Below are 109552 nucleotides of genomic sequence, written 5' to 3'. Positions count from 1 at the left end.
CTCAAAGGCGCAAAAAGACGTCCGGATCTGCCCGTATCCCTCACGATCCATGAAAGCGGTCGTGAAAGGCCGACACTGGCGGCCGACGGCGGCTTCTCTATCTAGCTGCCCCGAGGGCGGTCGCAGCACCGCCGGCCAGGGACGGAAAACCATGCGGATCGTGTTGCCCATCGTCGCCGCCGCGCTCCTGTGCGCCCCGGCTAGAGCGGAGATGCGGAACGCACCGTCATCGCGGGCGCTCGAATTCGCGGCCTACATCTTCGCGGCCTCCAATGTTTGCGGATACCGGATCGGCGCGACGGAGTTCGAGGCGTTGCTCGCCAAGCAGAACACCCGGGCGGCCGATGTCCAGCCGAACGGCCCGTTCGGCAACCGGGTGCAGACGATCTTCACGCTGATGTCGAATCAGATGGCCGCCAACCGGGATCAGGCCTGCATCGCCGTCGCCGGCGAGTACGGCCCCGAAGGCAATGTCGCCAAGAACGTCCTTCTCCCGCCCGGCGCGGAGGCCCCGAAGGCGGAGCCGGCGAAGCCCGACGCGCCCAAGCCGGCGCAGTAACCGCCCGCGCAGTAGCGGCCCGTGTGGGAGCCGATGACCGGCATCCTCAGCCGAGGCGCCAGTCGATCGGCGTCCGCCCGTGCGCGGCGAGCCACGCATTGGCGCGCCCGAACGGATCGGAGCCGGGAAAATCCCTCGCGCGGTTGAGCGGCGAGGGATGGCCGCTCTCGATGATGCCGTGCCGGGCTGCGTCGATCAGTCCGGCCCGCGCGCGCGCCTGGGCTCCCCACAACAGGAAGACGGCCGGCTCGGCTCCCGCCGAGACCGCCGAGACCGCCTCGTCGGTGAGGCTCGCCCATCCGTAGCGCAGGTGCGCCCCGGCCTTGCCGGCCTCGACGGTGAGCGCGCTGTTCAGGAGCAGCACGCCCTGCCTTGCCCAGGGGGTGAGATCCCCCCCGGCCTCCCGGTCCGAGTCCGCTTCCGCCAGGATCACCTTCAGGGACGCGGGCAGGCGGCCGCCGCCGACATAGGAGAACGCGAGCCCGTTCGCGTCCCCCGGCGTCGGGTAGGGGTCCTGGCCGAGGATCACGGCCCTCACCTCCGCCGGAGGCGTCTCCGCGAGGGCGCGGAAGATCTGCGCCGGCGCCGGCAGCACGCGGGCGCCTCCGGCGATGCGCGCATCGACCCGCGCCGCCACCGCCTCGGCGGCACCGTCCGCGAAGAATGGCAGGGCGAGCCAGGGCGAGCCGGAGCGGCGGAAGGCGGCGAGGGCGGCGGCGACGGGCCGGTCGGTCATCGAGGGTGCATGTCCTGGGTGGGCGGCATTTGCCGACGCGGATGCCGCGCGTATACCCGAAACGGCGTCGGCCGCTCCTGCGGCCGTCTCGTCTTCGCCGAACGGCTCGGGCGTCCTACATAAGGGCCGATCGCGCGTCGGCGCGGGTCGAGATCCGCTAGTCAAGGAAGGACACGGCGCCGGGGGCGCCGGTACGCTCGCATGAACGAACGCATCGAACCTGCCGCGCTGAAGAACAACCGCCCGGTCGCCGCGATCGACCAGCCTGCCGGCCAAGCCGCGGGCAGCCTTCCGGCCGGGCATCCGCCCGTGCGCTGGGGCCGGATCGGCGTGCTGCTCATGAACCTCGGAACGCCAGAGGGAACCAGCTACTGGCCCATGCGGCGCTACCTCAAGGAGTTCCTGTCCGATCGCCGGGTCATCGAAGTGCCCCGGTTGATCTGGTGGCCGCTCCTCAACCTCGTCATCCTGTCGAAGCGGCCGGGCCCCAAGGGCCGGGACTATGCCAGCGTCTGGAACAACGAGTTGGACGAGGGCCCGCTGAAGACGATCACCCGGGGCCAGAGCGAGAAGCTCCAGGCCGCAATGGGCGACAGCGTCGTGGTCGATTGGGCGATGCGCTACGGCAAGCCGGAGGTGTCGGGCCGGATCCAGGCCCTCCTCGACCAGGGCTGCGACCGAATTCTCTTGGTTCCGCTCTACCCGCAATACGCGGCGGCGACCTCGGCCACGGCCTGCGATCAGGCTTTCCGGGCGCTCATGGACATGCGCTGGCAGCCGACCGTGCGCGTCTCGCCGCCCTACCATGACGATCCGGTTTACATCGACGCCATGGCCCAATCGATCCGCGAGGGTCTGGCCAAGCTCGATTTCGAGCCGGAGGTGATCCTCACCTCGTTCCACGGCGTGCCGCGCAGCTACCTCCTGAAGGGCGACCCCTATCACTGCCAGTGCCACAAGACCGGGCGACTCGTGCGCGAGGCGCTGGGCTTCTCGCCCGAGAAGATGCGGGTGACCTTCCAGTCCCGCTTCGGCAACGAGGAGTGGCTCAAGCCCTATACCGACGAGACCGTGCAATCCCTCGCCAAGTCCGGCGTGAAGCGCATGGCGATCGTGGCCCCGGGCTTCACCGCCGATTGCCTCGAAACCCTGGAGGAACTCGACGGCGAGAACCGCCACTACTTCGAGGAGAACGGCGGCGAGCAATTCGCCTACATCCCCTGCCTCAACGACAGCGACCACGGGATGCGCGTGATCGAGAACGTGGTCCGCCGGGAATTGCAGGGCTGGTTGCCGGGCTGAGGTCCGCCGGCCCCTTGCCGGGCGCGGCATCGTCCGCGCTCAGGCAAAGCGAAGCGGCGCCAGGGCAGCCGCAATGCCCTCAAGACGCCGGGCGGGCGGGCAACTCCGTGCGATCCTCCGGCGGCGTCAGCTTGACCCTCAGGCTGTCCGGCAGGCGGGTGGCGCGGCCGTCGCGGACGCAGGCGACCGTGACCTCGGCGGCCACCAATGTCTCATCGCCGCGCCGGACTTCCTGTGCCAGGGTCATCGAGGCGCCGCGCAGGGCCTTCGTCCGCGTCACGACGGTCAACTGATCGTCCATGATCGCGGGCCGGAGGAAGTCGATTCCCATCTTGCGCACCACGAAGACGAGCCCCTGCGCGTCACGGTGGAGGTCCGACTGATCCCCCGCCAGGGAGCGCAACAACTCCGTGCGCCCGCGCTCCATGAAGCGCAGATAGCTCGCGTGGTAGACGAAGCCGGAGAAATCCGTGTCCTCGTAATAGACCCGCACCGCCAGCGAGTGCCCCGTATCGTCCATCCGCCCCGGACCCCGTTTTCGTGACGCTCCTCATAGCAGTTCGGGCGAGCGTGGATCACTGCGCCGTCTCGTCATCGCCATCGGAACGAAGCGATGACGGCCTGGTGCATCGCTCCAGTCGGAGGCGGCAGCCGAAGCTGGAAAAATCGATGCAGAAACAATGAGCCGGTGCAGACACGCATGAACGCAGTGAGTGCGTCACTGCACGAGCGGCAGCACCCGAAGCCACCGGGAGACGCTCCGGCAGGCGGGGCCAGGCCCGAAAAAGAGAAGGGCCGCCCCTCGCGGGACGGCCCCTTTCTCACGTCTCGGCCGGGATCTCAGCCGCCGAAGCGGTTGGCCAGGATCGACGACTCGGCGTGCTCCTCGGCGATATAGGGCAGCGCCTCGTTGGCGAACTTGCGGCCCACGGCGTTCTCACCGTTACGGGCGTAGTTGCTGTAGAGCGCCAGGGTGTTGGCGTCGGAGCGGGCCTGCTGCGAGATGTAGGTCCGGTCGAAGGCACGGCCGGTCGGGGCCGACTGGAGCTGCGCCAGACGGGCCTGACCCCGCTCGCCGAGGGCGACGCGACGGCCGGGCTCGGTCGGGCTGTTGTCCACGAGGCCCACGGCGCCGAGGGTGCCGCCGACGATCGACGTGCCGAGGTTGGCGGCGATCGTCACGGGGGCAAGGATCAAGCCGGCGGGGTTGCTCAGGTCGGTCTTGATGCCCTGGTTGTCGGAGACGACCGTGCCGCCACGGCTCAGCGAGGTGCCGGGAGGGAGGAGAGCCTCGGTGGTCGCCTTGCGCTCGGTGATCACGCGGTTGGCGTAAGCGCGGACGTTCGGGTTACGCGAACGCTCCAGGGCGATGCGGCTGGCCTCGATGCTGGCGGCGTCGGAGCGCAGAGCCTCGGCGCGGAAGGCCGGCGTCGAGGTCGCAGCCGGGCCGGTCTCGGAGAGGTTCGGGAAGATGCGGACCGGGAGGGCGTCCTGGGCGAGCGCCGGGGTCGCGAGGGCGGCAACCGAAAGGCCGAGGGCGGCGAGGGTGGTCTTCTTCATGACGGACGAGTGTCCCTTTCCGTTCGTGATTGGATGGCCGCGCGGCGATGCGCGGCCGTCACATTTCGCTGACGAAACGTTCGGGGCCATAACCGCAGCTTTTGGCCGCTGTTCCCACGGTCAAGTCAGCGATCTTCGCCGCTAGAGAAGGCCATATCAGCCAAGCTTGGCAATGGAGATCGGCACCAATACTCGAATTGTGCCCGCGCATCAGCGACTTATCGCTACTGAGTTGTACGTAGTACCGCGCCGACCGATTGCGCCAGCCATCAATAGCCATGAGACAGGCCGGCACCTGCCATTACGTTTGGACATGGCCGTATGGGAACGGATGCGGAGGAACGGCCGCGTCGGATCGACGATCGCTCGGCCTTAGAACGGTATCGGACGCACCGGCCGGGCGGCGATCGGACGAAGGGGCCGTCGCCTCAGGCGTCGCCGCCGCCCGCGAACAGGTCCGCCTCGCGGCGCGGGACGGCGAGGCCGAGGTGCCGAAAGGCGTGGGGCGTGAGGATGCGACCGCGCGGCGTGCGCTGGACGAACCCCTTCTGGATCAGGAAGGGCTCCACGATGTCCTCGATCGCATCGCGCGGTTCGGACAGAGCCGCTCCGATCGTCTCGATCCCGACCGGGCCGCCGCCGAAGGATGAAGCGATCAGGCTGAGGTACTTCCGGTCCATCACGTCGAGACCGGCCTCGTCCACGTCGAGGAGCTTGAGCGCCCGGTCCGCGATGGCCCGCGTCACCGTTTCGGCCTCGGCCACGATGGCGAAGTCGCGCACACGGCGGAGCAGGCGCCCGGCGATGCGCGGCGTGCCCCGGGCGCGCTTGGCGATCTCGTTGGCCCCCTCCGCCGACATACCGAGGCCGAGGACGCGCGCGCCGCGCGCGACGATCTGCTCCAACTCGTCGATCTCGTAGAATTCGAGGCGGATCGGGATGCCGAAACGGTCGCGGAGCGGCGTCGTGAGGAGGCCGGCGCGGGTGGTGGCGCCCACCAGGGTGAACTTCGGCAGTTCGATCTTCACCGAGCGGGCCGCCGGACCCTCGCCGATGATCAGGTCGAGCTGATAATCCTCCATCGCCGGATAGAGGATCTCCTCCACCGCCGGGTTGAGGCGGTGGATCTCGTCGATGAAGAGCACGTCGCGCTCGTCCAGATTGGTGAGCTGCGCGGCGAGGTCGCCGGCCTTGGCGATCACCGGACCCGAGGTGGAACGGAAGTTCACGCCGAGTTCCCGCGCCACGATCTGCGCCAGCGTCGTCTTGCCGAGGCCGGGGGGGCCCACGAACAGCACATGGTCGAGGGCTTGGCCGGTCTTCCGGGCGGCCTCGATGAAGATCTGCATGTTCGCCCGCGCCGCCCGCTGGCCGATGAACTCAGAAAGGTTCAGCGGGCGGATGGACTGATCCGCGTCGTCCACGCGCTTGTCGGCGGACAGGAGCGGATTGGTCGGGGCTTTCGGCTTGGTCATGAACCTGATCGGCGCCTGCGCGTCCGGAAGAGCGACCTTCGTCTAACGCGCGGCGGGGCCGAAGTCTAAGAGAGGATCGCCCTCGGAAGGCGGCGGCGCCCCGATCGTTAAACCTGCGCCGAGGGAAAGCTGTGGCCAGGCCGTTCTCCGCCTTCCGGCTCGACCGTCCTTCGGGCACTGAGGACGGCGTTGCAACGCACAGTAGCAACCTTGGCCGTGCAACCATCTCGGCCCCCCGCGCATTTCCTTAACGATCGGTGGATCGGTCCCTCCGCCAGGACATCCCATGCTTCGTTCGCTCGCCCTCGGCGCCGCTTGCGTCTTCGCCTGCCTCGCCACTGCGGAGGCGCGGACGACGCGCACCGCCACCGCCGAACCGCAGGCTGCGGAGGCGACGTCGGCCGTCCGGCCGGTGTCGGTGACGACGCCCGAGCCCGGCCCCGCCTGCGGCCGCAGCCGCCGCCGCCTGTGGATCGAGGGTGAGGGCTGGGTGGTCCGCAAGGTCCCGACCTGCCGCTGAAAGCCGGGGGGCACCTCCGGCATACGCAGTCGCCGCGACTGGCGCCGGGTCCCCCGCCGGAACGAGATCGGCGGTGACCCGTTCCGGTTCGAGACCGGCCGCAACCGGAGCTTGCCGATGCGTATGCGTACCCTTTCGATGATCGCCGCCCTCGCGCTGAGCGCGGCGACCCCCGCCGTCGCGCAGGACCGTCACACGACCGTCCGCTACGGCACCTCATACCAGACCTATGGCGGCTATCCCGGCGGCTACGAGGGCGGGTTCGCGGCGCCCCTGATCAACGGCGACTACGTCGGTGCCCCGTTCACCGCCGTGCCCCGGCCGAGCCAGCTCGTCCCGCCGGCCTGGAGCTACGGCACCTACGGCATCCCCACTGTTTCCGGCATCGCCGCGCCGCCCGTGGCGGCGCCGACCCTGACGGTGATCGACGCGCCGCAACCCCGCAGGCGGGTGCGTCAGGGTTTCGTGTCCCGCAAGGTAACGTCCACCGCGCCGGGCGTGCGGGTGGTCAACCTCACGCTTCCCCATCGCTGAGACCGGCGAACCACTCGGCGTAGACCGTGTTGCGCGCCATCCTGCGGTTGAGATCCGGCGTACCGTCGGCCCACCAAACCGGTCCGCGCTCGCCCAACGCCGTCTTGGCGGCATCGACCGCCCGGCGGGCCTCCGCAAGATCGGCAGCCCGCTCGCTTCGCTTGGCCCGGGCCACGGCGCGGCGGGCCGCCATCAGGTCGTGCACCAGCTCGCTCCGCCGCGCCTCGGGCAGCGACGGATTGGCGCACCGCCACAGTCGCCCCCGCACGACGATGTAGCGGCCGTCCGGCGTGACCGGGGGAGCCGTCACGGGTGCACAACCCTTCGTTGTGATGGCCTTAAGCTTTCCAGTTCATGATGCGCATCGAAGAATGTCGAGATCGCCATGCGCATCGCCGTCGTCGACTCGAGCCTAGTCGTCCTGAGGATCATCGGGTCGATGCTCGAATCCCACGGGCACACCGTGCACGAGTTCACCGAATCCGACGCCGCCCTTCGGTTCCTGGAGGCGACGCCCGACGTGCGCGTCGTGATCTCGAGCCTTGAGGTCCGGCCGCTCAGCGGCCTCGAACTGTGCTGGTCGGCGCGGATCCTCGCCGAGGAGCGACGGCCCCTGCACATCATCATGATGTCCTCCGCCAACTGCGTCCACACGCTGGCCGAGGCGCTCGACAGCGGCGCCGACGACTTCATCGAGAAGCCGCCGAAGGCCGAGGAGTTGCACGCCCGCCTCCGCGCCGCCGAGCGCATGACCCGGCTGCAGGAGGAGTTGATCCGGCTGGCGGAGACAGACGCGCTCACCGGCCTCCTCAACCGCCGCGCCTTTCGGGAACGCGCCGAGGCCGCCGCCCTGCGCGCACAGTCGGGGACCGCCCTTTCGTGCATCCTGGTGGACATCGACCTGTTCAAGCGTATCAACGATAACCACGGCCACGATGTCGGCGACACGGCGATCCGCGCGGTCGGCGCCCTGCTCGGGGAGACCGGGATCGTCGGGCGCCTCGGGGGAGAGGAGTTCGGGATCGTCCTGCCGGAGCGCGATCTCGCCTCCGCCCTGCACTACGCCGAGGGCCTGCGCGTGCGCGCGCGGACGCTGCGCATCGCCTGCGGCGACGACACCTGCGGCCTCACCTGCAGCTTCGGCGTCTCGACCTGGAGCGGGCCGGACAGCGTACACGCCCTTCTGAAGCGCGCCGACGTCGCGCTCTACGCGGCCAAGGCCGGAGGGCGGAACCGGGTGGTGGCGGAAGCGATGAATTCAGGCACGGCACAGGCGGTGTGAGACACGCCCCGGAACGAAACACACCTTAAGGTTGAGTTGACCACCATCATTCCCGCTTTGGCACAGGGATCGAAGTACAGCCCTGGATTCGGCCCCGATTGACGCGCAATAAACCTTAATTTCCCGCCCCGTGAGGTGGAACGTTTCTTGGAAAGTCTTCCGGGAACTTGGCAGGATGTCCCGGCCAGGGAAATTGAGGTACGGGATCGATGACTACGCCCGTTGGCGTCCTTATCCTGGATGAACCGCAGGACTCGAGCGCGACCATGCGTGCGAGCCTCGAACACATGCCGGAATTCTCCACGATCGGTGAGGAAGACCTCGCCGGTAGCCAAGGACCGGCCGTCGCCCTCGTCTTCCTCGACGAGATCCGCCTCGCGGACGGCATCGCCCGGATCGTCGGCCTGAAGGAGCGCAAGCCGAGCCTGCGCGTGCTCGTCTCCTTCAAGGCCCTCGCGGCGGACGACATCCGCGCCCTGCTCGCGGCCGGGGTCGATGCCTTCGTCGCCCGGACCAAGACGCCCCGCGACCTCTGCGCCGCGATCCTCGCCCTGGCCGAGGGCTCGGATTGCCTCGTCCCCTCCGAGGCGAAGGCGACGGGGGAGGCGATGGACGGGCAGGGTCTCACCCCCCGCGAGGCCGAGGTGCTCCGTTTCCTCAGCGCGGGCTTCAGCAACAAGGAGGTGGCCCGCCGCCTCGCCCTCAGCGTCCGCACGGTGGAGACCCACCGCCTCAACCTGCGCCGCAAGACGCAGACCGGGCGTCTGAAGGATCTGGTCTCCCTGGCCCGCCAGCTCGGCCTCGCGCCGGTGGTGGACAGCGAACCCGCCCGCCAGCGCGGCGAATCCCGCCCGGCCCAGCAGCCCGGCGGCTCCGACCGGCCCTCGCGTCACTGACGGATCGCGACGGTCTCCGGGGGCGCGATCACCGGCGCCTCCGGACCGCGCCTCCCGACCCGGAACGGCGGGGATGCCTCAGGCGGCCTCGGCCTCGGCCTCCCGCCGACGCGCGGGCTTGCGGGCACGGGCGGCTGACTTCCCCCCGCCCGAGGCGGCCTTCACCCGGCCACCGCGCTTGGCCTTGGCGCTCGCCTGGACTCGGGCGAGGCGCGTCTGCAGAAGCCCCAGGACGGCGGCCTCCTCCGGGCGGAGCCGCCCGGGATCGTCGGTCAGTTCCGATTCGACCGCACCGCGCATCTGATCGACCAGCGCGCCCTCGAGGTAGCAATCGAGGATCTCGGGATGGATGTAGCACTTCCGGCAGATCGTCGGCGTGTTGCCCAGCCGCTGGGCCACCTCCTCGATCGCGGTGCGGACGTTGCGCTTGGCGCCCGCCTCACTGTCGAAGGCCTCGAAGGCGTTGAGGCCGAGGGCCGCCAGCACCGTGCCCGCCCAGGTGCGGAAGTCCTTGGCCGTGTAGTCCTCGCCGGTGATCTCGCGGAGATAGTCGTTGACGTCCGATGAGGTCACGTCGCGGCGGACGCCGTCGCCGTCGATGTACTGGAACAGCTCCTGGCCCGGCAGGTCCTGGCAGGCCTTCACGATGCGGGCGACGCGCCGGTCCTTCAACGAGACGTTCCATTCCTTGCCGCTCTTGCCCTTGAAGCGGAAGGTCAGCTCCGATCCCGCGATCGTGACGTGGGGATCCCGCAGGGTGGTGAGCCCGTAGCTGCGGTTGGTGCGGGCGTAGTCGTCGTTGCCGACGCGGATCAGCGTCGTTTCCAGCAGGTGGACGACGGTGGCCAGCACCTTGTCGCGCGGCAGGCCCTTGCGGCGCATGTCCGCGTCGATCCGCGCGCGGATCGCGGGCAGGGCGTCGGCGAAGCTCATGATCCGGGTGAACTTGTTCGCCTCGCGGGCTTGGCGGAACTCGGGGTGGTAGCGGTACTGCTTGCGCCCCTTGGCGTCGCGCCCCGTCGCCTGGATGTGGCCGTTGCGGCGGGGGCAGATCCAGACATCCGTGTAGGCCGGGGGAATGGCGAGCTTATTGATCCGCTCGATGGTGGACGGGTCGCGCACCGGCGCGCCCTTCGTGTCGTAGAAGCTGAAGCCCTTGCCGCTGCGGCGGCGGGTGAGGCCGGGACGGGAATCGTCCACGTAGGTCAGCCCGACCTCGGCCGCGGCAGCGCGCAGGTCGCCGCCCCTCTCCGCGCACTCCGTCCCAGCCATGACGCAACCTCCCGGCGCGCGGGATCGAGGCGTCCCGGCCCTCGACAACCCCAGCCCCGGCATCGCCGTTCCGGGTGCCCCGTCCGGCTTCCGTTTCGGGCCGAAGGGGTGCACAGCCGTGGGATGGTTGCTCCTGATCACGCCGACCGCTCCGGCGCGCCCGCCCGCCGCCTGGCCTTCGTCGCCACGGAGGATTGGTTCTTCGCCTCGCATTTCCTGCCGATGGCGCGGCGCGCGGTGGCGATGGGGCTCGACGTGGTCGTCATCGCCCGCGTTCGCGCCCACAGGGCCGCCATCGAGGCGACCGGCGCCAAGGTCGTGGCGCTGGAAGCGGAGCGGGCGAGCCTCAACCCGATGGGCGCGGGCTACGCGGCGGGCCAGCTCGCCGCGATCCTGAAGGCGCTGAAGCCCGACATCGTCCACTGCATCGCCCTGCGGGCGATCCTGATCGGCGGGACGGCCGCCGCCATGGCGGGCATCCCGGCGCGGATCTTCGCCGTCACCGGCCTCGGCCTGATCGGCGCCCGGAACGACCGGATCGGGCGCACGGGACGGCTGGCCCTCAAGGCGCTCATCCGGGGGCCGCTGGCGACGCGCCGGACCCGGTTCCTGTTCGAGAACCCCTCGGACGCCCTGGCACTCGGCCTCGACCCCTCCGACGGCACGGTGACGATCGTCGGCGGCGCGGGCATCGATCCCGCGCTCTACGCGCCCCGGCCGCTCCCGCCCGCTCCGCCCCTCAAGGTGGCCGTGGTTTCGCGGATGCTGTGGTCGAAGGGGATCGACCTCGCCGTGGAGGCGACGCGCCTCGCCCGCGCCGAGGGCGCGGCGGTGGAGCTGTCGCTCGTCGGCGCTCCCGACCCGGACAACCGGAAATCGATCACGGAGGCCGACCTCCGGTCCTGGTCGCGGGAGGGTGTGGCGTGGCACGGGCCGAGCGCGGACGTCCCCGCCGTCTGGGCCGACCACCACGTCGCCTGCCTGCCCTCGCGCGGGGGGGAGGGGCTGCCACGCAGCCTTCTGGAGGCCGCCGCCTGCGGCCGGGCCTGCCTCACCACCGACGTACCCGGCTGCCGTGACCTGATCCGCGACGGCACGGAGGGGTTCGTCGTCCCGCCCGACGATGCCGCCGCCCTGGCCGCCGCCCTGACGCGGCTCGCCGCCGATCCCGCCCTCGTGGCATCGATGGGCGCCGCCGCCCACCACCGGATCGAGACCGGCGGCTATACCGAGGAGGCCGTCGCCGAGGCGACCGGACGCCTCTGGCGCAGCCTTCTGGACGGCTGACGATGCGCGCCTGCGACGATCCCGACGGCTTCATCCGCGCCCACACCCGCCTCCGCCCCGTCCCCCATGCGCCCGAGATCGTCCTCCACGTGGCCGACGAGGCGACCGAACTCTGGCAGCGGACGGAGGAGGAACTGGAGCAGATCGGGCTGCCGCCGCCCTTCTGGGCCTTCGCCTGGGCCGGGGGGCAGGCCCTCGCCCGCTACATCCTCGATACGCCGGACCTCGTCGCCGGGCGCCGCGTTGTGGACTTCGCCTCGGGCTCCGGTCTTTGCGCCATCGCGGCGGCGAAGGCCGGCGCGCGCAGCGTCCTGGCGAGCGACCTCGATGCCTTCGCGCTCGCCGCCATCCCGCTCAACGCGCAGGCCAACGCCGTCGGCGAGCATATCGTCGCAACGGGGGACGACCTGCTCGGCACCGTCCCGGACTGCGACATCGTCTTCGCGGCGGACGTGTTCTACGAGCGCGACCTCGCCGCCGCCGTCACCGCGTGGCTGCTGGGTGCGCGGGCGGCGGGGCGCACCGTCCTGATCGGCGACCCGGGCCGGACCTACCTTCCGCGCGAGCGCCTGACATGCGTCGCCACTTACTCCGTGCCCGTTTCGAGGAGCCTGGAGGATACCGAGATCAAACGAAGCCACGTATGGCGGCTTGCGGGTTGAACACTCATTATCCAGCCCACGTTATAGGAACGGTTCCGGGCTCCCGACGGTCCGGGCCTTGCGGTGACCGTGTCACCCGTTTCCGAGGTGGTCAGTCGTGACACGCTCCGTGCGCCTTCCCCGCGTCGTCGCCTTCGCCGCGAGCCCCAAGCGCCCGGCGCGCACCCGCCTTCTCGTGGAGGCGGTCGGCGCCGAGCTGACGCGCCTGCGCCGGGTGGATCTGCGGGTGTACGATCTCGTCGATGCCGGCCCCGGCCTCGGCGTCAGCTCCCGCGACGAGCTGACCCTACCCGCCGCCCGGCTGATTGACGCCATCGAGAACGCCGACGCGCTGATCGTCGGCACGCCCGTCTATCAGGGCGGCTATGCCGGCCTGTTCAAGCACGTCTTCGATCTCATCGAGCCTGCGCGGCTCGCGGGGATGCCGGTTGTGCTGACCGCCACGGGGGGCGGCCTGCGCCACGCGCTGGTGGTCGAACATGCCCTGCGGCCCCTCTTCGGCTTCTTCGCCTCCCACATCGCGCCGACCTCGGTCTATGCCGGGCCGGACTGCCTGACCGCCGCCGCCGAGGCCGACGAAGCCCTGACGCTCCGAATCAACGCCGCGGCGGCCGAACTCTCGGCCCTCATCGACGTGTCCCGCGCCGCCAAGGCGGGCGCGGCAGCCTGACCGGCTGTCGTCTCCCGGAAACCGGCCCTAGCTAAGCCGGACCGACTGCGCATCGAGAGGACAGCCATGTCCGGGTCAACGCTCTCCCCCCGGCAGGCCCCATCGCCGGGCCTTCCCGCGACCTACGTCACCGCCGCCGGCCTGCCCCGGTACAATCCCGTGTCGCAGGCCCTGCATTGGATCACCGCCGTCTTCGCGCTGGCGGTGCTGCCGCTGGCCTGGGTCGCCCTCAGCCTCCCGAACGGCGAACTGAAGGGCACGGTCTTCACTCTGCACAAATCCGTTGGGCTCACGATCCTCGCGATCGTCGTCGTCCGCATCGTCTGGCGGATGATCAACCCCGCGCCGGCCGATCCGGCCGTGCCCCGCGCCCTCGAACTCATCGCGCGGGTCAACCACTGGCTGCTCTACGGGATCTTCCTGGTCATGCCGGTAAGCGGCTACCTGCTCAGCGCCCTCTCGGGCCGGTCCACCCCGTATTTCTGGCTCTTCACCATCCCGGGTCTGGAGAAGAACGAGCAGTTGCAGAAGGTCTTCGCAACGGCGCACGTCGTCGGACAATACGCCGTGTACCTCCTCGTCTCCCTGCACATCCTCGGCACCGTCTGGCACCTCGTCGTCCGGCGCGACGGCATCCTGGAGCGGATGCTGCCGGTGCAGGACGGGCGCGGCACCCGGTAGGCGGGCCCGTCCGGCGGGTCGCGGCTACCCCTCGATCCGCCGGAGGATGAACACCACGCCCGTCTCCGGGTCACGCCGCCAGCGCCCGTCATCCATCTTGACGAGGCCGATGCTGTGGCCACGCTTCGCCGTGACGGTGAGGCGACCGCCGTCGTAGCGCCAAGTGACCGGGTTGAAGACCTCGATCCCGTCGTCGTGGCAGCCGGCCAGGAGCTTGACCGTGCCGTCGCGCTCGAAGGCGAGGCGGCAGGTGGCCTGCTGGCGCAGCCGGTCGAGGGCGTAGGTGCCGGGCTGGGGCCCGTCCGGCGACAGGGGCGGGAGAGGGGGGGCCGGGACGACCGGCCCGCCGGGTTCACCCGGCGACACCGTCGCGGCCGTCGCGACGGCCGGTGACGGCGCAGGCACGGCGGCGGCGATCGCGGGCTCCGGCTCGGGCGGGCGCATCCCGGCGGTGTCCAGGGGCACGAGGCTGTAGGTCTCTCCCCCCGGCGCCGTGCCGACATAGCTGCGCCGGTCCTGGCGGCGCTTGAATTGGAGGACGGGACGGATGTCCTTGTCCACCAGGCGCACGGCCTCGTCGGCATAGAGCCAGCCCGCCACGCCGTTCATCACCGGCAGGGCGCGGCGGCATCCGGCCGGGAAGTTTACCAGTTGCCCGGCGGGACCCTTGTCCTTGAGGAGCGTCATCACGCAGCGGCGGCTGGTGCCGTCCTTCGACAGGTCCCAGGTTCCGGGCACCTCGGCGACCCTCGTCGGCAGCGTCTCCTTCTCCTCCGCGACCGACGGATCGGGCGGGACCGGCGCGAAGGGCGAGGCCATCGGGGGGCCGCCGGGACGCTCGTCCCGCACCGCTTCCTGCGCCGTCGCCGGATCGAGAACGAGGAGGATCAGGACGGTCGCGGCCGTGGCGCGGAGGGCGCTCACCTCGCGGGGCTCCAGGGCGTCTCGGCCACCGGCGTGAGCGGGCCGCGCCCCTCGAACCACGACAGGACGTTGTCGACCACCAATTGCGCCATCGCCTCGCGGGTGGAGGTGGAGGCCGACCCCACATGCGGCAGGAGGACGGTGTTCTCCAGGGCCGCGAGGTCCGGCGGGACGTGGGGCTCGTTCTCGAAGACGTCGAGCCCCGCACCCAGGATGGTGCCGGCCTGGAGGGCGGCGATCAGGGCCGCCTCGTCCACGACGCTGCCCCTGGCCACGTTCACGAGGAGTCCCTCCGGCCCGAGGGCGTCCAGCACGGCCGCGTCCACGAGGCCCTTCGTATCGGAGCCGCCGGGCGCGACCACCACGAGGATGTGGACGGCCCTGGCGAGCCCGATCAGGCTGTCGTGATAGGTGTAGGGCACGCCGGCCTTGCGGCTGCGGCCATGGTAGTCGATCTCCACCCCGAACCCGTCGAGGCGCCGGGCGATGGCCAAGCCGATCCGCCCGAGGCCCAGAATACCCACCCGGCGCCCGCGCAGGGAGGCGGTCAGCGGGAAGGGCGCCTTTGGCCAATGCCCCTCGCGCAGGTAACGGTCGGCCTGCGGCAGGCGCCGGACCGTCGCCAGGACGAGGCCCACCGCGAGGTCGGCAACCTCGTCGGTCAGGACGTCGGGGGTGTTGGTGACGACGACGCCGCGCTTGGCCGCCCCGGCGGCGTCCACCGCATCGTAGCCCACGCCGAAATTCGCGATTAGCTCCAGCCTCGGCAGCCGGTCCATCAGCGCCCCATCGACGCCGCCGCCGACGCACAGGCCCCGGATGCGGGGACCGACCTCCGCGAGCAGGGCCTCCGGGTCGGGCGCGCCCTCCAAGCAGTGGAGGGTGAAGCGGCCGCCCAGGGCCTTCTCCACCAAGGGGTGCATCTTCCGCAGGAGCAGGATGTCGGCGGGCGAGGTTCCGGTCATCGGACGGGGGCCTTCTCCGGGCGGCGGGGCGGCGCGCCGTGCGCCACGCCGGGCATACGCCGAGGGCGCCGTCGGCGCTACCCGCGCGGCAGCGGGGGTCTGACATCGCGGAGGCTTTCGGGCGAGGCATCTGCGGACGGGTAGCCTCCCCTCCGCGCGCGCCTCTTCCGTAACGGCGCGACGATGCCTACTAAGGAGCCCCGGGCCGAAGCGAGCGCGCGAACCGAGGCCATTCCGTCAAGACAGCCAAGACCATGACCAGCCCCCGCACCCTCTACGACAAGATCTGGGACGACCACGTCGTCGATGTTCAGCCGGACGGCACGAGCCTCCTCTACATCGACCGCCACCTCGTGCACGAGGTGACGAGCCCCCAGGCGTTCGAGGGGCTTCGCGTGGCCGGCCGCAAGGTGCGCGCCCCGCACAAGACGCTGGCGGTGGTGGACCACAACGTCCAGACCTCCGACCGCAGTCAGGGCATCACCGATCCCGAGAGCCGCACCCAGCTCGACGCGCTGGCGCAGAACGTGGCCGACTTCGGCATCGAGTTCTACGACGCGCTCGACCGCCGCCAGGGCATCGTCCACATCATCGGGCCGGAGCAGGGCTTCACCCTGCCGGGCCAGACCATCGTCTGCGGCGATTCGCACACCTCCACCCACGGCGCCTTCGGGGCGCTGGCCCACGGCATCGGCACGTCCGAGGTCGAGCACGTGCTCGCCACGCAGACGCTGGTGCAGAAGAAGGCCAGGAACATGCGCATCACCGTCGACGGCACGCTGCCGCCGGGGGTGACCGCCAAGGACATCATCCTCGCGATCATCGGCGAGATCGGCACGGCCGGCGGCACTGGCCACGTGATGGAGTATGCCGGCGAGGCGATCCGCGCCCTCTCGATGGAGGGGCGGATGACCATCTGCAACATGTCGATCGAGGGCGGCGCCCGCGCCGGCATGGTCGCGCCCGACGCCACCACCTTCGCCTACGTGAAGGACCGCCCCAAGGCGCCGAAGGGCGCGGCCTTCGACAAGGCCCGCGCCTACTGGGAAAGCCTCGTGACCGACGACGGCGCCCACTTCGACCGCGAGGTGCGCCTCGACGCGGCGAACCTGCCGCCGATCGTCAGCTGGGGCACCAGCCCGGAGGACGTGATCTCGATTCAGGGCCGCATCCCCGATCCGGCCGCGATCGCCGACGAGAACAAGCGCCAGTCCAAGGAGAAGGCGCTCGCCTATATGGGCCTGACGCCGGGAACGCCGATCACCGACATCACCCTCGACCGGGTGTTCATCGGCTCGTGCACCAACGGCCGGATCGAGGACCTGCGCGAGGTCGCGCGGGTGGTGGGCGACCGCAAGGTCCACCAGAACGTCTCGGCGATGATCGTGCCCGGTTCCGGCCTCGTGAAGGCGCAGGCCGAGGCCGAGGGCCTGGACAGGATCCTCAAGGCCGCCGGCTTCGACTGGCGCGAGCCCGGCTGCTCCATGTGCCTCGGCATGAACCCCGACAAGCTGCGGCCGGGCGAGCGCTGCGCCTCGACCTCGAACCGCAACTTCGAGGGCCGCCAGGGGCCGCGCGGGCGCACGCACCTCGTCTCCCCCGCCATGGCGGCGGCGGCGGCGGTGGCCGGCCGCTTCGTGGACATCCGCGAGTGGCCACGCGGCTGATCGCAAAGAAGATGGCGGCGCTGCGGAATCGCGATTGACGAAGGCCCGCGCGCCGCCTAAACGAACCCCGTCGCCGGCCAAGGCTGGCGGCGAGCCCAGGTGGCGGAATTGGTAGACGCGCTGGTTTCAGGTACCAGTCTCGCAAGAGGTGAAGGTTCGAGTCCTTTCCTGGGCACCATCAGCCGCCCAACAGGCTGATCCGCAAAGAGTATCCTACGATCAAGGGTTTACGCGAACGCCGACTGTTCAACAGCGGTGTTCAGCATGGCCCTTCAGATGCCCCGGCCGATGAAGCGTAAGGGCACTTCCCACCATCAGCTTGTGCAGCGCCTCCCGGCCGACATCCTCGGCAAGGCAACTGGCTTGCGGCTGACCATCCCCATCGGGGACATCTCCGTCCACAAGGTCATCTCGGCCAAGGACAGGGACATCCGTGTCTCGCTCCGCACCCGAGACCCGCAAGAGGCCAAGGCACGACAGGCACAAGCTGTCGCCTACCTTGAAGCCGTGTGGCGCTCTGTGCGCGAAGGCCCCCGGAGGCTGACGCACAAGGAGACCCTGGCGCTCGCTGGCGAGGTCTATCGCGCGCTTGCCGAGACCCTTGAGGATGATCCGGGCGAGGCCGCCAAGTGGGCTTACATCGAGGCCGACAACGCCCGAGCCGAGATGGGGCAGTACGGTCGCGCCGCCCTCACGATCCTCCCCGAGGAAGAGAAGCGAGCCCGCAGCATTGAGGAGAGGGTAGGGGGCTTCTCCGATGGGTCTCTCGCCCGCCGGGGTCTCGTCATCGACCGCGACAGCCGCACCCGGCTCAACGAACAAGTCCTCACGGCCCTACGGCAAGCGAACCTGCTCCTGATGGCCCGAGCCGGTGGGGACTACACCCCTGACCCTCAAGCGGCACGCTTCCCCAGCTTCCCCGAAACGAAGCCCGAAACGAAGGGCGTCAGCCTCCTCAACCTGTTCGACGGTTACGCCAAGGAGCGCCGTCCCGCTCAAAGCACCGTGGACCAGTGGCGCAAGCACTGTGAGACCTTCATCGCCTTCATGGGGAAGGACGATGCGGGGCAGGTCGTGAAGGCCGATGTCGTCCGGTGGAAGGACAGTCTTGTCGCCGCTGGTGGTGCCCCGAAGACGATCAACGATGCCAAGCTCGCCGCTCTCCGGGTCGCTTTCGACTGGGGTGTAAAGAACGTCCACATCGCGTCCAACCCGGCCGCTGGGGTAGCCGTAGCTCACCGTAAGCGTCCCGATGAACGGATGCTCGGCTTCACTGACGCTGAGGCCGCCACCATCCTCAAGGCCGCATCGGAGAGCACCCGCCCCCCCATTCGATGGGTCCCGCTACTCTGTGCTGCAACAGGGGCACGGGTCGGGGAGATGACACAGTTACGCGGGGAGGATGTGATCGTTCAAGACGGCATCCACGCCCTGCGGATCACGGCTGAGGCTGGCTCCCTCAAGAACCTTGGCTCCGAACGTGTGATCCCCATCCACCCCGCCCTCATCGAAGCGGGCTTCCTGGCCTTCGCAGGCTCACAGAAGGGGCCCCTATTCTACAACCCGACCCGCCGCAGGACTGACGCGAAGAAGCCGCCTCACAAGGTCGTTTCTAAGAACGTAGCCGCGTGGGTCCAGGGGCTCGGTTTGGATGTTGGAAGGGCGCACCGGAAGGACCCATCTCACGCTTGGCGCCACCGCTTCAAGACACTCGCCCGTGCAGCAGGGATCGGAGACAGCGTAGCAGACGCCATCGTGGGCCATGCCCCAGATACCGTGGCGAAAGCCTATGGGACGGTGACCCTTCAGACAATGAAAGACGCAATTGAGCGTATCACTATCTATTAGATGGCAGTTACGTACGCTTGGAGCTTGGGAATTTAATGCATGACCTAATTGTAAATCTCGTTAGCGGCTTAATTGGAGCGCTTGTTGGGGTCATGGGGTCTTTGTTCGTTTACAGCCATGGCTATTTGCGAATAGAGGCGATCGAACGTCGTAAGCAAAAGATTTCGTTGTTGGATGATTTGATGGCCGTGCGCTACGTACTCCAGAATAAAATAATAACATCTGATGAAGCTCGAGATTTTAACAGGGCGATGGCGCGAGTTCCTCATGTCTTCGCCGAACATAAGCCTGTTATCGCGGCATACGATGCGCTTTCGGTCGGAATTTCTGATGATAACTTGATGCGTTTCTTCGAAAGCGTGATCATAGCTTGTGGCCTACAAAAATACTCTGTGTCCAAGTCTCATCTTACCCGAGTGATGACTGTCGGGGCATCGTCCACGACCTAACCGCGTTCAGTAGTGGTTGACTGAAGGGCCACTACGAGTGATCTGCGACACAGATGGACGCTCTTGCCGTCCTCCCCTATCGAGGGGTACGGCGCGGGAGAGGATAGTGCAGACGATTTTCACCATCGGCTACGAAGGGACGGACATCGACCGCTTCGTTGCCACCCTCGTTGACGTAGGTATCGAACTGCTTGTGGACGTTCGAGCGGTGACCGTTTCGAGGAAGAAGGGTTTCTCCAAGAACGGCTTGCGAGCACGTCTGGAAGCTGAGGGCATCGAGTACGTGCATCTCCGTGGCCTTGGCGATCCGAAGCCCGGCAGAGAGGCCGCGAGGGCGGGCCGTTACGATGAGTTCCGCTCGATCTACACTCGCCATCTCGCCACCGCAGAGGCCCGTGACGATCTTGAAGCCCTCGGAACGCTAACTCACGAGCAGGCGACGTGCTTGATGTGCTTCGAGCGTGATCCGAAGGTTTGCCACCGATCCATCGTTGCCCTTGCAATCAGCGACGGTCCTGAGACAGTCTTCGATCTCTACGGAGACATGCCGGGTCGTTACCGCGATGCTTCAATCCGCAAGGGTCACGATCCTCGTCAAGGCTCTCCCGCAGCCGAGTAAGACTTACGGCGAGACTGTCTGCTGTGCCGGAGTAACGGCAGATAGGAAGTGGCTCCGGCTGTACCCGGTGCGTTTCCGTCATTTGAAGGAAGCGAGCTTCTCCCGCTGGGATTGGGTCGAGTTCCAGTACGGACGCCCGAAAGCAGACAAGCGACTGGAGAGTTGTCACGTCTACGAAGAGACCATCAAGACGCACGGTGAGTTGCCGAAACGCGACCGGTCTATGCTGCTCGAACCCATGATCGTCGGCTCCGCCGAAGAGGCGTATCAACGAGGGCAGTCTCTCGCGCTGATCCGCCCTCGGAACACGCGTTTCACCTATCGCGCCAAGAAGACTGCTGACATCGAAGCTGACCGCAACGCTTACCAGCGAGCAGCACGCCAAACCTCATTCTTTGACGCCGAACTCGCAGCCCTTGAGCCTTCACCGTTCGAGTTCAAGTTCCGCTTCGAGGACGCTTCCGGCTCCCACGAGTACCGGAACGGGGACTGGGAAGCGCACGCCATGTTCTGGCGCGAGCGCCAACGAACGAGCGAAGCGGAAGCGCTGCGGTGGATGGACGGGAAGTTCAACGACGACTACCCGCGCGACGGAATGGCGTTCGCGCTTGGAAACATGGCGAAGCGGCCGCAGACATGGCAACTCCTGGGTGTGCTGCGCTTGGATGAGGTGAAGCAGGCTACCTTCGCGTTCTGAACGTGCGGCTCTGGTGAGCTACGACCTCAGCGCCTTCCGTGCTTCCCCGTTGGCGATCTTGTCCACACGCTCGTTCAGTTCGTGACCAACGTGGCCCCTTGTCCACGTCCACGACACGCTCTCGTGCCGCGCTACCGCCAGTTCCAGTGCCTGCCATAGCTCGACGTTCAGCACTGGCTTCCCTGCCGAAGTCTTCCACCCCTTCCGCTTCCAACCGGGCAACCACTCCGTGATACCCTTGATCACGTACTGGCTGTCTCCGATCATCGAGACCACCGCCCCGGGGCTCAAGGCACTCAGTCCCCCAATGGCCGCAGACAGTTCCATGCGGTTGTTCGTGGTGGCCGTATCGTTGCCCTTCACCACCTTCTCGGCCTTCGTCCCCTCGTTGATCAGGATGGCACCCCAGCCACCCGGCCCAGGGTTCCCGATGCAGCCGCCATCGAAGGCTATGGTGATCCGCTTGGGGGCTGGTGCAGACTGATGAAGCTCGGTGTTCGGCACCGTAAGTTCGTTGGTGTCACCTTGCATGAACAGGTAGTTTCCTCTGCTGTGACAGGCACTTGGTGCCCGTTTTCTTTCCCTACATCGTTCAATCTGAACAGGTTTTCGCCTAACGCATTGTCAGATCATCATTTTCTCAAAGGCCCTCGTCATCGTCCGCGAACTCGTCCACGGCCCGTGACGCCCAGTTGCCGCTCCCCTTCAAGCGTTGGAGCGCATCCTCGATCAGTGCGATGATCTCCCCCCGATCAGCAGGCACGCTCGTGCTCTGGAAGGCCGCTGCAAGGTCCGCGATGGCCGCCACCGAACGCTCCACTGCTGGTGTCCGCTCAGGCTCCTGGGGCTTCTCCACCTTCTCAGGCTGTCCCCCACCGATCTGAGCCGCGACCTTCGGGAAGTCCTTCTGCATCCAGCTTCGGATGGTCGTGAACGGCATCCCGAGGTCACGCTCCATCTCACGGTAGGACTTCACCTTCCCCCGCTGTCTCGCCTGTTGCTGGCCCGTCTCGACGTAAACGCGGAACCTCTGACGCTTCTCCGCAGGCTTGAGTTGGAGACCGTGCCGACTGTTGGCATCGGCCGCCTTCCATCGCGCTTCCTGGCGGGTCATCTTCGTGACCGTAGCCTCGATCATCTCCCGACCCAGCGCCTTCAACGCGGTCGCTCGGTGCCACCCGTCCACCAGGATCATGATGCCGTCCACGAGAGCTACCTCTACAGGCGGCATCTCCGTCCCGGCTCTGTAAAGGTGCTGGTAGCTCTCCACCGTACGGGGGTTCAGCTTCTCCCTGATCTGGAAGAACGCATCCATAGCCACCGCGTCGAGGGAGACCGTGCGCAGGCTACCATCCTTCGTAGCTCCGGCGCTCACTTCAACTCCTCCAACGCTTGGTGCATCTCCTGCCGGGCGCTCACCGCCTTCTCCCGATCTCGCTCCTCCATCTTGGCGAGGTGCATCCCCGCGCCCCCGAAGGCGTCAGCCAACCACTGCCCCATCACGGCCACAGCACGCGGCGTCAGGTCCTTGTAAACACGCTTCACCTTGCCGCTCTCGTGGTCGTAGAAGGTGCCCGCGTTCAGGTCGGTAAGTCCCCGAACCCTTCGCACCATCTGCCATCGGAAGGCAGCATCTGAACGAAACCTTCGGGGCTGCTCCCCCTCCATCAGGAACAAGGCAAGCGCCGTCTCAACGACAGCCTTCGCCTCCACGTCCCCGGCTACCTTGATCACCTCATGCGCAGCCTTGCGCTCGTGGCTGTACCCCGTCTCTCCCCGCTCATGGGCCGCAACGATGCCTTTGGCGTGGTTGACTACGGTGGCCCACCGATCCTCCAACTGTGCCCACAAGGGGCTGGTCTCGTTGCGCTTCACCCGTGCCCTCACCAGTCGCCTGTAAGGCCCAAGGGCGGCCTCGGTGACGCCTTCCTGATCAATGGCCCCATGGCGGCGTAGGCGGGTCTTGTGGGCTCGGCAGTACAGGGAAAAGCGTGTCGAAGCGGGCTCACCGCAGCCGGGAGCCCGGCACGTTCGTGTCATCGGAAAACTCTCTCTTTTAGGAACCGTGGCCTGCCAAACAGGGACTGAAGGGCACACGGAAGGTTGTCGTTGAGGGAGGCGACCATCAAGGCCGCTCCTCCCCCTGTTGCTATGTTCAGGCTTGCTTGGCGGGGTTCAGGGCACGATGGACGCTACCCACGCCGATCCCGAGCTTGCTGGCGATCTTCGCCATACTCAGTCCCTCGGCCTTCAATGCCTTGATCTCATCGGCTTTGGCTTGTGCCGTGGGCTTCCTGCCCTTGTACTTGCCAGCGTCCTTGGCCGACTTGATCCCCTCCCGCTGGCGTTCCAGCATCATCTCCCGCTCGAACTGCGCCACGCCCCCGAGGACGTTCAGCATCAGCTTGCCAGTGGGTGTGGTCGTATCGACGCCGAGGTTCACGATCCGCATGGCCACACCCTTGGCCTCCAAGGTCTCGATGATCTTCCCGAGGTGGGTGACGGAACGGGCAAGGCGATCCAGCTTGGTCACCACCAGCGTGTCGCCCTCGCGGCAGAAGTCCACGGCAGCATCAAGCTCCGTCCGCTTGCCGACCGACGACACCTGCTCCTTGAAGATCCTCTCACACCCGAGGGCGGTGAGGTCTCGGACCTGAGCCTCGAACCCGGCCTCCTGATCCAGCGTCGAGGTCCGCGCGTATCCAACGATCATGGCTCAAGTCTCCGTCCAACCATTCCACAAGGGTCTAAGACGTGATGCTCTTGGCCATTCCGAAAGTCAACACCACTCTTCTGGAACAGGAAATGCGGTCCCCTGGAACGCTCCACGAGACCAAGGCCTACTGGAACGTAAGGCTTTGGTGACGCGAAGTGGTTGAACTGGCTCCGGTAGTTCGCACGGAGAGATGGACTTGAGGAACGCGAAGGCGCTGCTGGCCCGTACATGGCGCCTGCTGACGAGCACTCACGAACGTCGAGTGACTTCCGGCTTTGGCCTTGGTGGCTCCCTACTCGGTCTGAAGGTCGGAGGCATGGGCCTCGCGCTCCTCGGGACGGCAATCCCGCTGTTCGGCTGGCTTACCTTCGGCATCCTTGGTGCGCTTGTGGGCAACGTCATCAGTCGGAAGGTCCGCTGGCCTCGCCGCGTACGCCAAAGTCCGAGAGCATGATGTGAAGTGCCGAGGTAGGGACGTCGCACTGATGTCCGGTATGGCTTTCTCGGCCAGCATCGCGTGACAGCCCCATCCCCCCGGCGTCTCCGTGCCACATTAAGCTCCGCACCGAGAGCATGAACGGGCCGGGATGGCGGAAGCACCACGCCGCGTAACGGGGCCGTGGGTCCGCGTAGGGTTCAAGCCCTACCTTCACCACGACACCGGCACTGGGCTTGGCGAACAAGAGGGACGCATCGTTCCTGAGGGCGTCCATCCCACCCCGCCCGATGGTCTCGTACCCTCTCCGGTGCAGCCGGGCGACGTAGCCCTCGGGATAGAACCGCTCAAGTGAAGGCACGGGCCCTCCTGCTCTCCTGGGTCATGGTGTTCTGCTCTCCGATGCGATGGCTTGAAGTCGGCTGACCTCGGGAAGGAGGGGCCTGACATCGAGCCCCCACCCCACCCATCGCTCTATCGGATCGAGGCCACCCCGAGGGGGACAGCAGCGCAATCGGTTTTCATCGATGCCCCCTCGAAAGTTTTCGTCATTCCCGCTGCCCCCCTCTGAGGGTTCTCCTCCCGATACCCGGCAAGGAGGCGCCTACGCATCAAGGACGGCCGTTCTCCCCTATGGGCTGGCAGGGTAGGCCAAAGGCGCTGACAGCCGCTGTTGAGCGCAGCCCGGCATCCAACAGGCATTGGGGACGGCACCTTCAGTTCATCCGGGCTGGCGTTGGGAGCGCACGAAGTTGGTCCATCTGGGTCATCGACAGGAGACGCGCGTAAAGGGCAGTACGCTCCTCCTTGCCGAGACCACCCGCCTCCACCCGCTTGATGATGTCCCGCATCGCTTCAAGCTCGGCCAACTCGTGATCGAGGTCAGCCATCTCCTCAAGGGTGTCGTCTTCCGAGGCACGAAGAAGTTCCCGGTGTTCAGCAACCAGCTTCCTGATCTCTTCGGACATCTCGTCCAGCCTGATCCGCATCTCTGCTCTGGTCATCTCCGTTCCCATCATGATCATGGCTCATCCTTTCGAGAAGGCCCGTGGCCCTCGATGTGAAGCCCCTCAGTGGGGCGGGTTGGAGTTGGTTCGCGCCCATGACCATCACAGGTCAGATCTTACGGCGCAGACGGGGAGGCGAGCCCCCTTGTCCCAGTGGTGGCTTTGACGTGCCGTCCATTACGTGCAACGCGCGCGTGTGAGGCTGACGACACCTCGTCTGGGGGGGCCCGCACCTTCCGAGCCCGCACAGTCGCTCAAGGGGCTCCTGAGGCTACTACAGAGGCGCCGCTCATGCAGGCGCACGGGACGGTGACAGGACCATGTGAACCGTCCCCCATTCCACGAGCATCGAGCCGGTCTCGGTCCACCAGCACCCGAACGGGCGGGGGGCATCAGCGTTCGTGACGGTTTCGGCCCACACCTCCCCCACACCGAGGAGGGATAGGAACAGCGCCCCTCCACCCACTTCGATCTCAGCACCACACACCTCGATCTTAGCCATGAACAGGTCCCCACCAGCCGCGTTGCGTCGCGGGCTATGGCTGTTCTGATCAAGTCATAGCTGAAGATCAACCCAGCTTACGCATCATTAGATCCGCTAAAATGTGCAGGGGTGGAGAGGTTATCGGGGGTGTATACCTCGAAGTTCCGGGGGCTTCGGAACAGTCTGCCTTAAGAGATCCTATCCATCCCTGGAATGATCTTGGTCGCTTTTTTCGGAGATAAGATCTCTACCTTGCGGCCACGGCCACGAACCCCATGCGCCAGCCCTGCCATATCATCGCCCAGAAGTGCCGGCTAAGCTCAACCGTAAGAGGAGCGTGGAGGCAACGAGCAGCCGAGCGCACCTCGTCACAGGAGCAACGCCCAGCTGTATGCAGAGTGTCAGGACGACTTCATCCGTAGGACGCCTCACAATCGTGCTTCTCTGTAGCGGCCTCGGCGCCTGCAATACGATGGACCCTCAGACCACCGGCTCCATTTCAGCGCAGAGAGCTTCCCTGATTGTCAGCGATGCTGAACGCGACTGTCTCGGGCGCGCTATGTACTTCGAGAGCAAACGAGATGACGCCGAGGGCCTGCTGGCAGTCGGTACGGTGGTGATGAACAGGCTTGAAGCCGCGATGTTTCCGGGGGGCATCTGTGCCGTGGTGGGCCAGAAGGGTCAGTTCGCTACCGGGGTGCTGACGAAGCCGATGCAGGAGAAGGACCTCGACAAGGTGGCCGAGGTCACCGATGCCGTCCTCGCTGGCGAGCGGCACCCGAAGGTGGGCAAGGCCATGTACTTCCACACGGCCGGATACCACTTCCACTACAACAACATGCACTATGTGGCCTCCGCTGGGGGCAACGTCTTCTACGAGAAGCTCAAGACCAAAAACGCCACCGGCCAAGGCGGGACGGCATCCGCATCAGCGTCTGTGCAGCCCACCTCGGGTTTCGCGCTCCGGGAGCACTAACGCCCGCATCGGGGGAGCATCAACGCAGACAAGTCAGAAGAAGGCGGTTGACAAGGGCCTCAAGGGCTTGGCCCTGGGGCGTTTGATGGTGCTGCGCGAGGAACCGAACCACAGGTTCATCAACTGAGCCGAGATGCTCGACGGCGGCCCCAACCTGTCGAACGACCAGCAGACCATCGGCTTCGGATAGAACGAACCACTGGGCTCCATCCTCGGCGGTGTAGAACAAGTGGCGTCTCGTTCCCTCGCGAAACGCATCAGTCTTCACGCCAAGGGTATCAGCGATCTGCTGAAGGAGTTGCGCGCTTCGGTGGGCGGGCTGCCGGGGTGCCTGGAACGTCAGCGCATCAACCATTCTGCTCCGCTCCAGACTTCAGCCACAGGTTGCAACTTACCGCCTTTGCCTATCGTTCAAGGCGAAAGTGAAGCGGAACCATCGTCGCCTATGTTGCCTTAGGCTCCGGCAACGTCGGTCTGCCGAGGCACAAGAATGTCGGGTCGCACCGATCAACCACTGCTTTCGTTTACGCCTTAGGCGTTGAGCGCGTCGCAGGTAGGGGTGTGGGAGACGGACTTCGACAACGGTCGTACTCGTGTGGATGGGACCATAGCAGCGCTGTTCGGGATCGACCCTCACGAAGCCGCGATAGGATTGCCATTGGCTCGCTACGTTGATGCGGTGGTTCCTGAAGATCGAACGGCGCTCGAAGAGAAGTTGACCCAAGTCCGCACACTTGGCGGCATGTACGTCATCGAGTTCCGTACTCGGCCAACGCCCACCGACCTGTGCTGGGTCCTTGCGAGGGGGCGCTACGAACGCAATCAGTCCACTGGAGCGATGACCGGCCGGGGCATCATCATCGACATCACCGAGAGCAAGATGGACGGGCAGGCCGAAGATCGCGCCCTGTTCTTCGCCCCACGCGCCGAGGGTCCTTCGCTCAATCACGTTGCAGCCCTCACGTTAGAGGCCAGACAGGAGATTGACGATCTTGGCGAGAAGGAAGGCTCGCCTCTACGGAGGGCCGTTGACGCCCTTCTGTGGGCCGTTGGACGCGCCATCACGGCAGCTCAAGATGGCCTGAAGAGGTCTCGCAGAACCATCAACTGACATGATAGCGAGCTGTTAGCTTCGCATTTCGTTGGCAGGGCAACGGCTTTCACGCAGGCTCGCATCGCCTCAAGAGACGCAGGTCCTGCATAGCGTCCCATCGTCATGCCCAAGGGGAGTGAGTTTACCGCCTCATTCCCATTGACTGCCAGCGCCTCTTACGTTCACCATCACTGTTCAACAACGACAGGACGGCGAAACGAAAAACCCTTTTAAGTCAATCGTTGCGCCTCGCGGACCCCCAGTCCTTTCCTGGGCACCATCAGCCGCCCAACAGGCTGATCCGCAAAACGATATCTCCCATACGCGGCGAAAACGGCATCTGACGGTCCGACCGGATGCCGGGTCTAAGCGAAGTCTCGCCGAACTGGTTCGGGCGATGCGCTATCGCATGACCGCCTCCGCCATCGTCCGCGCCGGGAAGGCCAGGACGGGGGCGACGCCCAGCCGCTGGAACAGCGAGGGCCCGTCGGACCGTCCAAACGTCTCCGACCACGTCAGGGCGACGACGTTGTCGCCATCCGTCGCGGGCGGACCTATCTGCGCGCGCGGCGTCTGCTGGCGGCGGGACCGCGCCCCGATCCACCGCACGACCCGCACGCCCTTGCGCGTGCTCGGCCCGCGACGGGGCTTGGCGACGATGCCCGCCCACAGGGCGATCCGCCGTGGCCGCCGCTTCTCCGCACGTTGCATCACACCCCCTCCACCTGACGATTACTTGACAGACTGAGTTATCAACAGTCGTCGACGCTGCCGTTTGTCGCGCGTCCGGTATTCAAATCCGTTGTCGCACGATTTAGGAAGGGGGCTAGCGATGGAGTGGCGCCTGTCTTGCGCCCAGGTGCGAGGGTGGCGCCCAGCTTGGGCGATTTTGACCAGAGGTTGATGGAATGGGTGGTGAGAAGGAGGTGTTTCTCCGGAGCGAGGGGGTTCAGGAGTTACTGACGCTCACGACCCGCCAGTTCGTCGGGTGGGACGATGCCCTGCGCCGTGTCTCCGGGCAGACGACGGAGGCCGGCGATGCCATGGATCTCTGGCACATCCTGTCGTTCCTGGCCTTGCAGCCGAATCTTCAGGTCGAGAAGAAGCTCGCCTTCGAGAAGATCAAGATCGCCTCGCTGAAACCGGAGACGATCCGCAAATACGTCGCGAAGGCACAGCGTCTCGGCTTCATCGCTACGATCGAGTCCCGGGGAACCCGGCATATTCAATTGACCCAGACTGGTATCGCCGTCGTGGCCGACACGATGCGAAGCTGGGTCGAGGATTTCGGACAGATCCAGCAGCAATACTTTCCGCGCTGAGGCAACCGTCCGCAGAGGGCGTCGCCGCTGCCGTCATCGCGAGCGCAGGCAAGCTGACGACGGGTCAGCGCAACGATCCGTACTGGACAGGATCGGCGTTAGACGCTCAACGGTTCGGCGTTGCCCAACAGAACGTCGCGGACCGGCCGATACCGCTTCGATTCGGCCTTCGCGGCGGCCAGAACGATGCGGGCGGCGCGCTTGGCGTTGGCGGCGCGCAGGTCGGCCTTCGGCAACCCGTCGAGCCGGGCAGCCTGCGCCAGCCGCCGAAAGTGACGAATGTTCGCCAGTGCGATGGCTCGCCGGTTGGCGAAGCTATCGACGATGGCCTCTGCTGAAAAATCGAGGGACGACATCTTCTGACCCGATCGATGGACCGCGCCTGTTCTGTTGAGAAACAACAGATGGAGGCACGGGGCAACCGGGGCAATATGCGGACCGGTGAGATTTCACACCGCCGGTTACCCATTCGTGCCGAATTGCTCCGAATTGGACCGTAAAGCCTCCGGCGATTCATCGTTTGTCAGGGTAGGGAACAGAGCTATCCCCGGCGTCCGTCCCACAATGGGACAGTACAGCCACGCTCGATCGCAATGATTCGGCGGAGGGCGGAGGGCGGAGGGCGGAGGGCGGAGGGCGGAGCCCTATATCTCGTCCGGTCGAAGGAGGATCCCGCGCTCATGGGTGCGATCGTGTATTATCTCGTCACGGTGCTCGAATCCGTGCTCGGCGTGTTCGGCGTCCGCACGCTCTACGAGCAACCGCCCTACGCCGTCGTGCAGCGCCTCGATTCCGGCGTCGAGATCCGCGCCTATGAGGGACGCGTGGCGGTCGAGACGGAAGCGCGCGGGCAGGGCGACGGCGAAGCCTTTGGTCGGCTCTTCCGGTACATCACCGGCGCGAACCGCACCGGCGGCCGTATCGCCATGACCGCCCCCGTCGAGGCCGGCGGGCGGCGCATCGCCATGACCGTGCCCGTGGAGCAGGGCGAGGGCGGCACCATGCGCTTCTTCCTGCCGAAGGAGGTGGCGCGAGCCGGCGCACCGGAGCCGACCGAGCCCGGCGTCCGCGTGGTCTCCATTCCGCCCGAACACATCGCCGCCCTGCGCTTTTCCGGCCGCATGACCCCAGACGTCAGGCGGGAGGAGGAGGCGCGCCTCATGGCATCGCTGAAGGCCGCCGGAAGGGCGAACGACGGCCCGCCCTTCTTCATGGGTTACGACCCGCCCTTCGCGATCCCGTTCCTGCGGCGGAACGAAGTGGCCGTCCGGCTGACGCCACCGGCCTCGTAAGGCGCCGCCTCTCGTGGAAGGGGAGGGCGAGTTGCCGCGCACAGGAACCCGACCCGCCGGCCTGTCTTACCCCGCGACTGCCGATGGGCGAGAGAGAGCGGACGCAATGCGACAGACGTGGACGACGACCGTGGCCGGACTGGCCCTCGCGCTCGCCGCCTCAGGCCCGGCGACGGCCAAGCCACCCGGTCCGCCCTCGACCGACGCCGTGCCGCCCATCGAACTCACCATTACGATGGACAACGGCAAGCCGGTCTGCGCTCCGGCGGAGCTGCTCGTGCCTGCCAACGCCGATATCGTGCTCCACATCGTGAGCGAGGCGGACCGCCCGGTGACGCTCACGATTCCCGGCCAGTTCTCCAACGGCCTCGTGGAACATGCCGACGGCGACCTCGTCCACGTGATGAGCGAGGAGGGCTACCTCGTGAAGCAGAAGGGCCAGGGAACTTTGCGCCTGCGCAGCAAGGCTCCCGGCCAGGACGAGTATGCCTGCACCAGCACGGCGAACCAGAGCGAGCCGTTCAAGGGGCGCTACGTCCGCAAGGAGGCGGCCAAGTAGCGCCCGGCGTCTCACATTGTCGCGAGTACAGCGTCGGTCCCCCGCGCGATCAATCCTGTCTTCGCGCAGCCCGAACCGGGACGACGACGCTCTTGTTTTTCACCAAAAGAGAGCTCGCCGGCTCGGCGAGATGAACGCACGCTAACGGGCTCGTTCAGCCAAGCGGCGGAGCAGCATCCGCATGGTCCCATCGATGGCCGCGCGGATGCCGTATTTGGACATTCAAGCGGCATCTTTCGAATCCGGGCTCGACCGTCTCCCGGCGGTCGAACCCGGCGAGGGACACCGCCGATGCGTTTTCACAGTGCCTTCCGGACGATCGCCTGCGCCCTGACCCTCGCGGCTTTCGCACTGTGCGCGCGGGCCGAGGCCGCCGAGAAGCGGATCGCCCTCGTGGTCGGCAACGCCGCCTACACCGCCGGCCCCCTGGCCACGCCCGCGAACGATGCCGGGCTCGTCGCCCAGACCCTTCAGGCGGCCGGGTTCGATGTGATCGGCGCGCGCGACCTCGGGGAGGACGCCCTGCGCAAGGCGCTGCGCGACTTCGTGGACAAGGCGGCCGCCTCCGGGCCGGACACCGTCGCTTTCCTCTATCTGTCGGGCTACGGCCTGCAACTCGAGGGCGAAAACTACTTCGCGCCGATCGACCTGCGGGTCTCGACGGCGGCCGATATCGGCCTGCGCGCCGCCCGCCTCTCGGACTACGCCAAGAGCCTCGCCGCGCTTCCGCTGAAGGCGCGCTTCATCGTCCTCGACGGCGCGCGGCAGGCGCCCTTCACCGTGCCCGACAAGCCCCTGGCGGGCGGCCTCGCCCTGACCGAGGCGGAGCCCGGCAGCCTCATCGCGTTCAACGCGGCGCCCGGCACCGTCGGCCCGGAGGAAAAGGGCCCGTACGGCGCCTATGCGCAGGCGCTGGTGGAGATGATCCGCGAGGGCGGCCTCAAGCCCGGCCCGCTGTTCGACCGCGTTCGCCTGCGCGTCGATGAGGCGACCAAGGGCGCCGAGGTGCCGTGGGATTCCGACCGGTCCGGCGACTCCGTGGTGTTCCTCGAACGCGCGGCCGACGCGCCCCCGGCGGGCGAGCCGGACAAGGTCGCCTCCCTGCGCGACCGCCCGCTGCGCGACCTCGGCGCCCGCGACGCCTACGCCGTCTGCCTGGAGCGCGACGACCTCAACCATTACCAGGACTTCGTCGCCACCTATCCGAACGACGCCCTGGCGCGGCGGGTGCGGGCCCTGATCGCGGCCCGGCGCGAGGCGCTGGTCTGGCGCCGGACATGGCTCGTGGGAACGCCGGACGCCTACTGGTCGTACCTTTCGCGCTATCCCCGCGGCCCCCATGCCTGGGATGCGCGCCGCCGCCTCGCGTCGCTCGCCGCCGCCTACGATCCGCCGCCGCGCTACACGGCCCTCGTCTACGACGTGCCGCCCCCGCCGCCGGAGGAGATCGTCTACGTCGAGCGGCCATACCTGTATCTCGACGATCCGGTCTACGCCCTGCCGCCGCCTCCGCCGCCGCCGGTCTTCTTCCTGCCGCCGCAGCCGGCCTACCTCGTGGCGCTCGCGCCGCCGCCGCCGGTCTACGGTGTCTACGTGCTGCCGTCGCCGCCCCTCGTCGCGGTGCCGGCCTACGTCTCGGCGCCGGCCTACGTCGCGCCGCCTCCGAACAACGTCGTCTTCCAGAACATCCACAACACCACGGTGATCGAGCAGATCAACCGGCAGGCCGTGGCCGCTCCGGCGGCGGCGGGGATCGGCGGCGCCGTCGCGGGTGCGGCCCTCGGCGCGGCGGTGTCCCGCGTGGCCGTACCGGCGGGACTGCCCCAGCCCGCCGTGGCGGCGCCGGGTGCCGCAATGCCGGGCCGCGCTCCCCTCGCCGCCGCCCCGCTGCCCGCAAGCGCGGCGCCGGTCCAATCGTTGCGGGCCATGCCGGGACAGCCGGGACAGGCCGGTCAGGCTCTGCCGCCCGGCCGCGCCGCGCCCCTGCCGCAGGGGGCGCAGGCGCCCTTCGCGGCGCCGCGGGCCCTCGCGGCGAGGCCGAACGCGGCGGCCCCCGTTCCCGGCCAGCCTGGCGGCACGCCCCCCGTCGGCGCACGGCAACCCTTCGCCGGGCGCGCGATACCGAATGGACAGCCGGGCGGCCGGCAGGCCCCGGCCATGGCTGGGCCCGCCGCCGCACCCCGGCCCGCGCCACCCAACGCCGCCGTCATGCAACAGCGGCAAAATGCGATGGCGCAGCGGGCGGCCGCGCAGCAGGCCTTCGCCGCCCGCCAGCAGGCGAACGCGGCGGCGCAGCAGCGGCAGGCGGCCCAGGCCATGCAGGCCCAACGCGCCCAGCAGATGGCCGGCCAGCGCCAGCAGCAGATGATGATGCAGCGCCAGCAGATGATGCAGCAGGCCCCGCGGCCGCAGCCGCACGCCCAGGCTTTCCCGGGACGCCCGATGATGGGGGGCGGGATGGGCCAGCCCCACGCCTCGCCTCCCGCCCCGCGGATGGCTCCGCCGCCGCAGCAACACGGTGGAGGTGGCGGGCGTCCCCACTGCCATCCGGGACAGCCGTGCCGGTAGGGCGTCGCGGAATCGCTGTGGCGGCCGCCTCGCCGTCGGGGCGAGGCCCGGCGCCGGATCGGTCCGGCTTGGATCGCTGCGCTCCTTGGTCTTCGCGCGTGGAGCGATCCGGCGAGCCGCCGCACCTCCGGGAGTTCCGCTGCCGCGGGTCGCTCCGCATCGCGCGCAACGATGGCGGGGCGGGGCGTCGCCTGTTGCCGACGAGACGCCTCCAGGCCGCTACAGCGCCCGCTCCGGCTTGTGCGAGGTGAGCCGCAGGCGCAGGGGCCGGCCGGCGATGGCGCCGCCGAGGCCATCGGTGACGGGGATCGGCAGGCAGCGGGAGATGGCGGCGAGCGATCCGGCGATGAAATCGCGCTGGTCGCCCGCGTTGCCCACGAGCCGGGAATGGCTGATGCGGGGCTGACCGAGGAGCGATCCGTCGCGCTTCAGGCTGAACACCACCGTCACCTCGGACCCTGCGGCGGAGGTGGGGACGGCGCCGAGCTTCGCGCAGTCCCCGAGGATCCGCCACAGCTCCGTGAGGGTGTTGGCGGAGGCGGCATGCGCCGGGGCCGCGCCGACGAGCAAGGCCCCCAGGATCACCGCCCCGCGCCCCATGGCGGTCAGGCCCGTCCGCTCGTCGCGGTCTGGCCGAACATGATCTTCTTCGCGTCCTCGCTCATCGTCTTCCCGAAATCCGGGTTGATCCTGGGCGCGTGGGCGTAGGCCGCCTTGGTACCGGGGCGCTCGGCGATGGCGTGGAACCAGCGCTTCAGGTTCGGATGGTCGTCGAGGTTCTGGCCCTGCTTCTCCCACGGCACGATCCACGGGTAGGAGGCCATGTCGGCGATGGTGTAGTCGGCACCGGCCAAGAACTCCCGGTCGGCGAGCCGCCGGTCGAGGACACCGTAGAGCCGGTTCGTCTCGTTGACGTAGCGCTTGATCGCGTAGTCGATCTTCACCGGCGCGTACTGGCTGAAGTGGTGGTTCTGTCCGAGCATCGGCCCGAGCCCGCCCATCTGCCAGAACAGCCACTGCAGCGTCTCGTAGCGGCCGCACATTTCCTTCGGCAGAAAGCGTCCGGTCTTCTCCGCGAGGTAGAGGAGGATCGCGCCGGACTCGAACAGGCTCATCGTCCCGCCGCCCTGCGGCTCGTGATCGACGATCGCCGGCATCCGGTTGTTCGGGGCGATCTTCAGGAAGTCCGGGTTGAATTGCTCGCCCTTGCCGATGTTCACCGGCACGATGGTGTAGGGAAGACCGGCCTCCTCCAGGAACATCGTGATCTTGTGGCCGTTCGGGGTCGGCCAATAGTACAGGTCGATCATCGCGGATCCTCGCTGGGGGCGCGCGCTCGCGCCGGGGGCTGCGGCGGGGGTGAGGTGGGTCGCGGCGGGGGCGAGATCAAGCCGGGAGAACCGAACGGCGCCGGGGGAATTGTCCCCGCGCCGAGGCCGTTTGCCTGCCTCGGCCGTGAGGAGAGTTGCCTAGCCAATGCCTTGGTTTGCCCTGCGCCCCCGCGATCCCGCCGATCCCCGCTGGCCCCTGCCGGGCCGCGACCGGATCGTCCTCAAGGCGGACGGGCCGGACACGGCCCGGCAAAAGTTCCTGGAAGCCTATCCCAGCCAGCCCTTCGGCAGCCCGACCGTGCCGGTGCCGGATACGGGACTGGGCAGCTTCACCGCCGATCCCGAGGCGCTGGCCGTCGAGGAAACGAGCGAACCACCCGCACCGAAGGAGTAGTGCCGTGGAGACAACCAGCGCCCCGCCACGTCCGACCCTCGACAGCCAGTTGATCGATTACTGGATCCGCGAGGCAGCCCGGCTCGATACCCTTGCGGCGGAGGCCCGCTTCGGCTGGCAGCGGCGGCGATACCTGCGCAAGGCCCAGCAAGCACGGGCGCAGGCCGACCGGAGCGCCACCCGCGAGGCGACCCGGAGCCGCGGCGGCCCCTCCGCCCCCGAACCAAGCCAGAGCTAAACCTTATCCCCTGCCCTCGAACCTTTGCCGTGGCCTTGCGGGGGACCCGTCGGGTAAGGACCCGCCTCGTCTTCCCACACCGGCATGGCCATGGAACGCACGCAGCAAGCCGCCCTGCTCAGCGCAGGCGTCGGCCTCGCCGTCACGGCGCTGAAATTCTATGCGGCGTGGCTCACCGGCAGCCTCGCGCTCTATTCGGACGCGCTGGAGAGCATCATCAACGTGGTCGCCGCCGTGGGCGCCTTCGTGGCCCTCGGCGTCGCCGCCCGCCCCGCCGACGACGACCACCCTTACGGCCACCACAAGGCCGAGTTCTTCTCGGCGGTGATCGAGGGGGCGCTCATCATCGTCGCCTCGCTGATGATCCTGCGGGAGGCCTACCACGGCTTCCTAGAGCCGAGGCCCCTCGATGCCCCCGCCATCGGCATCGCCATCAACGGCGCCGCCGGCATGATCAACGCGGCCTGGGCCTGGGCTTTGATGCGGTGGGGCCGCCAGTGGCGCTCCCCGGCGCTGATCGCCGACGCCCGGCACGTCTTCGCCGACGTGCTGACCTCCATCGGCGTCCTCTCCGGCGTCGCCGCGGTGTGGTTCACCGGTATCCCGGTCCTCGATCCGGCCATCGCCGGCCTCGTGGCGCTCAACATCCTGTGGTCCGGCTACCGGATGGTGCGGGAATCGGTGGACGGCCTGATGGACAGGGCGGCCTCGCCCGAAGTGATCGGGCAGGTCCGGACGCTGATCTCGACACACGGCGAGGGCGCGCTGGAGGCGCACGACGTGCGCACCCGCTCAGCGGGTCAGGCGACCTTCGTGGATTTCCACCTCGTCGTACCCGGCGAGATGACGGTCGCCGAATCCCATGCCATCTGCGACCGGCTGGAGGATGCGCTGGAGACCACCATCCCCGGCGCCGTCGTCACCATCCACGTCGAGCCGGGCGACAAGGCCAAGGCACGGGGGCTCCCGGTCCTGTAGCGGGTCGTCGGCCTTGCCTTGCCGTCCCCGCGCGCGCTGCGCCGCGAGGACGGCGAAGGCTACCTCAGCTCCAGGCGTGGAAGGGCGGGTTCACACCGTTGAGGGCGTGGTTGCCCACGATGGCGTATTTCCAGCGCACCGGATCGTGCAGCGTATGGGTCCGGGCGTTGCGCCAGTGGCGGTCGAGATTCTCCGCCGCGAGGGTCGAACGGGTGCCGGCAAGTTCGAACAGCTTGTTCGAGGCCGCGAGCGCGATCTCCGTCGTGAGCACCTTCGCCTCCGCCACCGCGAGTTGTGCGGCGGCGACGCTCTCCGGGTCCGGCGCGGCGATGGCCGCATCGAGGGCGTCGCCCGCACGGTCGAGCAGCGCCTCGGCGGCGTGCTGGCGGATGGTCAGGTCGCCGATCGCCTGGATGGTGTAGGGGTCGTCGGAGGCGCGCTCCTGCCCACTGTCGATCCACGGCCGGGCCTTCTCGCGGACGAAGGCGATGGTGTCGTCGAGCGCCGCCCGGCCGATGCCGGCATCGATCGCCGCCTGGATGATCTGGAACACGGCCCCGTCCGTGCGCGGCCCCTCGTAGCCCTTCCAGGCGGGGACGAGGTGGGTCTTCTCCACCCGCACGTCGTCGATCAGCACCGTGCCGCTCGCCGTGCCGCGCTGGCCGAAACTCGACCAGTCGTCGATCACAGTCAGTCCCGGCGCATCGCGCGGAGCGATGGCGTACCAAGCGCGGCCCTGCTCATCGAGGGCGACGATGGGGACGAGGTGGGCCAGCAGCGCGCCGGTCGAATAGAACTTCTGCCCGCGCACCACCACGTGGTCGCCCCGGTCGGTGAAGCGGGTTTCGAACTCCGCCGCCCGCTTGGTGCCGCGCTCCGAGAAGGCGTTGCCGAAGCGCGTCCCCCTCAGGACCTCGCCGAAGAGCAGCTTCTGCTGCGCGTCGTCGGACACCGTCCGGATCGCGGCGACGATGCCGAGGTGATTCTGGGCGATCTGCCCGATGGAGGGGTCCGCCGCCGAGACGATGGCGATGACCCGAGCCAGCGTTCGGTATGACACGTCCGGCCCGCCATGGGACCGTGGGACGTTGATCGACCACAGCCCGCTCTGCGAGAACGCATCGACCTCCGGCAACGGCCGGGCATGGTCGCGGTCGCGCTGCGACGCGCCCTCGCGGAACCGTGCAGCCAGGGCGGTGGCGACGGCGATCGCCTCCGCGTCGTCGCGGATCACATGGGCCGGCTCGCCCGGACGTGCGGGTCCCGGCACGCCCGCCTTGCCCGCGGCGAGGGATTTGACATCGACGGCGATGGTCATGGCATCTCTCTCCGGAGCGATCAGGCGGCGGCGGCGGTCGGCGCGGCGGTGGTTCGGGCGGACCTCTGCGCCTCCAGCGCGCGCACGCGGGGAAGAACCTCGCGGCCGAAATAGTCGACCTCCTCCTGGAAATGCAGGAAGGCGAGGAGGATCAGGTCGGCGCCCGCCTCCTTGAGGGCGAGGATCCGCTCCGCGATCTGGTCCGGCGTGCCGATGAGGTTCGAGCGGAACCCGTCATTGTACTGGACCAGATCCTCGAAGGTGGATTTCGCCCAGTTGCCCTCGCCCTCGGGACTGGCCTTGCCGGCGTTCTTCACCTCGTGGCCGAAGGCCTTCACCGCGTCGGGATCGGCCTGCGCGACGATGTCGTCGAGGACGGACCTCGCCTCCTCCTCCGTGTCGCGGGCGATGACGAAGGCGTTCACGCCGATCTTCGGGGAGTTGTCGCCCTGGGCCGCCTTGGCGCGAATGTCCTCGACCTGCGCCCGGAGGCCGTCGGGAGTGTTGCCGTTGGTGAAATACCAATCCGAGACGCGGGCGGCCATGTCGCGCGCCGCGCGGGACGAGCCACCCTGGAACACCTCCGGCAGCGCCCCGGCGGGCTTCGGCTTCAGCGTGTAGTTCGTGTAACGGTAGAAATCGCCGCGGAAGGTGAAGTTGTCCTGCGTCCAGATCCCCTTCAAGGAGCGGATGAACTCCTCAGACCGGCGATAGCGCTCGTCGTGGTCGAGCCAGGGCTCGCCGATGGCGCGGAACTCGCCCGAGAACCAGCCCGAGACGATGTTCACCGCAATCCGGCCTTCGGTCAGCTGCGAGATCGTCGCGATCTGCTTGGCGGCCAGCGTGGGGTTCCACGGCCCCGGCAGGATGGCGGCGATCACCTTGAGGCGGGTCGTGGCGGCCAGGAGAGCGTGGCTGAAGGCCACCGATTCGTGCTGGTACTCGGCGCCGTAGCCGGCGGTGAACCGGATCTGGGTCAGGGCGTAGTCGAACCCGGCCTTCTCCGCGATCTGCGCGAGCTTGCGGTTGTAGTCCGCGTCCCAACTCGTCCGCTGTGGAATTTTGCTGATGACGAGGCCGCCCGAGACGTTGGGCACCCAATAGGCGAAGCGCAAGGGCGCCGTACCGTCCTTCGACACAAGGTTCTTCTCGTCCGGAATGGTCATGCCGGGCTCTCCCGCAAGCGCGGCAGCTTTGAACGACACGCCATGCAAGCGGAAAAACTTACCACCCAGCGCGTCGGTGCTGCCATCGACGCTATAATGCCGGATCAATACTCCCAGTCGAGGGAACGATCGGCTGTTTTCAAGCCATTCGCGACAAGACTCGTCCGCGTCGACCGGGATCCGCGAGGCTAATCTTTCCGGGTGAGCGCCGGGGCGGGATCGTCAGCCGGCTCATGAAGACGGCGCCACGCATAGACCGAGAACACCCCGACCAGACAGGCGGCGATGCCGAACCACGTGAATGCGTATTGCAGGTGGTTGTTAGGCAGATCCACCCGGAGCTGCCCGCCCCGGGGCCAGGTCGTCTGGCCCGGCACGGCATCCGCCTCCACGAGGTAGGGGGCGACGTCGGTGAGCTGGCGGGCGGCGGCGATGCCGGGGACGTCCCGGTTGAACCATTCGCCCCGGGCCGGATCCGGCTCGGGCACGAACATCCCGCGCGGCTCGCTGGCCCGCAGGATGCCGGTGACGGTGGTTTCGCCGTCGATCAGCCCGGCCTTCCGGTCGTCCTGTCGCTTCAGCTCGGTCGGGACGAAGCCCCGGTTCACCAGCACCGTTCCGCCGCCGTCGCGGACGAACGGGGTGATCACGTAATATCCCTGGAGCGCCCGGCCCGGCGTCTCGCCGGCGGCGAGGCCGTGGACCAGCGTCTCCTTGTCGTTGAGGAAATGGCCGGCGATGCGGACGTGGCGGAACTCCTCCGCCGCCGGATCCCAGGCGGCAGCCGCGGGCGGGGCCACCGGCTCCGCCTTCGACTGACTGACGATCCGGGTGATCAGCCCCTCCTTCCATGCCTTCCGCTCGACCTGCCAGACGCCGAGCCCGATCAGGATGCAGAGGGCGACGAGGCTCGCGAGCCCCGGCGCGATGAGGCTGCGCCATGCCCCGGCGCGGATCGCAGTCACGGCTTGAACCGTCCCTCTTCCGCCTTGTTGTCGAATTGCAGCGCGATCAACAGACCCTTCAGGGGCCGCACCATCGCGAGACTCAACCCGACCGACAGGGTGACGGCCACGAGGGCGTGGACCCAGATCGGCGGCTCGTAGGCGATTTCCAGCCAGAGGGCCGTCCCGACCACGATCAGGCCGACGATGGACATCACGAAGAAGGCGGGGCCATCCGCCGAATCGAAGCCGGAATAGTCGAGCCCGCAGGCCTCGCAGCGCGGGCGCACGGCGAGAAATCCCCGGAACAGGTGCCCCTCGCCGCAGCGCGGACAGCGGCCGCGGAGGCCGGTGGGGATGGGCGGGGGCTTCATCATGCGATCGAACCGATCCGGTGTGAGGGCGGGGGGCGGAGCGAACCCGGGGTGGGAACGCCTCGCCGTGCCGCCGATATGGGGACGGCGGCCGAGCACGCTGCCCGCGCGCGTCGGAATCGCGCATCCCGGGGGACGCAGTGCCCCGGGAGATGATCCGGACGGGGCCGTCGGCCGGGTCCGAAACGATCGATGCAAGAGGGGACGGCGAGGGCAGGGGGGCATGGACGAAGTCAGTGCGTCACTGGCCTAGCGCATCGTCCCGCAACGCAGAAGGGGCGGCCGTAGCCGCCCCCCCATGCATCGATCACCGCCGCTGCGCCGCTCAGTGGGCGCCGTGGCCGATGCCCGAGCCCCACACGTAGATGGCGGCGAAGAGGAACAGCCACACCACATCGACGAAGTGCCAGTACCAGGCGGCGAACTCGAACCCGAGATGCTGCTTGGTGGTGAACTGCCCCGCGTAGACCCGCATCAGGCACACGGCGAGGAAGATGGTGCCGATGATGACGTGCGCCCCGTGGAAGCCCGTCGCCATGAAGAAGGTCGAGGAGTAGATGCTGCCCGCGAAGCCGAACTCGGCGTGGCTGTACTCGTAGGCTTGGCAGGCGGTGAAGATCACGCCGAGGACGATCGTCAGCCACAGGCCGTACTTCAGCCCCTTCCGGTCGCCTTCGAGGAGCGCGTGGTGCGCCCAGGTGATCGTGGTGCCCGAGGTGAGCAGGATCAGGGTGTTGAGGAGCGGGAGGTGCCAGGGATCGAACGCCTCGATGCCCTTGGGCGGCCACACGCCCCCGGTGAACTCCACGCGGGTCGCCTGGATCGGGTCGGCGGTGTAGAGCGCCGCCTCGAAGTAGGCCCAGAACCACGCGACGAAGAACATCACCTCGGAGGCGATGAACATCATCATGCCGTAGCGGTGATGGAGCTGCACCACGCGGGTATGATCGCCGGAATTGGCCTCGTGGGTGACGTCCTTCCACCATGAGAACATGGTGTAAAGCACGCCGATCGTGCCCGCTCCGAAGATGTAGGGGCCCGGCGTGAGGGTGCCGACCTGGAGAGACTTCATCCAGAACACCGCGCCGACGGCCATCACGAAGCCGGAGAAGGCTCCGAGCAACGGCCACGGACTCGGGGCGAGGATGTGGAAGTCGTGATTCTTGGCGTGCGCCTCGGCCATCGTCCCTTCGCTCCTACCCGGCGATGTGACCGCTCAGGGGTCCACCGCTCTTGCCCAGCTTGCCCGCAGGTTTAGTCGCTGCGAGCCTGCATTGTCACGCCTTTGCGATCAGAAATCGCGCTTGGTCCCCGAAGCTCCGCTATTGGCCACCGTGGTGGTGACCGGCTGGCCGTTCTTCGAGGCGAAGTAAGTGTAGGACAGCGTCATCTCGGAGAGGTGCGCCGTATTCGGATCCGTCCGCAGGGCCGGGTCGACATAGAAGACCACCGGTACGTCGATGGTCTCGCCGGGCTGCAGCGTCTGCTCGTTGAAGCAGAAGCAGGCCACCTTCACGAAGTAGCCGCCCATCAGGCCGGGCTGGACGTTGAAGGTCGCCACCCCGGTGGTCGGCTTCGGCCCGGTGTTGCGCACCCGGAAGAACACCGTCTTCGTCTCGCCGAGCTTCGCCTCGACGGAGTTGACCTCCGGCGCGAACTTCCAGGGCAGACCGGGCGCGACGTTCGTGTCGAAATGCACGACCATGCTGTCGGTGCTGCGGGCATCGGCCACGGCGAGGGCAGGGCCCTGGCGCGGCGTGCCGTCGTAGCCCGTCGCCTTGCAGAAGGCGTTGTACAGGGGCACCGACGCGTAGGCGAGACCGACCATGCCGGCCACGAGGCCGCCGCACAGGGCGGCGGTGCGGGCGAGGTGGCGGGGGGAAGGGGCCGTCATCGCGTCTCCCTCACAGGGGCCGGTTGAGGACCTGAGGTCCGAGCTTGGCGATGGTCAGCACGAAGAACAGGAGGACCATCGCGCCGAGCGCCAGGGCGATCGCGACGGAGCGCTTCCGGCGGCGGGCCTCCTCCTCCGGGGTGAGGGGGCGGTATTGAATCTCGGGTTCGCGGGCCATGCGTCAGGCCACGACCGCGCGAAACAGGCCCAGGCTCTGCTCGGCGAGGAGCGCCGAGAACAGGGCGAAGAGGTAGAGGATCGAGAAGCCGAACAGGCCCATGGCCGCCTTGCGCTCGGCCTCGCCCGTGCGGTTCCGCAGGACGCGGACGCTGAGGCCCACCATGCCGAGGCCGCCGACCGTGCCGATGACGGCGTAGAGCAGGCCGCCGAAGCCCAGGGCGACGGGCACGAGGCCCAGCGGCGCCAGCAGGAGCGAGTACCACACGATCTGACGGCGGGTGGAATCCGGCCCGGCGACGTTCGGCATCATCGGAATGCCGGCGCGCGCATACTCACCCGCCTTGATCAGCGCGAGCGCCCAGAAGTGCGGCGGGGTCCAGATGAAGATGATCGCGAACAGGACGAGGGACTCGATCCCGATCCCACCCGTCACCACCGCCTGGCCGATGACCGGGGGGAGGGCGCCGGCTGCGCCGCCGATGACGATGTTCTGCGCGGTCGCCCGCTTCAGCCACATCGAGTAGATCACCGCGTAGAACACGATGGTGAAGGCCAGCAGCCCGGCCGCCAGCAGGTTCGCCGCGAGCCCGAGCACGAGCACCGAGGCCACCGACAGGAACAGGCCGAAGCCCAGGGCCTCGCCGGGGGTGATCCGACCGGCGGGGATCGGCCGGGTGGCCGTGCGGGACATCACCGCGTCGATGTCGGCGTCCCACCACATGTTGAGGCAGCCCGAGGCGCCCGCGCCCACGGCGATGGCGAAGAGGGAGATGGCGCCGATCGCCGGCTGCACATGGCCCTGGGACACGCTCATGCCGACGAGCGCCGTGAAGATCACGAGCACCATCACCCGCGGCTTCAGCAGCGCGAAGTAATCCGGCACATCGCCGCCGACTGCCTCGACCGTCGGGTTCAGTGTGGTGGTGGCGCTTGTCATAGGGTCCGTTGCTGCGCGGCCGTGGCCCGGTCGTGCGCGCACGGCCGGGGCATCCCTCGAATGCGAAAGAGTCCAAGGTGTCGTCCGTGACGACGCGCACCGCCGGTTCGTAGCCCGGAGCGCCCTTGCCGGGAGGCCGCCGCGCGGGGCGGCCTCCGGGGAAGGGCGGGGACCGATGAAGGTCCCCGGCTTCTCGGTCCGGCCGGCCCGTCGAGCGGGCCGGCCGGATGGTCCTCAGTGAGCGCCCGGCTCGTCGACGATGCGGGGCAGGGTCTCGAACTGGTGGAAGGGCGGGGGAGAGGAGAGGGTCCACTCCAGGGTGGTGGCACCCTCGCCCCAGGGATTGTCCGCAGCTTGCTCCTTCGACCGGAACGCCAGGACGACGCCGATCACGAAGACGAACATGCCGAGGCCGAAGATGTGGCCGCCGTAGGTGGAGACCTTGTGCCACTGGGCGAAGGCATCCGGGTAGTCGGCGTAGCGGCGCGGCATTCCGGCGAGGCCGAGGAAGTGCATCGGGAAGAACAGGACGTTCGCGCCGATGAAGGCCAGCCAGAAGTGCAGCTTGCCGGCCCACTCGGGGATGATGCGGCCGGTCATCTTCGGGAACCAGTAGTAGACACCGGCGAAGATCACGAACACGGCGCCGAGCGACAGCACGTAGTGAAAGTGCGCGACGACGTAGTAGGTGTCGTGCAGGTACTTATCGACCGCCGAGTTGGCGAGCACCACGCCGGTCACGCCACCGACGGTGAACAGGAAGATGAAGCCCACCGCCCAGTGCATCGCGGCGGTGAAGCGGATCGAGCCGCCCCACATCGTGGCGATCCACGAGAAGATCTTCACGCCCGTCGGGACGGCGATGACCATCGTCGCGAACACGAAGTAGGACTGCGTCTGGAGGGAGAGGCCAACCGTGTACATGTGGTGCGCCCACACGACGAAGCCGACCACGCCGATCGCCACCATGGCGTAGGCCATCGCGAGGTAGCCGAAGACGGGCTTGCGCGAGAAGGTGGCGATGATGTGCGACACGATGCCGAAGGCCGGCAGGATCATGATGTACACTTCGGGGTGACCGAAGAACCAGAACAGGTGCTGGTACAGGACGGGGTCGCCGCCGCCGGCCGGATCGAAGAAGGTCGTGCCGAAGTTACGGTCCGTCAGCATCATGGTGATCGCGCCGGCCAGGACCGGGAGCGACAGGAGCAGCAGGAACGCCGTCACCAGCTCGGCCCAGGCGAAGAGCGGCATCTTGTGCAGCGTCATGCCGGGGGCGCGCATGTTCAGGATGGTGGTGATGAAGTTGATCGCGCCGAGGATCGAGCCCGCGCCCGACAGGTGCAGGGCGAAGATCGCGAAGTCGACGGCCGGGCCGGGATGGCCGGCGGTCGAGAGCGGCGGATAGACCGTCCAGCCGGTGCCCGCGCCGTTGGCGCCGGGCGCACCCTCGACGAAGAGCGAGCACAGGAGCGAGCAGAAGCCCGCCACTGTGAGCCAGAAGGAGATGTTGTTCATCCGCGGGAAGGCCATGTCCGGCGCGCCGATCATCAGCGGGACGAACCAGTTGCCGAAGCCGCCGATCAGGGCGGGCATCACCATGAAGAACACCATGATGAGGCCGTGGCCGGTGACGAAGACGTTATAGGTCGCCGGGTTGGAGAAGTACTGCAGGCCGGGGGATTCCATCTCCATGCGGATCGCGAAGGAGAGGAACGCGCCAATCATGCCCGCGCAGAACGCGAACAGCAGGTAGAGCGAGCCGATGTCCTTGTGGTTCGTGGAGAGGAACCAGCGGGCGAAGAAGGACGGCTTGTGGTCGTGGACCTCGTGGGCCCCGGCATGGGTTGCGGCTGTTGCCATCGGAAACGTGCCTTACGGATGAATCGGGTGCCGTTCGGGTTGCCCCGCGCGCCTTCAGCGCGACCGGGCGGGGTGGTGCGCGCCGGCGTCCGGCGCGCGTGGGCGTCAGGGGCCCTCGCGCCTCAGCGCGCCGAGGCCAGACTCTTGCCGTTGTCGAGGCTGGCGTACTTCGTCTTCGCCTCCTTCAGCCACTCGGCGTAAGCCTGGTCGCTGACGACCCGCACGACGATCGGCATGTAGGCGTGACGCTGGCCGCACAGCTCGGAGCACTGGCCGTGATAGGTGCCTTCCTTCTCGGCCTTGAACCACATCTGGTTCAGGCGGCCGGGGATCGCGTCGATCTTGAAGCCGAAGGCGGGCATCGCCCAGGAGTGGATCACGTCGGCGGCGGTGACCTGCACCTTCACGATCTTGCCCACCGGCACGACCATCTCGTTGTCGGTCTGCAGCAGCCGGGGCTGCTTGTCCTCGTCGAGGTTGGCGTCGAAGGTGAAGCCGCCGCCCTGCTCGGTCTGCGGGTACTCGTAGGACCAGTACCACGCATGGCCGATGACCTTGACGATCATGTCGGCCTTCGGGTCCGCGAGCTGCGTGCGCAGGAGGCGGAAGGACGGGATCGCCACGGCGACGAGGATCAGCACCGGAACGATGGTCCAGGCGACCTCGATGGCGGTGTTGTGGGTGAAGCGCGACGGGTTCGGGTTGCGCTTCTCGCCGAAGCGGAACACGCACCACAGGATCAGCCCGAGCACGAAGACGGAGATCGCGAGGGACAGCCAATGCAGGCCGATCTCGAAGTTCAGGATGTCGCGGGCGTTCTCGGTGACGGGCACCTGCCGGCTCATTTCCCACGGAATCGGTTGGCCCAGTCCACCGGCCGTCGCGGCGGTGGCGCTGAGCGCGGCACCGAGGAACGGAACGGCCAATCGGACGGCCGACGGGGCGGTCATGAGTGACCTCGTGATCGTTCGCACCGTGCGCATACCCCTCTCGGCTCCCCGTCCGCTTGCTCCAGGCCAGGTGCCCCGTCTTGATTGTGCGGGGGCGTCACTGTCCTGACGGACGCCTCGGTCTGTCACCGATCAGGCTTCCGCGAGTGGCTTCAGATCACAAGGACGTGCCACGTGCAACCTCCCAAGCGTCGCATGAAAGGCTATCCCGCGCCTTCCGCGGCCGGAAATATGTACTACTCCGCGCCGAAACCGATGCTTGCGACGGGCCATGACGATGACGGATACGCCTCCCCGGTTTCCCCTGCGCGCGATCGCAGTCGGGATGACTGTCGTCGATTATGAGACGGGCCGCGGCGTCGAGGGCACACGGGCGCTGGCCGTGGAGGCGCCGGTCAACGTCGTCTACGGCAGCGTGCCGCATGCGGTCATGATGACCACCCCCGGCGACCTTGAGGATTTCGCCTACGGCTTCAGCCTCACAGAGGGCATCGTCGACTCCGCCGCCGAGATCCGGTCGGTCGCGGTGGAGGCCGCGCCCGGGGGCCTGCGGCTGCTGGTCGATCTCGTGCCGGGCCGCCTGCGGGAGCATCTCGCGCGCAAGCGCGCGATCAGCGGTCGCACCGGCTGCGGGGTCTGCGGCATCGAGGACCTGGCGAGCCTGCCGATGGCGGGCCTGCGCGCGGCACCGGACCTCCGCCTGTCCGCGAAGGCCGTGGCGGCCGCCCTCGGCGCGCTGGAACGGGCTCAGACCTTGGGCGCCGAGACCCGCGCGGTCCACGCCGCCGCCTGGGCGGCGGCCGACGGCACCCTGGTCGCCGTGCGCGAGGATGTCGGGCGCCACAACGCCCTCGACAAGCTGATCGGCGCACTGATGCGGGCGGGGACCGACCCGGCCTCCGGCTTCCTCGTCATCACCAGCCGCTGCTCGTTCGAGATGGTGGAAAAGGCCGCGCGGCTGGGGGCGGGCGCCATCGTCGCGATCTCGGCACCGACCTCGCTCGCCCTGGAGCGCGCAGCGACCCACGGACTGACCCTGTGCGCCATCGCCCGGGCGGACACGCTCACCGTCTTCACGGGCGGCGAGCGGCTTGTCGCCTGAGGGCTACTGCGAGGACTGAGCCGCCTCGCCGGCCTTGTCGCCGGTTCCGGGAACGATCGTCGCGCCGCCGATGACCCGCACGGGACGCTTGCCCTCCGGCGGATCCCGCCATTCGGGCTTCGAGGCGGCCTGGGCGACGGGCTTCTCCGCCGGAGCCGCCGTCTCCTTCGCCGGAGGTGCCGCCTCGGGGGCGGGCTCCGTCCTGGCGGCGGCGGGGGGCGGGGGAGACTCCGGCCGAGCCGCCTCCGGCGCGGCCTTCGGCGTGGGCGCAAGCGGGCTCACCCGCGACAGGGACGGCTTCTCGGGCTGGGCGGCCGGAGCGGTCCGGGCCACCTTGCGCGGCGGCTCCGCCCGGTGATGCCCGTCCGGATTGAGGCCGAGGGGATTGGGGTCTGCGGGACGCGCGGCCTCCCGGGGCAGGGGGCGGGACGCCCGGGCACCCGGGATTGATTCAGGCGGCAGCGGCTGCGGCGCCGGGCGGGCGCCCGCCACGTCGTCCTCGGTCCAGCCGTAACCCGGCATGGAACGGACGGGCGGGCGCTCCAGGCGGGCGTAGGTCTCGGCGCCGACCGGCCGCTGACGGTCGATGATCGCGCCGCTCGCCGGATCGAGGATCAGGCGCACGGGCAGGCCCGCCGGGCCCACGGCATCCACCACGTAGACCCGGCCGTCGAAGCGCGGCCGGGACACGTTGGTGAAGCCCCGGTCGGCGAGGCGCCACGCGATCACCCGGGGCGGCAGAATGTCGTCGTCGAAGAAGGTCGCGCCGAAATTCTGGGCGGCGGTCGGCACGGTGCAGCACAGGGCCGCGCCCGCGGACAGCAGAATCACCGAGAGGGCACGCGTCGCGGTCACCGACCTGCGCGGGGATGCCTTGGGGCTCTCGCTCATCACACTTTTGTTCCCGTTTCTGGAGACCCGGCCGGGTAGTCCGGTTCCGGCATGGCCGACCTCCGGAACCCCGGTGGTCGGCCATGCCGGCGAGGTCGTTGCCCCGCATGCCGCTTGTGCTCGGCTCGCCGCCTTAGACCCCCGGATTCGGGCGAGATTGCGGGAGACAACCATCGGTCGCGTAGGACGAATGGCCACGAGGGGGCAGCGGGCGCCTCGTTCCCCTTGCTGAAACCATTTCAATCTGCCAACTTCGCGATTTAGGACAGTACGTCTGTCCCATTCGCCTCGATTGCGCGTCGCGCGCGGGCGCAGGAGTTGGCAGAAGAGACCGCGCCGCCCTTCGTGCGAGCGGGCCTCCGGGCACCGCCTCACGGGGCGGCCTCCTGCGTCTTTTGCGCCGCCGCCCGTTGGGAGGCGGCACCGAGGCATGAAACCTGCTCGCGGAGACCGGAGAGATCCGGCGCGGCGTTTGCGACGAGGGAAGGGACGAGAGAGAGCATGTCTGAGCGCGGACACGCCCCAGAGACGAACGCTCCCCGCGGCGCCAAGATGCCGCTGATCGTGCGCGACCCCGCGCTGCCCAAAGCCCAGGGCGCGTACGACCCTGCCCATGAACGCGACGCCTGCGGCGTTGGTTTCATCGCCGACATGCACGACCGGCGCAGTCACGCCATCGTCGCGCAGGGCCTGAAGATCCTGGAGAACCTCGACCACCGGGGCGCCGTCGGCGCCGACCCGAAGATGGGCGACGGCTGCGGCATCCTCACCCAGATTCCGCACGCCTTCTTCGCGGAAGAGTGCTCGCGCCTCGGCTTCGAGCTGCCGCCGGCGGGGCACTACGCCATCGCCCAGCTCTTCCTGCCGAAGGCCGAGCAGCCGCGCCGCGTCATCGAGGGGATCATCGCCTCGACGCTCGCCGCCGAGGGCCTGCCGCTCCTCGGCTGGCGCGACGTGCCGGTCGATTCCTCCGACCTCGGCAAGGCGGTGCTCGCCACCGAGCCGTGCCACCGTCAGGTCTTCATCGGCCGCCCCGGCTCGGTGACCGACCAGGACGCCTTCGAGCGGCGCATCTACGTCGCCCGCAAGGCGATCTCGAACACCATCTACGGCCACGACGATTCCCGGATGAAGGAGTTCTATCCGGTCTCCGTCTCGACCCGGACCATCGTCTACAAGGGCATGGTGCTGGTCACTCAGCTCGGAAACTACTTCCTCGACCTCAAGGACGAGCGGTTCGTGTCGGCCCTGGCGCTGGTCCACCAGCGCTTCGCCACCAACACCTTCCCGACCTGGCGCCTGTCGCACCCGTACCGGATGGTCGCGCATAACGGCGAGATCAACACCCTGCGCGGCAACGTGAACTGGATGGCCGCCCGGCAGGCGAGCGTCGATTCGGAGTTGTTCGGCAACGACATCTCGAAGCTCTGGCCGATTTCCTACGAGGGCCAGTCCGATACCGCGTGCTTCGACAACGCCCTCGAGTTTCTCGTGCAGGGCGGCTACCCGCTCGCCCATGCGATGATGATGCTCATTCCGGAGGCCTGGGCGGGCAACCCGCTGATGAGCGACGAGCGGCGCGCGTTCTACGAGTACCACGCCGCCCTGATGGAGCCGTGGGACGGCCCCGCCGCCGTGGCCTTCACCGACGGCCGCCAGATCGGCGCCACGCTCGACCGCAACGGCCTGCGCCCGGCCCGCTACATCGTCACCGACGATGGGATGGTGGTGCTCGCCTCCGAGGCCGGCACCCTGCCGATCCCGGACGAGAAGATCGTGGAATCCTGGCGCCTGCAACCGGGCCGGATGCTGCTCATCGACCTGCAGAAGGGCCGCATCGTCTCCGACGAGGAGATCAAGGGCGAGCTCGCCAAGGCGCACCCTTACGCCGACTGGGTGAAGAACACCCAGATCGTGCTGGAGGATCTGCGCCCGGTGCAGCCGCGCGAATCGCGGGGCGACGTGAACCTGCTCGATCGGCAGCAGGCCTTCGGCTACACCCAGGAGGACCTGAAGCTCCTGATGCAGCCCATGGCCGTGACCGGCCAGGAGGCGGTCGGCTCGATGGGGACGGATACCCCGCTCTCGGCCCTCTCCGAGAAGTCGAAGCTGCTCTACACCTACTTCAAGCAGAACTTCGCGCAGGTGACGAACCCTCCGATCGACCCGATCCGCGAGGAGGCCGTGATGAGCCTCGTCTCGTTCATCGGGCCGCGGCCGAACCTGCTCGACATGGAGGGGGCCTCCCGCCGCAAGCGGCTGGAAGTCCGCCAGCCGATCCTGACGAACGGCGACCTGGAGAAGATCCGCTCCATCGGCCATTTCGAGGACCGGTTCGATACCAAGACCCTCGACATGACCTACCCCGCCGAGAACGGCGCGGCGGCCATGGAAGGCGCGCTCGACCGCCTGTGCGACCGCGCCGAGGCGGCGGTGCGCGGCGGCTACAACATCATCGTGCTCACCGACCGGGCGGTGGGGCCGGATCGCATCCCGATCCCGGCGCTGCTCGCGACGGCGGCCGTGCACAACTACCTGATCCGCAAGGGGCTGCGCACCTCGGTTGGCCTCGTGGTCGAATCGGGCGAGCCGCGCGAAGTGCACCACTTCGCCTGCCTCGCGGGCTACGGCGCCGAGGCGATCAACCCGTACCTCGCCTTCGAGACCCTTCTCGAGATGAAGGACGAGTTCCCGCCGGACCTCACGGACGACGAGATCATCTACCGCTACATCAAGGCCATCGATAAGGGCTTGCTGAAGGTCATGTCCAAGATGGGCATCTCGACCTACCAGTCCTATTGCGGCGCGCAGATCTTCGATGCGGTGGGGCTCAACTCGGCCTTCGTCGCCCGCGACTTCTTCGGCACGGCGACGACCATCGAGGGCGTCGGTATGGCCGAGGTCGCGGAGGAGACGGTGCGCCGCCACCGCGACGCCTTCGGCGACGCCCCGGTCTACCGGAACGCGCTGGATGTCGGCGGCGAGTACGCCTACCGCCTGCGCGGCGAGGCCCACACCTGGACCCCGGACACGGTGGCGACGCTCCAGCACGCGGTGCGCCTCAACGTGCCCGAGCGCTACCGGGAATACGCCAAGCTGGTGAACCAGCAGGAGAACCAGCTCAAGACTTTGCGCGGCCTGTTCCGCATCAAGTCCGCCGACGAGCTCGGCCGGGCGCCGGTGCCGCTCGATGCCGTCGAACCGGCCGCCGAGATCGTGAAGCGGTTCGCGACAGGCGCCATGTCCTACGGCTCCATCTCCAAGGAGGCCCACGAGACGCTGGCTATCGCCCTCAACTCCTTCGGCGGCCGGTCGAACTCGGGCGAAGGCGGCGAGGAGGTCGAGCGGTTCAAGCCCCTGCCGGACGGGCGCTCGCGGCGCTCGGCCATCAAGCAGGTGGCCTCGGGCCGGTTCGGCGTGACGACGGAATACCTCGTCAACTCCGACATGATGCAGATCAAGGTCGCCCAGGGTGCCAAGCCCGGCGAGGGCGGCCAGCTGCCCGGCCACAAGGTGGACGCCAAGATCGCCAAGGTCCGCTACGCCACGCCGGGCGTCGGCCTGATCTCGCCGCCGCCGCACCACGACATCTACTCGATCGAGGATCTGGCCCAGCTGATCTTCGACCTGAAGAACGTGAACCCGTCGGCGGACGTATCGGTGAAGCTCGTCTCCGAGGTCGGCGTGGGCACCGTGGCGGCGGGCGTCGCCAAGGCGCGGGCCGACCACATCACCATCTCGGGCTTCGACGGGGGCACGGGCGCGGCGCCCCTCACCTCGCTGAAGCACGCGGGCGGTCCGTGGGAGACCGGACTGGCCGAGACCCAGCAGACGCTGGTGCTCAACGGCCTGCGCGGGCGCGTCGCCCTGCAGGCGGATGGCGGCCTGCGCACCGGGCGGGACGTGATCGTTGCGGCCCTGCTCGGCGCCGATCAGATGGGCTTCTCGACGGCGCCCCTCATCGCGGCCGGCTGCATCATGATGCGCAAGTGCCACCTCAACACCTGTCCGGTGGGCGTGGCGACGCAGGACCCCGTCCTGCGCAAGCGCTTCAAGGGCACGCCCGAGCACGTGGTGAACTACTTCTTCTTCGTGGCGGAGGAGGTCCGGGAGATCCTGGCCTCCCTGGGCTTCACGAAGCTGGAGGAGGTGGTGGGCCGGTCGGACATCCTCGACAAGGTCGCGGCCATCTCTCACTGGAAGGCGAAGGGCCTCGACTTCACCAAGCTGTTCCACCGTCCGGATGTCGGTCCCGAGATGGCAATTCGCCATGTCGAAACCCAGCATCACCCGATCGAGCACGTGCTCGACCGGCGGCTGATCGAGGGTGCGCGGAACGCCATCGCCAGCGGCGAGGCCGTGGTGCTCACCGACACGATCCGCAATTCGGACCGGGCGGCGGGCGCCATGCTCTCGGGCGAGGTCGCCAAGGCGCACGGCCATGACGGGCTGCCCGACGACACGATCAAGGTGCAGCTCGCCGGCACCGCCGGCCAGAGCTTCGGCGCCTGGGCGGCGGCGGGGGTGACCCTCGAACTGACGGGTCACGGCAACGACTATGTCGGCAAGGGCCTGTCCGGCGGCAAGCTGATCATCCGGCCGAGCGACGCCCTCAAGGCGACGTCCGAGCGGACGATCATGGCCGGGAACACGGTGCTCTACGGGGCCATCGCGGGCGAATGCTACATCCGCGGCGCCGCCGGCGAGCGCTTCGCCGTGCGCAACTCGGGCGCCATCGCGGTGGTCGAGGGCATGGGCGACCACGGCTGCGAGTACATGACCGGCGGCGTGGTCGTCTCCATCGGCGAGACCGGCCGCAATTTCGCGGCGGGCATGTCCGGCGGCTTGGCCTACGTGCTCGACGAGGACGGCTCGTTCTCGAAGCGCTGCAACCTGTCGATGGTCGACCTCGAACCCGTCGAGGAGGAGGACGACCTGATGCGTCGCTTCCACCAGGACGGCGACCTGGAGACCAAGGGTCGGGTGGATATCCTCGCCGACATGTCGGGCCACGACGAGGAGCGTCTCAGCCAGCTGATCACCAACCATCTCAAGTACACGGGCAGCCCCAAGGCCAAGGCGATCCTCGACAACTGGGCGGAGTACCGCACCAAGTTCGTCAAGGTGATGCCGGTGGAGTACCGCCGGGCGCTGCGCGAGATGGAGATGGCGCGGATGCCGGTGGCGGCGGAGTAGATCCGGTCGTATCAGCCGGCGCGCGGAAAGGGCCGCGTGCCGGAGCGAGCACTAATCACAGGCCCCGGATCGCGCGATCCGCGACGGCCTCAAGGGTTGATCGATGGGCAAGATCACGGGCTTTCTCGAATTCGATCGGCAGGAGCAGAAGTATCAACTCGCCGCCGACCGCGTTCGGCATTTCCGCGAGTTCACGCTCCCGCTGGACGAGCATGACCTGACCAAGCAGGCAGCCCGCTGCATGGATTGCGGCATCCCGTTCTGCCATGGCCCGACCGGCTGCCCCGTCCACAACCAGATCCCCGACTGGAACGATCTCGTGTTCCAGTCGGACTGGGAGGAAGCGTCCCGCAACCTCCACTCGACGAACAACTTCCCCGAGTTCACCGGCCGCATCTGCCCCGCCCCGTGCGAGGAGGCGTGCACCCTGAACCTCGAGAACCAGCCGGTCGCGATCAAGACGATCGAGCAGGCTATCGCGGACCGGGCCTGGAACATGGGCTGGATCAAGCCCGAGATTCCGGATGTTCGCACCGGCAAGCGCGTGGCGGTGATCGGCTCCGGCCCGGCGGGCCTCGCGGCGGCGCAGCAGCTCGCCCGCGTCGGGCACGCGGTCCACGTGTTCGAGCGCGAGCCGAAGGCGGGCGGGCTCCTCCGCTACGGCATCCCGGACTTCAAGATGGAGAAGCGCCACATCGACCGGCGCGTGAAGCAGATGGAAGCCGAGGGCGTGGTCTTCCACTACAACCAGAACATCGGCGTGACGAAGCCCGTCGAGGAGCTGAAGTCCGAGTACGACGCGGTGATCTTCTGCGGCGGCGCCGAGGATCCGCGCAACCCGAACCTGCCGGGCCAGGAGTTCGAGGGCGTCCATTACGCGATGCCCTACCTAGTCCAGTCCAACCGTCGGGTCGGCCAGGAGCCGATGCGCGGCAACGGCGAGGCGCCGATCCTGGCGAGCGGCAAGAACGTCGTCGTCATCGGCGGCGGCGATACGGCCTCCGACTGCGTCGGCACGGCCTTCCGCCAGGGCGCCCTGTCGGTGACGCAGCTCGACATCCGCCCGCGCCCGCCCGAGCGCGAGGACAAGCTGACGGTGTGGCCCTATTGGCCGACCAAGATGCGCACCTCCTCCAGCCAGGCCGAGGGGGCGGAGCGCGAGTTCCAGGCGGCGACCCTGCGCCTCGAGGGCAACAAGAAGGGCGTGCTGACCGGCGTGGTCTGCGCCCGCGTCGATGCCAAGCGCCAGCCGATCCCCGGCACGGAATTCGTTCTGCCGGCCGACCTCGTGTTCATGGCGATCGGCTTCGCCGGCTCGATGCAGAAGGGCCTCGTGGAGCAATCGGGCGTCACCGTCGACAAGCGCGGCAACGTGACGGCCAACGAGGAGGACTACCGCACCTCCGATCCGAAGATCTGGGCGGCGGGCGACATGCGCCGGGGCCAGTCCCTGGTCGTCTGGGCGATCCGCGAGGGCCGTCAGGCCGCCCGCGCCATCGACGAGGCGCTGATGGGCGCGAGCGTGCTGCCGCGCTGAGCCGCGGATCCCACCGGGGCGAGCCCTTCGTCGGGGCGTCGGGGCGCCGCCCCGACGCTGACCTCACCCCGGCGGCCAGCGGAAGTCGTCGGCTCGCCCGGGCTGCGGCGACGGAGCATTGCCACGCGTCAGGGTCCGCTCCACGGTCCCCATCGCATCCCCGTCCTGCGGGCGGCCGGTCATCAGGGTGCCGCCGGGCGAGGTCTCGCTCCGGCTGAGCGGGATGACGGGACCCGCCGCCGGCTTCACGGGCAGGGCGGGGATCCCGGCGGGCTCCGGCAGGCTCGGCAGCATCGCTGTGATCTGACGGTCGATCGCCGCGCTGTCGGAGGGCGACGCCTCGCCGCCGTCGAGCCCGATGCCGGGCGTTCCCTTCGGCGCGACCGGCGCCACGGCGGCGGCGGCCGGCTGCTCGGAGAGGGCAGGGGTGGCCGTACCCATCAGGCGCTTCAGCTCGACATCGGCGAAATGCGCGAGCTTGCGGTCGCCGGCCTTGGTGAAGTGGATGCCGTCGGAGGTCCGCAGACGGGCGATCTGGCCCTCCGGATCGGGGCCGGAGGAGGCGTACCGGTCCCGGTCGTCCACGAAGCCCGGCCAAATATCGACATAGGTCGCTCCCGCCTTCGCCACCGCGTCGCGGACGAGATCGTTGAGGGTGGCGAGATCGCGGGCGAGGCTCTCGCTCTGGACCGGCGGCAACCCGACCCAGATCAGCGGCACCCGCCGGTCGGTGAAGGGCTTCACCATGGCCTCGACGCGGGCGCGGTAGAGTTCCTTCCATCGGTCGGTGAGCGGCTCGACGGTGGCCTCGCCGTCGCGGATCGGCTGACGGTCGTTCACGCCCATCATGACGAGACCGTACCGGGTCTTCGGGTTGGCCTGGAGGTACTCGTCGGCAACCTTCGGCCAATCGACCACGTCCTTGCGCACGAGGCCGCTGTCGCCCTTCGCCTTGTCGAGGACGGCGACGTCGGCATTGTCCTCGAAGGCGTCGTCCAGGCCCTTGGCGAGGTGGTCCGCGAGGGAATCGCCGAACACGGCGATCTGGACGCTCGGATCGGTCTTGGCGGCGACCGCCTTGGCGGGCTCGGGCGCACGCGCCGGACGCTGCCGCCGCCGGGGCGGCAGGGCGCGCTGCCCGTCCGCCGTGCCGTAGCTGCGGGGGCGGGGCGGGCGCGGGGCATAGGCCCGCTCCTGCGGCGGCGGCGCCACCGGCTGCGGCCGGTCCTCCCAGGGCCAGTAGAACTGGCGCGGGGCCTCGGCGGGGGGCGCATAGCGCGGCGGCCGGGCCTCGCCGTTGTAGGCGTCGCGTGCCCGGCGGCGGGGTGGGGCTTGGTAGTAGCCGCCGCGGGGATCGGCATAGCCGTCGCCCCACTGCGCCGCGGCGGGGATCGGGGCAAACAGGATGCCCGCCAGCACCGCGAGGAGAGCGCTCCGGAGGGACAGGAAGGGCGATCCGGGGGACATCATGCGCTCACGCCTTCGGATACCGGCCGCCCGACCCCGTTCGACGGCGTCGGGCAAGAGTCTAGGATAGTCGAAGGGCCGGGCGACGTCCAAAGCGGTTTGCCATCCCGCTCAACGGGAGCCGATGTGGCTCAGCAGCGCCGGGCTGGCGTAGCCGTCGGCGGGCAGGCCCGCGTCGATCTGGTAGCGCCGGACGGCCTCGCGGAGCTTCGGTCCCGCCCGGCCGTCCGCGTCGCCGCGGTAGAAGCCTGCCCGCGCCAAGCCCTGCTGCAAGGCCTTGATCCCGTCTCCGTCGAGGTGCGCCGCGCCCACCGGCCACGGTGCGGCCAGCGGTGGGCCGCCGGCGAGCCTGTCGGCGAGGTGCCCCACCGCGAGGGCGTAGGAATCCGAGGTGTTGTAGCCCCGGATCACCTCGAAGTTGCCGGTGATCAGGAAGACCGGCCCGCCGAGCCCGCCTGGCAGGTACAGGCTCGCCCGTCCGCCCGTCCCGGAGGCGGCGGGCAGGGCCTTGCCGTCGGTGCGGCGCACGCCGCGCGCGGCGAAGCCGGCAAGGTCGCCCTCGTAGGCCGAGAGGTCGAAACCCTGGGGGAGGGTCACCTCGTAGCCCCACGACACGGTGGGGTCCCAGCCGAGATCCTTGAGATAGGCCGCGATGGAGGCCAGCGAATCGGCTTCGCTGCCCCAGATGTCGCGGTGCCCGTCGCCGTCGAAATCGACGGCGTGGGCGAGGTAGGTGGAGGGCAGGAACTGCACCTGCCCCATCGCCCCGGCCCAGCTTCCGCTCATCGCGCGGGGCGTGATGTCGCCGCGCTGAAGGATGGCCAGGGCATCGAGGAGTTCGCCCCGGAAAAGGTCGCCGCGATGGCGGGCGAGGGCGAGGGTGGAGAGGGCGCGGATCGTCGGGATCGATCCGGCGCTGGCGCCGAAATCCGATTCGATGCCCCAGATCGCCAGCACGACGGAGGCGGGCACGCCGTAGCGCCGCTCGATGCCGGCGAGGGTCTGCGCCAGGGCGGAGGCGCGGGCCCGCCCCCGCGTGAGCCGCGCGGGCGTCACGGCGCCGACGAGGTACTCCCAGACCGGCCGGCTGAACTCCCCCTGTCGCCGGATGCGCGCGAGCACCGCGGGATCGGAGGCCGTCACGTCGCGGAAGGCGGCGTCGAAGGTGGCCTCGCTCACGCCCCGCGCCGCTGCGTCGGCCCGCAGGCCCGCGACGAACCCGGCCATCGCGGGATCGGGCTTGGCCGGACTTGGCCTGCCGGCCCCCGCCTTCGCGGCGGGGGCCGAGGATGCGGGGACGGCGAGGACGGGGCCGACGAGCAGGGCCGCGAGGATGGCCACCCCGGCCGGGGCAACGGGTTCGCTCATCTCGATCCGTCCCTCGCGCAACGTGCCCGCGTCGGCAACCGGTTCCCGCCCCGGTCCGGCTACGCGCGGACGGGGCGGGGGCGTATCAAACGCGGTTGCGCTTGGCGAGGTGATCCTCCCAGGCCAGCGCCTGGGTGACGATCGTGTCCAGATCGTCGAATTTCGGGGCCCAGCCGAGGCGGTCGCGGATCTTGTCGGCGGCGGCGACGATGCGGGCCGGATCGCCGGGGCGGCGCGGCCCGATCCGCACCTCGAAATCGACACCTGAGACGCGCTTGACGACCTCGGCCACCTCGAGGACCGAATATCCCTGCCCGTAGCCGCAATTCAGGATCAGGCTGTCGCCGCCGTCGCGCAGGTGGTCGAGGGCGAGGCGGTGGGCCTCGGCGAGGTCCGAGACCTGGATGTAGTCCCGAAGACAGGAGCCGTCCGGCGTCGGATAGTCCGTGCCGAACACGTCGAGACGCTCGCGCTTGCCGAGGGCCGCCTGGGTCGCGACCTTGATGAGGTGCGTGGCGTTGGGGCTCGATTGGCCGGAGCGGCCCTTGGGATCGGCCCCGGCGACGTTGAAGTAGCGCAGGATGACGTAGGAGAAGCCGAGGGGGCCAGCGGCGTCGCCGATCATCCATTCGCTCATCAGCTTGGAGCGGCCGTAGGGATTAATCGGGTTCAACGGCACGGTCTCGGTGACCGGCACGACCTCCGGCTCGCCGTAGACCGCGGCGGTGGAGGAGAAGATCACGTGCCGCACGCCCGCCCCAACGGCGGCCTCGATGAGGGCGCGGGTCTTCACGGTGTTGGCGAGGTAGTAGCCGAGGGGGTCGGAGACCGATTCCGGCACCACGATCTTGGCCGCGAAGTGGGCCAGCGCGTCGATCCGGTTCTCGCGCACTACGCGGGCGACGAGATCCTGGTCGGCCACGTCGCCGACGACGAGCTTCACGCCCTCGGGGACGGCCCAATCGAAGCCGGTCGACAAATCGTCCAGGACGACGACGTCCTCGGCCCCCGCGTCGAGGAGTGCCAACACCATGTGGCTGCCGATATAGCCAGCTCCGCCTGTCACCAGAACCGCCATTGTGCCCCTCTCTTTTCCGAATTCGGACGTCACTGAGCTGAATGCGCCAGACGGGTGTTTTGCTACGAACGGCCTGTCAGTAACGTGAATTGCACCTTGCGGTAGACGCTCCGCTCTGTCTCATCGCATGGTTCTGTCCTCAACTCCTGTTGCTTCAAGGCTCCGGCACGATGAAACCGATCCGCAAGGCAGTCCTCCCCGTTGCGGGCCTCGGCACCCGCTTTCTTCCGGCGACGAAGGCCGTGCCGAAGGAAATGCTGACCGTGGTCGATCGCCCGGTCGTCCAGCATGTGGTCGATGAAGCCCGCGAAGCCGGGATCGAGCATTTCATCTTCGTGACCGGCCGCGGCAAGGCCGTCATCGAGGACCATTTCGACATCAACTTCGAGTTGGATCGCACCCTGGTCGAACGCGGAAAGCAGGCGGCCTTCGACGACCTGAAGAAGGATCTTCCGCAGGCCGGGCAGACCAGCTTCACCCGGCAGCAGGCGCCGCTCGGCCTCGGCCACGCCGTGTGGTGCGCCCGCGAGATCGTCGGGGACGAGCCCTTCGCCGTGCTCCTGCCCGACATGCTGAGCCGCGGCTGCATGGGCCAGATGCTCTCGGCCTACGAGCGCCACGGCGGCAACGTGATCGCCGTCGAGGAGGTCGCCCCCGAGGAGACCCACCAGTACGGCATCGTCAGCGTCGGCGAGACCTTTGGCCAGACCTTCGAGATCACCGGCATGGTCGAGAAGCCGAAGCAGGGCACCGCCCCGTCGAACTTCATCATCTCCGGCCGCTACATCCTTCAGCCCGAGATCTTCGGCATCCTCGAGCACGGCAAGAAGGGCGCGGGCGGCGAGATCCAGCTCACCGACGCGATGATCGACCTGATGGGCGAGCAGGCCTTCTTCGGCATGAAGTACGAGGGCCGCACCTACGACACCGGCTCGAAGCTCGGCTTCCTCACCGCCAACGTCGCCTACGCCCTCGACCGCCCGGACCTCGCCGGTCCGTTGAAAGCAGAAATCGCGAAGCTGCTGGAGGGCCACTGACGCCCGCTGGCTGCGTGGCCTGCACGGTATTTGTAGGAGGTATGCGCCGGAAGCGGCCTCGACCCGCGGTTTCGCCCTTGCGTTTTGTGCGGCGCACTTTATTTTGTGCATTGCAGGAACGCGATGGCGTCGCGGTCCTGTTGCCCTTCTTGGGCGTTTCCTCCCTAGACTTCGGGCCGCTCCTTCGGGAGTGGCCTTTTTTCTTGGCGACGTGTCTTTTTCGCAAGCCGGGCGTCGGGGCCAGGGCTGCGCCCTATTCGGCGGCCATCCGGAGCGGCTGCATGCCGGTCGTCTCCTCCGCGACCGCGACGATGATCGACCGTAGCGCGACCACGAGATCGCCGGCGTCTGCCGTAAGGGCCAGGCTCGTCTCATTCATGTAGAGCGCGCGGTTCAGTTCGATCTGCAGGGCGTGGCGACCGAGATTCGGCTCGCCGTAATGCTCGGTAATGAAGCCGCCGGCATAGGGCTTGTTGCGCACCACGCGAAAGCCTTTCTCCCGGAACTGCGTCTCGAAGGCGTCGATGAGTTCCGGCGCGCAGGCGGTGCCATAGCGGTCGCCGAGCACGACGTCCGCCTTGGGCTCGTCCCGGCCGAGGCTGGTCGAGGGCATGGAGTGGCAATCGATCAGGAAGCAGTGCCCGAAGGTGCGCGCGGTGCGCTGGATCAGGGCGCGCAGGGCGCGGTGATAGGGCTTGTACAGGTCCTCGATCCGCGCCACCGCCTCGGCGGCGGCGATCCGGCCGGGATAGATCTCCTGCCCGTCCGCCACCACGCGCGGGACGGTGCCGAGACCGCCGGCGACGCGCATGGAGCGGGTGTTGGCGTAGGGCGGCAGGCGCCCGTCGAACATGCGCGGATCGAGCTCGAAGGGCTCGCGGTTCACGTCGAGGTAGGCCCGGGGGAAATTCGCCCGCAGCAGGGGCGCGCCGAGCGCGACGACGGGGGCGAACAGCCTGTCGACATAGGCGTCCTCCGACCGGCGCAGGCTCAGAGAGTCGAGACGGGAGGCGGCGAGGAAGCTCGCGGGGTAGACGGCGCCGGAATGGCCGGTATTGAACACGTAGGGCAAGGTCTGCGCCGCCGGCTCGTCCACGGCGAAGGGTGGCGCGAACAGGGCGGCGGGACCCGCGGGATCGGACGATTCCATGTCGGAAGTGGCCATCGGCGGCGTGGACGCTCCGGTCGGATTTGCGTATTCCGGCTCTCACACAGTCTGGGGCGCTCACCCGCCTCTGTCCACTGTGCCTCCCGCGTTTCGCGCGTCTCCGTCGGAAAGGCGCGTTACCGAAGAGCGGGCCGCCTTTGGTTACCCGTTATTTACCAAGTCGTCCCTTTGTGGGATCAACGCTACCATTCGAGGGTTCGGAACCGTCCGATGAAAATTCTGCTGGCGGAAGACGACAACGATATGCGCCGGTTCCTTGCCAAGGCGCTGCAGAACGCGGGCTACGACGTCCTCTCGTTCGACAACGGCCTCTCGGCGTACAACCGCCTCAGGGAAGAGCCCTTCGAACTGCTCCTGACCGACATCGTGATGCCGGAGATGGACGGGATCGAACTCGCCCGCCGGGCCACCGAGCTCGACCCGGACATCAAGGTCATGTTCATCACCGGCTTCGCCGCCGTGGCCCTGAACCCCGATTCGAAGGCTCCGAAGGACGCGAAGGTTCTGTCGAAGCCCTTCCACCTGCGCGACCTCGTCAACGAGGTGGAGAAGCTGCTGGCCGCCTGATCCGGCGGCCGTTCGAACGGTGGAGCGTGGCTCGCCGGACACAGGCACAAATCGTGCGACGCCCCTATATGGCCTCTGCGAGGACGCGCGGGACGAAGCCGACATGCAGCCGGTCACGATCTACACCACTTCCTGGTGCCCCTATTGCGCGGCGGCCAAGAGCCTCCTGACGCAGAAGGGGGCGGCCTTCCAGGAGATCGACGTCGAGCGCGTCCAGGGCGCGCGGGCGTCCATGACCGAGAAGGCGGGCGGGCGCACCAGCGTGCCGCAGATCTTCGTCGGCGCCACGCATGTGGGCGGCTGCGACGATCTCTACGCCCTCGACCGGGCCGGCAAGCTCGACCCGCTGCTGAAGGCTTCGGCGGATGCCTGAGACTTTCATCGCCGCCTGCGTGCAGATGCGGTCGGGGCGCGACCCCGCCGCCAATCGCGATGCGGCGGTGGCGGGTGTGCGCGAGGCCGCCTCGCGCGGCGCCCGCCTCATCCAAACGCCCGAGATGACCTCCCTGGTGGAGCGCGGGCGCACGCGACTGTTCGAGGCGATCACCGCCGAGGAGGCGGACCCCACCCTGGCGGGCCTGCGGGAGGCGGCGCGGGAGGCCGGGGCCTTCATCCAGATCGGATCCCTCGCGATCCGCGTCGGCGACAAGGTCGCCAACCGGGCCTACCTCATCGATCCGCAGGGCGAGATCGCCGCCTCCTACGACAAGGTCCACCTCTTCGACGTGGATCTGCCGAGCGGCGAGAGCTGGCGCGAGTCATCGACCTATGCCGGCGGCGCCTGTGCCGTGGCCGCCGAGACGCCGCTCGGCGTGCTCGGCCTGTCGATCTGCTACGACATCCGCTTCCCGGCCCTCTACCGGGCGCTGGCCGAAGCGGGGGCGGAGGTGCTGACGGCCCCCGCTTGCTTCACCAAGCAGACCGGGGAGGCGCACTGGCACGTCCTCCAGCGGGCGCGGGCGATCGAGACGGGATCGTTCATGATCTCCGCGGCGCAGGGCGGCCTGCACGAGGACGGCCGCGAGACCTTCGGCCACTCCGTCATCGTCGATCCCTGGGGCCGTATCCTCGCCGAGGGCGGGACCGAGCCGGGCGTGATCCTGGCCGAGATCGACCTCTCCCTCGTCGCCGATGCGCGGACGCGGATCCCCGCCCTGCGCAATGCACGCCCCTTCACCGTCGAGCGCGTCGCCGCCCGATCCTGACCCATCCTCCGACACGCGAATGATCCGGTACACCCTGGTTTGCGAGGCCGGCCACGGCTTCGATTGCTGGTTTCCCTCCTCCGACTCGTACGACGACCAGTCCGAGCGCGGCCTCGTCTCCTGCCCCGCCTGCGGCAGCGCCAAGGTCGCCAAGGCGGTGATGGCGCCCCGGGTGGCGCGCACGGACCGCGCGCCGACGACGACGCCGGTCCCGGTGCCGGACGCACCGGCCCCCGAGGCGCCGGTCCGCATGGTCTCGGAGCCTGAGCGCAAGATCCGCGAGATGGTGAAGGCGCTGCACGCCCACCTCTCCGCTCATTCCGAGCATGTCGGCGAGCGCTTCCCGGAAGAGGCGCGGAAGATTCATTACGGCGAGGCCGAGAGCCGCTCGATCCATGGGCAGGCCAGCCTCGACGAGGCCCGTGCCCTGATCGAGGAGGGCATCGAGGTTTCCCCGCTGCCGGTCCTGCCCGACGACCGGAACTGAGGCGCCCCGGCGCCTACCGCCGCAGGGCGGCCGTGCCGGCGAGGGAGGAGAGCCCGAACGAGACCAGGGCGCTCCAGCCGGCGAGCGACACCCCGGCGACCCGCAGGGCCGCCGTCGAGCAATCGACCACGCGCGTCGCCTGGAGGCTGTTGAGGAAGTCGCCCATCGCCGCCGGGTTGGCGCCCGCGCCGCCGCCGCAATCGGTCGGCCCCGGCCAGAAGCCCCACTCGGCGCCCGCGTGGTAGACGCCGACCCCAGCGCCGTAGAGCAGGGCGAGGGCGGCGAGCCCGAGGGCGAGGCGCGCGGCCCAGGCGGGGGCGACGAGGGCGATCAGCCCGAGGGGCACGGCCGCGTAGTAGGGCAGGCGCTCGGTGAGGCAGAGCTTACAGGGCACGTAGCCGTAGACGTATTGCAGGACGAGGGCCGCGCCCACCGTGAGGGCGGCGGCGATGGCGAGCCAGAGGCCCGCCGTCTTGAGGCGCAGGGCGGCGGTCGTATCCACGGTCACAGGATCACCTTGAAGAGCACGAAGCCGAGGACGATCACCGCCACGGAGATCGCGGCGACGACGTTCAGGTGCCGGTCCAGCACGCCGCGGATCTGCACGCCGTAGCGGTTGAGCAGGGCGGCCAGGAGGAAGAAGCGCGCGCCGCGCGTCACCACCGACAGGACCGTGAACCAGAACAGGCTGTAGTGGGCGAACCCGGAGGTGATGGTCACGAGCTTGTAGGGGATCGGCGTCAGCCCCTTCAGGAGGATCACCCAGTGGCCGTACTCGGCGTAGGAGCGCTGGAAGGCCTCGGACGAGTTCTGGAGCCCGTACAGGGCGATCAGCCACTGCCCGATCGAGTCGAACAGCAGCGCCCCGATGGCGTAGCCCACGAGGCCGCCGAGCACCGAGCAGAGCGTTGCGATGGCGGCGAAGAGCCAGACCCGGTCCGGGCGGCTCACCGCCATCGGCACCATCATGGCATCCGGCGGGAGGGGGAAGAACGAGCTTTCCGCGAAGGCGACGGCGCCGAGCGCGTAGGGTGCGGCCGGCCGATCGCTCAGCGCGAGGATCCAGGCATAGAGCCGGCGAAGCATCGACAATCTTTCGGAAGGTGAGGGGAAAGCGCGCCCCTTCAAGCACAGGGGCGGCGCGAAGGCCAGCGACGGACCCGGCCTGCCTCACAAAGGGCTTGGCGGCGCGGGGGCACCTGTGCGAAGACGCCGCCCGCGCGGGTATGGCGGAATTGGTAGACGCGGGCGACTCAAAATCGCCAGCCGCAAGGCGTGGGGGTTCGATTCCCTCTACCCGCACCACGACGGCCGGCGGCGCTCCGCAGACCGGCACCGGTCTCTCGTCAGCGCCGGTTTCTCGTCAGCGCCGATCCTCGGATATCTCCCGGAACTCCACCTGCACGCTGCTGTAGAGCCGCTTCAGCCAGGTCTGGGCCTCGGCAAGCTTCATCCGCGTGATCTCGGCCTCCTCCTCGGCCCGGCGGGCGCGGTTGTCGGCGAGGCGCGCGGCCGCCTCGGCCTGCTCGGCCCGGCGGAGGGCGTCCTGTGCCGCCGCCTCGGTGAGGCGCAGCCGCCGCTCCGTGTCCTCGAGCTGCCGCAGGGTGCTCTCGACCACGTCGTTCGAATGGGCGACGACATCCTGCGCATAGCGGCGCGCTTGCCGCATCCGTGAGCCCACATCTCGGATCATCTCGATGGCCGCCGGCCAGTTGGCCTCCGGCAACGGCGGTGGTCCGTCGGGCTGCGGTGCCTCGGCGGCGCGGGGCGCACGGCCCATCGAGTCGCCGGCCCCATGCGACAGCGCCAGGAGCTGGCGCAGGTCCGGGCGGGGGGAGGCCGCGTCCCTCGGATCGTGCGGCGCGTGCGGGACGGGGGCGATCGCCTGCCAAGTGGGAGCGGAATGGGGCATCACCGATCCAGTCCCGCAGTACCGGAGAACTCCGTCTGGATAGTCTCCTGGATGCGCACCAGCCACTCCTCGGTTTCCCGGGCGCGCCGCTCCGCGAGGGCCGCACGGGCCTCTGCCGCGCGGATCTGCTCCACGGCGCGCACCTCGACCTCGGCGAGCCGGGCTTCCGCCTCGCGCACGCGGGCCTCGGCCTCGGCCATGTCCGCGCTCACGCGGCGCACCAGATCGTCCATCTGCTCGTCGCGGGACCGCGCCTCCGCCTCCACGTCTCGCACGTAGCGGGCCGATTCGCGAATGCGATCGATGAGGGAGGACCACTCCTCGCGCCGACCCGCAGCGGTGGGCGGGGCGGGGGGCGCAGCGAGGGACACGGCGAGCGGGCCCGCCAGCGGCGCCTCGTCGATCGACGGGCCGATGCCTCGCAGCAGGGCGGAAATGGTCGTCTTCGGCAGGGCAGCCGGGGGCGCGGGCTCGCGCGCGTCGATCTCGTCGGCGAGATCCCGCTGCAGCTTCTTCACGGGATTTGTACTTACGAACATACCGATCGGTGCCCGTCGGGAGGCCGCGCTCGATGTTGGCGGTGTGATGAATTTTCTCTAAAGCGCCGCCGCGTTCAAGCCCCGAATAAAAAGATTCGAACTGGACTCACTGTTTTCGGGTCGAATTAACTGTTTTCACGCTCAACGAAGTTAATTCTCAGAACATGTCAGGACCATTCGGCGACGCGCCGGGTGACTACAGGCGGCAATGGTTGCGGCCTTGCGCAATTCACCACATCGGGCGCCTGGGGCGGCCCGAAATGTGGACATCGCGTGCGGTCCACCTTCTAAACTCGCCGGGAAAGTGACAGGACAGCGCTCGGAGGCCGAGCGTCGGCCGGTCGCGCCGCCCGCGGGGCACGCGAATCGGCGGGCACTCCCATGCGGGAGCCGCTGGACGGGATGCGATGATCACCTTCGCGGTGGGCGACATCCACGGCTGCTTCGACCGGCTGCGCCTCATCCTCGACCGGATCGACCGGTATGCGCGCCGGGCGCCGTCGCAGGAGCCCAGCCGGATCGTCCTCCTCGGCGACTACGTCAACGGCGGCCCGGACTCGCGGCGGGTGCTCGACCTGCTGATCGACCGCCCCGACATCACGGCCCTGCGCGGCCACCAGGACGCGATGCTGCTCTCCGCGGCGAGGGGCCATCGCGGATCGGTCTGGAACTTCGAGTTCCACGGCGGCGCGGCGACCCTGCGCAGCTTCGGAGTCGCCGCGGCGAGCGCGATCCCCCGGCTCTATCTGGATTTCCTCCGCCGGGGCCTGTGGCGCTACGTCGAGGACGAGCGGCGCGTCTTCGTCCACGCCTCCGTCGATCCCGCCTGTCCTGGCATGGCGGAGCAGGACGACCTGACGCTCCTCTGGGCGCGCCGCCCCCTCGCGCCGGACGACGGCGCTTTCGGACGCTACGTCGTCCACGGGCACTTCCCCCAGGCCGACGCGCTGCCCGAGATCCTGGGGCACCGCTGCAACCTCGACAGTGCGGTGTGGACGACCGGCATCCTCACCTGCGGCATCTTCGACGACACGCAGGCCGATCCGATCGACATCCTCCAGACCCGATAACGGGACGAAGGATGCGAATAACGGTCGAACTCGGTATTTCAGCCCGGTTGCAAATTTACAACATCCCCTAAGCCCCTGGATCGGGATAGATCTTCGGGGTCGGGACGCCCGTGGACCCCACGGTCGGCCGGCGCGGATGCGATCACGCTGTGGAACGGCCCCGTGCGACGGGTGGCGGGACCGCGAGGCGCCCCGTATTCGCGGAACGACTGCGGGCGGCATCCGACGTTGCCGGATCAGGCGGTGCCCTGGTTTTGCGGGCCGGAAGTTAATAGGCTCTTTCGAGCGCTGTAGACGAAGGATTGGCCGGGCCGTGGCTGAGCGCGAGGGAGACCGGGCAATGGCGTGGATGCCCATCAGGCGCCTTCTCAAGCAGGGATCGGCGGCGCCTGAGCCGGCCCCCCCGGCGCCACAGGACACGCTCATGTCGTGGCTGTCCCTGCAGGACGAGGAGACGGCGCCCCGGCGCGAGACAGCCGAGCGCCCGGCCGCGCCAACGCGCCACGAGGAACCGGCCCAGCCCCAGCCGTTCAGCTCCTTCGACGCCATCGGATCGCGCAACGAGATGGTGCGCGTGCGCATCAGCCAGATGATGGAGCGGCTCGACGACCTGAAGAGCCTGCAGGCGGATTTCTCCCAGATCCTCGAACCGCTGGCCAACGTCGCCGACGAGCTGCCCCAGGCCAAGATCCGGATCGCCGAACTCGAAGTCCTCCTGGCCCGCGAGCAGGAATACATCCGCAGCGTGCGCCGGGAACTCGGCGAGGTGAACACCCGCGCGGCGTCGAGCGCGAACGAGCTCGCGGCGGCGACCACCGAGTTGCAGCGGCTGGAGACCCAGCTGCGCGACCGCGAGGCCGAGAACGAGGAGTTGCGCGTCCGCGTCCGCGACCGCACCGTCGCGGCGGACAACCTCGAACGCCAGCTTTTCGCCGAGACGGAGCAGGTCCGGGCACTCACCGGCGAGAACAAGTCCCTGCGGATCGAGGCGCAGGCCGCCGACCAAGCCATGACCCGCGCCGAGCGGGAACTGACCGACACCGCCGAGCGGCTGAGCCTCAGCGAGCAGGATGCCCGCCGCCTCCAGGCCCTCGCGGGTGAGCAGGCGGTCAAGCTGTCCGAGGCCGAGGCGCGGGTCGGCGAGCTGACCCAGCAGGTGGAGAGCCTGCGGCAGCGCTGCCGGGACCTCGAGACGCAGCTCGCCACCGAGATCGCGAACCGCGAGCGCGGCGAGGGCCAGTTCGAGGCGGAACTCGCCGCCAACCGCGCCGAGCGCGCGAACCTCGCCATGAAGCTTGACGCGGCCTCGGGCCGGGCGAGCACGCTGGAGCAGATCCTGGCACAGGTCCGCAGCCAGTTGCGGGAGCGCGAGGAGATCGGCCGCTCCGTCGATCGGACCGTCAAGGAACTGACCATCGAGAAGACCACCCTGGAGCGCCGCCTCGAAGGTGTTCAGGGCGAGCTCCACCGTCAGAACGAACGCGCGGTCGACGTCCAGCGCCAGCGCACCGAGGCCGAGGGCCGCGCCGACATGCTCGGCAAGGCGCTGGCGGCGAAGGAGGCGGCGATGGAGCAGGTGCAGACCCGCGCCACCGCCCTCGCGGACCGGATGGAGCAGCTGACCCGCCGGCACGAGGCGGAGAAGGGCGAGTTGCAGGCCGCCAACCGCCGCCTCGTGGAGGAGCTGCAGAACGAGCGCTCGGAGCGTGCCCTGGCGCAGGGCGCCCTCGACATCGCCCGTGAGACCCGCGCCTCCCTGCAGAAGCAGCACGAGACGCTGAAGCGCGCCGTGCGCAACATGCACGGGATCGATCCCGCCACGCTCACCGGCCTCGCCTCCGGCGACGGGCGGTCGGAGCGGGCGGAGGACAGCAACGTCACGCCCTTCGCGCATCCCGACCGCGACGGGCGCGACACCAAGCCAAATCACGACGTGAACGCGTAAGGGGGCCATCGAGATGGAACAGGTTCGCATGACCATCGATGACGACGCCGAGGCGGTGTACCACGCGATGAAGGCACAGGCGGCCTTGGCCGAGCAGGGCCTCCATGCCGAGCCTCCCTCCGCGACGGTGTCCTACCTGCCGAACCCGGCTTCGCACGGGGCGGGGGACATCACCCCGGTCCGCGACTTCAAGTCGGCCATCGACCTGATCAAGGAAGCGAGCGAGGCGATCCGCTTCGCCGAGGAACGCTCGGCGGAACTGGAGCAGCAGCTGCATCAGGTGTCGGGCCGGGCCGCCGAGCAGGTGAAGGCCCTCGAGATCCAGGTGGCCGCCCTGGAGCGCCGCCTGATGAAGTCGGAGGAGAGGGCGCGCGCTGCCGAGGTCCGCGCCAACGACGCCGAGACGTGGCTGTCGCGGTTGCACGACACGATCATCACGAGCTTTCGCCGCCCGGTGATGGGCACCGATGGCGACGCGTGAGGGTAGCGTCGCCCGAGCGTGGATCACGAGGGGACGTCCCGTGATCCAGGGATCCCCGGACGGACGCCCGGCCGGTGATCGGGACGCGGCGTCGGGCGCCGGGCCGGCATCCCCTTCGGCGGACAACGCACTGGCGGAGCGGAACCGTGGCTGAGATCAACGTGACCTTCGAGATGCGCGAGAGGACCATCGACTCCTCCGCGTCGCCCCTCGGCTCGGGCGGACGCCAGGACGTGGAAGTCCTGCGGCCGATCGAGAAGGGCGCCATGCCGAAGCTGGTGGGCAAGCGCTTCGGCGCGGACGAGTGGGTCGCGGTCTGCGAGCGGATCCAGGGCGCCGCCGAATACATCCAGGAGATCGAGGCGGGCCGCCACCAGCAGGAGTTGCAGGCCCAGAAGATCTTCGCGAACATGCGGGACGAGATCGCCGCCGCGAATACCCGCGCCGCCGCCGCCGAGCGGATGCTGCAGGACGTCCAGCAGCGGGCGACGACGATGGTGAAGAACCTTGAGGACAAGCTCCAGGCCGCTGAGGACCGGGCGCGTGAGGCGGAGGACTGGCTCGTCCGCATCTCCGAGGCGGTGAAGTCGAACCTCAGCTTTCCGTAAGGCCCCGCGGCGACCCGCGAGCCCGCTCGCTCACGCCGGGCGGATGCGGGCCGGCTTGGTCTCGATCGCCATGGCGGTGCCGCGCCAGACCACGCCACCCCGGAGCAGCGCCCGCCCCCAGACCAGGGGGATGAGCAGGTCGCGCGCGAGGTAGGCCGCGATCAGCGACGCCCCCCGCGGCCACCCCATCCGCGCCGCCAGGGCGAACTCCGCCGCATAGGTGAGGGCCACCATCGCGGCGAGGGCCAGGGCCGCGTCGGCGGTGCCCGCGAGGGCAGCCGCCGCGAGGCACGGCACGAGGGAGCCGCTCGCGATCTCGGGCGCGAAGAAGACCGGGAAGGTCACCCGCCGCAGGCGTGCCCACCGCACCTGCCGGGACCACACCACCGGAAGGGTCCGGCGCCCGAGGGGCTGCGCGAAGGGGGCGGCGACGAGGTTCACCCGGCACCCGGCCGCCCGGACCAGCTTCGTGGCGGCGGCGTCCTCCGCGATCTCGGCGGCGAGCGCCCGGATGCCGCCCCGGGCATCGAGGAACGGCTTGTGCCAGAGCATGCTCTTGCCCTGGGCGAAGCCGAGCCCCACCGCCTCGCCCGCATATTGCCAGCGGGCTTGGAGCGTATTCAAAAACGCGCACTCCACATGGGCCCAGAACCCGTCCGGCCGCGTGCCCACCGGCGTGGCGCAGACCAAGCCCGTCTCCGGCCGCCAAGCCGCCTGGAGGGTCTGGATGTAGTCCGGCGGCATCAGCACGTTGCTGTCGGCCAGCACCACCCAGTCGTGGGCCGCCGCCTCCCATCCCCGGACGCAGTTGTTGAGCTTCGGGTTGTCGCTGATGCGCTCGTCGCCGACGATCACGCGAGCCGGCACCTGGGGATTCCGGGCGATCAGCCGCCGGACCAGGGGCAGGACGGGATCTCCCGCCTCCGCGACGCAGAAGATCAGCTCGTAGCATGGGTAGGCGAGGTGAAAGCCGCTCTCCAGCGTCTCCTCGCTGAAGCGCTCCAGCCCGCAGACCGGGCGGATCAGCGAGACCGGCACACCGCCCGGCAGGGTCCCGCTCGAAAGAGTATTGCCCGGCATCGGCCGCCCGAGCCGCGCGGCGGCGAGCGACAGGCTGGCGAGGTTGATCAGCGTCATCGCCCCGCAGGCGGCGACAGCGATGAGGGACCCGTCGAGGGCGCTCGTCATGCGGTGGGTGCCGTCGGCGCCGGACCGGGCGCGTCGCGAGGGCGCACCGGCGCCCATGGCCGGCGGGTAACAGCAGCGGCATATCAGGCGTGTGACACCGCGCGAGGGAGGCGAAGACCGCCGTCCGGCGTGGTGCCCCGCCGGAGCGCCGCCGCCGCGTGAGACCCCCGATCTGCTTCCACCCCGCCTACGAGGCCCCGCTCCCGGACGGCCACCGCTTCCCCATGCGCAAGTACGGCCTGCTGGCGGAGGCGATCCGCGCGAAGGGCCTCGTCCCCGAGGGGTTCGTCACGCCCGAACCGGCGACGGCGGCGATGCTCGAGCGGGCGCACGATCCGGACTACGTGCGGGCCGTCATGGCCTGCACCGTGTCCCGGCCCATCGAGAAGGAGATCGGCCTGCCCGTCTCGGACGCGCTGGTGCAGCGCTCCCTCGCCTCCGTCGGCGGCACCACCGCCGCGGCACGCCTCGCCCTGACGCTCGGCGCAGCGGGCAGCGCCGCCGGGGGGAGCCACCATGCCCGCCGGTCGCAAGGCGCGGGTTTCTGCGTCCTCAACGACGTGGCGGTGGCCGCCTTGACCCTCCGCGATGAGGGGCGGATCGGCCGCGCCCTGGTGGTCGATCTCGACGTCCACCAGGGCGACGGCACCGCCGACTGCCTCGGCCGCGATCCCGACCTGTTCACGCTGTCGATCCATTGCGAGCGAAACTACCCGCATCCGAAGATCCCCGGCGACCTCGATATCGGCCTCGCCGACGGGCTCGGCGATGCCGAATACCTCGCGGTGCTGGCGGAGCGCCTGCCGCCCCTCGTCGAGGCCGTGCGGCCCGACCTGATCTTCTACAACGCCGGGGTCGATCCGCACCGCGACGACAAGCTCGGGCGGCTGAACCTCTCCGACGACGGGCTCTTCGCCCGCGACCGCTTCGTCGTCGCGCAGGCGCGCCGACGGGGCATTCCCATCGTCGGGGTGATCGGCGGGGGCTACAGCCAGGACGTCGAGGCCCTGGCGCGGCGCCATTCCTTGGTCTTCGAGGCCCTTGCCGCCGAATTCGATGCGGCCGAGATCTGAGACGGCCGCGCGGCATCCGTGCCACGCCCGGCTGTGCAATGCGGTGAAATCACCCCGTCGTAAGGGTTTGAGAAGGGTGGGCCCCGAGGATCCAGGGACCGCGCGACCCGGCCGAGTGGGCCGGTGCCCGCGGGTTCTCACGGGGCGCATCGGGGTTCGGAGATGGTCGGGCGAATCTGGGAAGCGGTGAAAGCGACGCTCGCGGTCGCCGCTCTGATCGCAGCGGCACTGCTCTCCGCGGACAAGCTCGATCGCGAGCGCGGGTCGGCCACGCGGAACGCCGTCTTGGTCGAGCCCCTGACGACCGGGGCCATCCCGCCGTCCCGCTGACGGCGAGGCACGGCCGTCTGCTCCATGCCGATCCCGTCAGCCCGGCGGGATGCGGCCGACCGAGCACAGGGTCCGCATCGTGCTGCTCGCCGGGTCGGCGTAGCAGCTCGCCGACCACCCGTTCTGCTGGATGAAGGATTTCCGGCGCTCCGACAGGGCGGTGCGGTAGGCGTTGGCGATAATCGGCTCAACGGTGGCGGCGGACTCGCCGACCACGAGTTCCGAGGCCGTGGAGAGGTCGCGGAAGAAGGTCGCCGACGGGCTCGGCTCCGCCGAGGTGGCCTGGACGATGGGCTCCGCCCGGCAGGTCACGTCGAACTTGATCGGCCCCGGAACGCGGATGTCGATGCTCGGGCCGGCGCGCTTGCCCACCTTGCCGCCGATGGCGGCCGCGATCTGCCGGCTGAGGTCGTCGCAGGGATCGGCGAGGGCGGAGGCGGGCGCCAGCGCGAGGCTGGCGGCAAGCAAGACGAACAGGCGCGACATCGGGCGTTCCTCGGACCGGGAGGCGGGGGCGATTCCCCGCGCGCCGGCTCATCCGTTCTGGCGCGGGCGGGCGGCGCTGTCGAGCATGGCTGCCTTGCCCTCCTGCATGGCCGGAGGCCTTGAAGGAGCCCGCGCCCTTTGCCAAATCTCCAGTCCCGCCACAGGAGTGCCGAATGGCCGATACCGCCAACGAACCAATGTATTACGGACTGACGCTCGCCCAGTTTCGCGAGCGCATCAAGAAGCTCGCCACCGAGAAGGGCCTCAAGGGCGAGAAGCTGGAGCGCGTGGCCGCGCAGGCCCTGGACATGATCCCGACGATCCGTCTCGACGAGGCGTCCCAGCGCTGATCCCATCGTCACCGGGTGCCCGTGACGCGAGCGCCCGTGCCCGTCCCGCCGCCGTCGGCGGCTCGTGGCGATCCCGTGTGAACCGGTGCCTCCGGCCCGTCGCACCGGATCGCCTTTTTCGTTTTGTCTCAAGGGCGTTGCGGCGGGCTCTTCGTCCCTATTTGTCGGATCCGGCGCCGATCTTGGCCTTGACCAGCATCTGGCTCAGCTTCGCCGCGATCTGGACCTGGAGGGCCTCCGCCATCTCGATGTCGGCGAGGCGCCACGAGAAGCCTCTGAGCTTCATGCGGATGCGCGTCTGCTGGGAACGCGGTCCCTCAGGCGGCACGGGGATGACCACCGCGCGGAAGCCCCGCATTTCGGAAGCAGCATAGTAGGCGCCGAGGCGTCCCAGGCTGCGAATGGCGAGGCCCGTGGGATGGGCATTCGGAGGCTGCGGCAGATCGAGCTTTTCCGGCCATCCGTCGAGGAGCAGGTCGATGACGGTTTCAGGCGTCACCATCGATTCCGCCAGCGCCAGGGCGAGACCGTAGGACAGGTCGTAGAGGCGCTGCCGGTCCTTGGCCTCGATGTTCGGGTCCGAGTCGAGGGCGATCCGCACCGCCGTCACGATCTGGCGCACGAGGGAGAGGCGCAGGGTGCGCAGGTTGATGTGCTGCTCCACGTAGACGGCATCCCGCCGCTGCACCGCCTCGGAGAAGCGGTACAGTGCCCAAAGCGGGCTCAAGGTGAAGAGCAGCCACGCCACCGCCAGCGCGAGGGGGATCGCCAGCCAGCGCTTCATGGCAGGAGACGCACGGCGCGCGGCGGCGCAAGAGGCATAGGGCTTCGGAAGCTCACGCCCGCTCCGCCCAGCCGGCATGTCCCGCGAAGGCCGCCACCACCGCCTCGTAGACGGGGCGCTTGAAGGGGATGACGAGACCGGGCAGTTCGGCGAAGGGAGCCCAGCGCCACGCCGCGAATTCGGGCTTGTGCGTGCCGCCGCCAGGGCAGGCGACGTCGATCAGGCTGTCGGGGCCGGTGAAGCCATAGGCGAACCACCTCTGGGTCTGGCCACGGTAGCGGCCCTTCCAGGCCTGCTGCGCCACGGCACCCGGCAGATCGTAGGAGAGCCACTCCGGCACTTCCCCGAGGAGGCGCAGGGCATGCGCCGGCACGTTGGTCTCCTCGAAGAGCTCGCGACGGGCCGCCGCCTCGGGATCCTCGCCGGGGTCGATCCCGCCCTGCGGCATCTGCCACTGGTAGGGTCCGTCCACATGCTCGGGGCCGGCATCCCGCCGGCGGCGGCCGATGAAGACGTCACCACCCGGCCGGATCAGGGTGATCCCGACGCAGGGGCGGTAAGGCAGGTCGTGCGAATCGCTCATTTCGGCCATTGCGGCGGACCATAGGCTGCGGGGCGGAGGCGCGGCAACGGGCCGGACACGCGCTCGCCCGCGGCGCCGGTCACTCGGCCCTGGACATCCGCTTGGGTGTGCCCCGGAGGGCGACGCTCGCGGGCACAAGGCGGATGCCCCGCCCGTCGAGTTCCCTCGACCAGCGGGCGATGCGCTCGACGCTCATCAGCGATCCGTTCGCCGTGGCGAGGACGAAGCCGTTCGCCTTGGCCGAAGCTTCCGCGCGGGCGAGGGCCGCGTCGATGGCCTCGGGGCGCGGTACGGCGTCCAGGACGATCTCGGCGCGGGCGACCGGGGTGCGCGTCTTGTTGGGGAAGCTGGCCTTCGGCACGGTGCCGTCGTCGATGAAGCCGAGGCCGCGAGCTCCGATCTCGCGCAGGACGGGCTCGAAGGCCGGATCGGCCATCATCTTGCCGCCCATCAAATTCACGAGACCGACATAGCCGGGAAAGCGCGCGAGCACCCAGGCGAGGCGGTCGGCGTTCTCCGGGCCCTTCTGGGAGGAGAGCAGGGCCTGGGGGCCGGGGTCGCTGTCCGGGTAGTCGAAGGGTTCCATCGGCAAGCCGAGGAAGACCTCGTGGCCGGCATCGCGCGCCCGGGCGGCGGACCGCTCGACCTCGCTGCCGTAGGGCGCGAAGGCGAGGCTCACCGCCTGGGGCAGGCGCGCCGTGGCGGCGGCGGTGGCCGACTGGCCGACACCGAGGCCGGTGATCAGAATCGCAATGCGGGGGCCGGTCGTCCCCGGCTCCTCGGCCCGGGCATAGACATCCAGGGCGCGTTGGCGACCCTCGCCGATCTTGGGCATCATCCCGTGGCGGCCCTGCTCGGTGATCCGGGCGTCCGGGGCCGCCGCGAGGCGGGGCGCGTTCGCGGGCGGCACGCGGATGACCACGGCCTCGCTCGGCGTGGAGCCGGGCGGGCGGACGACGGTGACGCCGGAGGCCGTCTCGACCTCGTCGGCGCTGCGCTGCTGCGGTCCGGCATTCTCCACCGCCGCCACCGGAGAGGGGGCGGAAGCCGGCGCGGGCGCGGGCCGCATGGCGGGCTCGCGCAGGGTGATGGCGGCCTGAGCCCTGGGCTCGCCGGCCTCGGGATCGCCGAATATCATGACGAGGGCGACGGCGGCCACGAGCACGGCGCCCGCGGCGCCGACCACCACCTTGGTCCCGCCGACCTTCGCCCACAGCGCCCTCGCACCGGCGGGTGCCGGCGCGGCGGGGACGTCATCCCCCGTTCCGAGGGGGCGCGTCAGGATATCGTCGGGAGACTCGCTCACGTGACACTCGTCGCAGGAGGATAGCCGCAACCGAAAGCGGTGTTCTCCTTCTGCCTACACTGCCTGCGAGCATGGTTAACGTTCCGCTAACGGACCGGAAGATTGAGCCTTCCGCCCGGACGGCGAGGAACCCGTTCGGCGCCGTCCCGCGCGCCCCGGCACCCGCCCCGAAGTCTCGCCGACGCCGCGATGAACCGGCGACCAGACAAAGACGGGCACAATCGACCGCTTTCAATAATCGAGATAATAGAAAAGTATGTTAGTCGGTCATCACTTCAAATATTCATCAACACTGTGTCGCACGCCCTTAGCGGGGAACTTTCGTTTCATGTGAGCATCGACCGACAGGTGCCGCGTCCACGGACGCGGTTTCACGACGGAGACGATCGATGAGCATGGACACGCGCGACATCTACGTGGGCGCCCTGCGGAACACCCACGCCCTGGAATTGCAGGCCCTTCAGATCATGGAACGGCAGGTGGAGCGGCTGGAGCGGTATCCCGAAATGGCCGATGCGCTGCGCAAGCACATCGACGAGACCCATGCCCAGCGGCAGCGGCTCGACGAGGCGCTGCACAGCCTCAACGAGACCCATTCCGTCATCAAGGAGGGTTTTCTGGGCTTCGTCGGCAACATGATGGCGCTTGGCCACGCGCCGGCTCAGGACGAGATCCTGAAGAACACCTATGCCAACCACGCCTTCGAGAATTTCGAGATCGCGGCGTACGAATCGCTGATCGAGATCGGGGCGGCGGCGGGCCTGTCGTCGCACGGGGCCGGGTTGCGGCAGTCGCTGGAAGAGGAAAAGGCCATGGCGCGGCGCGTCCATGACCTGATCGGGCCGACGACCCGGCGGTATGTCGAACTCACCACCTCCGGCGCCAAGGCGGACCGGTAGGCGAGGGCGGGTGCCTGCCCGTTGGGCAGGCACCCGGTCATCCTCAGTTGGGCATGCTCGGCTTCGGCTGCGGGGCAGGAGCGGTGCCGTTGGCGGCGCCCTTCTGGATCCCGTGCAGGAAGTCGACGGCCGAGATGAGCTGCTTGTCCTTGGCCGGATCCGGCGGGACGTAGGCGGAGGAGCCGCCTCGCTCGTCGGTATCCTTCTGCTTCAGGTGGCCCTTCAGCCCGGCCTCGCCCTTGGTCTCGTCCTTGCCCTTCAGCTCGTCCGGCACGTCCTGAAGCACCTCGACATCCGGCTCGATGCCCTTGGCCTGGATCGAACGGCCCGAGGGCGTGTAGTAGCGCGCCGTCGTCAGGCGGAGCGCGCCCGAGCCGCCGAGCGGGATGATCGACTGAACGGAGCCCTTGCCGAAGGAGCGCGTGCCAAGCACGGTCGCGCGCTTGTGATCCTGCAGGGCGCCCGCCACGATCTCGGAGGCCGAGGCCGAACCGCCGTTCACGAGCACGACGATGGGCTTGCCCTTGGTCAGGTCGCCGGACTTGGCCGAGAAGCGCTGCGTCTCGTCCGGGTTACGGCCGCGGGTCGAGACGATCTCGCCGCGATCGAGGAAGGCGTCGGAGACCATCACCGCCTGGTCGAGGAGGCCGCCCGGGTTGTTGCGCAGGTCGAGGATGAAGCCCTTCAGCTTGTCCTGGCCGATGTCGCTCGTCAGCTTCTCGATGGCCGCGCGCATCCCGTCGTAGGTCTGCTCGTTGAACTGGGTGAGGCGGACGTAGCCGACATCCTCGCCCTCGACCTTCGACCGCACCGGCTTGATCTTGATCGTGTCGCGGGTGAGCGAGACGACGATCGGATCCTTGGCTTCCTTGCGGCTGATCGTGAGCTTGACGGAGGTGTTCACCGGGCCGCGCATCTTGTCGACGGCTTGGTTCAGGCTGAGACCCTGCACCTGATCGTCGTCGATCTTGGTGATGACGTCGTTGGCCAGGAGGCCGGCCTTCGAGGCGGGGGTATCGTCGATGGGCGTCACGACCTTCACCAGGCCGTCTTCCATCGTCACCTCGATGCCGAGACCGCCGAACTCACCCTTCGTGGTGGTCTGCATGTCGCGGAAGGCCTTCGAGTCCATGTAGCTCGAATGCGGATCGAGGCTGGTGAGCATGCCGTTGATGGCCGCCTCGGTCATCTTGGTCTCGTCGGGCTTCTCGACGTAGTCGGTCCGCACCTTCTCGAACACGTCGCCGAAGAGACTGAGCTGCCGGTAGGTGTCGGCGGAGGCGGCGACGGCGCGGGGACCGGACAGGAACTCCGTCTGGGTCGCCACCATCGAGGTCCCGGCGCCGAGGAAGGCGCCGAGCATTATCAGGGAAGTCTTGCGCATCAGCCGCGAACCTTCTCGCCAGGAATCTTGTCACCGGGGCTCTTCGCCCACCACGGCTCCGGATCGATGGAGCCGCCGTCTTTCTTGAACTCGACGTACAGGGTCGGGTCGCCGTCGGGCCCGGGCGTCCCCTCGCCCATGGTTCCCACCGGCTCGCCGGCCAGCACGAACTGGCCGACCTCGACGCTGATCTGGTCCATTCCTGCCAGCAAAAGATAGTAGCCGTCGCCGGCGTTGATGATCAAGAGTCGGCCATAGGACCGGAACGGGCCGGCAAACTGTACCCAGCCGTCCGCGGGGGCGGCCACGAGCGCCTTCGAGCGCGTGGCGATGGAGACGCCGCGGGTCGTTCCGCCGTTTCCGTCCGGCTGGTTGAAGGCGCGCACGAGGCGCCCCGTCACCGGGCGCGGCACTTCGCCCCGTGCGTCGGCGAAGCGGACCTTGGGCGCCAGCCGCGCCGGATCGCGGAAGCCCGCCGCGGCGAAACGCTCCTGCGTCACGCGGACCTCGCGCTCGGCGGCGGCCTTGGCCTCCTCGGCGCTGCGCTTGGCCGTGCTGACCTCGTTCTCCACGCGGTCGAGCAGATCCTTCAGGCTCTTGGCCTGCACGCCGAGGTCCGCCGCGCGTTTGCGCTCGGCCACGAGGCCGCTCTCGATCTCGGCCTGTCGCGCCCGCCGGGCGGTGACCAGGGCGCGCAACCGCTGCTGCTCCTTGGCCCAGCCGGCGAGGTCGGCGGCGAGGCCCTCCTTGTCCTGGGCGATGAGGCCGCGCAGGCGCACCATCTCGGTGAGGTCGGCGGCGAGCGTATCGAGTTCGCCGCGCAGCTCCGGCACCACGGCGCCGAGCAGCATGGAGGTGCGGATGGCGCTCAGCACGTCCTCCGGGCTCGTGAGCACGGCCGGGGGAGGGCGGCGGCCCATGCGCTGAAGCGCCGCGAGGATCTCGGCCACGATGCCCCGGCGCGCCTGGAGCGATTTCCGGATCGCCGCCTCGCTCTGGGTCATGGCCTTGAGGCGGTCCTCCAGCCGGGTCAGGCGCTCCTCGGTGGCCTGGGCCTGGCGGCTCGCGTCGAGCAGCGCGGTATCGAGCTTCGCCCGGTCGCTGCCGAGGGCGGCGATGTCCTTCTCGAACTGCGCCCGCTGCCCCTCGCTGGCGGCCAGCGCGTCCTGCACGCGCTTGAGGTTCTCCGCCCGCCGGTCGCGCTCCTCCGTCGCCTGACGGATCTTGTCCTGGTCCGCGGCGGAGATGGCGGGGGCGGGGGCGGGGGACGGGGCTTGCGCGAGGGCGGGGGTGGCGATCGCGCGAGCTGACAGGGCGACGAGAAGCAGGGCGCCGCCCATCCTCCGTCCGGCCGGCAGGGCGGGTGCGGCGCGGACGTCCGGGGACGATCCCGCTCGGCGGGACAAGCCGCAAGCCTCGGCCGTCGCACTGCACCCGCGCGGTTCGCCGGGCATGGGAAACCGATGCACCAACCTCACCCCGGCTCGCCGCGATGATAGGGATGGCCGGCCAGGATCGTCAGGCTTCGGTAGATCTGTTCGAGGGCGAGCACGCGGACCAGTCCGTGGGGCAAGGTCGCCGCCCCGAAGGAGAGGATCAGGTCCGCCCGCGTCCGAATTGAGGCATCGTGGCCGTCCGGCCCACCGATCATCACGGCGAGCGCCGGCTTCCCCGCATCCCGCCACTGGCCCACCCGTGCAGCCAGATCCTCGCTGGGCAGGTCGGCCCGTCCGCGCTCGTCGTAGATGAGGCCGACGGCCCCCGCGGGGACGTGCGCCAGCATCAGGGCCGCCTCCTCGGCGCAGCGGTCGGCAGCGCGGCGGGTTCGCGATTCCGGGATCTCGATGAGGTCGCAGCCTGTGAAGCCGAGGTTGCGCCCGGTCTGGGCCGCGCGCTCGCGATAACGTGACGCCAGATCCCGTTCCGGGCCGGCCTTCAACCGTCCCACGCAGACGACGACGAGGCGCACGCGAAGGCCGGCGGCTCAGCCGGCGGCGAGACCGACGGGGCGGTCGGCGCCCCACATTTTCTCGAGATTGTAGAAGCCGCGCACTTCCGGCCGGAAGATGTGGACCAGGATATCGCCGGCGTCGATCAGCACCCAGTCGCAGGCCGGAAGGCCCTCGACACGGGCATTGCCGAAGCCATTGGCCTTCATCTCTTGGATGATCTTGTCGGCGATGGAACCGACATGGCGCTGGGACCTGCCGGAGGCGATGATCATCGTATCGGCGAGCGACGTCTTGCCGGCGAGATCGATGGCGATCGTCTCTTCGGCCTTCATCTCGTCCAGGCAGCCGAGCGCCAGGGCCTTCAGGGCGTCGATGCGGGCTTGGCCGGCATCCTCGGCGGCCGGAAGGCCGGGCTGGGTCTCGTTGCGCACGGACTCGGTGCGAAGGGTCTCGGGCAGCGGTCTGATTCCTCGTGAGGCCGTCCCACGGCCGTCGTGGGAAATTGGCGCTTTCGCCGCATGATTGCAACAGTCACCAAGCGGGCGCCGGGCGGATCGCCTCATTTGCCTCACCCGAAAGTCCATTGGACGATGCGGGTTGGCAGGACTTTCCGGTGGCATGGGGGTCCTGCGGCGTCTTGGGACAGCGGCGGCCCGTCTGTTCATCGTCGTTGCGATCGACGCGAAGCAATGACGACGGCCCCGGCCTATACCGCGCCTAGGTTCGAGGTCGACCACCGCGACGCTCCGCGCGGATCGCGGTGGAGGAGAGGTGCGACCGCGGCCCGTGCAGGAATACCCACGCCGGGGCCGGCCGGCTCGCGAGGGCTGTCGCCTGCTCCTCCGGCAGGCGCGCTTCGGCGAACCGGTGGGCGGCCCGGGAGGACAGCGGCGTGAGGGTCCAGCCCGGCCGGTCGATCACCGCGATGGGCATCAGCCGCGCGATTTCGGCGGCGCCCTTCCAGCGGTGGAACGTGGCCAGCGAGTCCGCGCCCATGATCCAGACGAATCGAACACCGGGCCGGCGGCGCTTGAGGTAGCGCAAGGTCTGAACCGTGAAACGGACCTTGAGGGCAGCCTCGAAGCCCGTCACCGCGATCCGCGGATGGTCGGCCACGGCGCGGGCCTCGGCGCAACGCTGGTCCAGCGGCGCGAGGCGGCTGCGGTCCTTGAGCGGATTGCCGGGGCTCACGAGCCACCACACCCGGTCCAGCCGGAGACGGCGCAGGGCCGCGACGCTGACATGCCGGTGGCCGGGATGCGCCGGATCGAAGGACCCGCCGTAGAGGCCGATCCGCATCCCGGGGGCGCTCGGCGGCAGGGTCAGCCGCACGGGGCGCCGGACGGACGGGGGAGGCGCCGTCCCGGCGGACGCGGCCTCACGGCCGCGTCTGGCCGGTGCCGTGGACCCGGTACTTGAAGGTCGTGAGCTGCTCGACGCCGACGGGGCCGCGGGCGTGCATCCGGCCCGTGGCGATGCCGATTTCGGCACCGAACCCGAACTCGCCACCGTCGGCGAACTGGGTCGAGGCGTTGTGCGCCACGATGGCCGAATCGACCTCGGACAGGAAGCGCTGGGCCGCCTGGGCGTCCTCGGTGATGATCGCGTCCGTGTGGCCGGAACTGTAGGTCTCGATATGGGCGATGGCCGCATCGAGCCCGTCCACCACCTTCGCGGAGATCACCGCGTCGAGATATTCGGTGCCCCAGTCGGCCTCCGTCGCGGCCGTGACGCGGGGATCGGCCGCCCGCACCGCCGCATCGCCGCGCACGGCGCAGCCGGATTCGAGCAGGGCCTCCACCAGGGGGCGCAGATGGGTCTCGGCGCAGGCCCGGTCGACCAGCAGGGTCTCGGCGGCGCCGCAGACGCTGACCCGGCGCATCTTGCTGTTCAGGAGGACGGTGCGGGCCATGGCGAGGTCGGCCGCCCGGTCGATGTAGACGTGGTTGATGCCGTCGAGATGGGCGAAGACCGGCACCTTCGCCTCGGCCTGCACCCGCTCGACCAGCCCGCGCCCGCCCCGGGGCACGATAACGTCGACGCAGCCGTCCAGGCCGGCCAGCATGAGGCCGACCGCGGCCCGGTCGCGGGTCGGGACGATCTGGATCGCGTCGGCGGGGAGCCCCGCCTCCTCCAGCCCCCGGCTCATGGCCTGGGCGATGGCCTGCGCGCTGCCGAAGCTGTCCGATCCGGCCCGGAGGATGGCGGCGTTGCCCGCCTTGAGGCAGAGGGCACCCGCGTCGGCGGTGACGTTGGGGCGGCTCTCGAAGATCACGCCGATCACGCCGAGGGGCACGGAGATCCGCTCGATGAGGAGGCCGTTCGGGCGCTCGATGGCCGCGAGCTGGCGGCCGACCGGATCGGCGAGGGCGCCCACGGTCTCCACCGCCTCGGCGATGCCTTCCAGCCGCTTCGGGTCGAGCCGCAGCCGGTCGATCAGCGCGGCGCTCTGCCCGGCCTGCTGTGCGAGGGCGACGTCGCGCTCGTTCGCCTCGAGGATCGCGGCCTTGTCGGCGCGGATCCGGTCGGCGATCCGGCGCAGGGCGACGTCCTTGGCCTGGGCAGAGGCCAGGGCCATCAAGCGCGCCGCCCGGCGGGCGCGACGGCCGATCTCGGCCATCTGCTCCGGCAGCGCAGCCGTGCCGGCGGCATCGGATCTGAGGCTGAGGACGGTCACGGCGGGCCTTGGGGGCTGTGGACAATTAGCCCGGCGTCTTCGCATATCGCGGCGAGGCGCGACAAGTACCGGGGTGTATCCCCCGGCACATCCCGGCCCCCGCGGGGACGAGTCAAAACAGTGCGAGATCGTCCCGGTGCACCATCCAGGCCCGGCCGGGATAATGCAGCAACTCCGCGATCCGGGCGCTCGGATGACCGATGATGAGGGACGCCTCGTTGCTGTCGTAGGCGACGAGGCCGCGCCCGATCGCCCGGCCCTCGGCGTCCCGGATGAGCACGGCGTCGCCCCGGGAGAAGTTCCCCTCCACCGCGCGGACGCCCACCGGCAGCAGGCTCGCCCCGCCCTTGAGGGCCGTGGCCGCCCCCGCATCGATGGTGAGGCTGCCGCGGGGTTCGAGGGAGCCGGCGATCCAGGTCTTGCGGGCGGCGGTGGGCGTCGATCCCGAGAGGAACCACGTGCAGCGGCCACCGTCCTGCACCGTCTTGAGCGGATTCTTCCGGCGCCCGTCGGCGATGACGAGGTGCGTGCCGCCCGCCACCGCGATCTTCGCGGCCTCGACCTTGGTGCGCATGCCGCCCCGGGACAGCTCCGAGGCGGGGCCGCCCGCCATGGCCTCGATCTCGGGGGTGATGCGCTCCACCAGCGGCAGGTGGCGCGCCTGCGGGTCGGATTTCGGCGGGGCGGTGTAGAGGCCGTCGATATCGGAGAAGAGAACCAGCACGTCGGCGTCGATCATCGTCGCCACCCGCGCGGCGAGCCGGTCGTTGTCGCCGTAGCGGATCTCGGCGGTGGCCACCGTGTCGTTCTCGTTGATGACCGGAACGGCCCGCAACTCGAGCAGCTTCTGCACCGTCGAGCGGGCGTTGAGGTAGCGGCGGCGCTCCTCGGTGTCCTGCGGCGTCACGAGGATCTGCCCGGCGACGATGCCGTGGTGGCCGAGCGCCTCGGCCCAGTGCCGGGCCAGGGCGATCTGGCCGACCGAGGCCGCGCCCTGGCTCTCCTCCAGGCGCAGGGCGCCGGGCGGCAGGCCGAGCACCGTCCGCCCCAGCGCGATGCTGCCCGAGGACACGACGAGGACATCCACGCCCCTCGCGTGCAGGTCCGCGATGTCCTCCGCCAGCGCCGCCAGCCACGCATGGTGCAGGCGGCCCCGGTTGCGGTCCACGAGCAGGGCCGACCCGACCTTGATGACGACGCGGCGGAAGGTATCGAGGGCGGGAATCATGGTCTCAGCCTGAGGGGAACGCCGCTGAGCTTTGGCCGAACTCACGGCTGTTGAACAGCATCCCGTATGCGACGCGACGACGGCCGCGCGGGAGGGAAGGTCGGCCTCCCGCCCGGCCCGCCCGGAAGGGACGACGCAGCCCTTACGGCTGCCACGCCGCCGCCGGCGGCGCCTCCTCCGCGCGGCCCACCTCGATGGCGTCCTGCAGCGCGCGCAGCGCCTCGGGCACGCCCTTGCGGCTGGCCGAGGAGAGGATCAGGGGTGCCTTGCCCGCCGCCCGCTTCAGCTTCGCGGTCTGGCTCTTGAGCGTCTCGGGATCGAGGGCGTCGGCCTTCGAAAGAGCGACGATCTCCGGCTTGTCCGCGAGGTCGTGGCCGTAGGCTTCGATTTCGGCGCGGACCAGCTTGTACGCCTTGCCCGCGTGCTCGCAGGTGCCGTCCACGAGGTGCAGGAGCACCCGGCAGCGCTCCACATGGGCCAGGAACTTGTCGCCGAGGCCGACGCCCTCGTGGGCACCCTCGATCAGGCCGGGAATGTCGGCGAGAACGAATTCGCGCCCGTCGGCGCGCACCACGCCGAGGCCGGGGTGCAGGGTCGTGAAGGGGTAGTCCGCGATCTTGGGCTTGGCCGCCGTGACGCTGGCCAGGAAGGTCGACTTGCCGGCGTTGGGCAGGCCGACCAGCCCGGCATCGGCGATGAGCTTCAGGCGCAGCCAGATCCACATCTCCTGGCCCTCCAGGCCGGGATTGGCGTGTTTCGGCGCGCGGTTGGTCGAGGTGGTGAAGTAGGCGTTGCCGAAGCCGCCGTTGCCGCCCTTGGCCAAGCGGACGCGCTGGCCGACCTCGGTCATGTCCGCGATCAGGGTTTCGCCGTCCTCGGCCAGCACTTGCGTCCCGGCGGGCACCTTCAGCACGGCATCCGCCCCCGAGGCGCCGTGGCAGTTGGAGCCCATGCCGTGCTCGCCCTTCTTGGCCTTGAAGTGCTGCTGGTAGCGGTAGTCGATCAGGGTGTTCAGGCCCTCGACGCACTCGATCCAGACATCGCCGCCGCGCCCGCCGTCGCCGCCGTTGGGGCCGCCGAACTCGATGAACTTCTCCCGGCGGAACGAGACGCAGCCGGGGCCGCCATCGCCCGAGCGGATATAGACCTTGGCTTCGTCGAGGAACTTCACGGGACCGTCTCGTTGACTTGGGCGGGCCGCACGGGGCGGCCACGCCTCCTTACCTCATTCCGCCGCCGCGAGCGCGGGGCGTTCTCCGGCCGCCAACGCGAGCCACCGGCCCCGCTCCAAGCGGAACCGCTCGATCTCGCGCTCGCCGCCCCGCGTGGGGAAGCTCGCGATGCCCTGGCCGCTCCACACGAAGCCGGCCTTCTCCAGCACCCGCCGTGAGGCCGGGTTCGCCACGCAGGCCGAGGCTTCGAGTCCCGTCGCCGGCGTCCAGGCGAACCATGCATGGATCAGCGCGTCCGCCGCCTCGCTCATCAGCCCGTGCCCCCAGAAGGGGCGGCCGAGCCAAAATCCGAGCCGCATAACTCCGTCCGTACCGGGGGCGATCTCGATCACGCCGATCGCACGGCCGGGCTTCGCCCGCTCGCAGAGGGCGAGCGTCAGGCCGGTGCCGGTCGCGTTGGCCGCGCGGCTCGCGACGAGGAAGCCATCCACCGTCGCCCGGTCGAGGGGGAGGGGGATGCGGGCGGTCATCCCCGCCACGGCGGGATCGCCGGCCAACCGCTGGATGCTCTCGCCGTCGCGGGCGGTCGGCCAGCGCAGCCACAGGCGGCGGGTCTCGATCCGGAAGACGTCGTCGCGGAACAGATCTGGGAACATGGCGCCCTCACCGGCACCGCTCCCCACGGGGATGCGGCGCCCAGAGACGACGAAGGGGAGGATGGTGTCCCATCCTCCCCGGCGTTCCGTCAGACCTGCCCCGATGCGAAGGGCGGCTCACGTCTCCGGTCCGGTGTGGGACACCGTCGCGGGACGCTCGCTTCGCCTTTCGGGCGCCCGCCTGTTATTCCGCGGCCTCGGCCAGCGGTACCACCGCCACGAAGGCGCGCCCACGGCGCGTCTGGAACTCGACGGTGCCGGGGGTCAGCGCGAACAGGGTGTGATCCTTGCCCATGCCGACGTTGGCGCCGGGGTGCCACTTGGTGCCGCGCTGACGCACGATGATGTTGCCCGGAATCACCGACTCCGAACCGAACTTCTTGACGCCGAGGCGCCGGCCTTCCGAGTCGCGGCCGTTGCGGGAGGAACCGCCTGCCTTCTTATGTGCCATCTTTCGAACTCCGAATTGTCTCTGGGGGTCGCGCGGATCGCAGGCTCCTCAGGGAAGCCCGCGCTCGATCACGCGGAAATGCCGGTGATGCGAACCACCGTGTGGTCCTGGCGGTGGCCGCGCTTGCGGCGCGAGTTCTGGCGGCGGCGCTTCTTGAAGGCGATGACCTTCTTGCCCCGGCCGTGGCCGACGATCTCGCCCGTGACGCTGATGCCCGACAGGGTCGGCGCGCCGACCTGCGTGGCGCCCGCGCCGTCGGCGAACAGGAGAACCTCGCCGAAGGTCACGGCCTCGCCGGCCTCACCCGGAAGGGTGGCGATGGTGATGGTGTCGTTAGCGGCGACGCGGTATTGCTTACCGCCCGTCTTGATGACTGCGAACATCGTTCTCTCGTGCTCTCGAACGGTCTCCGGGAGCCCTGCGGCGGCCCTGGACCGGCTTCTTGTTTGAGTCATTGCACGGGCTTGTGCCGGGCAACGCGAAAACGCGCCGATCCTGCTCAGAGGCCGCGCGTCGTGCCCGGTCCTTAGTGCGGGCGGGGGCCGCCTGTCAATGCGCGGCCTCCGGCAGCGGGCCCGTCGTCACCGGAACGGGGCGTTTGTCAGCACGCCGCGGGCGACGCTGCCCTCCGGCCCGAAGGCGGCCAGCGCCGAGGCGCACCACCCGGACTGCCCCTCGGTGACGAGGCGCTCGCGCAGGGCGGAGGCGCGGCCGCGCAACTTCTCCGTCAGCGCCGCCTCCTGGGCCGGGGCGACCTTCGCCGCCAACCGCAGGCTGGTGAGGCGGCCGGCGAAGAGGTGGAACCCGGGGCAGTTCTGCTCCGCGAGGATCGTCGTGGCCGCCGCCTCTGCATAGGCGTCGAGGGGCGACAGCGCCGGAGCGGCGGGGGCGGGGGCAGGGGCGGGGGTTGGAGCTTGTGCCTTCGCCTGCGCCAGCGCGCCGGAGGGCAGCGCCAGCGCGATCATCACCGAGAGACAGCCGATCCGGCGCAATCCCACTGGTCGCTCCTCAGTCTCTTTCCGTCAGGACGCGGCCTTGAACTCGCCCTCGATCCGCAGCGTCACCTCGTCGCCGAGCAGCGGCAGGAAGGCGTTGATGCCGAAATCCGAGCGCTTCACGATCGCCCGGCCGTCGAATCCCACGGTGTAGCGCTTATCGACCGGGTTGACCCCGGCTTGATTGAAGTTGGCGTCCAGGGTGATCGACTTGGTGACACCGCGCAGGGTCAGGTCTCCGGTGATGCGGGCCGTGGTCGGGCTCGTCGCCTCGACGGCCGTGGCGGTGAAGGTCGCCGCCGGGAAGCGCGCCGTGTCGAAGAAGTCGGGCCCCGCGAGGTGCCGCTCCAGGGCGGCGCTGCCGGTGAGAACGCCGCCCAGGGGGATGTTCGCGGACAGGCGGCTCTTGGCGGGCGCCTTCGGATCGAGGTCCAGCGTCGCGCTCACGCCGGTGAATTGCCCGTAATAGGTCGAGTAGCCGAGGTGGCTGACCGACCACGTAATCTTGCCGTGGTCGGGATCCAGCGAATAGGTCCCCGCCCGGACCTGGTTGGGATCCTGCGTCGGGCCGCCCGGCGCGTCCTCCGCGAAACCGGGCCCGGCCATGAGCAGGCAGGCGACGAGGGAGAGAATGGTGATGCGCATCGGGGCCTGTCCATCGGGCAAGGTCCAGCGGGTCATTCCATGAAGTGGCGGCGCGCTCAAGCTTCGGAGGCTGACAGACGGGCCGCGCCCATCACCGACAAGCCCCTCCGGCCGGCGTTCCCCTTTCCCCCGCCGTGCTCTAAGCCCGGCGGCGTCGAGGGGCGGGGCGGGGCATGATCGGCAAGCTGAAGGGCATCGTCGATTCCTACGGCGAGGATTTCGTGATCCTCGACGTGCAGGGCGTGGGCTACGTGGTGCATTGCTCCGCGCGGACGCTCCAGCGCCTGCCCGCCGTGGGCGAGCCCGCCGCCCTCTCCATTGAAACCTTCGTGCGGGAGGACATGATCCGCCTCTACGGCTTCCGCTCGGACGCGGAGCGGGAATGGTTCCGCCTGCTCCAGACTGTGCAGGGCGTCGGCGCCAAGGTGGCGCTGGGGGTGCTCTCCGTGCTGGAGCCGGAGGCGCTGGCCGCCGCCGTGGCCACCGGGGACAAGGGCGCCATCGCCCGGGCGCCCGGCGTGGGCCCGCGGCTGGCCGCGCGGCTCGCGGCGGAACTCAAGGACAAGGCTCCCGTCTTCGCCCCCCTCGATCCCGCCCTGGTGGCCCTGTCCGGCGCGGTGCAGGAGGGCAAGGCGCCCCAGCCCATCACCGACGCGATCTCGGCGCTCGTGAATCTCGGCTATCCGCAGGGGCAGGCCTCGGCCGCCGTCGCCGCCGCCTTGAAGGAGGCGGGGGAGGGAGCCGAGACCAAGGTGCTGATCCGGCTCGGCCTGCGTGAGCTGGCGCGCTGACACACCGGGCAGTCCCCGCGCGAGCCGTGCGCCTGACGCAGGCGTGAAGCGCCCGGCCTTGACCGGCGGCGCGGCGGCTGCCATGTCCCCTTCGCGCTAAGCGATTGATCTGTTTAGATTTTCAATCGTTCTAAAGTAGCGTGGGCGGAACACGGACTCCGTTGAAAGCATGATCGTCTGTTCCTGCAACGTCTTGTCCGATGGTGCCGTCCGCGGGTGCCTCGGGCCCGGTCCCGGCTGCCCCCGCACGCCGGCGCAGGTCTATGCCTGCCTCGGATGCAGCCCGAAATGCGGACGCTGCGCCCGCACCATCCGCTCGATCATGCAGGCGGCGCTCGGCGAAGCCATCCCCGCGCCGGAACCGGTCCATTCCTGCACGACGTCTTGCGCAAGCGCCTGCTCTCTGGTGAAGCTCTAAAGAGGGGGTGGACGCTCGGTATCGCACCGGTTCTCCCCGCTGAATCGACTGCGAGGAGTGAGAGTATGAAGGGCGACACCAAGGTCATCGAGTATCTCAACCGTGGCCTGCGCAGCGAGTTGACTGCGGTGAGCCAGTACTGGCTCCACTTCCGTATGCTGAACGATTGGGGCTACGTCGAACTGGCGAAGTTCTGGCGCAAGGAATCCATCGAGGAGATGAACCACGCCGACCGGTTCATCGACCGGATCCTGTTCCTGGAGGGCTTCCCTAACCTGCAGGAGCTCGATCCGCTGCGAATCGGCCAGAACGTCGAGGAAGTGCTGCACAGCGACCTCGCCGCCGAGAACGAGGCCCGCGCCCTCTATCTGGAGGCCGCCAAGTACTGCGACTCGATCAACGACCGCGTGTCGAAGCGCCTCTTCGAGGATCTGGCCGAGGACGAGGAAGGCCATATCGACTTCCTCGAGACCCAGCTCGAGCTCATCAAGCAGGTCGGCCTGCCGCTCTACGCGCAGAAGCACATCGGCGGCCTGGAGCAGATCGCCCCCGAGAAGGAGTAAGGCCGTCCAGCGGGCGAGCGATCGGGCGGGTGCGGGGCGCCGCCCCCGGACTCCGCCGGAGAGCCCGCCCGCCGGAACCTTCGATTCGTGAGTGAGACCAATTCGATGCGACTCGTCGTGGTCGGCGCCGAAGGGCGCATGGGACGGATGCTGGTGCGGGCGGTGGCGGAGGCGGAGGGGTGCACCCTCGCGGCGGCCATCGAGCGCGAGGGGGCCTCGGCCCTGGGCCACGATGCGGGGACGCTGGCGGGGCTGCCGCCCCTCGGCGTCGCGGTGACCGACGATCCCCTCGCCGCCTTCGCGGCGGCCGACGGCGTGCTCGACTTCACCGCCCCTGCGGCGACGGTGCATTTCGCCGAGTTGGCGGCGCAGGCGCGGATCGTCCACGTCATCGGCACCACGGGCCTGTCGGAGGACGACCTCGCCAAGCTCAAGGCCGCCTCCTACCATGCCCGGATCGTGCGCTCCGGCAACATGTCGCTCGGCGTCAACCTGATGGCGGCGCTGGTGCGGAAGGTCGCCGCGACGCTGGGCGCCGAGTTCGACATCGAAATCAGCGAGATGCACCACCGCATGAAGGTGGACGCCCCCTCCGGCACGGCGCTCCTCCTCGGCGAGGCGGCGGCGGAGGGCCGGGGCGTCGACCTGCCGTCCGTGCGCGTCTCGACGCGGGACGGCCATACCGGCGCGCGCAAGCCCGGCGACATCGGCTTCGCCACGCTGCGCGGCGGCTCGGTGGTGGGGGATCACAGCGTGATCTTCGCCGGCGCGGGCGAGACCCTCACCATCAGCCACCACGCCGCCGACCGGGGCCTGTTCGCCACCGGCGCCGTGAAGGCCGCCCTGTGGGCGCAGCCGAAGCCGCCGGGCCTGTACTCCATGGCCGACGTGCTCGATCTGTGAACCGGGCGGGCGACGGCATCGCGCTGAAGCCCGGCCTCGTCCACGTGCCGGGCTACCTCGACGGTCCGGGCCGAGACCGGCTCGCGGCGGAGGTCGCGGCGGTGCTGGCCCTGAGCCCGCCCTTCACGCCGCGGATGCCGCGCACGGGCAAACCCTTCTCCGTGAGAATGGGCGGGGCCGGCCCGGTCTCCTGGGTCTCGGACGAGCGGGGCTACCGCTACCAGCCGTGCCATCCCGTCACCGCCGCGCCCTGGCCGCCGATCCCGCCGACGGCGCTCGCGGCCTGGGACGCCCTGGCCGGGTATCCCGCACCGCCGGAGGCCTGCTTGATCAACCTCTACGATCCCGGCACCCGCATGGGCCTCCACCAGGACAGGGACGAGGAGGATTTCGACGCCCCCGTCCTGTCCCTGTCGCTCGGCGCCCCCGCCCTGTTCCGCTACGGCGGCCTCGCTCGCTCCGACCCGACCCGCTCCGTCCGCCTGATGCCGGGCGACGCCCTGGTGATCGGCGGCCCCTCGCGCCTGATCCACCACGGTATCGACCGGCTCTATCCCGACGCCGACCTCCTCTCACAGGCGATTCTCCCCGGCCTGCTGCCTCCCGGCGGCCGGTGCAATCTGACATTGCGGCGGGTCACGAGACCCGGTCTTAAGGAATGAGGGAGCGGTGCGGCCGGTTGCCCCCGGCACTCTCCACACCCGTGCGATCCTCTTCCCGTCGCTTGACACCGCCGCCCGGCCATCGGAGGCAGTTCGGCCGTCCCTCGCGGGCGTTGAGAGAGAAGAGCGTTCAGTCGATGCCGGTGCACGGTCTCAGGTTGCCCCTCGCGGCGCTCCTCGTGGCGAGCGGGCTCGGAGCCGCCCTCGCGGCCGATCCGATCTATCCCTCGGGCTCGCGGTTCGGGTTCTCTCCGCCCTCGGACATGGTTCCGTCGCGGCGCTTCGCCGGGTTCGAGCGGGAAACGGGCGGCGCCACCGTCTCCGTGGTGGAATTGCCGGCGAACGCCTTTCCAGAACTCGTGAGCGGCTTCACGGACGACAACCTCCGCAACCAGGGGTTCTCGGTCCTGAAGAAGGAGCCGATCCAGATCGGCGGCAATGAGGCGATGCTCTACACGGGCGAGCAGCAGAACGATCCCGCCGCCAACGGGCAGACGGTCCACAAGTGGATCACCGTCATCGGCACGCCCAGCGTCACCGGGCTGATCATCGCGCAGGCCACGCCCGACGCGGAGACCGACGAGACCATGCGCAAGCTCGTCACCGAGGTCGTGGTCCGCGAGCCCCTTTCATTGTCGCAGCAGGTCGATGCTTTGCCCTTCCGCATCGCGGATCTGGGTGGGTTCCGGCCCGTGCGGGTGCTGGCGGGCAACTCGGTGCTGCTCACCGACGGCCCGAAGGACCAGATCCAGAATCTCGAACAGCCGATCCTCGTCCTCGCCCAGGCCGTTCAGCAGCCGCCGACCGCCGAGCAGCGCGACGCCTTCGCCCGCGCCGCCCTCTACGCGAACCAGACGATGAAGGATTTCGTGATCGAGCGCTCGCAGGCCTACCGCTCGAACGGCGTCGATTGGCACGAGATCGTCGCCCGGGCGACCGACATCCCCACCAAGCGGCAGGTGGTCGTCGCCCAGACCATCCGGTTCAACCCGGACGGCTACCTCCGGGCCATCGGCGTCGTCCGCGAGGATCAGAGGGAGGGGACCCTCGCCAAGTTCCGGGAAATCGTCGACAGCGTCCAGTTGAAGTAGCAGGCCCGGCCGTCGCCCGGTCCTTCCCTTGCTTGACGGGCGCCGGAGGGGACGGGACAGTTGCGGGATGGCCGATTTCCGAAGCCTGGAAGTCTTCTACTGGGTCGCCACGCTCTCGAGCTTTCGCCGGGCGAGCGAGCAGGTCAACACGACCCAGCCCGCCGTCTCCCAGCGGATCGCCGCCCTGGAGCACGAGTACGGCACCCTGTTCGAGCGCCGCAGCCGCGACGTGGTGCTGACGGAGCGGGGCCGCGTTCTCCTCGGCTTCGCGGAGCGGTTCCTCTCCCTCCAGGCTGAGATGGGTGCGGCCCTGGCCGGCACCGGCCGCACCACGGGGACGCTGCGGCTCGGCGTCTCCGAGACCATCGTCCACCTTTGGTTGTCACGGTTCATCGAGCGGATGCGCGCGGAGCATCCGGGGGTCAGCGTCGACATCACCGTCGACATCTCGCCCAACATGCAGGCCGCCCTGGTGGCGAACGAACTCGACCTCGCCTTCCTCGTCGGGCCGATCACCCTGCCGAGCCTCACGAACCATCCCCTGCTCAGCGTGCCGGTGGCCTTCGTCGCCGCGCCCGGCCTCGTGCCGGAGGACGAGCCGCTCAGCCTCGGCTCCCTCCTGCGCCACCCCCTCGTGACCTATCCGCGGAACACGAGCCCCTATGTCGAACTGCGCGACCTCGTGCTGCGGGCCAACCTCCTGCCGAGCCAGATCCACACCAGCGCCTCGCTCGCCACCATCGTGAGGATGGGGATCGAGCGCCTCGGCATCTGCGTGATCCCGCCGGCCATCGTCCGGGACGAACTCGCCTCCGGCGCCCTGCGGATCCTGCCCGCCGAGATCACCCTCACGGACCTTACCTTCACCGCCACCTACGCCAAGCGCCTCGACGACCACTTCGTGGCCGATGCCGCGCGGATCGCGAAAGGGGTCGCGCGGGACTGGTCAGGAGCCCGATAAGACGGGGTTATCGGCAGCCATTCGCAATGACGATTGGCGCCGAAAGCGGCACGATGGGAACCTGTCTCTTAAGGCGGCACATCGCTTCGCGATTGGGGCCGTATTGCGGCGCAACACGCGCCGGTTGCGCTGCGAGCGCAAGGACCGGGAGACACGCGGTGACCGTCCACGTCGAGCCCCCCAGCGCTGCTGCGAGCGCCTTCGCCGATGCCCGGCAGGCCCGGCGCGCCATCCGCTCCGGTGATTGGCGCGGCCACACCTCCGGCCTCGCCCCGGCCCATGTGCAGGGTAACCTGATGATCCTGCCGCAGGCGCTGGCCCCGGACTTCCAGCGCTTCTGCCAGTTGAACCCGAAACCCTGCCCGGTGCTCGGGGTCTCAGAGCCCGGCGCCCGGACGCTGGCGGCCCTGGGCGAGGATCTCGACCTCGCCACCGACGTGCCGGGCTACCGGATCTACGAGAACGGCGAGATGGTCGCGGAGGCGGGCGATCTCCGCCAAGTCTGGCGGGACGACCTCGTCACCTTCGTGCTCGGCTGCTCCTTCTCCTTCGAGGAGGCGCTGATCGAGGCGGGCATCCCGCTGCGGCACGTCGCGCAGGGCCGCAACGTGGCGATGTACAGGACCTCGATCCCGACCGAGCCGGCCGGCCCGTTCCACGGCCCCCTCGTCGTGTCGATGCGGCCGATGAAGGCCGCCGACGCGATCAAGGCGGTGCAGGTGACGGCGCGGATGCCCGCCGTCCACGGTGCCCCGGTCCACCTCGGCGACCCGGGCCTGATCGGCATCCGTGACATCGGCAAACCCGATTTCGGCGACGCCGTCGCCATCGAGCCGGACGAGATCCCGGTCTTCTGGGCCTGCGGCGTCACCCCCCAGGCCGTGGCCATGGCCGCCCGCCTGCCGCTCTGCATCACCCATGCGCCGGGCTTCATGCTGATCACGGACCTGCTGAACCGGGACCTGCCGTTCCGCTAGGGCGTCATTGCGAGCGACAGCGAAGCAATCCAGGGGCAGCGGGACGTCTCCAGACGGAGAGTATCCCTGGATTGCTTCGCTGCGCTCGCAATGACGGCAAGACGCTGACGATCGTAGTCAAAACATGACCTGATCACCGATCTCACCAGAAGGGGAACGACCATGTGGTTGAAAGACACGAGCCCGCCTGAGCGCCGGGTGTTGGGTGCGGCCTTCGCCGGATACGGCGTCGATGCGTTCGATTACATGATTTATACCTTCCTCATTCCCACCTTGGTGATCGTGTGGGGCCTGACGAAGGTCGAGGCCGGCAACATCGCCACGGCGGCGCTGTTGACCTCGGCCATCGGCGGCTGGGCGGCGGGCATCCTGGCCGACCGGTACGGGCGGGTCGTGGTGCTGCAGGGCACCGTCGCGTGGTTCACCGTCTTCACGGTGCTCTCGGGCTTCACCCACTCCTACGAACAGTTGCTCTTCACCCGCGCCATGCAGGGCTTCGGCTTCGGCGGCGAGTGGTCGGTGGGCTCCGTGCTGATCGCGGAGACGATCCAGGCGCGCTACCGGGGCAAGGCCGTGGGGCTCGTCCAGTCGAGCTGGGCGGTGGGCTGGGCCTGCGCGGCCATCGCCTTCTGGGCGGTCTTCGCCCTGGCCGAACCGGCAATCGCGTGGCGCATCCTGTTCTGGCTCGGCGCCCTGCCGTCGGTGCTGATCTTCTGGATCCGCCGCAACATCGAGGACCCGGAGGTCTACCGCGAGACCCGCTCGGCCATGCTGAAGGTCGGCGACAAGGGCAACTTCCTCGACATTTTCTCCCGCGACCTGATCGGCCGGACGGCGCTCGCGAGCCTCCTCGCGACGGGGATGCAAGGCGGCTACTACGCCGTCACCACCTGGCTGCCGACCTACCTGAAGACCGAGCGCCAGCTTTCGGTGCTTAACACCAGCGGCTACCTGCTGATGCTGATCTTCGGCTCGTTCCTCGGCTACCTCACCAGCGCCTACCTCTCGGACCGGATCGGCCGCCGCAAGGGCTTCATGCTGTTCGGCTTCTGCGCGGGGTTGCTCGTCCTCGCCTACACGTTGATCCCGATCACCGACACGGCGATGCTGTTCCTCGGCTTCCCGCTCGGATTCTTCCTCTCCGGCGTGTTCTCCGGGATGGGGGCGTTCCTCAGCGAACTGTTCCCGAGCCGGGTGCGGGGCTCGGCCCAGGGCTTCTGCTACAATGTCGGCCGGGCGGTCGGCTCGCTCTGCCCGGCCCTGGTCGCCCACCTCAGCGGATCGATGACGCTCGGCGTCGCCATCGGCGTGGTGGCGGCCAGCGCCTATTGCCTCGTGATCGTGGCGGCGCTTCTCTTGCCGGAGACGGCGGGGCGCGAGCTCGACGCGAGCGGCGAACCCTCGGCCTCGACGGCGCCGGCCACGGCCTGACGCGGCGGAACAGGAGCAGCACCATGGCGAGCGTCGATCTCAACGCGGATCTCGGGGAGGGCTTCGGGGCCTATTCCTGCGGTGACGACGGGGCGATGCTCTCCGTCGTGACCTCGGCCAACGTCGCCTGCGGCCTCCATGCGGGCGATCCCGAGATCATGGCGGCCACCTTCCGCATGGCGAAGGAGAAGGGCGTGGCGGTGGGAGCCCATCCGGGCTTCCCCGACCTCTGGGGCTTCGGGCGTCGGCGGATGCCCTTCACCCCCGCCGAGATCGAGCGGCTCGTCGCCTACCAAGTGGGCGCGGCCGCCGCGCTCGCGGCCTATGCCGGGCACCGGATCACCTACGTGAAGGCGCACGGCGCCCTCGCCAACCTCGCCGCCGAGGACCGTACGGTGGCCGACGCCATCGCCGGGGCGGTCCGCGCGGTGGACCGGGACCTCGCCCTGCTGGCCATCGCCCTGACCGCGCAGGTGCCGGCGGGCGAGGCGGCGGGCCTCGAGGTCCACCAGGAGATCTTCGCGGATCGCGGCTACACGGAGGACGGCCAGCTGATCGCCCGCAGCAAGCCCGGCGCGCTGATCACCGACCAGGAAGAGGCCGCGAGCCGGGTGCTGACCATGGTGGGCGAGGGCGCGATCCTCACCGCGTCGGGCCGCCTGCTGCCGACGCCGATCCGCTCGATCTGCGTCCACGGCGATTCCGCCCACGCCGTCGGCACGGCCCGCGCCGTGCGGGCCCGGCTCGAAGGGGCGGGGGTGACGCTCGCCCCTTTCCGGCCATGAGCGCCGCGCTGCCCGCGGCGGCCGTGCCGGACCCGCGCATCCTCGACGCGGGCGAGGCGGCCCTGGTGGTGGAGTTCGGCGCGAGCGTCGATCCGGCGATCAGCGACCGCGTGCTGGCCCTCGACGACGCGCTGGAGGCCGACCGGCCCGAGGGCATCGCCGAGACGGTCCCGACCTACCGCTCGCTGATGATTCACTACGACCCGCTGGTCCTGGACCGCGAAATCCTGGCGGGCCATGTCCGCCGCCTGACGGGCCGTGCGCCCGAACGGGCGGGCGGGGCGGCCCGCTGGGTCCTGCCCTGCTGCTACGACTCCCCCCATGGGGAGGACGTGGAGGAGGTGGCGCAGCGGATCGGGCGGACGCCCGGCGAGGTCGTGGCGCTCCATGCGGCGGCCACGTACCGGGTGTACATGTACGGCTTCGCCCCCGGCTTCGCCTATTGCGGCGGCCTGCCGGAGGCCCTGGCCGTGCCCCGGCGCGCGAGCCCGCGCCCGCCCCACCCCACCAACGCCGTGATGATCGGCGGCGGCCTCGCGGCGGTGGCGACGGTCGCCATGCCGACGGGCTGGTACGTGCTGGGCGCGACGCCCTGCAAATTCTACGCGCCGGAACGGGCGGAGAGCTTCTTCGTGCGGCCGGGGGACACCCTCCGCTTCGAGGCCGTGGATGCCGCGGCCTTCTCCAGCATCGCCGCCCGCGAGGCGGCGGGAGAACGGACCGCCCGGCGTGAGGAGGGACCGGCATGAGCATCCTTGCCATCGAGGCCGCCGGACCCGGCGTGACGGTGCAGGATGGCGGGCGGCGGGGCTTCCTCCGCTTCGGCATCACGGCTGCGGGCCCCATGGACCCGCTCATGTTCAGGACCGCCAACCGCGCGGTGGGCAATGCCCTCGACGCGACGGCCATCGAGATCTCGACGGGTGGACTGACCGTGAGCGCCCCCGAGGACCCCCTCGGTCTCGCCCTCGTCTCGGCGGGCTTCCGCGCGTCGCTGGACGGCGAGGCGCTGCCGGAAGCCTGCGCCCTCACCCTGGAGCCCGGCCGGACCCTGGCCGTGCGGGCGGGCAGCACCGGGGCCTGGGGTTACCTCGCCGTCGCCGGGGCGATCGACCTCCCCGCCATCCTCGGCTCCACCGCCACCCACACCCGCTCGCACCTCGGCGGCCTCGACGGGCGCGGCCTGCGGGCGGGGGATCGACTCGCCGTTCGCGCGCCCCGTGCCGGCGAGGGGGCGCCGCAGCGTCTCCTGGCCCCCTGGCTCGCCCGCGACCCGGCGACGATCCGCGTGGTCCCCGGTCCGCAGGACGACTACTTCACCCCCGACCAGATCGCCGCCTTTCTGGAACGGCCCTGGACCGTCTCGCCACGGGGCGACCGGATGGCCTGCTTCCTCGACGGGACGCCGCTCAGCCACGCCAGGGGCCACGACATCGTCTCCGACGGGGTCGCCATGGGCGCGATCCAGGTGCCCGGCAACGGCCTGCCCATCGTGCTGATGGCAGACCGCCAATCGACGGGCGGCTACCCGAAGATCGCCACCGTGATCGGCCCGGACCTCGGGCGGCTGGCGCAGGTGCAGGGCGGAACCACGATCCGCTTCGCCGCCGTCACCGTCGCGGAGGCCGTCGCCGCCCGGCGGGCCGAGGCCGAGGCGCTGAAGCCGGACATTCCCCGAGAGCCGGTGCTGCGGACGGAGTTTCCGGCGGAATTTCTGCTCGGCCTCAACCTTGTGAGCGGGGTGACGGATGGGCACGGAGGCTTGGCGAGGGTGGCCTGAGAGCGACCTCCGCATCCCTCCCGTCCTTGCAAGCACGGCGAGGGGGTGGAGAAGGCAAATAAAAAGGGGCGCGGACCCTTTCGGATCCGCGCCCCCCGAAACCCAGCTTGTCCGGCTTAGTAGGGACGGCCGTAGAGCGGCGAGGTCGGGTCGAGCCGGTCCACGAAAGACAGGTCGACGTTGCGGACCGCCGAGGACCGGGCGCCGATGAACGGGCCGTTGGTGATCGGATCGGGCAGGATGCCGGCGCCGTAGCGGTCGCTGGGGCCGTAGGGCGGCGTCAGCGCGTTCGAGGCGGCGATCAGGTAGGGGTTGGTCGCCGGGTTGGCGGAGCCGCCGGCACCCGGAACGCCGGAGCGCAGCGGCACGTTGCCGGCGTCGAGCCAGGAGCGCGGACGGACGCGGATGGGGAGCGGGCGGCTGACACGGTAGAACGGGCCCGGAGCGACGCCGTCCTGTGCCTGGGCGGGCGCCGCGGACACGGCGCTCAATCCGGCAACGGTGAGGGCGCCGAGGAGGGCGATCTTGAGGGAGCGCATGGCCGACCTTCGTGTAAGAGTGCCATCATTGTGGCGGCTGAAGCTTAACAGTTCGCCGCCCTTGCAGAGAAGACGCCTCAGCGCCGCCCTTGTTCCGACCTTATGGCCGCGCTTGTGCGATTTGCCACACTGATGCCTCAATTCTTCGTGTCCGCCCGGCGCCGCGGAACGGAGCCGGTGCGGCTCGGGCCCTCCGCCGCCGCGGTGGCCGGGCAGTCGCTCGTTGCGCGGGCGGTGGCGAAGGCGGCACTGGCGGTCGGGTCGCCGGGATCGTCGAGTTCGAGGGCGTCGAGGGTGCAGGCGAGGGACCGCGCATCGGGCGCGGTGCCGAGGGGGCCGCAGAGGAAGCCGTCGATCCGTAGGCCCGGCTGCGCCGTGACGAAGCCCGTGCAGCGGCGCGTGACCTCTCCGGTGAGGGTGGCCTCCACGGTCTCCGCCGTGCCGAACCGGGTCGCGACGGCGTCGCGCGATCCCGTCCGCCTGACCGAGAGCGGCATTCCCCCGGCCATCGGAACCGCCGCCCGCCGGGCGAGCAGCACGAACAGGCCGGGTGCGCGCTCGGCGCCCGCGCCACGGGTGAGGGCGAGGCGCAGGACGGGCGCCTCCGGCGCTTCGAAGTGGCCACGCGCAAGGACATCCTCCCTTAGGCCGGTGCGCGGGTCGATCCGGCCCGGCTCGACCTTCACCGGATCGATGCCGGCTTCCACCAGCCGCAGCGGCGCGACGCCCAGGATCGCGGGCCGCTCGACCTTGGCGGGCGGCGGGGCGAGGGGAGGGGGCGAGGCCGCCCACCGCACCGTCACCGCGAGGCCGGCCGCCAGTGCGGCGGCGGCCAGCAGGGCGGCGATGAGGCCGGGCGGCAACGGCGACCGTGCCTCGTGGTCCGCCCCGGGCCACCGATCGATCTGCGGGATCCTGCGCATGGGGTCTCCGTCTCCGCCGTGAACCAGCGTGCCACCCGGGGCGAGCTTGGCAGGACGAAGAAGACCGGAGGGTTTCCGGCCGGGCGCGTTCTCGCGGGAGGGTGAATCGATCCTTGCCGTCGCGTGGCGGCCTTGACAGGCCCCGGCCTTCCTGTGCCTTGCTTCGCGCACGGCCGAGGGTGCCGGCCCGGGAGGGCCGGATCCGCGGCCGTGCCCGTTTGCGGGCGAGACGGTCCGGCGCGAACGATTCCGCCGCCGGCACAGATCCAAGGAGAGGCGCAATCCCCGGATCGTTCGGGGTTCAAGGACGCGCGGAGACGAGAAGATGGGTTACAAGGTCGCCATCGTCGGTGCCACGGGCAACGTGGGCCGCGAGATGCTCGATATCCTGGCCGAGCGGGCCTTTCCCGCCGACGAGGTCGTGGCGCTGGCCTCGCGCCGCAGCCAGGGTCAGGAAGTCTCCTTCGGCGACAAGACCCTGAAGGTCAAAACGCTCGACACCTACGACTTCTCCGACACGGACATCTGCCTCATGTCGGCGGGCGGCGAGACCTCGAAGGAGTGGTCTCCGCGCATCGGCAGCCAAGGCTGCGTCGTTATCGATAACTCGTCGGCCTTCCGCTACGACGCCGACGTGCCGCTGATCGTGCCCGAGGTGAACGCCGACGCCGTGGCGGGCTTCACCAAGCGCAACATCATCGCCAACCCCAACTGCTCGACGGCCCAGCTCGTCGTCGCCCTGAAGCCCCTGCACGAGGCGGCGACGATCAAGCGCGTGGTGGTCTCGACCTACCAGTCCGTCTCGGGCGCCGGGAAGGAGGCCATGGACGAGCTGTTTCAGCAGACCCGCGCCGTCTTCACCGCCGGCGAGATCAAGCAGGGTGGAAAGTTCACCAAGCGTATCGCCTTCAACGTGATCCCGCACATCGATGTCTTCATGGAGGACGGGTACACGAAGGAAGAGTGGAAGATGGTCGCCGAGACCAAGAAGATGCTCGACCCGAAGATCAAGCTCACGGCCACTGCCGTGCGCGTGCCGGTCTTCATCGGCCACGCCGAGGCGGTGAACGTCGAGTTCGAGCGTCCGCTCTCCCCCGAGCAGGCCACCGAGATCCTGCGCTCCGCGCCGGGCATCCTCGTGGTCGATAAGCGCGAGAACGGCGGCTACATCACCCCGCACGAGGCGGCGGGCGAGGACGCCACTTACATCTCCCGCATCCGCGAGGACGCGACGATCGAGAACGGCCTGAACTTCTGGTGCGTCTCGGACAACCTGCGCAAGGGCGCTGCCCTCAACGCGGTCCAGATCGCCGAGGTGCTGGTGAACCGGAAGCTCTTGAAGAAGGCGAAGGCGGCGTAAGCCGCACCGACTCCTCTTCAGGCCACAACCTCATCCTGAGGTGCCGCGAAGCGGCCTCGAAGGAGACCTCCAGTCCGCGCAGCGATGCCTGGAGCCCACCTTCGAGGCCCGCCCCAGGCGGGCACCTCAGGATGAGGGCTAGGGTGGGGCGGAAGCATTTTTTCGCCCCGCCCCCCACTGACGGGCCTCAATGCCCGCCGAGATACGCCGCCTTCACCGCCGGGTCGTTCTTCAGCTGCGCCGCCGGGCCCTGGAAGCGGATGCGGCCGTTCTCCAGCACATAGGCGTGGTCGGCGACGCCGAGCGCCGCCATGGCGAACTGCTCCACGAGGAGCATCGTCACCTTCTCCTCCTTCAGCTGGCGGATGATCCGGAAGACCTCCTCCACCAGCTTCGGGGCGAGGCCCATGGAGGGCTCGTCGAGGAGGAGGATCTCCGGCTTCAGCATCAGCGCCCGGCCCATGGCCAGCATCTGCTGCTCGCCGCCCGAGAGGGTGCCGGCGAGCTGGTTGCGCCGCTCCTTCAGGCGGGGGAACAGCGTGAAGGCCCGCTCCCGGTCGGCGGAAATGTCACCCTTCGGGCGCGAGCCGGTGAGGCGGGGGAAGGCGCCGAGCGTCAGGTTGTCCTCGACGGAGAGCGTCGGGAACACCCGGCGCCCCTCCGGCGAATGGGCCAGCCCCTCGCGCGCGACGTCGTGGCTCTCCAACCCGGCGATGTCCTTGCCGTTCAGGCGGATCGTGCCGGAGCGCGGGCGGATCATGCCCGAGAGCGCCCGCATCGTCGTCGTCTTGCCCGCGCCGTTGGAGCCGATCAGCGTGACCACCTGCCCCTTCGGGACCTGGAAGGTCAGGCCGTGCAGCACTTCCACCAGGCCGTAGCCGGCGTGGAGACCCTGGACCTCAAGCATGGGCGGCCTCCGCAGCGGTGCCGCCCATTTCGCCGGGGGCGCCGAGATAGGCCTCGATCACCTTCGGGTCCGCCTGCACCTCGCGGGCGCCGCCCTCGGCGATCTTGTGGCCGAAATCGAGGACGCTCACCCGGTCGCACAGACCCATGACCACGTCCATGTGGTGCTCGATCAGGATGACGGTGATGCCCGCATCCCGGATCTTGCGGATAATCGCGACGAGGTCGGCGATGTCGGGCGCCGTGAGGCCCGCCGCCGGCTCGTCGAGGAGGAGCAGAACCGGATCCAGGGCGAGCGCCCGGCCGATCTCCAGGAGGCGCTGCTTGCCGTAGGGCAGGTTCCGCGCCTCGGTCTGCGCCAGGGCGTGCAGGCCCATGAAGTCGAGGATTGCCATGGCGCGGGCGCGCGCCTCGCGCTCCTCCCGGCGCCGCCGGGGCGTGCCGAGGATCGCGTCGAACAGCGTGCCCTTGAAGGTGTGGTGCAGGCCGACGAGCACGTTCTCCAGGGCCGTCATCTCGCGGAAGAGCTGGACATTCTGGAAGGTGCGGGCCACGCCCGACAGGGCGATCTCCGAAGGCGTGCGCCCGTCGAGGCGCTTGCCGCCGGCCACCGCCAGGGTCACCGAGCCGGCGGTCGGCTTGTAGATGCCGGTGAGCACGTTCATCATCGTGCTCTTGCCCGAGCCGTTCGGGCCGATGAGGCCGTGGATCGTGCCGGGCTTCACCGTGAGGTCGACGCCCGCCAGCGCCTTCAGGCCGCCGAACTGCATCAGCGCCTGATCGACCTTGAGCAATTCCGCCGCGCCGGCATCGCCGCGCTGGGCGATGAGCGCCGAGCCCTGGGCCTCGACGCTGCGGCCCTCGGCCGTGTGGGCCGGGCGAAGCGCGGGGATCATCTGTCGCAGGAAGCCGACGATCCCGTCCGGCAGATAGTAGACCACGAACAGGATCAGCAGGCCGAAAACCGTCAGGCGGAAATCGGTGACCGATTCCATCAGCATCGTGGCCGGGAAGAACAGGATGCAGAGGGCCACCGGGATCAGGATGGCGAAGCGGTTGTCGCGCTTGCGCAGGAAGGCCTGCGCGCCGACCACCACGGCCACCGCCGCGATGATCCCGGCCATGATCCGCACGAGGCTGATGTCGGCCAGGATGTTCGGCATCATCACGATGATCGCCGAGCCGATCAGCGGGCCGGAGCGCGACTTGCGCCCGCCCATGGTCACGGCGAGCAGGAACAGCACCGTCAACTCGAAGCTGTAGGTGTTGGGCGAGACGTAGCGCTCGGACCATGCGAACAGGGCGCCAGCGAGCCCGGCGAGGCCCGCCGAGACCACGAAGGCGTAGACCTTGTAGCGGTAGACCGAGACGCCCATGCAATCGCAGGCGATGGGTGAGTCGCGCAGGGCCTCGAAGGCGCGGCCGAAGGGCGAGCGCACCACGCGGTTCACGAGCACGATCGTCGCCAGCAGGCAGGCGCAGACGAGGTAGTAGAATTCGAGCTTGCGCCCCGCCGAGCCCCAGGGGGCCTGCATCCCGATCAACGAGAAGTCGAGGACGCGGACCGGGGGGAGGGTGATGCCGAGCGGCCCGTTGGTGATCGGCGTCAGCTCGTTGATGAAGATCTGGATGATCGTCCCGAAGGCCAGCGTCACCATGGCGAGGTAAGGCCCGCTCACCCGCAGCGCCGGCACCGCCAGGATCGCGCCGAAGGCGGCCGTCAGGCCGATGCCCGCCACGAGGCCGAGCCAGATGCCGATCTTGAAGTGGAAGAACAGGGCCGCCGCCGCGTAGGCGCCGATGCCGAACAACCCGGCATGGCCGAGGGAGACTTGGCCGGTATAGCCGACGACGATGTCGAGCCCGAGGATCAATATCGCGTAGATGGCGATGACGATCAGCAGGTGCACGTAATACGTGCTGGTGACGACGTGCGGAAAGCCCGCGAGGAAGGCCACGAGCAGGAGCCCGCCGACCCAGCCGATGCCGCGGCTCATGGAGGGAGAGGCGGCGGGCTCGGCCGCCGGCGCGAGGGCGCTGTTCGCCATGGCGGTCAGACCTTCTTGATCACGGCCTTGCCGAACAGGCCGACCGGGCGAATGGAGAGCACGACGAGGAGGAGGATCAGGCCCGGCACGTCCTTGTAGCCGGTCGAGATGTAGAAGCCGGTCAGCGTCTCCGCGACGCCGAGGATCAGGCCGCCGACGATGACGCCGAGGCCGGATTCGAGGCCGCCGATGATCGCCACGGCGAAGGCCTTCAGCGCCAGAACCGAGCCCATCGTGGCGCCGGTGAGGGTGACGGGCGCCACCAGCACGCCCGCGAAGGCCGCCGTCATGGCGCTGATCGAATAGGACAGGGTGATGACGCGCTTGGTGTTGATGCCCATCAGCCCGGCGGCGTCGATGTCGTTGGAGGTAGCGACGACCGCCTTGCCCCAGATCGACTTGCGGTTGAAAACTTCGACGGCGAGCATCATCAGCAGGGCGCCCGCGACGATCAGCATCTCCATCGGCAGGATGCGCACGCCGCCGATCTCGTAAGGCACGTCCGGCAGCGGGGAGGGGAAGGGCAGGTCGTCCCGGCCCCAGACGTTCTCGGCGACGTTCTTGAAGATGATGCCCAGCGCGATGGTGGCCATGATCCACCCGTACTCGGACTTGATCGCGATGGCGGGCCGCACGCCCAGCCGCTCGACCACGGCGCCGAGGCCGAAGCCGAAGACCAGCACGAGGGGGATCATCAGCCAGTAGCCGGTGAAGGGCACCAGCGTCAGGCCGAACAGGGCGCCCATCGCCAGGGCTTCGCCCTGGCCGAAGTTCAGCGTCTTCGACGTGGCGAAGGTCAGCTGATAGCCGAAGGCGATGGCGGCATAGATCATGCCGACCGCGACGCCCGAGGCCACGAGTTGCAGGAAGATGGTCATGGCGTGCGCGGAGCCCGTTCGATCATGGCCGGAGGTCGCGGGGTTCGGTCGGGGTGGATCCACGCCACCCCGCCAGCCGTCACTGCGAGCGAAGCCAAGCAATCCAGGGCGGCGGGACGACCCGAAACCTTGGCGCGTCCCTGGATTGCTTCGCTTCGCTCGCAATGACGATGAGAAATCAGCGGCGCCCCGGACGCAGACCGGGGCGCCAAGTCACAAAACAATCAGTTCGCGGACTTTTCCTTCACGCGGACGGTGCTCGCATTCTTGGCGTCGTCCGGGTTGGCGTAGACGATCTTGCCGTCCTGCACCTTGCCGAACACGACCATGTTGCGCGAGATCGCGTTGTGGTCCTTGGCCGTGAAGGGGTGATCGTAGGTCGTCACGACGCCCTCGACCTTAGTGTTCAGGTTCTCCAGGGCTTCACGGATCTTCGGTCCGTCGGTGGAGCCGGCCTGCTTGATCGCGGCGGCGATCAGGTAGACCGAGTCGTAGCCCTGGGCACCCGCCACCGGGGTCGGGATCTTCGTGACGCCGTAGCTCTTGTAGTAATCGTCGAGGAAGGCGGCGCGCTTGGGCACGGACTTATCCTCGATGAAGGTCTGCGGCATGATCACGCCGTTGCCGTTCGTGCCGGCGATATCGATGAAGCTCTGCATCGAGGCGGGCCAGGAGGTGATCATCGGCTTCTTCCAGCCGAGCTTGGCCATGCCGTTGGCGATCTGCGCGAGCTCCGGGCCGATGCCGTAGGCGAGGATCACGTCGGCGTCGGCTTCCTTGGCCTTGAGAAGCTGGGCCGTCATGTCGACGTCCTTGATGTTGAACTTCTCGACGACGACCGGCTTCATCTTCTTGGCAGCGAGCTGCTTCTCGATGTCCTCACGGCCGAGCTGGCCGTAATTGGTCGAATCCGCGAGCAGCGCGATCTTCTTGTAGCCGAGGCGCAGGGCCTCATCGACCATCATGCCGGCCTGGAGGACGTCGTAGGCCGAGTTCCGGAAGACGTAGTTGTTGTCGTAATCCGGCGCCTTGAACTGCTCGGTGATGATCGTGCCGGTGGCGACGTTGTTGAATACCGGGATCTCGGCTTCCTGGTAGAAGCGCTGGGCGGCCAGCGCCACGCCGGTGTTGATGAACCCGACGGTGGCGACGACCTTCTCCTTGTTGATGAGTTCCTGCGCGACCTGGGCGCCGACCTCGTTCTTGGCCTCGTCGTCGCGCTCGACGAGCTGGATCTGCTTGCCCAGCACGCCGCCGTTCTTGTTGATCTCGGCGGCGGCGAGCTTGGCGCCGTCGCGCATCGAGACGCCCATGGCGGAGGAACCGCCGGTGTAGGGTCCGGTGAGGCCGATCTTGATCGCGTCGGCGGCGAAGGCTGCGTGGAAGGGGGCGACGCTCAGGGCGGTCGCACAGAGAAGCGCGCCGACGAGGGCGCGTTTGGTCACGGTCATCGTTTCCTCTCCCAAGCCGGTCCCGCGCGGGGGCGCTGTCGGCATGACGTCTGCGTCGATCTTGTCGTGAAGTCGCGTCGCCGACGGTCCGCGACCCGTTCCATGGCGGGCAAGCGCGGCGCGGCACACCGACCGGTCTGCCCTTCGCCGTGGCAGCACTCGTGCGGTATCGCACCTTTGCGGGAAAGCTCACGGGACCGTCAAGGTCTCGTGGGCCATTCCGCACAAATCTTCAAAAGATTGCGATCACTACGCAGACCAACCAAGGTCGTCTTGCGTGACACGCGACGAACTTCATGAACACCGTCCTGGATGAAATCGACGGGACGAACGTTTCGCGCGGACTTGTCAGGGCGCGCCGGCCGACGGGCTACGCCATCCCGAGGGCCTGCATGTACAGCTCCAGGATCGCTTCCTGCTCCTGGCGCTCGCTGTGGTCCTGCTTACGGATGCGCAGGATGGTGCGCACCGCCTTGGCGTCGAAGCCACGGCCCTTCAGCTCGGCGAACACCTCCTTGATGTCGCCCATGATGCCGGCCTTCTCCTCCTCCAGCCGCTCCAGCCGCTCGATGAACTGCTTCAGCTCGTCGGCGGCCACGCCCTCGGCGGAGGAGACGTCTCCGGAGGTCGGCACGCCCGCGTGGGGCATCGAATGGGCGTTCATGGGGATCTCCGGTTGCGCGGCGCGGGGGCGCCTTCACCCAGCTGGTTAAGCGGCCAAGCTTACCGGAAACTTATAGCCCTGGCGGGGCCAAGAGTCCCGCGTGGCGGCAGAGGGTCCCGCATGGCCGCCAAGAGCCCCGCGTGGCGGCAGAGGGTCCCGCGTCGCGGCAGACGGTCCCCCCTCGCGGCGGTAGCTCGGCGTGCCGCGGCGCGGGGACCCGCTCAATGGCCGCCGGACCGGTCCGCGAAGGCGGCCTTCTGCTCCGGCGTCGCCTCGGCCTGGTGGCGCTCCTTCCACATCTCGTAGGGCATCCCGTAGACGGCCTCGCGGCTCTCGTCCTTCGTGAGGGGCAGGCCCTTGGCGTCGGCCGCATCCTTCAGCCAGTTCGAAAGGCAGTTGCGGCAGAATCCCGCGAGGTTCATCAGGTCGATGTTCTGTACGTCGCTGCGCTCCCGCAGGTGCGCCACGAGCCGCCGGAACACCGCGGCCTCCAGTTCGGTCTGCGTCGCGGGGTCGAATTGCGCCATGGGCGATGATCCTTGAGGCCTTATCGGAGACCGTCAGGTCGGTGCCGACGCTGCCCGCGTCAAGCGCGCAGGAGCGGGCGAAGGATGCGGGCGAACCGCTCCGCCCATTCGTGCTGCCCCTCCTCGGAGGCCACGAGGTCCTGCCGGATCTCGACCAAGGCGTTCGGCAGGCCGCGGATCGTGGCGTGCCGGTCGATCGTGTCGCCGGGCAGGCCGCCGCCGTAGGGATCGTTGTCGCCGACGACGAGGCTCGCCGGATCGGCCTTCAACGCCTCGATCAGCGGCCGGGCGAGGCGCTCGTCCCGGTCGTAGAGGATGCCGACGTGCCAGGGCCGGGGCACGCCGCGCCAGTACGGCGTGAAGCTGTGGATGGTGACGAGTTGGGGTACCCGCCCGGCCGCCTCGGCGGCGGCGAGGGCCGCCGCGATGCCGGCATCGAAGGGCTCATAGAACCGGGCGATGCGCGCCGCCTTGCCCGCTTCGTCGATCCGGGCGTTGCCGGGCACGATGGCGCCGTCGGACAGGCGCATCACCAGGGTCGGGTCCGCCCGGCCGCGATTCGGGTCGATGATGAGGCGGGAGAAGTTCGTGAGCACCGCCGGGGCGCCGAGCGCCCGCGCGAGCCTGCGCGTCACGCCCGCCGCTCCGATGTCGTAGGCGATGTGGCGGGAGAATTCCCGCTCGGGGACCCCGAGGGCGATGTCCGGCGGCACGAAATTCGAGGCATGGTCGCAGGCCAGCACCAGCCCGCAGGCCGGATCGCCGGGGATGAGCTCGCAGGGGTGCGCGCCTGAATGCGGGCCAGGGTACGGCTCTGCATCGGGCTCCGGGCGGATCAGGGACATTCGCTGGCTTCGACCGGGGATGGGCGGATGGACCGTCTTGCGCGCTTGCCGTCACGCTGCGGCTCGGGCACAGCACCTATCAAGGATCGTGCGTTCACGGCAAGGAACGGGCCCGCCGCCCCGGCAGGGGCGGGGATCGCACGGTACAGTTGAGAACGACCGCCGAGCCGGCAGGATAGCCGGGCAGGCACGAGGGAGCCCGTCGCACGCCATGTCCCAGCCCGTTACGCCCCAGGCCGCCGAGACCGACGTCCGGACCCAGCGCACCCATCTGGACGCCTTCCTCACGGCCGCGATCCGCGCCGCCCATCCCGATCTCTGCCTGCCCGCGCACCTGCCGCAGCCGAGCACCGGCCGCCTCATCATCCTGTCCGCAGGCAAGGCGGCGGGCAGCATGAGCGCGGTGGCGAGCCGCTTCTACCGGCAGGAGCACGGCCTCGGCGACGACCGAATCGTCGGGCTCGCCGTCGCACGTCACGGCTACGGGCAGGAGGCGCCGGGCATCCGCATGGTCGAGGCCGGGCATCCGGTGCCCGATCAGGCCGGCATCGACGCCACCCAGGAGGTCCTGCGCCTCGCGGCCTCCGCCGGGCCGGAGGACGACGTCCTCGTGCTGCTCTCGGGCGGCGGCTCGGCCAACTGGATCGCCCCGGCGGGCGACCTGACGCTGGCCGAGAAGCAGGCGATCACCCGCGCCATGCTGCGCTCGGGCGCGCCGATCGGCGAGATCAACACGGTGCGCAAGCACATCTCCCGGATCAAGGGCGGGCGCCTCGCCCAGGCCGCGCGCAACGCCCGCTCCCTCCTGACGCTCGCGATCTCCGACGTGCCCTTCGACGATCCGGCGGTGATCGCCTCCGGCCCGACGGTGCCCGACCCCTCGACGCTGGCCGAGGCGCGGGAGATCTGCGAACGGCGGGGCATCGCCCTGCCCGAGGCCGCGCAGCGGCTGCTGAACGATCCGAAGAACGAATCGCCCAAGCCCGGCGACCCGGCCTTCGCCCACGCCACCTACCGCATCATCGCCCGCCCGCAGGACGCCCTCGACGCGGCCGCCGCCGCCGCCCGGGAGGCGGGCTACGAGCCGGTGATGCTCGGCTCGGACTTGGAGGGCGAGGCCCGCGAGGTCGCCGCCGCCCACGCCGCCGAGGCCAAGCGCTACCGTGACCAGGGCCGCCGCGTCGCCCTGATCTCCGGCGGCGAGTTGACCGTGACGATCAAGGGCGAGGGCCATGGCGGGCCGAACCAGGAATACGCCCTGGCGCTGGCCATCGCGCTGGACGGCACCCCCGGCATCAGTGGCATCAGCGCCGACACCGACGGCACGGATGGCGGGCGCGGCCTCGCCACCGACCCGGCGGGCGGCCTGATCGACCCGACCACGCTGGAGCGGGCCCGGGCCGCCGGCCTCGATCCGGCCGCGATGCTCGCCCAGAACGATTCGACCCCGTTCTTCGCCGCCCTCGGCGACCTCGTGAATCCCGGCCCCACCTGCACGAATGTCAACGATTGCCGCATCATCCTCGTGGGCTGACGTGAGGCCCGGCCAACCCCTGGCCGGGAGCATGGACGATGGCGGTCGCGACACGCGGCATGTTTCTCGCCGT

117 protein-coding genes and 2 tRNA genes are annotated in these 109552 nt (G+C 69.3%); 55 read left to right on the top strand and 64 right to left on the bottom strand.

Going from position 1 to position 109552, the window contains the following annotated elements; genetic code table 11:
- Positions 1–151 precede the first annotated feature (151 nt).
- Positions 152–559 (top strand): hypothetical protein, encoded by a 408-nt coding sequence (locus MFF06_RS19495; protein ID WP_238207083.1) that lies wholly within the window; start codon positions 152–154, stop codon positions 557–559.
- A gap of 46 nt (positions 560–605) precedes the next feature.
- On the opposite strand, the gene MFF06_RS19490 is transcribed toward MFF06_RS19495, so the two are convergent.
- Positions 606–1295 carry a uracil-DNA glycosylase gene (locus MFF06_RS19490; RefSeq protein WP_238207081.1) on the bottom strand — a complete coding sequence of 230 codons (690 nt, stop codon included), beginning with the start codon at positions 1293–1295 and terminating at the stop codon, positions 606–608.
- Positions 1296–1496: 201 nt separating this feature from the next.
- On the opposite strand from MFF06_RS19490, the gene hemH reads away from it, so the two are divergent.
- Positions 1497–2597 carry a ferrochelatase gene (gene hemH, locus MFF06_RS19485; RefSeq protein ID WP_238207079.1) on the top strand — a complete coding sequence of 367 codons (1101 nt, stop codon included), beginning with the start codon at positions 1497–1499 and terminating at the stop codon, positions 2595–2597.
- A 79-nt stretch (positions 2598–2676) separates the two neighbouring features.
- Here the strand turns inward: hemH and ybgC are convergent, their stop codons facing one another.
- The 3 genes from ybgC to ruvB form a co-directional block, all read right to left on the bottom strand.
- Entirely contained in the window at positions 2677–3117 is a 441-nt protein-coding gene (gene ybgC, locus MFF06_RS19480; RefSeq protein WP_238207077.1) for a tol-pal system-associated acyl-CoA thioesterase, read from the bottom strand.
- A 320-nt stretch (positions 3118–3437) separates the two neighbouring features.
- Positions 3438–4157, bottom strand: coding sequence for a DUF4142 domain-containing protein (locus tag MFF06_RS19475; protein ID WP_238207076.1), 720 nt, complete (start codon positions 4155–4157; stop codon positions 3438–3440).
- Between the two features lie 428 nt (positions 4158–4585).
- Positions 4586–5632, bottom strand: coding sequence for a Holliday junction branch migration DNA helicase RuvB (gene ruvB, locus MFF06_RS19470; RefSeq protein ID WP_238207075.1), 1047 nt, complete (start codon positions 5630–5632; stop codon positions 4586–4588).
- Between the two features lie 286 nt (positions 5633–5918).
- Between ruvB and MFF06_RS19465 the strand changes: the two genes are divergently transcribed.
- Both MFF06_RS19465 and MFF06_RS19460 read left to right on the top strand, forming a co-directional pair.
- The gene (locus MFF06_RS19465; protein WP_238207073.1) at positions 5919–6152 is read left to right on the top strand and encodes a hypothetical protein; all 234 of its coding nucleotides are present in this window, start codon (positions 5919–5921) and stop codon (positions 6150–6152) included.
- A gap of 117 nt (positions 6153–6269) precedes the next feature.
- The gene (locus tag MFF06_RS19460; protein WP_238207071.1) at positions 6270–6686 is read left to right on the top strand and encodes a hypothetical protein; all 417 of its coding nucleotides are present in this window, start codon (positions 6270–6272) and stop codon (positions 6684–6686) included.
- Here MFF06_RS19460 and MFF06_RS19455 read toward each other — a convergent pair.
- Positions 6667–6996: a hypothetical protein gene (locus MFF06_RS19455; protein ID WP_238207069.1), complete on the bottom strand. Its 330-nt coding sequence runs from the start codon at positions 6994–6996 to the stop codon at positions 6667–6669. The two genes, MFF06_RS19460 and MFF06_RS19455, sit on opposite strands and share 20 nt — an antisense overlap.
- Before the next feature lie 75 nt (positions 6997–7071).
- Between MFF06_RS19455 and MFF06_RS19450 the strand changes: the two genes are divergently transcribed.
- Both MFF06_RS19450 and MFF06_RS19445 read left to right on the top strand, forming a co-directional pair.
- Complete coding sequence (locus MFF06_RS19450) at positions 7072–7968, top strand: GGDEF domain-containing response regulator (protein WP_238207067.1); 897 nt, start codon at positions 7072–7074, stop codon at positions 7966–7968.
- A 209-nt stretch (positions 7969–8177) separates the two neighbouring features.
- The gene (locus MFF06_RS19445; protein ID WP_238207065.1) at positions 8178–8864 is read left to right on the top strand and encodes a LuxR C-terminal-related transcriptional regulator; all 687 of its coding nucleotides are present in this window, start codon (positions 8178–8180) and stop codon (positions 8862–8864) included.
- A 78-nt stretch (positions 8865–8942) separates the two neighbouring features.
- Here MFF06_RS19445 and MFF06_RS19440 read toward each other — a convergent pair whose 3' ends face one another.
- Positions 8943–10136 (bottom strand): DNA topoisomerase IB, encoded by a 1194-nt coding sequence (locus MFF06_RS19440; RefSeq protein WP_238207063.1) that lies wholly within the window; start codon positions 10134–10136, stop codon positions 8943–8945.
- Between the two features lie 123 nt (positions 10137–10259).
- On the opposite strand from MFF06_RS19440, the gene MFF06_RS19435 reads away from it, so the two are divergent.
- The 4 genes from MFF06_RS19435 (at position 10260) to MFF06_RS19420 (ending at position 13436) form a co-directional block, all read left to right on the top strand.
- Positions 10260–11423, top strand: coding sequence for a glycosyltransferase family 4 protein (locus MFF06_RS19435; RefSeq protein WP_238207061.1), 1164 nt, complete (start codon positions 10260–10262; stop codon positions 11421–11423).
- 2 nt (positions 11424–11425) lie between these two features.
- Entirely contained in the window at positions 11426–12085 is a 660-nt protein-coding gene (locus tag MFF06_RS19430; protein ID WP_238207059.1) for a class I SAM-dependent methyltransferase, read from the top strand.
- A 97-nt stretch (positions 12086–12182) separates the two neighbouring features.
- Positions 12183–12755 (top strand): NAD(P)H-dependent oxidoreductase, encoded by a 573-nt coding sequence (locus MFF06_RS19425; RefSeq protein WP_238207058.1) that lies wholly within the window; start codon positions 12183–12185, stop codon positions 12753–12755.
- Between the two features lie 66 nt (positions 12756–12821).
- A complete protein-coding gene (locus tag MFF06_RS19420) occupies positions 12822–13436 on the top strand; it encodes a cytochrome b (protein ID WP_238207056.1) in 615 nt (204 codons plus the stop codon).
- Positions 13437–13460: 24 nt separating this feature from the next.
- Here MFF06_RS19420 and MFF06_RS19415 read toward each other — a convergent pair whose 3' ends face one another.
- Together MFF06_RS19415 and MFF06_RS19410 are read right to left on the bottom strand one after the other, a co-directional pair.
- Positions 13461–14360 carry an AprI/Inh family metalloprotease inhibitor gene (locus tag MFF06_RS19415; protein WP_238207047.1) on the bottom strand — a complete coding sequence of 300 codons (900 nt, stop codon included), beginning with the start codon at positions 14358–14360 and terminating at the stop codon, positions 13461–13463.
- On the bottom strand, positions 14357–15325 hold the full coding sequence (locus MFF06_RS19410; RefSeq protein ID WP_238207045.1) for a 2-hydroxyacid dehydrogenase: 969 nt from the start codon (positions 15323–15325) through the stop codon (positions 14357–14359). The genes MFF06_RS19415 and MFF06_RS19410 overlap by 4 nt, the downstream gene beginning before the upstream one ends.
- A 254-nt stretch (positions 15326–15579) precedes the next feature.
- Between MFF06_RS19410 and leuC the strand changes: the two genes are divergently transcribed.
- The 6 genes from leuC to MFF06_RS19380 all read left to right on the top strand — a co-directional run bounded on the left by leuC (position 15580) and on the right by MFF06_RS19380 (position 20605).
- Positions 15580–16992, top strand: coding sequence for a 3-isopropylmalate dehydratase large subunit (gene leuC / locus MFF06_RS19405; RefSeq protein ID WP_238207043.1), 1413 nt, complete (start codon positions 15580–15582; stop codon positions 16990–16992).
- Between the two features lie 93 nt (positions 16993–17085).
- Positions 17086–17170: transfer RNA gene (locus tag MFF06_RS19400), tRNA-Leu, on the top strand.
- Between the two features lie 86 nt (positions 17171–17256).
- On the top strand, positions 17257–18840 hold the full coding sequence (locus tag MFF06_RS19395) for a tyrosine-type recombinase/integrase (protein ID WP_238207033.1): 1584 nt from the start codon (positions 17257–17259) through the stop codon (positions 18838–18840).
- Positions 18841–18875: 35 nt separating this feature from the next.
- The gene (locus MFF06_RS19390) at positions 18876–19289 is read left to right on the top strand and encodes a hypothetical protein (RefSeq protein WP_238207031.1); all 414 of its coding nucleotides are present in this window, start codon (positions 18876–18878) and stop codon (positions 19287–19289) included.
- Between the two features lie 106 nt (positions 19290–19395).
- Positions 19396–19908 (top strand): DUF488 domain-containing protein, encoded by a 513-nt coding sequence (locus MFF06_RS19385; RefSeq protein WP_238207029.1) that lies wholly within the window; start codon positions 19396–19398, stop codon positions 19906–19908.
- Positions 19853–20605, top strand: coding sequence for a DUF8758 domain-containing protein (locus MFF06_RS19380; RefSeq protein WP_503128741.1), 753 nt, complete (start codon positions 19853–19855; stop codon positions 20603–20605). The genes MFF06_RS19385 and MFF06_RS19380 overlap by 56 nt, the downstream gene beginning before the upstream one ends.
- Before the next feature lie 18 nt (positions 20606–20623).
- On the opposite strand, the gene rnhA is transcribed toward MFF06_RS19380, so the two are convergent.
- From rnhA to MFF06_RS19355, 5 genes are all read right to left on the bottom strand, one after another.
- Positions 20624–21136: a ribonuclease HI gene (gene rnhA, locus MFF06_RS19375; protein WP_238207025.1), complete on the bottom strand. Its 513-nt coding sequence runs from the start codon at positions 21134–21136 to the stop codon at positions 20624–20626.
- Between the two features lie 109 nt (positions 21137–21245).
- Positions 21246–21980 carry a hypothetical protein gene (locus tag MFF06_RS19370; protein WP_238207015.1) on the bottom strand — a complete coding sequence of 245 codons (735 nt, stop codon included), beginning with the start codon at positions 21978–21980 and terminating at the stop codon, positions 21246–21248.
- A complete protein-coding gene (locus MFF06_RS19365) occupies positions 21977–22480 on the bottom strand; it encodes a hypothetical protein (protein ID WP_238207012.1) in 504 nt (167 codons plus the stop codon). The genes MFF06_RS19370 and MFF06_RS19365 overlap by 4 nt, the downstream gene beginning before the upstream one ends.
- 280 nt (positions 22481–22760) lie before the next feature.
- Positions 22761–23318: a recombinase family protein gene (locus MFF06_RS19360; RefSeq protein ID WP_238207010.1), complete on the bottom strand. Its 558-nt coding sequence runs from the start codon at positions 23316–23318 to the stop codon at positions 22761–22763.
- A 1155-nt stretch (positions 23319–24473) separates the two neighbouring features.
- A complete protein-coding gene (locus MFF06_RS19355; protein ID WP_238207008.1) occupies positions 24474–24782 on the bottom strand; it encodes a hypothetical protein in 309 nt (102 codons plus the stop codon).
- A 1085-nt stretch (positions 24783–25867) separates the two neighbouring features.
- Between MFF06_RS19355 and MFF06_RS22840 the strand changes: the two genes are divergently transcribed.
- Positions 25868–26224, top strand: coding sequence for a cell wall hydrolase (locus MFF06_RS22840; protein WP_370876601.1), 357 nt, complete (start codon positions 25868–25870; stop codon positions 26222–26224).
- A gap of 19 nt (positions 26225–26243) precedes the next feature.
- Here MFF06_RS22840 and MFF06_RS19345 read toward each other — a convergent pair whose 3' ends face one another.
- A complete protein-coding gene (locus tag MFF06_RS19345; protein WP_238207006.1) occupies positions 26244–26579 on the bottom strand; it encodes a hypothetical protein in 336 nt (111 codons plus the stop codon).
- 204 nt (positions 26580–26783) lie between these two features.
- On the opposite strand from MFF06_RS19345, the gene MFF06_RS19340 reads away from it, so the two are divergent.
- On the top strand, positions 26784–27335 hold the full coding sequence (locus tag MFF06_RS19340; protein WP_306421670.1) for a PAS domain-containing protein: 552 nt from the start codon (positions 26784–26786) through the stop codon (positions 27333–27335).
- A 384-nt stretch (positions 27336–27719) separates the two neighbouring features.
- On the opposite strand, the gene MFF06_RS19335 is transcribed toward MFF06_RS19340, so the two are convergent.
- Entirely contained in the window at positions 27720–28028 is a 309-nt protein-coding gene (locus tag MFF06_RS19335; RefSeq protein ID WP_238206997.1) for a hypothetical protein, read from the bottom strand.
- Positions 28029–28225: 197 nt separating this feature from the next.
- On the opposite strand from MFF06_RS19335, the gene MFF06_RS19330 reads away from it, so the two are divergent.
- Positions 28226–28639, top strand: coding sequence for a hypothetical protein (locus tag MFF06_RS19330; protein ID WP_238206995.1), 414 nt, complete (start codon positions 28226–28228; stop codon positions 28637–28639).
- A 98-nt stretch (positions 28640–28737) separates the two neighbouring features.
- On the opposite strand, the gene MFF06_RS19325 is transcribed toward MFF06_RS19330, so the two are convergent.
- Positions 28738–28995, bottom strand: a complete 258-nt coding sequence (locus tag MFF06_RS19325) for a hypothetical protein (protein ID WP_238206993.1) — start codon at positions 28993–28995, stop codon at positions 28738–28740.
- Between the two features lie 324 nt (positions 28996–29319).
- On the opposite strand from MFF06_RS19325, the gene MFF06_RS19320 reads away from it, so the two are divergent.
- From MFF06_RS19320 to MFF06_RS19310, 3 genes are all read left to right on the top strand, one after another.
- Positions 29320–29931, top strand: coding sequence for an SOUL family heme-binding protein (locus MFF06_RS19320; protein ID WP_238206991.1), 612 nt, complete (start codon positions 29320–29322; stop codon positions 29929–29931).
- Positions 29932–30037: 106 nt separating this feature from the next.
- Positions 30038–30490: a cupredoxin domain-containing protein gene (locus MFF06_RS19315; RefSeq protein ID WP_238206989.1), complete on the top strand. Its 453-nt coding sequence runs from the start codon at positions 30038–30040 to the stop codon at positions 30488–30490.
- 291 nt (positions 30491–30781) lie between these two features.
- Positions 30782–33058 carry a caspase family protein gene (locus MFF06_RS19310; RefSeq protein ID WP_238206987.1) on the top strand — a complete coding sequence of 759 codons (2277 nt, stop codon included), beginning with the start codon at positions 30782–30784 and terminating at the stop codon, positions 33056–33058.
- A 219-nt stretch (positions 33059–33277) separates the two neighbouring features.
- On the opposite strand, the gene MFF06_RS19305 is transcribed toward MFF06_RS19310, so the two are convergent.
- Together MFF06_RS19305 and MFF06_RS19300 are read right to left on the bottom strand one after the other, a co-directional pair.
- On the bottom strand, positions 33278–33658 hold the full coding sequence (locus MFF06_RS19305) for a UCP034077 family protein (RefSeq protein ID WP_238206985.1): 381 nt from the start codon (positions 33656–33658) through the stop codon (positions 33278–33280).
- A gap of 5 nt (positions 33659–33663) precedes the next feature.
- Positions 33664–34368 (bottom strand): glutathione S-transferase N-terminal domain-containing protein, encoded by a 705-nt coding sequence (locus MFF06_RS19300; protein ID WP_238206984.1) that lies wholly within the window; start codon positions 34366–34368, stop codon positions 33664–33666.
- 166 nt (positions 34369–34534) lie between these two features.
- Here MFF06_RS19300 and MFF06_RS19295 point away from each other — a divergent pair, with 166 nt between their 5' ends.
- From MFF06_RS19295 to MFF06_RS19285, 3 genes are all read left to right on the top strand, one after another.
- Positions 34535–34783, top strand: a complete 249-nt coding sequence (locus tag MFF06_RS19295; protein WP_238206982.1) for a hypothetical protein — start codon at positions 34535–34537, stop codon at positions 34781–34783.
- Positions 34784–34787: 4 nt separating this feature from the next.
- Positions 34788–35021, top strand: a complete 234-nt coding sequence (locus tag MFF06_RS19290; RefSeq protein WP_238206980.1) for a hypothetical protein — start codon at positions 34788–34790, stop codon at positions 35019–35021.
- Between the two features lie 90 nt (positions 35022–35111).
- Positions 35112–35999: a cation diffusion facilitator family transporter gene (locus MFF06_RS19285; RefSeq protein ID WP_238206972.1), complete on the top strand. Its 888-nt coding sequence runs from the start codon at positions 35112–35114 to the stop codon at positions 35997–35999.
- Between the two features lie 64 nt (positions 36000–36063).
- On the opposite strand, the gene MFF06_RS19280 is transcribed toward MFF06_RS19285, so the two are convergent.
- The 10 genes from MFF06_RS19280 to coxB form a co-directional block, all read right to left on the bottom strand.
- Positions 36064–37317 carry an SfnB family sulfur acquisition oxidoreductase gene (locus MFF06_RS19280; RefSeq protein WP_238206970.1) on the bottom strand — a complete coding sequence of 418 codons (1254 nt, stop codon included), beginning with the start codon at positions 37315–37317 and terminating at the stop codon, positions 36064–36066.
- A 20-nt stretch (positions 37318–37337) separates the two neighbouring features.
- Positions 37338–38483, bottom strand: a complete 1146-nt coding sequence (gene sfnG / locus MFF06_RS19275) for a dimethylsulfone monooxygenase SfnG (protein WP_238206968.1) — start codon at positions 38481–38483, stop codon at positions 37338–37340.
- A gap of 188 nt (positions 38484–38671) precedes the next feature.
- Positions 38672–39448, bottom strand: a complete 777-nt coding sequence (locus MFF06_RS19270; RefSeq protein WP_238206966.1) for an SURF1 family protein — start codon at positions 39446–39448, stop codon at positions 38672–38674.
- Positions 39445–39804, bottom strand: a complete 360-nt coding sequence (locus MFF06_RS19265) for a DUF983 domain-containing protein (protein WP_238206965.1) — start codon at positions 39802–39804, stop codon at positions 39445–39447. Before MFF06_RS19265 ends, MFF06_RS19270 begins: the two co-directional genes overlap by 4 nt.
- A 322-nt stretch (positions 39805–40126) precedes the next feature.
- Positions 40127–40984 carry a cytochrome c oxidase subunit 3 gene (locus tag MFF06_RS19260; RefSeq protein WP_238206964.1) on the bottom strand — a complete coding sequence of 286 codons (858 nt, stop codon included), beginning with the start codon at positions 40982–40984 and terminating at the stop codon, positions 40127–40129.
- 108 nt (positions 40985–41092) lie between these two features.
- Positions 41093–41695 (bottom strand): cytochrome c oxidase assembly protein, encoded by a 603-nt coding sequence (locus MFF06_RS19255; protein WP_238206963.1) that lies wholly within the window; start codon positions 41693–41695, stop codon positions 41093–41095.
- A gap of 10 nt (positions 41696–41705) precedes the next feature.
- Positions 41706–41873, bottom strand: coding sequence for a cytochrome c oxidase system small membrane protein (locus tag MFF06_RS19250; RefSeq protein ID WP_238206962.1), 168 nt, complete (start codon positions 41871–41873; stop codon positions 41706–41708).
- Between the two features lie 3 nt (positions 41874–41876).
- A complete protein-coding gene (locus MFF06_RS19245; RefSeq protein WP_238206961.1) occupies positions 41877–42812 on the bottom strand; it encodes a heme o synthase in 936 nt (311 codons plus the stop codon).
- A 234-nt stretch (positions 42813–43046) separates the two neighbouring features.
- Positions 43047–44675: a cytochrome c oxidase subunit I gene (gene ctaD, locus MFF06_RS19240; RefSeq protein ID WP_238206960.1), complete on the bottom strand. Its 1629-nt coding sequence runs from the start codon at positions 44673–44675 to the stop codon at positions 43047–43049.
- 122 nt (positions 44676–44797) lie between these two features.
- The gene (coxB, locus tag MFF06_RS19235; protein ID WP_370876600.1) at positions 44798–45625 is read right to left on the bottom strand and encodes a cytochrome c oxidase subunit II; all 828 of its coding nucleotides are present in this window, start codon (positions 45623–45625) and stop codon (positions 44798–44800) included.
- A 325-nt stretch (positions 45626–45950) separates the two neighbouring features.
- Between coxB and fdhD the strand changes: the two genes are divergently transcribed.
- Positions 45951–46727, top strand: coding sequence for a formate dehydrogenase accessory sulfurtransferase FdhD (gene fdhD, locus MFF06_RS19230; RefSeq protein ID WP_238206958.1), 777 nt, complete (start codon positions 45951–45953; stop codon positions 46725–46727).
- A gap of 3 nt (positions 46728–46730) precedes the next feature.
- Here the strand turns inward: fdhD and MFF06_RS19225 are convergent, their stop codons facing one another.
- The gene (locus MFF06_RS19225) at positions 46731–47618 is read right to left on the bottom strand and encodes a hypothetical protein (protein WP_238206957.1); all 888 of its coding nucleotides are present in this window, start codon (positions 47616–47618) and stop codon (positions 46731–46733) included.
- Between the two features lie 501 nt (positions 47619–48119).
- Here MFF06_RS19225 and gltB point away from each other — a divergent pair.
- Both gltB and MFF06_RS19215 read left to right on the top strand, forming a co-directional pair.
- Positions 48120–52814 carry a glutamate synthase large subunit gene (gene gltB / locus MFF06_RS19220; protein WP_238206956.1) on the top strand — a complete coding sequence of 1565 codons (4695 nt, stop codon included), beginning with the start codon at positions 48120–48122 and terminating at the stop codon, positions 52812–52814.
- A 103-nt stretch (positions 52815–52917) separates the two neighbouring features.
- Entirely contained in the window at positions 52918–54351 is a 1434-nt protein-coding gene (locus tag MFF06_RS19215) for a glutamate synthase subunit beta (RefSeq protein WP_238206954.1), read from the top strand.
- A gap of 63 nt (positions 54352–54414) precedes the next feature.
- Here the strand turns inward: MFF06_RS19215 and MFF06_RS19210 are convergent, their stop codons facing one another.
- From MFF06_RS19210 to galE, 3 genes are all read right to left on the bottom strand, one after another.
- Positions 54415–55821: an SGNH/GDSL hydrolase family protein gene (locus MFF06_RS19210; RefSeq protein ID WP_238206952.1), complete on the bottom strand. Its 1407-nt coding sequence runs from the start codon at positions 55819–55821 to the stop codon at positions 54415–54417.
- A gap of 108 nt (positions 55822–55929) precedes the next feature.
- Entirely contained in the window at positions 55930–57186 is a 1257-nt protein-coding gene (locus MFF06_RS19205) for a lytic murein transglycosylase (RefSeq protein ID WP_238206950.1), read from the bottom strand.
- Positions 57187–57271: 85 nt separating this feature from the next.
- Positions 57272–58264 (bottom strand): UDP-glucose 4-epimerase GalE, encoded by a 993-nt coding sequence (gene galE, locus MFF06_RS19200; protein WP_238206948.1) that lies wholly within the window; start codon positions 58262–58264, stop codon positions 57272–57274.
- Between the two features lie 170 nt (positions 58265–58434).
- Between galE and MFF06_RS19195 the strand changes: the two genes are divergently transcribed.
- Positions 58435–59301, top strand: a complete 867-nt coding sequence (locus MFF06_RS19195) for a UTP--glucose-1-phosphate uridylyltransferase (RefSeq protein ID WP_238206946.1) — start codon at positions 58435–58437, stop codon at positions 59299–59301.
- Between the two features lie 253 nt (positions 59302–59554).
- Here the strand turns inward: MFF06_RS19195 and MFF06_RS19190 are convergent, their stop codons facing one another.
- Positions 59555–60451 carry an N-formylglutamate amidohydrolase gene (locus MFF06_RS19190; protein WP_238207160.1) on the bottom strand — a complete coding sequence of 299 codons (897 nt, stop codon included), beginning with the start codon at positions 60449–60451 and terminating at the stop codon, positions 59555–59557.
- Between the two features lie 228 nt (positions 60452–60679).
- Between MFF06_RS19190 and cpdR the strand changes: the two genes are divergently transcribed.
- The 4 genes from cpdR to MFF06_RS19170 all read left to right on the top strand — a co-directional run bounded on the left by cpdR (position 60680) and on the right by MFF06_RS19170 (position 62728).
- Positions 60680–61036, top strand: a complete 357-nt coding sequence (gene cpdR / locus MFF06_RS19185) for a cell cycle two-component system response regulator CpdR (protein WP_003603128.1) — start codon at positions 60680–60682, stop codon at positions 61034–61036.
- Between the two features lie 103 nt (positions 61037–61139).
- Positions 61140–61409, top strand: a complete 270-nt coding sequence (gene grxC / locus MFF06_RS19180) for a glutaredoxin 3 (RefSeq protein ID WP_238206944.1) — start codon at positions 61140–61142, stop codon at positions 61407–61409.
- Positions 61402–62241: a carbon-nitrogen hydrolase family protein gene (locus MFF06_RS19175; protein ID WP_238206943.1), complete on the top strand. Its 840-nt coding sequence runs from the start codon at positions 61402–61404 to the stop codon at positions 62239–62241. The genes grxC and MFF06_RS19175 overlap by 8 nt, the downstream gene beginning before the upstream one ends.
- 19 nt (positions 62242–62260) lie before the next feature.
- Positions 62261–62728: a DUF1178 family protein gene (locus tag MFF06_RS19170; protein ID WP_238206941.1), complete on the top strand. Its 468-nt coding sequence runs from the start codon at positions 62261–62263 to the stop codon at positions 62726–62728.
- 13 nt (positions 62729–62741) lie between these two features.
- Here the strand turns inward: MFF06_RS19170 and MFF06_RS19165 are convergent, their stop codons facing one another.
- On the bottom strand, positions 62742–63230 hold the full coding sequence (locus MFF06_RS19165) for a disulfide bond formation protein B (protein ID WP_238206939.1): 489 nt from the start codon (positions 63228–63230) through the stop codon (positions 62742–62744).
- 2 nt (positions 63231–63232) lie between these two features.
- Positions 63233–63814, bottom strand: coding sequence for a YqaA family protein (locus MFF06_RS19160; protein WP_238206936.1), 582 nt, complete (start codon positions 63812–63814; stop codon positions 63233–63235).
- A 134-nt stretch (positions 63815–63948) separates the two neighbouring features.
- Here MFF06_RS19160 and MFF06_RS19155 point away from each other — a divergent pair.
- Positions 63949–64033, top strand: a tRNA-Leu gene (locus MFF06_RS19155).
- Positions 64034–64091: 58 nt separating this feature from the next.
- On the opposite strand, the gene MFF06_RS19150 is transcribed toward MFF06_RS19155, so the two are convergent.
- Positions 64092–64640, bottom strand: a complete 549-nt coding sequence (locus MFF06_RS19150) for a hypothetical protein (protein WP_238206932.1) — start codon at positions 64638–64640, stop codon at positions 64092–64094.
- Complete coding sequence (locus MFF06_RS19145) at positions 64640–65158, bottom strand: hypothetical protein (RefSeq protein WP_238206931.1); 519 nt, start codon at positions 65156–65158, stop codon at positions 64640–64642. Before MFF06_RS19145 ends, MFF06_RS19150 begins: the two co-directional genes overlap by 1 nt.
- 428 nt (positions 65159–65586) lie before the next feature.
- Here MFF06_RS19145 and MFF06_RS19140 point away from each other — a divergent pair, with 428 nt between their 5' ends.
- From MFF06_RS19140 to MFF06_RS19125, 4 genes are all read left to right on the top strand, one after another.
- Positions 65587–66249 (top strand): metallophosphoesterase, encoded by a 663-nt coding sequence (locus MFF06_RS19140; RefSeq protein ID WP_238206929.1) that lies wholly within the window; start codon positions 65587–65589, stop codon positions 66247–66249.
- Positions 66250–66673: 424 nt separating this feature from the next.
- Positions 66674–68194 (top strand): chromosome partitioning protein ParA, encoded by a 1521-nt coding sequence (locus MFF06_RS19135; RefSeq protein WP_238206927.1) that lies wholly within the window; start codon positions 66674–66676, stop codon positions 68192–68194.
- A 28-nt stretch (positions 68195–68222) separates the two neighbouring features.
- Positions 68223–68675: a hypothetical protein gene (locus tag MFF06_RS19130; RefSeq protein ID WP_238206925.1), complete on the top strand. Its 453-nt coding sequence runs from the start codon at positions 68223–68225 to the stop codon at positions 68673–68675.
- Between the two features lie 146 nt (positions 68676–68821).
- On the top strand, positions 68822–69283 hold the full coding sequence (locus MFF06_RS19125; RefSeq protein WP_238206923.1) for a hypothetical protein: 462 nt from the start codon (positions 68822–68824) through the stop codon (positions 69281–69283).
- 30 nt (positions 69284–69313) lie between these two features.
- On the opposite strand, the gene MFF06_RS19120 is transcribed toward MFF06_RS19125, so the two are convergent.
- Entirely contained in the window at positions 69314–70471 is a 1158-nt protein-coding gene (locus MFF06_RS19120) for a ceramide glucosyltransferase (protein ID WP_238206921.1), read from the bottom strand.
- 158 nt (positions 70472–70629) lie between these two features.
- Between MFF06_RS19120 and MFF06_RS19115 the strand changes: the two genes are divergently transcribed.
- Positions 70630–71544, top strand: a complete 915-nt coding sequence (locus MFF06_RS19115) for a histone deacetylase family protein (RefSeq protein ID WP_238206919.1) — start codon at positions 70630–70632, stop codon at positions 71542–71544.
- A 366-nt stretch (positions 71545–71910) separates the two neighbouring features.
- Here MFF06_RS19115 and MFF06_RS19110 read toward each other — a convergent pair whose 3' ends face one another.
- Positions 71911–72360, bottom strand: coding sequence for a hypothetical protein (locus MFF06_RS19110; RefSeq protein WP_238206917.1), 450 nt, complete (start codon positions 72358–72360; stop codon positions 71911–71913).
- Between the two features lie 173 nt (positions 72361–72533).
- Here MFF06_RS19110 and MFF06_RS19105 point away from each other — a divergent pair, with 173 nt between their 5' ends.
- On the top strand, positions 72534–72710 hold the full coding sequence (locus MFF06_RS19105; protein WP_238206915.1) for a hypothetical protein: 177 nt from the start codon (positions 72534–72536) through the stop codon (positions 72708–72710).
- 157 nt (positions 72711–72867) lie between these two features.
- On the opposite strand, the gene MFF06_RS19100 is transcribed toward MFF06_RS19105, so the two are convergent.
- The 3 genes from MFF06_RS19100 to MFF06_RS19090 form a co-directional block, all read right to left on the bottom strand.
- Positions 72868–73494 carry a DUF2939 domain-containing protein gene (locus MFF06_RS19100; protein WP_238206913.1) on the bottom strand — a complete coding sequence of 209 codons (627 nt, stop codon included), beginning with the start codon at positions 73492–73494 and terminating at the stop codon, positions 72868–72870.
- Between the two features lie 52 nt (positions 73495–73546).
- A complete protein-coding gene (locus tag MFF06_RS19095; RefSeq protein WP_238206911.1) occupies positions 73547–74077 on the bottom strand; it encodes an RNA pyrophosphohydrolase in 531 nt (176 codons plus the stop codon).
- Between the two features lie 79 nt (positions 74078–74156).
- Complete coding sequence (locus MFF06_RS19090) at positions 74157–75383, bottom strand: divergent polysaccharide deacetylase family protein (protein WP_238206909.1); 1227 nt, start codon at positions 75381–75383, stop codon at positions 74157–74159.
- A 389-nt stretch (positions 75384–75772) separates the two neighbouring features.
- Here MFF06_RS19090 and MFF06_RS19085 point away from each other — a divergent pair, with 389 nt between their 5' ends.
- Positions 75773–76282: a ferritin-like domain-containing protein gene (locus MFF06_RS19085; RefSeq protein ID WP_238206907.1), complete on the top strand. Its 510-nt coding sequence runs from the start codon at positions 75773–75775 to the stop codon at positions 76280–76282.
- Between the two features lie 43 nt (positions 76283–76325).
- Here MFF06_RS19085 and MFF06_RS19080 read toward each other — a convergent pair whose 3' ends face one another.
- The 13 genes from MFF06_RS19080 to MFF06_RS19020 form a co-directional block, all read right to left on the bottom strand.
- On the bottom strand, positions 76326–77666 hold the full coding sequence (locus MFF06_RS19080) for a S41 family peptidase (protein WP_238206906.1): 1341 nt from the start codon (positions 77664–77666) through the stop codon (positions 76326–76328).
- Complete coding sequence (locus MFF06_RS19075) at positions 77666–79006, bottom strand: murein hydrolase activator EnvC family protein (protein WP_238206904.1); 1341 nt, start codon at positions 79004–79006, stop codon at positions 77666–77668. The genes MFF06_RS19080 and MFF06_RS19075 overlap by 1 nt, the downstream gene beginning before the upstream one ends.
- Positions 79007–79140: 134 nt before the next feature.
- Positions 79141–79635, bottom strand: coding sequence for a 23S rRNA (pseudouridine(1915)-N(3))-methyltransferase RlmH (gene rlmH / locus MFF06_RS19070; RefSeq protein ID WP_238206902.1), 495 nt, complete (start codon positions 79633–79635; stop codon positions 79141–79143).
- A 15-nt stretch (positions 79636–79650) separates the two neighbouring features.
- The gene (gene rsfS, locus MFF06_RS19065) at positions 79651–80049 is read right to left on the bottom strand and encodes a ribosome silencing factor (protein WP_370876616.1); all 399 of its coding nucleotides are present in this window, start codon (positions 80047–80049) and stop codon (positions 79651–79653) included.
- A gap of 286 nt (positions 80050–80335) precedes the next feature.
- On the bottom strand, positions 80336–80917 hold the full coding sequence (locus MFF06_RS19060) for a nicotinate-nucleotide adenylyltransferase (RefSeq protein WP_238207156.1): 582 nt from the start codon (positions 80915–80917) through the stop codon (positions 80336–80338).
- Between the two features lie 79 nt (positions 80918–80996).
- Entirely contained in the window at positions 80997–82295 is a 1299-nt protein-coding gene (locus MFF06_RS19055; RefSeq protein ID WP_238206901.1) for a glutamate-5-semialdehyde dehydrogenase, read from the bottom strand.
- A 112-nt stretch (positions 82296–82407) separates the two neighbouring features.
- Positions 82408–83523 carry a glutamate 5-kinase gene (proB, locus tag MFF06_RS19050; RefSeq protein WP_238206899.1) on the bottom strand — a complete coding sequence of 372 codons (1116 nt, stop codon included), beginning with the start codon at positions 83521–83523 and terminating at the stop codon, positions 82408–82410.
- Positions 83524–83665: 142 nt separating this feature from the next.
- Positions 83666–84694 carry a GTPase ObgE gene (gene obgE / locus MFF06_RS19045; protein WP_238206897.1) on the bottom strand — a complete coding sequence of 343 codons (1029 nt, stop codon included), beginning with the start codon at positions 84692–84694 and terminating at the stop codon, positions 83666–83668.
- Positions 84695–84748: 54 nt separating this feature from the next.
- Complete coding sequence (locus tag MFF06_RS19040) at positions 84749–85351, bottom strand: GNAT family N-acetyltransferase (RefSeq protein ID WP_238206895.1); 603 nt, start codon at positions 85349–85351, stop codon at positions 84749–84751.
- Between the two features lie 184 nt (positions 85352–85535).
- Positions 85536–85802 (bottom strand): 50S ribosomal protein L27, encoded by a 267-nt coding sequence (rpmA, locus tag MFF06_RS19035; RefSeq protein ID WP_238206893.1) that lies wholly within the window; start codon positions 85800–85802, stop codon positions 85536–85538.
- A 68-nt stretch (positions 85803–85870) separates the two neighbouring features.
- Positions 85871–86185 carry a 50S ribosomal protein L21 gene (gene rplU, locus MFF06_RS19030; RefSeq protein WP_238206892.1) on the bottom strand — a complete coding sequence of 105 codons (315 nt, stop codon included), beginning with the start codon at positions 86183–86185 and terminating at the stop codon, positions 85871–85873.
- Between the two features lie 198 nt (positions 86186–86383).
- On the bottom strand, positions 86384–86800 hold the full coding sequence (locus MFF06_RS19025; RefSeq protein ID WP_238206890.1) for a hypothetical protein: 417 nt from the start codon (positions 86798–86800) through the stop codon (positions 86384–86386).
- A 24-nt stretch (positions 86801–86824) separates the two neighbouring features.
- Positions 86825–87442, bottom strand: a complete 618-nt coding sequence (locus MFF06_RS19020; RefSeq protein WP_238206888.1) for a YceI family protein — start codon at positions 87440–87442, stop codon at positions 86825–86827.
- A gap of 173 nt (positions 87443–87615) precedes the next feature.
- Between MFF06_RS19020 and ruvA the strand changes: the two genes are divergently transcribed.
- From ruvA to MFF06_RS18960, 12 genes are all read left to right on the top strand, one after another.
- Positions 87616–88233: a Holliday junction branch migration protein RuvA gene (gene ruvA, locus MFF06_RS19015; protein WP_238206886.1), complete on the top strand. Its 618-nt coding sequence runs from the start codon at positions 87616–87618 to the stop codon at positions 88231–88233.
- A 169-nt stretch (positions 88234–88402) separates the two neighbouring features.
- Positions 88403–88651 (top strand): (2Fe-2S)-binding protein, encoded by a 249-nt coding sequence (locus MFF06_RS19010; RefSeq protein ID WP_238206884.1) that lies wholly within the window; start codon positions 88403–88405, stop codon positions 88649–88651.
- Between the two features lie 65 nt (positions 88652–88716).
- Positions 88717–89214, top strand: coding sequence for a bacterioferritin (gene bfr, locus MFF06_RS19005; RefSeq protein WP_238206882.1), 498 nt, complete (start codon positions 88717–88719; stop codon positions 89212–89214).
- 105 nt (positions 89215–89319) lie between these two features.
- On the top strand, positions 89320–90117 hold the full coding sequence (gene dapB / locus MFF06_RS19000) for a 4-hydroxy-tetrahydrodipicolinate reductase (protein ID WP_238207154.1): 798 nt from the start codon (positions 89320–89322) through the stop codon (positions 90115–90117).
- Positions 90114–90779, top strand: a complete 666-nt coding sequence (locus MFF06_RS18995) for an alpha-ketoglutarate-dependent dioxygenase AlkB (RefSeq protein ID WP_238206880.1) — start codon at positions 90114–90116, stop codon at positions 90777–90779. The genes dapB and MFF06_RS18995 overlap by 4 nt, the downstream gene beginning before the upstream one ends.
- A gap of 137 nt (positions 90780–90916) precedes the next feature.
- Positions 90917–91870, top strand: coding sequence for a hypothetical protein (locus MFF06_RS18990; protein ID WP_238206878.1), 954 nt, complete (start codon positions 90917–90919; stop codon positions 91868–91870).
- Positions 91871–91937: 67 nt separating this feature from the next.
- Positions 91938–92831, top strand: coding sequence for a LysR family transcriptional regulator (locus MFF06_RS18985; protein ID WP_238206876.1), 894 nt, complete (start codon positions 91938–91940; stop codon positions 92829–92831).
- Between the two features lie 158 nt (positions 92832–92989).
- A complete protein-coding gene (locus MFF06_RS18980; RefSeq protein WP_238206875.1) occupies positions 92990–93808 on the top strand; it encodes a putative hydro-lyase in 819 nt (272 codons plus the stop codon).
- Positions 93809–93970: 162 nt separating this feature from the next.
- Positions 93971–95239 carry an MFS transporter gene (locus MFF06_RS18975; RefSeq protein ID WP_238206873.1) on the top strand — a complete coding sequence of 423 codons (1269 nt, stop codon included), beginning with the start codon at positions 93971–93973 and terminating at the stop codon, positions 95237–95239.
- Between the two features lie 23 nt (positions 95240–95262).
- Positions 95263–96024: a LamB/YcsF family protein gene (locus MFF06_RS18970; RefSeq protein ID WP_238206871.1), complete on the top strand. Its 762-nt coding sequence runs from the start codon at positions 95263–95265 to the stop codon at positions 96022–96024.
- Positions 96021–96773, top strand: coding sequence for a 5-oxoprolinase subunit B family protein (locus MFF06_RS18965; RefSeq protein WP_238206870.1), 753 nt, complete (start codon positions 96021–96023; stop codon positions 96771–96773). Before MFF06_RS18970 ends, MFF06_RS18965 begins: the two co-directional genes overlap by 4 nt.
- A complete protein-coding gene (locus MFF06_RS18960) occupies positions 96770–97804 on the top strand; it encodes a 5-oxoprolinase subunit C family protein (RefSeq protein ID WP_238206868.1) in 1035 nt (344 codons plus the stop codon). Before MFF06_RS18965 ends, MFF06_RS18960 begins: the two co-directional genes overlap by 4 nt.
- Positions 97805–97920: 116 nt before the next feature.
- Here MFF06_RS18960 and MFF06_RS18955 read toward each other — a convergent pair whose 3' ends face one another.
- Complete coding sequence (locus MFF06_RS18955) at positions 97921–98343, bottom strand: hypothetical protein (RefSeq protein WP_238206867.1); 423 nt, start codon at positions 98341–98343, stop codon at positions 97921–97923.
- A 137-nt stretch (positions 98344–98480) separates the two neighbouring features.
- Positions 98481–99266: a hypothetical protein gene (locus tag MFF06_RS18950; protein ID WP_238206865.1), complete on the bottom strand. Its 786-nt coding sequence runs from the start codon at positions 99264–99266 to the stop codon at positions 98481–98483.
- Positions 99267–99591: 325 nt separating this feature from the next.
- Here MFF06_RS18950 and MFF06_RS18945 point away from each other — a divergent pair, with 325 nt between their 5' ends.
- The gene (locus MFF06_RS18945) at positions 99592–100626 is read left to right on the top strand and encodes an aspartate-semialdehyde dehydrogenase (protein ID WP_238206864.1); all 1035 of its coding nucleotides are present in this window, start codon (positions 99592–99594) and stop codon (positions 100624–100626) included.
- A 187-nt stretch (positions 100627–100813) separates the two neighbouring features.
- On the opposite strand, the gene MFF06_RS18940 is transcribed toward MFF06_RS18945, so the two are convergent.
- The 7 genes from MFF06_RS18940 to MFF06_RS18910 form a co-directional block, all read right to left on the bottom strand.
- Entirely contained in the window at positions 100814–101533 is a 720-nt protein-coding gene (locus tag MFF06_RS18940) for an ABC transporter ATP-binding protein (RefSeq protein WP_238206856.1), read from the bottom strand.
- A complete protein-coding gene (locus tag MFF06_RS18935) occupies positions 101526–103580 on the bottom strand; it encodes a branched-chain amino acid ABC transporter ATP-binding protein/permease (protein WP_238206854.1) in 2055 nt (684 codons plus the stop codon). The genes MFF06_RS18940 and MFF06_RS18935 overlap by 8 nt, the downstream gene beginning before the upstream one ends.
- Before the next feature lie 5 nt (positions 103581–103585).
- The gene (locus tag MFF06_RS18930) at positions 103586–104458 is read right to left on the bottom strand and encodes a branched-chain amino acid ABC transporter permease (RefSeq protein ID WP_238206852.1); all 873 of its coding nucleotides are present in this window, start codon (positions 104456–104458) and stop codon (positions 103586–103588) included.
- A gap of 224 nt (positions 104459–104682) precedes the next feature.
- On the bottom strand, positions 104683–105909 hold the full coding sequence (locus tag MFF06_RS18925) for an ABC transporter substrate-binding protein (RefSeq protein WP_238206842.1): 1227 nt from the start codon (positions 105907–105909) through the stop codon (positions 104683–104685).
- 370 nt (positions 105910–106279) lie between these two features.
- Positions 106280–106558, bottom strand: coding sequence for a DUF2312 domain-containing protein (locus tag MFF06_RS18920; protein ID WP_238207152.1), 279 nt, complete (start codon positions 106556–106558; stop codon positions 106280–106282).
- A 236-nt stretch (positions 106559–106794) separates the two neighbouring features.
- On the bottom strand, positions 106795–107100 hold the full coding sequence (locus MFF06_RS18915) for a DUF1244 domain-containing protein (protein ID WP_238206840.1): 306 nt from the start codon (positions 107098–107100) through the stop codon (positions 106795–106797).
- A gap of 59 nt (positions 107101–107159) precedes the next feature.
- Positions 107160–107945, bottom strand: coding sequence for an N-formylglutamate amidohydrolase (locus MFF06_RS18910; RefSeq protein WP_238206838.1), 786 nt, complete (start codon positions 107943–107945; stop codon positions 107160–107162).
- 211 nt (positions 107946–108156) lie between these two features.
- On the opposite strand from MFF06_RS18910, the gene MFF06_RS18905 reads away from it, so the two are divergent.
- Positions 108157–109479: a glycerate kinase type-2 family protein gene (locus MFF06_RS18905; protein WP_238206836.1), complete on the top strand. Its 1323-nt coding sequence runs from the start codon at positions 108157–108159 to the stop codon at positions 109477–109479.
- The last annotated feature ends 73 nt before the right edge of the window (positions 109480–109552 follow it).

Origin of the sequence: Methylobacterium aerolatum, assembly GCF_022179085.1 — a bacterium.
Classification (GTDB): Bacteria; Pseudomonadota; Alphaproteobacteria; order Rhizobiales; family Beijerinckiaceae; genus Methylobacterium; species Methylobacterium aerolatum.
The sequence above is the reverse complement of the archived record's forward strand: the minus strand, read 5'-3'. Positions and strand labels throughout refer to the sequence as shown.

Coding starts and splice junctions, on each gene's coding strand:
- MFF06_RS19495 (WP_238207083.1), top strand. CDS start 152: ATGCGGATCGTGTTGCCCATCGTCGCCGCCGCGCTCCTGTGCGCCCCG.
- MFF06_RS19490 (WP_238207081.1), bottom strand. CDS start 1,295: ATGACCGACCGGCCCGTCGCCGCCGCCCTCGCCGCCTTCCGCCGCTCC.
- hemH (WP_238207079.1), top strand. CDS start 1,497: ATGAACGAACGCATCGAACCTGCCGCGCTGAAGAACAACCGCCCGGTC.
- ybgC (WP_238207077.1), bottom strand. CDS start 3,117: ATGGACGATACGGGGCACTCGCTGGCGGTGCGGGTCTATTACGAGGAC.
- MFF06_RS19475 (WP_238207076.1), bottom strand. CDS start 4,157: ATGAAGAAGACCACCCTCGCCGCCCTCGGCCTTTCGGTTGCCGCCCTC.
- ruvB (WP_238207075.1), bottom strand. CDS start 5,632: ATGACCAAGCCGAAAGCCCCGACCAATCCGCTCCTGTCCGCCGACAAG.
- MFF06_RS19465 (WP_238207073.1), top strand. CDS start 5,919: ATGCTTCGTTCGCTCGCCCTCGGCGCCGCTTGCGTCTTCGCCTGCCTC.
- MFF06_RS19460 (WP_238207071.1), top strand. CDS start 6,270: ATGCGTATGCGTACCCTTTCGATGATCGCCGCCCTCGCGCTGAGCGCG.
- MFF06_RS19450 (WP_238207067.1), top strand. CDS start 7,072: ATGCGCATCGCCGTCGTCGACTCGAGCCTAGTCGTCCTGAGGATCATC.
- MFF06_RS19445 (WP_238207065.1), top strand. CDS start 8,178: ATGACTACGCCCGTTGGCGTCCTTATCCTGGATGAACCGCAGGACTCG.
- MFF06_RS19440 (WP_238207063.1), bottom strand. CDS start 10,136: ATGGCTGGGACGGAGTGCGCGGAGAGGGGCGGCGACCTGCGCGCTGCC.
- MFF06_RS19435 (WP_238207061.1), top strand. CDS start 10,260: ATGGTTGCTCCTGATCACGCCGACCGCTCCGGCGCGCCCGCCCGCCGC.
- MFF06_RS19430 (WP_238207059.1), top strand. CDS start 11,426: ATGCGCGCCTGCGACGATCCCGACGGCTTCATCCGCGCCCACACCCGC.
- MFF06_RS19420 (WP_238207056.1), top strand. CDS start 12,822: ATGTCCGGGTCAACGCTCTCCCCCCGGCAGGCCCCATCGCCGGGCCTT.
- MFF06_RS19410 (WP_238207045.1), bottom strand. CDS start 15,325: ATGACCGGAACCTCGCCCGCCGACATCCTGCTCCTGCGGAAGATGCAC.
- leuC (WP_238207043.1), top strand. CDS start 15,580: ATGACCAGCCCCCGCACCCTCTACGACAAGATCTGGGACGACCACGTC.
- MFF06_RS19395 (WP_238207033.1), top strand. CDS start 17,257: ATGGCCCTTCAGATGCCCCGGCCGATGAAGCGTAAGGGCACTTCCCAC.
- MFF06_RS19390 (WP_238207031.1), top strand. CDS start 18,876: ATGCATGACCTAATTGTAAATCTCGTTAGCGGCTTAATTGGAGCGCTT.
- MFF06_RS19380 (WP_503128741.1), top strand. CDS start 19,853: ATGCTTCAATCCGCAAGGGTCACGATCCTCGTCAAGGCTCTCCCGCAG.
- rnhA (WP_238207025.1), bottom strand. CDS start 21,136: ATGCAAGGTGACACCAACGAACTTACGGTGCCGAACACCGAGCTTCAT.
- MFF06_RS19360 (WP_238207010.1), bottom strand. CDS start 23,318: ATGATCGTTGGATACGCGCGGACCTCGACGCTGGATCAGGAGGCCGGG.
- MFF06_RS19355 (WP_238207008.1), bottom strand. CDS start 24,782: ATGATCATGATGGGAACGGAGATGACCAGAGCAGAGATGCGGATCAGG.
- MFF06_RS22840 (WP_370876601.1), top strand. CDS start 25,868: ATGAACAGGCTTGAAGCCGCGATGTTTCCGGGGGGCATCTGTGCCGTG.
- MFF06_RS19345 (WP_238207006.1), bottom strand. CDS start 26,579: ATGGTTGATGCGCTGACGTTCCAGGCACCCCGGCAGCCCGCCCACCGA.
- MFF06_RS19335 (WP_238206997.1), bottom strand. CDS start 28,028: ATGCAACGTGCGGAGAAGCGGCGGCCACGGCGGATCGCCCTGTGGGCG.
- MFF06_RS19330 (WP_238206995.1), top strand. CDS start 28,226: ATGGGTGGTGAGAAGGAGGTGTTTCTCCGGAGCGAGGGGGTTCAGGAG.
- MFF06_RS19325 (WP_238206993.1), bottom strand. CDS start 28,995: ATGTCGTCCCTCGATTTTTCAGCAGAGGCCATCGTCGATAGCTTCGCC.
- MFF06_RS19320 (WP_238206991.1), top strand. CDS start 29,320: ATGGGTGCGATCGTGTATTATCTCGTCACGGTGCTCGAATCCGTGCTC.
- MFF06_RS19315 (WP_238206989.1), top strand. CDS start 30,038: ATGCGACAGACGTGGACGACGACCGTGGCCGGACTGGCCCTCGCGCTC.
- MFF06_RS19310 (WP_238206987.1), top strand. CDS start 30,782: ATGCGTTTTCACAGTGCCTTCCGGACGATCGCCTGCGCCCTGACCCTC.
- MFF06_RS19305 (WP_238206985.1), bottom strand. CDS start 33,658: ATGGGGCGCGGGGCGGTGATCCTGGGGGCCTTGCTCGTCGGCGCGGCC.
- MFF06_RS19300 (WP_238206984.1), bottom strand. CDS start 34,368: ATGATCGACCTGTACTATTGGCCGACCCCGAACGGCCACAAGATCACG.
- MFF06_RS19295 (WP_238206982.1), top strand. CDS start 34,535: ATGCCTTGGTTTGCCCTGCGCCCCCGCGATCCCGCCGATCCCCGCTGG.
- MFF06_RS19285 (WP_238206972.1), top strand. CDS start 35,112: ATGGAACGCACGCAGCAAGCCGCCCTGCTCAGCGCAGGCGTCGGCCTC.
- MFF06_RS19280 (WP_238206970.1), bottom strand. CDS start 37,317: ATGACCATCGCCGTCGATGTCAAATCCCTCGCCGCGGGCAAGGCGGGC.
- sfnG (WP_238206968.1), bottom strand. CDS start 38,483: ATGACCATTCCGGACGAGAAGAACCTTGTGTCGAAGGACGGTACGGCG.
- MFF06_RS19265 (WP_238206965.1), bottom strand. CDS start 39,804: ATGATGAAGCCCCCGCCCATCCCCACCGGCCTCCGCGGCCGCTGTCCG.
- MFF06_RS19260 (WP_238206964.1), bottom strand. CDS start 40,984: ATGGCCGAGGCGCACGCCAAGAATCACGACTTCCACATCCTCGCCCCG.
- MFF06_RS19255 (WP_238206963.1), bottom strand. CDS start 41,695: ATGACGGCCCCTTCCCCCCGCCACCTCGCCCGCACCGCCGCCCTGTGC.
- MFF06_RS19250 (WP_238206962.1), bottom strand. CDS start 41,873: ATGGCCCGCGAACCCGAGATTCAATACCGCCCCCTCACCCCGGAGGAG.
- MFF06_RS19245 (WP_238206961.1), bottom strand. CDS start 42,812: ATGACAAGCGCCACCACCACACTGAACCCGACGGTCGAGGCAGTCGGC.
- ctaD (WP_238206960.1), bottom strand. CDS start 44,675: ATGGCAACAGCCGCAACCCATGCCGGGGCCCACGAGGTCCACGACCAC.
- coxB (WP_370876600.1), bottom strand. CDS start 45,625: ATGACCGCCCCGTCGGCCGTCCGATTGGCCGTTCCGTTCCTCGGTGCC.
- fdhD (WP_238206958.1), top strand. CDS start 45,951: ATGACTGTCGTCGATTATGAGACGGGCCGCGGCGTCGAGGGCACACGG.
- MFF06_RS19225 (WP_238206957.1), bottom strand. CDS start 47,618: ATGAGCGAGAGCCCCAAGGCATCCCCGCGCAGGTCGGTGACCGCGACG.
- gltB (WP_238206956.1), top strand. CDS start 48,120: ATGTCTGAGCGCGGACACGCCCCAGAGACGAACGCTCCCCGCGGCGCC.
- MFF06_RS19215 (WP_238206954.1), top strand. CDS start 52,918: ATGGGCAAGATCACGGGCTTTCTCGAATTCGATCGGCAGGAGCAGAAG.
- MFF06_RS19210 (WP_238206952.1), bottom strand. CDS start 55,821: ATGATGTCCCCCGGATCGCCCTTCCTGTCCCTCCGGAGCGCTCTCCTC.
- MFF06_RS19205 (WP_238206950.1), bottom strand. CDS start 57,186: ATGAGCGAACCCGTTGCCCCGGCCGGGGTGGCCATCCTCGCGGCCCTG.
- galE (WP_238206948.1), bottom strand. CDS start 58,264: ATGGCGGTTCTGGTGACAGGCGGAGCTGGCTATATCGGCAGCCACATG.
- MFF06_RS19195 (WP_238206946.1), top strand. CDS start 58,435: ATGAAACCGATCCGCAAGGCAGTCCTCCCCGTTGCGGGCCTCGGCACC.
- MFF06_RS19190 (WP_238207160.1), bottom strand. CDS start 60,451: ATGGAATCGTCCGATCCCGCGGGTCCCGCCGCCCTGTTCGCGCCACCC.
- cpdR (WP_003603128.1), top strand. CDS start 60,680: ATGAAAATTCTGCTGGCGGAAGACGACAACGATATGCGCCGGTTCCTT.
- grxC (WP_238206944.1), top strand. CDS start 61,140: ATGCAGCCGGTCACGATCTACACCACTTCCTGGTGCCCCTATTGCGCG.
- MFF06_RS19175 (WP_238206943.1), top strand. CDS start 61,402: ATGCCTGAGACTTTCATCGCCGCCTGCGTGCAGATGCGGTCGGGGCGC.
- MFF06_RS19170 (WP_238206941.1), top strand. CDS start 62,261: ATGATCCGGTACACCCTGGTTTGCGAGGCCGGCCACGGCTTCGATTGC.
- MFF06_RS19160 (WP_238206936.1), bottom strand. CDS start 63,814: ATGCTTCGCCGGCTCTATGCCTGGATCCTCGCGCTGAGCGATCGGCCG.
- MFF06_RS19150 (WP_238206932.1), bottom strand. CDS start 64,640: ATGCCCCATTCCGCTCCCACTTGGCAGGCGATCGCCCCCGTCCCGCAC.
- MFF06_RS19140 (WP_238206929.1), top strand. CDS start 65,587: ATGATCACCTTCGCGGTGGGCGACATCCACGGCTGCTTCGACCGGCTG.
- MFF06_RS19135 (WP_238206927.1), top strand. CDS start 66,674: ATGTCGTGGCTGTCCCTGCAGGACGAGGAGACGGCGCCCCGGCGCGAG.
- MFF06_RS19130 (WP_238206925.1), top strand. CDS start 68,223: ATGACCATCGATGACGACGCCGAGGCGGTGTACCACGCGATGAAGGCA.
- MFF06_RS19120 (WP_238206921.1), bottom strand. CDS start 70,471: ATGACGAGCGCCCTCGACGGGTCCCTCATCGCTGTCGCCGCCTGCGGG.
- MFF06_RS19110 (WP_238206917.1), bottom strand. CDS start 72,360: ATGTCGCGCCTGTTCGTCTTGCTTGCCGCCAGCCTCGCGCTGGCGCCC.
- MFF06_RS19105 (WP_238206915.1), top strand. CDS start 72,534: ATGGCCGATACCGCCAACGAACCAATGTATTACGGACTGACGCTCGCC.
- MFF06_RS19100 (WP_238206913.1), bottom strand. CDS start 73,494: ATGAAGCGCTGGCTGGCGATCCCCCTCGCGCTGGCGGTGGCGTGGCTG.
- MFF06_RS19095 (WP_238206911.1), bottom strand. CDS start 74,077: ATGAGCGATTCGCACGACCTGCCTTACCGCCCCTGCGTCGGGATCACC.
- MFF06_RS19085 (WP_238206907.1), top strand. CDS start 75,773: ATGAGCATGGACACGCGCGACATCTACGTGGGCGCCCTGCGGAACACC.
- MFF06_RS19080 (WP_238206906.1), bottom strand. CDS start 77,666: ATGCGCAAGACTTCCCTGATAATGCTCGGCGCCTTCCTCGGCGCCGGG.
- MFF06_RS19075 (WP_238206904.1), bottom strand. CDS start 79,006: ATGGGCGGCGCCCTGCTTCTCGTCGCCCTGTCAGCTCGCGCGATCGCC.
- MFF06_RS19060 (WP_238207156.1), bottom strand. CDS start 80,917: ATGCGGATCGGCCTCTACGGCGGGTCCTTCGATCCGGCGCATCCCGGC.
- proB (WP_238206899.1), bottom strand. CDS start 83,523: ATGATTCCCGCCCTCGATACCTTCCGCCGCGTCGTCATCAAGGTCGGG.
- MFF06_RS19040 (WP_238206895.1), bottom strand. CDS start 85,351: ATGTTCCCAGATCTGTTCCGCGACGACGTCTTCCGGATCGAGACCCGC.
- rpmA (WP_238206893.1), bottom strand. CDS start 85,802: ATGGCACATAAGAAGGCAGGCGGTTCCTCCCGCAACGGCCGCGACTCG.
- rplU (WP_238206892.1), bottom strand. CDS start 86,185: ATGTTCGCAGTCATCAAGACGGGCGGTAAGCAATACCGCGTCGCCGCT.
- MFF06_RS19020 (WP_238206888.1), bottom strand. CDS start 87,442: ATGCGCATCACCATTCTCTCCCTCGTCGCCTGCCTGCTCATGGCCGGG.
- ruvA (WP_238206886.1), top strand. CDS start 87,616: ATGATCGGCAAGCTGAAGGGCATCGTCGATTCCTACGGCGAGGATTTC.
- MFF06_RS19010 (WP_238206884.1), top strand. CDS start 88,403: ATGATCGTCTGTTCCTGCAACGTCTTGTCCGATGGTGCCGTCCGCGGG.
- bfr (WP_238206882.1), top strand. CDS start 88,717: ATGAAGGGCGACACCAAGGTCATCGAGTATCTCAACCGTGGCCTGCGC.
- dapB (WP_238207154.1), top strand. CDS start 89,320: ATGCGACTCGTCGTGGTCGGCGCCGAAGGGCGCATGGGACGGATGCTG.
- MFF06_RS18990 (WP_238206878.1), top strand. CDS start 90,917: ATGCCGGTGCACGGTCTCAGGTTGCCCCTCGCGGCGCTCCTCGTGGCG.
- MFF06_RS18985 (WP_238206876.1), top strand. CDS start 91,938: ATGGCCGATTTCCGAAGCCTGGAAGTCTTCTACTGGGTCGCCACGCTC.
- MFF06_RS18975 (WP_238206873.1), top strand. CDS start 93,971: ATGTGGTTGAAAGACACGAGCCCGCCTGAGCGCCGGGTGTTGGGTGCG.
- MFF06_RS18970 (WP_238206871.1), top strand. CDS start 95,263: ATGGCGAGCGTCGATCTCAACGCGGATCTCGGGGAGGGCTTCGGGGCC.
- MFF06_RS18965 (WP_238206870.1), top strand. CDS start 96,021: ATGAGCGCCGCGCTGCCCGCGGCGGCCGTGCCGGACCCGCGCATCCTC.
- MFF06_RS18960 (WP_238206868.1), top strand. CDS start 96,770: ATGAGCATCCTTGCCATCGAGGCCGCCGGACCCGGCGTGACGGTGCAG.
- MFF06_RS18955 (WP_238206867.1), bottom strand. CDS start 98,343: ATGCGCTCCCTCAAGATCGCCCTCCTCGGCGCCCTCACCGTTGCCGGA.
- MFF06_RS18950 (WP_238206865.1), bottom strand. CDS start 99,266: ATGCGCAGGATCCCGCAGATCGATCGGTGGCCCGGGGCGGACCACGAG.
- MFF06_RS18945 (WP_238206864.1), top strand. CDS start 99,592: ATGGGTTACAAGGTCGCCATCGTCGGTGCCACGGGCAACGTGGGCCGC.
- MFF06_RS18940 (WP_238206856.1), bottom strand. CDS start 101,533: ATGCTTGAGGTCCAGGGTCTCCACGCCGGCTACGGCCTGGTGGAAGTG.
- MFF06_RS18935 (WP_238206854.1), bottom strand. CDS start 103,580: ATGGCGAACAGCGCCCTCGCGCCGGCGGCCGAGCCCGCCGCCTCTCCC.
- MFF06_RS18930 (WP_238206852.1), bottom strand. CDS start 104,458: ATGACCATCTTCCTGCAACTCGTGGCCTCGGGCGTCGCGGTCGGCATG.
- MFF06_RS18925 (WP_238206842.1), bottom strand. CDS start 105,909: ATGACCGTGACCAAACGCGCCCTCGTCGGCGCGCTTCTCTGTGCGACC.
- MFF06_RS18920 (WP_238207152.1), bottom strand. CDS start 106,558: ATGCCCCACGCGGGCGTGCCGACCTCCGGAGACGTCTCCTCCGCCGAG.
- MFF06_RS18915 (WP_238206840.1), bottom strand. CDS start 107,100: ATGGCGCAATTCGACCCCGCGACGCAGACCGAACTGGAGGCCGCGGTG.
- MFF06_RS18910 (WP_238206838.1), bottom strand. CDS start 107,945: ATGTCCCTGATCCGCCCGGAGCCCGATGCAGAGCCGTACCCTGGCCCG.
- MFF06_RS18905 (WP_238206836.1), top strand. CDS start 108,157: ATGTCCCAGCCCGTTACGCCCCAGGCCGCCGAGACCGACGTCCGGACC.